This window comes from Polynucleobacter yangtzensis, from assembly GCF_001595965.1.
In the GTDB taxonomy this organism is placed as follows: domain Bacteria; phylum Pseudomonadota; class Gammaproteobacteria; order Burkholderiales; family Burkholderiaceae; genus Polynucleobacter; species Polynucleobacter yangtzensis.
This window is the reverse complement of record NZ_LOJI01000001.1, coordinates 510,564-611,840: the sequence shown is the minus strand read 5'-3', so window position 1 is coordinate 611,840 and position 101,277 is coordinate 510,564. Positions and strand designations below refer to the sequence as shown.

General features: G+C 44.7%; 116 protein-coding genes and 1 pseudogene (1 of these 117 cut by a window edge). 44 read left to right on the top strand and 73 right to left on the bottom strand.

Annotation, left to right across the window (positions count from 1 at the left end):
- The 3 genes and pseudogenes from JaK3_RS10835 to JaK3_RS03245 all read right to left on the bottom strand — a co-directional run.
- Nucleotides 1-135, bottom strand: a pseudogene (locus JaK3_RS10835) (ABC transporter substrate-binding protein); the annotation flags it as partial.
- 144 nt (nucleotides 136-279) lie between these two features.
- Nucleotides 280-1,167: an EamA family transporter gene (locus JaK3_RS03250; RefSeq protein WP_205627489.1), complete on the bottom strand. Its 888-nt coding sequence runs from the start codon at nucleotides 1,165-1,167 to the stop codon at nucleotides 280-282.
- Nucleotides 1,168-1,189: 22 nt separating this feature from the next.
- Nucleotides 1,190-2,815, bottom strand: coding sequence for a GMC family oxidoreductase (locus JaK3_RS03245; protein ID WP_068320620.1), 1,626 nt, complete (start codon nucleotides 2,813-2,815; stop codon nucleotides 1,190-1,192).
- A gap of 113 nt (nucleotides 2,816-2,928) precedes the next feature.
- Between JaK3_RS03245 and JaK3_RS10485 the strand changes: the two genes are divergently transcribed.
- A complete protein-coding gene (locus tag JaK3_RS10485) occupies nucleotides 2,929-3,222 on the top strand; it encodes a helix-turn-helix domain-containing protein (RefSeq protein WP_082786352.1) in 294 nt (97 codons plus the stop codon).
- The gene (yjgA, locus tag JaK3_RS03240) at nucleotides 3,186-3,713 is read left to right on the top strand and encodes a ribosome biogenesis factor YjgA (RefSeq protein ID WP_068320618.1); all 528 of its coding nucleotides are present in this window, start codon (nucleotides 3,186-3,188) and stop codon (nucleotides 3,711-3,713) included. Before JaK3_RS10485 ends, yjgA begins: the two co-directional genes overlap by 37 nt.
- Nucleotides 3,714-3,725: 12 nt before the next feature.
- Here the strand turns inward: yjgA and JaK3_RS03235 are convergent, their stop codons facing one another.
- The 3 genes from JaK3_RS03235 to JaK3_RS03225 all read right to left on the bottom strand — a co-directional run bounded on the left by JaK3_RS03235 (nucleotide 3,726) and on the right by JaK3_RS03225 (nucleotide 5,612).
- Nucleotides 3,726-4,787 carry an acyltransferase family protein gene (locus JaK3_RS03235; protein WP_068320616.1) on the bottom strand — a complete coding sequence of 354 codons (1,062 nt, stop codon included), beginning with the start codon at nucleotides 4,785-4,787 and terminating at the stop codon, nucleotides 3,726-3,728.
- Nucleotides 4,788-4,790: 3 nt separating this feature from the next.
- Nucleotides 4,791-4,970, bottom strand: coding sequence for a hypothetical protein (locus JaK3_RS03230; RefSeq protein ID WP_068320614.1), 180 nt, complete (start codon nucleotides 4,968-4,970; stop codon nucleotides 4,791-4,793).
- A gap of 63 nt (nucleotides 4,971-5,033) precedes the next feature.
- Nucleotides 5,034-5,612, bottom strand: a complete 579-nt coding sequence (locus JaK3_RS03225; RefSeq protein ID WP_068320612.1) for an HdeD family acid-resistance protein — start codon at nucleotides 5,610-5,612, stop codon at nucleotides 5,034-5,036.
- A 184-nt stretch (nucleotides 5,613-5,796) separates the two neighbouring features.
- Here JaK3_RS03225 and JaK3_RS03220 point away from each other — a divergent pair, with 184 nt between their 5' ends.
- Both JaK3_RS03220 and JaK3_RS03215 read left to right on the top strand, forming a co-directional pair.
- The gene (locus tag JaK3_RS03220) at nucleotides 5,797-6,021 is read left to right on the top strand and encodes a hypothetical protein (protein ID WP_068320610.1); all 225 of its coding nucleotides are present in this window, start codon (nucleotides 5,797-5,799) and stop codon (nucleotides 6,019-6,021) included.
- A gap of 4 nt (nucleotides 6,022-6,025) precedes the next feature.
- On the top strand, nucleotides 6,026-6,397 hold the full coding sequence (locus tag JaK3_RS03215) for a hypothetical protein (RefSeq protein ID WP_068320606.1): 372 nt from the start codon (nucleotides 6,026-6,028) through the stop codon (nucleotides 6,395-6,397).
- A gap of 11 nt (nucleotides 6,398-6,408) precedes the next feature.
- On the opposite strand, the gene JaK3_RS03210 is transcribed toward JaK3_RS03215, so the two are convergent.
- The 5 genes from JaK3_RS03210 to JaK3_RS03190 form a co-directional block, all read right to left on the bottom strand.
- Nucleotides 6,409-7,086, bottom strand: coding sequence for a nucleotidyl transferase AbiEii/AbiGii toxin family protein (locus tag JaK3_RS03210; RefSeq protein WP_420865682.1), 678 nt, complete (start codon nucleotides 7,084-7,086; stop codon nucleotides 6,409-6,411).
- A 39-nt stretch (nucleotides 7,087-7,125) separates the two neighbouring features.
- Nucleotides 7,126-7,617, bottom strand: coding sequence for a helix-turn-helix domain-containing protein (locus tag JaK3_RS10830; protein WP_068320602.1), 492 nt, complete (start codon nucleotides 7,615-7,617; stop codon nucleotides 7,126-7,128).
- Between the two features lie 75 nt (nucleotides 7,618-7,692).
- Entirely contained in the window at nucleotides 7,693-8,007 is a 315-nt protein-coding gene (locus JaK3_RS03200; protein ID WP_068320600.1) for a hypothetical protein, read from the bottom strand.
- Nucleotides 8,008-8,250: 243 nt separating this feature from the next.
- Nucleotides 8,251-9,444: an acyltransferase family protein gene (locus JaK3_RS03195; RefSeq protein ID WP_150114189.1), complete on the bottom strand. Its 1,194-nt coding sequence runs from the start codon at nucleotides 9,442-9,444 to the stop codon at nucleotides 8,251-8,253.
- Nucleotides 9,445-9,462: 18 nt separating this feature from the next.
- Nucleotides 9,463-10,275, bottom strand: coding sequence for an acyltransferase family protein (locus tag JaK3_RS03190; protein WP_082786351.1), 813 nt, complete (start codon nucleotides 10,273-10,275; stop codon nucleotides 9,463-9,465).
- 765 nt (nucleotides 10,276-11,040) lie between these two features.
- Here JaK3_RS03190 and JaK3_RS03180 point away from each other — a divergent pair.
- The 4 genes from JaK3_RS03180 (at nucleotide 11,041) to cobA (ending at nucleotide 14,782) form a co-directional block, all read left to right on the top strand.
- Entirely contained in the window at nucleotides 11,041-11,388 is a 348-nt protein-coding gene (locus JaK3_RS03180; RefSeq protein ID WP_068320591.1) for a hypothetical protein, read from the top strand.
- A gap of 165 nt (nucleotides 11,389-11,553) precedes the next feature.
- Nucleotides 11,554-13,302: a nitrite/sulfite reductase gene (locus JaK3_RS03175; protein ID WP_068320589.1), complete on the top strand. Its 1,749-nt coding sequence runs from the start codon at nucleotides 11,554-11,556 to the stop codon at nucleotides 13,300-13,302.
- Nucleotides 13,299-13,883, top strand: coding sequence for a DUF934 domain-containing protein (locus tag JaK3_RS03170; RefSeq protein ID WP_068320587.1), 585 nt, complete (start codon nucleotides 13,299-13,301; stop codon nucleotides 13,881-13,883). Before JaK3_RS03175 ends, JaK3_RS03170 begins: the two co-directional genes overlap by 4 nt.
- A gap of 20 nt (nucleotides 13,884-13,903) precedes the next feature.
- Entirely contained in the window at nucleotides 13,904-14,782 is an 879-nt protein-coding gene (cobA, locus tag JaK3_RS03165; RefSeq protein WP_068320584.1) for a uroporphyrinogen-III C-methyltransferase, read from the top strand.
- On the opposite strand, the gene JaK3_RS03160 is transcribed toward cobA, so the two are convergent.
- Nucleotides 14,705-15,067 carry a sirohydrochlorin chelatase gene (locus JaK3_RS03160; protein WP_068320583.1) on the bottom strand — a complete coding sequence of 121 codons (363 nt, stop codon included), beginning with the start codon at nucleotides 15,065-15,067 and terminating at the stop codon, nucleotides 14,705-14,707. The genes cobA and JaK3_RS03160 overlap by 78 nt on opposite strands.
- Before the next feature lie 148 nt (nucleotides 15,068-15,215).
- Here JaK3_RS03160 and JaK3_RS03155 point away from each other — a divergent pair, with 148 nt between their 5' ends.
- The gene (locus JaK3_RS03155) at nucleotides 15,216-16,247 is read left to right on the top strand and encodes a calcium:cation antiporter (RefSeq protein ID WP_068320582.1); all 1,032 of its coding nucleotides are present in this window, start codon (nucleotides 15,216-15,218) and stop codon (nucleotides 16,245-16,247) included.
- Nucleotides 16,248-16,352: 105 nt separating this feature from the next.
- Nucleotides 16,353-17,432 carry an MraY family glycosyltransferase gene (locus JaK3_RS03150; protein ID WP_068320580.1) on the top strand — a complete coding sequence of 360 codons (1,080 nt, stop codon included), beginning with the start codon at nucleotides 16,353-16,355 and terminating at the stop codon, nucleotides 17,430-17,432.
- A gap of 317 nt (nucleotides 17,433-17,749) precedes the next feature.
- Here JaK3_RS03150 and JaK3_RS03145 read toward each other — a convergent pair whose 3' ends face one another.
- Nucleotides 17,750-18,604: a Wzz/FepE/Etk N-terminal domain-containing protein gene (locus JaK3_RS03145; RefSeq protein ID WP_068320578.1), complete on the bottom strand. Its 855-nt coding sequence runs from the start codon at nucleotides 18,602-18,604 to the stop codon at nucleotides 17,750-17,752.
- A 1,026-nt stretch (nucleotides 18,605-19,630) separates the two neighbouring features.
- Between JaK3_RS03145 and JaK3_RS10570 the strand changes: the two genes are divergently transcribed.
- Together JaK3_RS10570 and JaK3_RS03135 are read left to right on the top strand one after the other, a co-directional pair.
- Complete coding sequence (locus JaK3_RS10570; protein ID WP_161484696.1) at nucleotides 19,631-20,032, top strand: hypothetical protein; 402 nt, start codon at nucleotides 19,631-19,633, stop codon at nucleotides 20,030-20,032.
- A gap of 68 nt (nucleotides 20,033-20,100) precedes the next feature.
- A complete protein-coding gene (locus tag JaK3_RS03135; RefSeq protein WP_068320574.1) occupies nucleotides 20,101-21,468 on the top strand; it encodes an undecaprenyl-phosphate glucose phosphotransferase in 1,368 nt (455 codons plus the stop codon).
- A gap of 15 nt (nucleotides 21,469-21,483) precedes the next feature.
- Here the strand turns inward: JaK3_RS03135 and JaK3_RS03130 are convergent, their stop codons facing one another.
- Nucleotides 21,484-22,275 (bottom strand): hypothetical protein, encoded by a 792-nt coding sequence (locus JaK3_RS03130; protein ID WP_150114187.1) that lies wholly within the window; start codon nucleotides 22,273-22,275, stop codon nucleotides 21,484-21,486.
- 282 nt (nucleotides 22,276-22,557) lie between these two features.
- Between JaK3_RS03130 and JaK3_RS03125 the strand changes: the two genes are divergently transcribed.
- Nucleotides 22,558-23,334, top strand: coding sequence for a WecB/TagA/CpsF family glycosyltransferase (locus JaK3_RS03125; protein WP_082786350.1), 777 nt, complete (start codon nucleotides 22,558-22,560; stop codon nucleotides 23,332-23,334).
- Nucleotides 23,335-23,421: 87 nt separating this feature from the next.
- Here JaK3_RS03125 and JaK3_RS03120 read toward each other — a convergent pair whose 3' ends face one another.
- The 6 genes from JaK3_RS03120 to JaK3_RS03095 form a co-directional block, all read right to left on the bottom strand.
- Entirely contained in the window at nucleotides 23,422-24,276 is an 855-nt protein-coding gene (locus JaK3_RS03120) for a glycosyltransferase family 2 protein (RefSeq protein ID WP_240480861.1), read from the bottom strand.
- 59 nt (nucleotides 24,277-24,335) lie between these two features.
- A complete protein-coding gene (locus tag JaK3_RS03115) occupies nucleotides 24,336-25,670 on the bottom strand; it encodes a flippase (RefSeq protein WP_068320566.1) in 1,335 nt (444 codons plus the stop codon).
- Nucleotides 25,670-27,106 carry a hypothetical protein gene (locus JaK3_RS03110; protein WP_068320564.1) on the bottom strand — a complete coding sequence of 479 codons (1,437 nt, stop codon included), beginning with the start codon at nucleotides 27,104-27,106 and terminating at the stop codon, nucleotides 25,670-25,672. The genes JaK3_RS03115 and JaK3_RS03110 overlap by 1 nt, the downstream gene beginning before the upstream one ends.
- Nucleotides 27,107-27,194: 88 nt before the next feature.
- The gene (gene fcl, locus JaK3_RS03105) at nucleotides 27,195-28,175 is read right to left on the bottom strand and encodes a GDP-L-fucose synthase (RefSeq protein ID WP_150114186.1); all 981 of its coding nucleotides are present in this window, start codon (nucleotides 28,173-28,175) and stop codon (nucleotides 27,195-27,197) included.
- A 30-nt stretch (nucleotides 28,176-28,205) separates the two neighbouring features.
- A complete protein-coding gene (gmd, locus tag JaK3_RS03100) occupies nucleotides 28,206-29,333 on the bottom strand; it encodes a GDP-mannose 4,6-dehydratase (protein ID WP_068320562.1) in 1,128 nt (375 codons plus the stop codon).
- 50 nt (nucleotides 29,334-29,383) lie between these two features.
- Nucleotides 29,384-30,907, bottom strand: coding sequence for a mannose-1-phosphate guanylyltransferase/mannose-6-phosphate isomerase (locus JaK3_RS03095; RefSeq protein WP_068320560.1), 1,524 nt, complete (start codon nucleotides 30,905-30,907; stop codon nucleotides 29,384-29,386).
- Between the two features lie 89 nt (nucleotides 30,908-30,996).
- Between JaK3_RS03095 and JaK3_RS03090 the strand changes: the two genes are divergently transcribed.
- Together JaK3_RS03090 and JaK3_RS10660 are read left to right on the top strand one after the other, a co-directional pair.
- Entirely contained in the window at nucleotides 30,997-31,791 is a 795-nt protein-coding gene (locus JaK3_RS03090) for a DUF5672 family protein (RefSeq protein WP_068320558.1), read from the top strand.
- Complete coding sequence (locus tag JaK3_RS10660) at nucleotides 31,788-31,934, top strand: hypothetical protein (RefSeq protein ID WP_161484695.1); 147 nt, start codon at nucleotides 31,788-31,790, stop codon at nucleotides 31,932-31,934. Before JaK3_RS03090 ends, JaK3_RS10660 begins: the two co-directional genes overlap by 4 nt.
- A gap of 93 nt (nucleotides 31,935-32,027) precedes the next feature.
- Here the strand turns inward: JaK3_RS10660 and JaK3_RS03085 are convergent, their stop codons facing one another.
- The 9 genes from JaK3_RS03085 to JaK3_RS03045 all read right to left on the bottom strand — a co-directional run bounded on the left by JaK3_RS03085 (nucleotide 32,028) and on the right by JaK3_RS03045 (nucleotide 37,811).
- Nucleotides 32,028-32,570, bottom strand: a complete 543-nt coding sequence (locus tag JaK3_RS03085) for an HPP family protein (RefSeq protein WP_068320718.1) — start codon at nucleotides 32,568-32,570, stop codon at nucleotides 32,028-32,030.
- 171 nt (nucleotides 32,571-32,741) lie between these two features.
- On the bottom strand, nucleotides 32,742-33,050 hold the full coding sequence (locus tag JaK3_RS03080) for a high-potential iron-sulfur protein (RefSeq protein ID WP_068320557.1): 309 nt from the start codon (nucleotides 33,048-33,050) through the stop codon (nucleotides 32,742-32,744).
- Between the two features lie 187 nt (nucleotides 33,051-33,237).
- The gene (locus JaK3_RS03075) at nucleotides 33,238-33,462 is read right to left on the bottom strand and encodes a hypothetical protein (RefSeq protein WP_068320555.1); all 225 of its coding nucleotides are present in this window, start codon (nucleotides 33,460-33,462) and stop codon (nucleotides 33,238-33,240) included.
- On the bottom strand, nucleotides 33,459-34,499 hold the full coding sequence (locus JaK3_RS03070) for a hypothetical protein (RefSeq protein ID WP_068320553.1): 1,041 nt from the start codon (nucleotides 34,497-34,499) through the stop codon (nucleotides 33,459-33,461). Before JaK3_RS03070 ends, JaK3_RS03075 begins: the two co-directional genes overlap by 4 nt.
- Before the next feature lie 4 nt (nucleotides 34,500-34,503).
- On the bottom strand, nucleotides 34,504-35,283 hold the full coding sequence (gene folE / locus JaK3_RS03065; RefSeq protein WP_150114185.1) for a GTP cyclohydrolase I: 780 nt from the start codon (nucleotides 35,281-35,283) through the stop codon (nucleotides 34,504-34,506).
- Nucleotides 35,284-35,321: 38 nt separating this feature from the next.
- Entirely contained in the window at nucleotides 35,322-35,693 is a 372-nt protein-coding gene (locus JaK3_RS03060) for an MAPEG family protein (protein ID WP_068320551.1), read from the bottom strand.
- Between the two features lie 26 nt (nucleotides 35,694-35,719).
- Nucleotides 35,720-36,352: a glycerol-3-phosphate 1-O-acyltransferase PlsY gene (gene plsY, locus JaK3_RS03055; RefSeq protein WP_068320549.1), complete on the bottom strand. Its 633-nt coding sequence runs from the start codon at nucleotides 36,350-36,352 to the stop codon at nucleotides 35,720-35,722.
- Between the two features lie 57 nt (nucleotides 36,353-36,409).
- Nucleotides 36,410-37,333, bottom strand: a complete 924-nt coding sequence (gene xerD, locus JaK3_RS03050; RefSeq protein WP_068320547.1) for a site-specific tyrosine recombinase XerD — start codon at nucleotides 37,331-37,333, stop codon at nucleotides 36,410-36,412.
- A complete protein-coding gene (locus JaK3_RS03045; protein ID WP_068320545.1) occupies nucleotides 37,326-37,811 on the bottom strand; it encodes a YajQ family cyclic di-GMP-binding protein in 486 nt (161 codons plus the stop codon). The genes xerD and JaK3_RS03045 overlap by 8 nt, the downstream gene beginning before the upstream one ends.
- A gap of 146 nt (nucleotides 37,812-37,957) precedes the next feature.
- Here JaK3_RS03045 and JaK3_RS03040 point away from each other — a divergent pair, with 146 nt between their 5' ends.
- Together JaK3_RS03040 and murB are read left to right on the top strand one after the other, a co-directional pair.
- Nucleotides 37,958-38,962: a GSU2403 family nucleotidyltransferase fold protein gene (locus JaK3_RS03040; RefSeq protein ID WP_068320543.1), complete on the top strand. Its 1,005-nt coding sequence runs from the start codon at nucleotides 37,958-37,960 to the stop codon at nucleotides 38,960-38,962.
- 46 nt (nucleotides 38,963-39,008) lie between these two features.
- On the top strand, nucleotides 39,009-40,046 hold the full coding sequence (gene murB / locus JaK3_RS03035) for a UDP-N-acetylmuramate dehydrogenase (protein ID WP_068320541.1): 1,038 nt from the start codon (nucleotides 39,009-39,011) through the stop codon (nucleotides 40,044-40,046).
- Here murB and xseA read toward each other — a convergent pair.
- The gene (xseA, locus tag JaK3_RS03030; protein ID WP_068320538.1) at nucleotides 40,043-41,257 is read right to left on the bottom strand and encodes an exodeoxyribonuclease VII large subunit; all 1,215 of its coding nucleotides are present in this window, start codon (nucleotides 41,255-41,257) and stop codon (nucleotides 40,043-40,045) included. The two genes, murB and xseA, sit on opposite strands and share 4 nt — an antisense overlap.
- Before the next feature lie 313 nt (nucleotides 41,258-41,570).
- Here xseA and JaK3_RS03025 point away from each other — a divergent pair, with 313 nt between their 5' ends.
- The 7 genes from JaK3_RS03025 to JaK3_RS02995 all read left to right on the top strand — a co-directional run bounded on the left by JaK3_RS03025 (nucleotide 41,571) and on the right by JaK3_RS02995 (nucleotide 46,633).
- Nucleotides 41,571-42,218: a MotA/TolQ/ExbB proton channel family protein gene (locus JaK3_RS03025; protein WP_068320536.1), complete on the top strand. Its 648-nt coding sequence runs from the start codon at nucleotides 41,571-41,573 to the stop codon at nucleotides 42,216-42,218.
- Entirely contained in the window at nucleotides 42,215-42,682 is a 468-nt protein-coding gene (locus tag JaK3_RS03020) for an ExbD/TolR family protein (protein ID WP_068320534.1), read from the top strand. Before JaK3_RS03025 ends, JaK3_RS03020 begins: the two co-directional genes overlap by 4 nt.
- Nucleotides 42,683-42,730: 48 nt before the next feature.
- Nucleotides 42,731-43,816, top strand: a complete 1,086-nt coding sequence (gene lpxK, locus JaK3_RS03015) for a tetraacyldisaccharide 4'-kinase (protein WP_068320530.1) — start codon at nucleotides 42,731-42,733, stop codon at nucleotides 43,814-43,816.
- Between the two features lie 98 nt (nucleotides 43,817-43,914).
- On the top strand, nucleotides 43,915-44,094 hold the full coding sequence (locus JaK3_RS03010; RefSeq protein ID WP_068320528.1) for a Trm112 family protein: 180 nt from the start codon (nucleotides 43,915-43,917) through the stop codon (nucleotides 44,092-44,094).
- Between the two features lie 20 nt (nucleotides 44,095-44,114).
- The gene (kdsB, locus tag JaK3_RS03005; protein ID WP_068320526.1) at nucleotides 44,115-44,879 is read left to right on the top strand and encodes a 3-deoxy-manno-octulosonate cytidylyltransferase; all 765 of its coding nucleotides are present in this window, start codon (nucleotides 44,115-44,117) and stop codon (nucleotides 44,877-44,879) included.
- Between the two features lie 113 nt (nucleotides 44,880-44,992).
- The gene (gene adk / locus JaK3_RS03000; protein ID WP_068320523.1) at nucleotides 44,993-45,658 is read left to right on the top strand and encodes an adenylate kinase; all 666 of its coding nucleotides are present in this window, start codon (nucleotides 44,993-44,995) and stop codon (nucleotides 45,656-45,658) included.
- A gap of 9 nt (nucleotides 45,659-45,667) precedes the next feature.
- Nucleotides 45,668-46,633, top strand: coding sequence for a GDP-mannose 4,6-dehydratase (locus JaK3_RS02995; RefSeq protein WP_068320520.1), 966 nt, complete (start codon nucleotides 45,668-45,670; stop codon nucleotides 46,631-46,633).
- A gap of 6 nt (nucleotides 46,634-46,639) precedes the next feature.
- Here JaK3_RS02995 and JaK3_RS02990 read toward each other — a convergent pair whose 3' ends face one another.
- The 4 genes from JaK3_RS02990 to glyA all read right to left on the bottom strand — a co-directional run bounded on the left by JaK3_RS02990 (nucleotide 46,640) and on the right by glyA (nucleotide 49,056).
- Nucleotides 46,640-46,942 carry an addiction module antidote protein gene (locus tag JaK3_RS02990; protein WP_068320518.1) on the bottom strand — a complete coding sequence of 101 codons (303 nt, stop codon included), beginning with the start codon at nucleotides 46,940-46,942 and terminating at the stop codon, nucleotides 46,640-46,642.
- Complete coding sequence (locus JaK3_RS02985) at nucleotides 46,943-47,239, bottom strand: type II toxin-antitoxin system RelE/ParE family toxin (protein WP_205627477.1); 297 nt, start codon at nucleotides 47,237-47,239, stop codon at nucleotides 46,943-46,945.
- 98 nt (nucleotides 47,240-47,337) lie between these two features.
- Entirely contained in the window at nucleotides 47,338-47,784 is a 447-nt protein-coding gene (gene nrdR / locus JaK3_RS02980; protein ID WP_068320514.1) for a transcriptional regulator NrdR, read from the bottom strand.
- A 27-nt stretch (nucleotides 47,785-47,811) separates the two neighbouring features.
- A complete protein-coding gene (glyA, locus tag JaK3_RS02975) occupies nucleotides 47,812-49,056 on the bottom strand; it encodes a serine hydroxymethyltransferase (RefSeq protein WP_068320512.1) in 1,245 nt (414 codons plus the stop codon).
- A 76-nt stretch (nucleotides 49,057-49,132) separates the two neighbouring features.
- Between glyA and tolQ the strand changes: the two genes are divergently transcribed.
- The 7 genes from tolQ (at nucleotide 49,133) to queC (ending at nucleotide 54,543) form a co-directional block, all read left to right on the top strand.
- Nucleotides 49,133-49,789 (top strand): protein TolQ, encoded by a 657-nt coding sequence (tolQ, locus tag JaK3_RS02970; protein ID WP_068320510.1) that lies wholly within the window; start codon nucleotides 49,133-49,135, stop codon nucleotides 49,787-49,789.
- Between the two features lie 36 nt (nucleotides 49,790-49,825).
- A complete protein-coding gene (tolR, locus tag JaK3_RS02965) occupies nucleotides 49,826-50,245 on the top strand; it encodes a protein TolR (protein ID WP_068320508.1) in 420 nt (139 codons plus the stop codon).
- A 155-nt stretch (nucleotides 50,246-50,400) separates the two neighbouring features.
- Entirely contained in the window at nucleotides 50,401-51,090 is a 690-nt protein-coding gene (gene tolA / locus JaK3_RS02960; RefSeq protein ID WP_240480860.1) for a cell envelope integrity protein TolA, read from the top strand.
- 3 nt (nucleotides 51,091-51,093) lie between these two features.
- Entirely contained in the window at nucleotides 51,094-52,404 is a 1,311-nt protein-coding gene (tolB, locus tag JaK3_RS02955; protein ID WP_068320504.1) for a Tol-Pal system beta propeller repeat protein TolB, read from the top strand.
- A gap of 128 nt (nucleotides 52,405-52,532) precedes the next feature.
- Nucleotides 52,533-53,036 (top strand): peptidoglycan-associated lipoprotein Pal, encoded by a 504-nt coding sequence (gene pal, locus JaK3_RS02950; protein WP_068320501.1) that lies wholly within the window; start codon nucleotides 52,533-52,535, stop codon nucleotides 53,034-53,036.
- A 2-nt stretch (nucleotides 53,037-53,038) separates the two neighbouring features.
- Nucleotides 53,039-53,767 (top strand): tol-pal system protein YbgF, encoded by a 729-nt coding sequence (gene ybgF / locus JaK3_RS02945; RefSeq protein ID WP_240480859.1) that lies wholly within the window; start codon nucleotides 53,039-53,041, stop codon nucleotides 53,765-53,767.
- 14 nt (nucleotides 53,768-53,781) lie between these two features.
- Nucleotides 53,782-54,543: a 7-cyano-7-deazaguanine synthase QueC gene (gene queC / locus JaK3_RS02940; RefSeq protein ID WP_068320498.1), complete on the top strand. Its 762-nt coding sequence runs from the start codon at nucleotides 53,782-53,784 to the stop codon at nucleotides 54,541-54,543.
- On the opposite strand, the gene JaK3_RS02935 is transcribed toward queC, so the two are convergent.
- Both JaK3_RS02935 and JaK3_RS02930 read right to left on the bottom strand, forming a co-directional pair.
- A complete protein-coding gene (locus JaK3_RS02935; RefSeq protein WP_068320496.1) occupies nucleotides 54,529-54,912 on the bottom strand; it encodes a helix-turn-helix domain-containing protein in 384 nt (127 codons plus the stop codon). The two genes, queC and JaK3_RS02935, sit on opposite strands and share 15 nt — an antisense overlap.
- Nucleotides 54,912-55,217 carry a type II toxin-antitoxin system HigB family toxin gene (locus tag JaK3_RS02930; protein WP_068320494.1) on the bottom strand — a complete coding sequence of 102 codons (306 nt, stop codon included), beginning with the start codon at nucleotides 55,215-55,217 and terminating at the stop codon, nucleotides 54,912-54,914. Before JaK3_RS02930 ends, JaK3_RS02935 begins: the two co-directional genes overlap by 1 nt.
- Before the next feature lie 93 nt (nucleotides 55,218-55,310).
- On the opposite strand from JaK3_RS02930, the gene JaK3_RS02925 reads away from it, so the two are divergent.
- Nucleotides 55,311-55,556, top strand: coding sequence for a type II toxin-antitoxin system prevent-host-death family antitoxin (locus tag JaK3_RS02925; RefSeq protein ID WP_068320493.1), 246 nt, complete (start codon nucleotides 55,311-55,313; stop codon nucleotides 55,554-55,556).
- Here the strand turns inward: JaK3_RS02925 and JaK3_RS02920 are convergent.
- Genes JaK3_RS02920 through JaK3_RS10565 form a run of 6 tightly spaced genes read right to left on the bottom strand, consistent with a single transcriptional unit; the run spans nucleotide 55,553 to nucleotide 59,041 of the window.
- Complete coding sequence (locus JaK3_RS02920) at nucleotides 55,553-56,164, bottom strand: riboflavin synthase (protein ID WP_068320492.1); 612 nt, start codon at nucleotides 56,162-56,164, stop codon at nucleotides 55,553-55,555. The genes JaK3_RS02925 and JaK3_RS02920 overlap by 4 nt on opposite strands.
- Before the next feature lie 9 nt (nucleotides 56,165-56,173).
- Nucleotides 56,174-57,289 (bottom strand): bifunctional diaminohydroxyphosphoribosylaminopyrimidine deaminase/5-amino-6-(5-phosphoribosylamino)uracil reductase RibD, encoded by a 1,116-nt coding sequence (gene ribD, locus JaK3_RS02915; RefSeq protein WP_068320490.1) that lies wholly within the window; start codon nucleotides 57,287-57,289, stop codon nucleotides 56,174-56,176.
- A gap of 17 nt (nucleotides 57,290-57,306) precedes the next feature.
- Nucleotides 57,307-57,816, bottom strand: a complete 510-nt coding sequence (locus tag JaK3_RS02910) for a pilus assembly FimT family protein (RefSeq protein ID WP_068320488.1) — start codon at nucleotides 57,814-57,816, stop codon at nucleotides 57,307-57,309.
- A 40-nt stretch (nucleotides 57,817-57,856) separates the two neighbouring features.
- Nucleotides 57,857-58,186 carry a hypothetical protein gene (locus JaK3_RS02905; RefSeq protein ID WP_068320485.1) on the bottom strand — a complete coding sequence of 110 codons (330 nt, stop codon included), beginning with the start codon at nucleotides 58,184-58,186 and terminating at the stop codon, nucleotides 57,857-57,859.
- Nucleotides 58,183-58,746, bottom strand: a complete 564-nt coding sequence (locus JaK3_RS02900) for a hypothetical protein (RefSeq protein WP_205627476.1) — start codon at nucleotides 58,744-58,746, stop codon at nucleotides 58,183-58,185. Before JaK3_RS02900 ends, JaK3_RS02905 begins: the two co-directional genes overlap by 4 nt.
- A complete protein-coding gene (locus tag JaK3_RS10565; protein ID WP_150114183.1) occupies nucleotides 58,736-59,041 on the bottom strand; it encodes a hypothetical protein in 306 nt (101 codons plus the stop codon). The genes JaK3_RS02900 and JaK3_RS10565 overlap by 11 nt, the downstream gene beginning before the upstream one ends.
- Before the next feature lie 122 nt (nucleotides 59,042-59,163).
- Between JaK3_RS10565 and ribBA the strand changes: the two genes are divergently transcribed.
- From ribBA to JaK3_RS02880, 4 genes are all read left to right on the top strand, one after another.
- Nucleotides 59,164-60,294, top strand: coding sequence for a bifunctional 3,4-dihydroxy-2-butanone-4-phosphate synthase/GTP cyclohydrolase II (ribBA, locus tag JaK3_RS02895; RefSeq protein WP_068320479.1), 1,131 nt, complete (start codon nucleotides 59,164-59,166; stop codon nucleotides 60,292-60,294).
- 13 nt (nucleotides 60,295-60,307) lie between these two features.
- Nucleotides 60,308-60,820 (top strand): 6,7-dimethyl-8-ribityllumazine synthase, encoded by a 513-nt coding sequence (ribH, locus tag JaK3_RS02890; protein WP_068320477.1) that lies wholly within the window; start codon nucleotides 60,308-60,310, stop codon nucleotides 60,818-60,820.
- 8 nt (nucleotides 60,821-60,828) lie between these two features.
- Nucleotides 60,829-61,338 (top strand): transcription antitermination factor NusB, encoded by a 510-nt coding sequence (gene nusB, locus JaK3_RS02885; RefSeq protein WP_068320475.1) that lies wholly within the window; start codon nucleotides 60,829-60,831, stop codon nucleotides 61,336-61,338.
- A 116-nt stretch (nucleotides 61,339-61,454) separates the two neighbouring features.
- The gene (locus JaK3_RS02880) at nucleotides 61,455-62,927 is read left to right on the top strand and encodes an NAD-dependent succinate-semialdehyde dehydrogenase (RefSeq protein WP_068320473.1); all 1,473 of its coding nucleotides are present in this window, start codon (nucleotides 61,455-61,457) and stop codon (nucleotides 62,925-62,927) included.
- 47 nt (nucleotides 62,928-62,974) lie between these two features.
- On the opposite strand, the gene trmB is transcribed toward JaK3_RS02880, so the two are convergent.
- The 4 genes from trmB to JaK3_RS02860 are packed head-to-tail and all read right to left on the bottom strand — an operon-like array spanning nucleotide 62,975 to nucleotide 66,104.
- Entirely contained in the window at nucleotides 62,975-63,781 is an 807-nt protein-coding gene (gene trmB / locus JaK3_RS02875; protein ID WP_068320471.1) for a tRNA (guanosine(46)-N7)-methyltransferase TrmB, read from the bottom strand.
- 4 nt (nucleotides 63,782-63,785) lie between these two features.
- The gene (locus JaK3_RS02870) at nucleotides 63,786-64,721 is read right to left on the bottom strand and encodes a UDP-glucuronic acid decarboxylase family protein (RefSeq protein WP_068320470.1); all 936 of its coding nucleotides are present in this window, start codon (nucleotides 64,719-64,721) and stop codon (nucleotides 63,786-63,788) included.
- A gap of 48 nt (nucleotides 64,722-64,769) precedes the next feature.
- Complete coding sequence (locus tag JaK3_RS02865) at nucleotides 64,770-65,222, bottom strand: DUF2721 domain-containing protein (RefSeq protein ID WP_068320468.1); 453 nt, start codon at nucleotides 65,220-65,222, stop codon at nucleotides 64,770-64,772.
- A gap of 36 nt (nucleotides 65,223-65,258) precedes the next feature.
- Entirely contained in the window at nucleotides 65,259-66,104 is an 846-nt protein-coding gene (locus JaK3_RS02860; RefSeq protein ID WP_068320466.1) for an undecaprenyl-diphosphate phosphatase, read from the bottom strand.
- Between the two features lie 120 nt (nucleotides 66,105-66,224).
- On the opposite strand from JaK3_RS02860, the gene JaK3_RS02855 reads away from it, so the two are divergent.
- The gene (locus tag JaK3_RS02855) at nucleotides 66,225-67,850 is read left to right on the top strand and encodes a TolC family protein (RefSeq protein ID WP_068320464.1); all 1,626 of its coding nucleotides are present in this window, start codon (nucleotides 66,225-66,227) and stop codon (nucleotides 67,848-67,850) included.
- Nucleotides 67,851-67,863: 13 nt separating this feature from the next.
- On the opposite strand, the gene waaC is transcribed toward JaK3_RS02855, so the two are convergent.
- Genes waaC through JaK3_RS02825 form a run of 6 tightly spaced genes read right to left on the bottom strand, consistent with a single transcriptional unit; the run spans nucleotide 67,864 to nucleotide 73,557 of the window.
- The gene (gene waaC, locus JaK3_RS02850; RefSeq protein ID WP_068320462.1) at nucleotides 67,864-68,916 is read right to left on the bottom strand and encodes a lipopolysaccharide heptosyltransferase I; all 1,053 of its coding nucleotides are present in this window, start codon (nucleotides 68,914-68,916) and stop codon (nucleotides 67,864-67,866) included.
- A gap of 38 nt (nucleotides 68,917-68,954) precedes the next feature.
- Nucleotides 68,955-69,515 (bottom strand): dTDP-4-dehydrorhamnose 3,5-epimerase, encoded by a 561-nt coding sequence (gene rfbC, locus JaK3_RS02845; protein WP_205627475.1) that lies wholly within the window; start codon nucleotides 69,513-69,515, stop codon nucleotides 68,955-68,957.
- A gap of 2 nt (nucleotides 69,516-69,517) precedes the next feature.
- Entirely contained in the window at nucleotides 69,518-70,447 is a 930-nt protein-coding gene (rfbA, locus tag JaK3_RS02840) for a glucose-1-phosphate thymidylyltransferase RfbA (protein WP_068320460.1), read from the bottom strand.
- A 49-nt stretch (nucleotides 70,448-70,496) separates the two neighbouring features.
- A complete protein-coding gene (gene rfbD, locus JaK3_RS02835) occupies nucleotides 70,497-71,489 on the bottom strand; it encodes a dTDP-4-dehydrorhamnose reductase (RefSeq protein WP_276203335.1) in 993 nt (330 codons plus the stop codon).
- Nucleotides 71,490-71,506: 17 nt separating this feature from the next.
- Nucleotides 71,507-72,565, bottom strand: coding sequence for a dTDP-glucose 4,6-dehydratase (gene rfbB / locus JaK3_RS02830; RefSeq protein WP_068320454.1), 1,059 nt, complete (start codon nucleotides 72,563-72,565; stop codon nucleotides 71,507-71,509).
- Nucleotides 72,566-72,615: 50 nt separating this feature from the next.
- Complete coding sequence (locus tag JaK3_RS02825) at nucleotides 72,616-73,557, bottom strand: glycosyltransferase (protein WP_068320452.1); 942 nt, start codon at nucleotides 73,555-73,557, stop codon at nucleotides 72,616-72,618.
- Between the two features lie 6 nt (nucleotides 73,558-73,563).
- Between JaK3_RS02825 and JaK3_RS02820 the strand changes: the two genes are divergently transcribed.
- Nucleotides 73,564-74,580, top strand: coding sequence for a glycosyltransferase family 10 domain-containing protein (locus JaK3_RS02820; RefSeq protein ID WP_068320450.1), 1,017 nt, complete (start codon nucleotides 73,564-73,566; stop codon nucleotides 74,578-74,580).
- Nucleotides 74,573-75,598 (top strand): hypothetical protein, encoded by a 1,026-nt coding sequence (locus JaK3_RS02815; RefSeq protein ID WP_068320448.1) that lies wholly within the window; start codon nucleotides 74,573-74,575, stop codon nucleotides 75,596-75,598. Before JaK3_RS02820 ends, JaK3_RS02815 begins: the two co-directional genes overlap by 8 nt.
- Before the next feature lies 1 nt (nucleotide 75,599).
- On the opposite strand, the gene JaK3_RS02810 is transcribed toward JaK3_RS02815, so the two are convergent.
- The 3 genes from JaK3_RS02810 to JaK3_RS02800 are packed head-to-tail and all read right to left on the bottom strand — an operon-like array spanning nucleotide 75,600 to nucleotide 78,771.
- A complete protein-coding gene (locus tag JaK3_RS02810) occupies nucleotides 75,600-76,520 on the bottom strand; it encodes a glycosyltransferase family 2 protein (RefSeq protein WP_068320446.1) in 921 nt (306 codons plus the stop codon).
- Complete coding sequence (locus tag JaK3_RS02805; protein ID WP_068320444.1) at nucleotides 76,520-77,419, bottom strand: DUF6492 family protein; 900 nt, start codon at nucleotides 77,417-77,419, stop codon at nucleotides 76,520-76,522. Before JaK3_RS02805 ends, JaK3_RS02810 begins: the two co-directional genes overlap by 1 nt.
- The gene (locus JaK3_RS02800) at nucleotides 77,416-78,771 is read right to left on the bottom strand and encodes a glycosyltransferase family protein (RefSeq protein ID WP_240480858.1); all 1,356 of its coding nucleotides are present in this window, start codon (nucleotides 78,769-78,771) and stop codon (nucleotides 77,416-77,418) included. The genes JaK3_RS02805 and JaK3_RS02800 overlap by 4 nt, the downstream gene beginning before the upstream one ends.
- 85 nt (nucleotides 78,772-78,856) lie before the next feature.
- Here JaK3_RS02800 and JaK3_RS02795 point away from each other — a divergent pair, with 85 nt between their 5' ends.
- A complete protein-coding gene (locus JaK3_RS02795) occupies nucleotides 78,857-79,780 on the top strand; it encodes a glycosyltransferase 61 family protein (RefSeq protein WP_068320442.1) in 924 nt (307 codons plus the stop codon).
- On the opposite strand, the gene JaK3_RS02790 is transcribed toward JaK3_RS02795, so the two are convergent.
- From JaK3_RS02790 to JaK3_RS02770, 5 genes are read right to left on the bottom strand one after another with little or no spacing between them, the layout of a single operon-like run.
- Nucleotides 79,760-80,728: an aspartate carbamoyltransferase catalytic subunit gene (locus JaK3_RS02790; protein WP_068320440.1), complete on the bottom strand. Its 969-nt coding sequence runs from the start codon at nucleotides 80,726-80,728 to the stop codon at nucleotides 79,760-79,762. The two genes, JaK3_RS02795 and JaK3_RS02790, sit on opposite strands and share 21 nt — an antisense overlap.
- Nucleotides 80,728-81,228, bottom strand: coding sequence for a bifunctional pyr operon transcriptional regulator/uracil phosphoribosyltransferase PyrR (gene pyrR / locus JaK3_RS02785; RefSeq protein ID WP_068320438.1), 501 nt, complete (start codon nucleotides 81,226-81,228; stop codon nucleotides 80,728-80,730). Before pyrR ends, JaK3_RS02790 begins: the two co-directional genes overlap by 1 nt.
- A 32-nt stretch (nucleotides 81,229-81,260) precedes the next feature.
- Nucleotides 81,261-81,692 (bottom strand): Holliday junction resolvase RuvX, encoded by a 432-nt coding sequence (ruvX, locus tag JaK3_RS02780; protein ID WP_068320436.1) that lies wholly within the window; start codon nucleotides 81,690-81,692, stop codon nucleotides 81,261-81,263.
- On the bottom strand, nucleotides 81,685-82,329 hold the full coding sequence (locus JaK3_RS02775; protein ID WP_068320434.1) for a YqgE/AlgH family protein: 645 nt from the start codon (nucleotides 82,327-82,329) through the stop codon (nucleotides 81,685-81,687). Before JaK3_RS02775 ends, ruvX begins: the two co-directional genes overlap by 8 nt.
- A 21-nt stretch (nucleotides 82,330-82,350) precedes the next feature.
- Nucleotides 82,351-83,163 carry a YdcF family protein gene (locus JaK3_RS02770; RefSeq protein ID WP_240480857.1) on the bottom strand — a complete coding sequence of 271 codons (813 nt, stop codon included), beginning with the start codon at nucleotides 83,161-83,163 and terminating at the stop codon, nucleotides 82,351-82,353.
- A gap of 73 nt (nucleotides 83,164-83,236) precedes the next feature.
- Here JaK3_RS02770 and JaK3_RS02765 point away from each other — a divergent pair, with 73 nt between their 5' ends.
- Nucleotides 83,237-84,709, top strand: a complete 1,473-nt coding sequence (locus JaK3_RS02765) for a cryptochrome/photolyase family protein (protein WP_068320429.1) — start codon at nucleotides 83,237-83,239, stop codon at nucleotides 84,707-84,709.
- A 39-nt stretch (nucleotides 84,710-84,748) separates the two neighbouring features.
- Nucleotides 84,749-85,588 (top strand): symmetrical bis(5'-nucleosyl)-tetraphosphatase, encoded by an 840-nt coding sequence (locus JaK3_RS02760; protein ID WP_068320427.1) that lies wholly within the window; start codon nucleotides 84,749-84,751, stop codon nucleotides 85,586-85,588.
- A gap of 28 nt (nucleotides 85,589-85,616) precedes the next feature.
- Here the strand turns inward: JaK3_RS02760 and hemL are convergent, their stop codons facing one another.
- From hemL to JaK3_RS02710, 10 genes are all read right to left on the bottom strand, one after another.
- Complete coding sequence (hemL, locus tag JaK3_RS02755) at nucleotides 85,617-86,918, bottom strand: glutamate-1-semialdehyde 2,1-aminomutase (protein ID WP_068320425.1); 1,302 nt, start codon at nucleotides 86,916-86,918, stop codon at nucleotides 85,617-85,619.
- A gap of 12 nt (nucleotides 86,919-86,930) precedes the next feature.
- Nucleotides 86,931-87,101, bottom strand: a complete 171-nt coding sequence (locus tag JaK3_RS02750; RefSeq protein WP_011902084.1) for a rubredoxin — start codon at nucleotides 87,099-87,101, stop codon at nucleotides 86,931-86,933.
- Nucleotides 87,102-87,178: 77 nt separating this feature from the next.
- A complete protein-coding gene (locus JaK3_RS02745; protein WP_068320423.1) occupies nucleotides 87,179-88,621 on the bottom strand; it encodes a THUMP domain-containing class I SAM-dependent RNA methyltransferase in 1,443 nt (480 codons plus the stop codon).
- Nucleotides 88,622-88,680: 59 nt separating this feature from the next.
- The gene (locus JaK3_RS02740) at nucleotides 88,681-89,106 is read right to left on the bottom strand and encodes a CopD family protein (RefSeq protein ID WP_068320421.1); all 426 of its coding nucleotides are present in this window, start codon (nucleotides 89,104-89,106) and stop codon (nucleotides 88,681-88,683) included.
- 29 nt (nucleotides 89,107-89,135) lie between these two features.
- Nucleotides 89,136-90,413 (bottom strand): glutamate-5-semialdehyde dehydrogenase, encoded by a 1,278-nt coding sequence (locus JaK3_RS02735; protein ID WP_068320419.1) that lies wholly within the window; start codon nucleotides 90,411-90,413, stop codon nucleotides 89,136-89,138.
- A 53-nt stretch (nucleotides 90,414-90,466) separates the two neighbouring features.
- Nucleotides 90,467-91,528: a DNA polymerase III subunit delta gene (gene holA / locus JaK3_RS02730; RefSeq protein WP_068320417.1), complete on the bottom strand. Its 1,062-nt coding sequence runs from the start codon at nucleotides 91,526-91,528 to the stop codon at nucleotides 90,467-90,469.
- Nucleotides 91,529-91,543: 15 nt separating this feature from the next.
- A complete protein-coding gene (locus JaK3_RS02725) occupies nucleotides 91,544-92,071 on the bottom strand; it encodes an LPS-assembly lipoprotein LptE (RefSeq protein WP_068320415.1) in 528 nt (175 codons plus the stop codon).
- A gap of 15 nt (nucleotides 92,072-92,086) precedes the next feature.
- Nucleotides 92,087-94,759, bottom strand: coding sequence for a leucine--tRNA ligase (gene leuS / locus JaK3_RS02720; RefSeq protein ID WP_068320413.1), 2,673 nt, complete (start codon nucleotides 94,757-94,759; stop codon nucleotides 92,087-92,089).
- Between the two features lie 42 nt (nucleotides 94,760-94,801).
- Nucleotides 94,802-95,602 carry a 4-hydroxy-tetrahydrodipicolinate reductase gene (gene dapB, locus JaK3_RS02715; protein WP_068320710.1) on the bottom strand — a complete coding sequence of 267 codons (801 nt, stop codon included), beginning with the start codon at nucleotides 95,600-95,602 and terminating at the stop codon, nucleotides 94,802-94,804.
- Nucleotides 95,603-95,674: 72 nt separating this feature from the next.
- Nucleotides 95,675-96,361, bottom strand: a complete 687-nt coding sequence (locus JaK3_RS02710) for an outer membrane protein assembly factor BamE (RefSeq protein WP_082786358.1) — start codon at nucleotides 96,359-96,361, stop codon at nucleotides 95,675-95,677.
- A gap of 91 nt (nucleotides 96,362-96,452) precedes the next feature.
- On the opposite strand from JaK3_RS02710, the gene fur reads away from it, so the two are divergent.
- Nucleotides 96,453-96,896: a ferric iron uptake transcriptional regulator gene (gene fur, locus JaK3_RS02705; RefSeq protein ID WP_167345985.1), complete on the top strand. Its 444-nt coding sequence runs from the start codon at nucleotides 96,453-96,455 to the stop codon at nucleotides 96,894-96,896.
- Nucleotides 96,897-97,029: 133 nt separating this feature from the next.
- Here fur and gap read toward each other — a convergent pair whose 3' ends face one another.
- Nucleotides 97,030-98,058 carry a type I glyceraldehyde-3-phosphate dehydrogenase gene (gene gap / locus JaK3_RS02700; protein WP_068320409.1) on the bottom strand — a complete coding sequence of 343 codons (1,029 nt, stop codon included), beginning with the start codon at nucleotides 98,056-98,058 and terminating at the stop codon, nucleotides 97,030-97,032.
- Between the two features lie 41 nt (nucleotides 98,059-98,099).
- Nucleotides 98,100-100,091, bottom strand: coding sequence for a transketolase (gene tkt, locus JaK3_RS02695; RefSeq protein ID WP_068320407.1), 1,992 nt, complete (start codon nucleotides 100,089-100,091; stop codon nucleotides 98,100-98,102).
- A gap of 44 nt (nucleotides 100,092-100,135) precedes the next feature.
- Between tkt and JaK3_RS02690 the strand changes: the two genes are divergently transcribed.
- Nucleotides 100,136-100,897 carry a 16S rRNA (uracil(1498)-N(3))-methyltransferase gene (locus JaK3_RS02690; protein WP_068320405.1) on the top strand — a complete coding sequence of 254 codons (762 nt, stop codon included), beginning with the start codon at nucleotides 100,136-100,138 and terminating at the stop codon, nucleotides 100,895-100,897.
- 33 nt (nucleotides 100,898-100,930) lie between these two features.
- On the opposite strand, the gene JaK3_RS02685 is transcribed toward JaK3_RS02690, so the two are convergent.
- Nucleotides 100,931-101,277: the 3' portion of a barstar family protein gene (locus tag JaK3_RS02685; protein ID WP_068320403.1), read on the bottom strand. Its footprint extends 274 nt past the window's final position; only the last 347 of its 621 coding nucleotides appear in the window; the start codon falls outside the window, past its right edge; its stop codon occupies nucleotides 100,931-100,933.

Genomic DNA, 101,277 nt, shown 5'->3' with positions numbered 1-101,277 from the left:
ACGCATACTCACACCCATAGAAGCGGAGCCGCCGGTGAAAGGTCCTGAAACACCCAGTTTGATATCGGCAGCGTAAGCACCGGTTGCAAGCATTGCAGTAGCGGCTACTGCAAAAATGTGACGACGAATGTTCATAAAGTCTCCATGACTAAAAATTGCTAATGAATAAATACTTTTTTATAGGTAAAACACAAACGAACAGTTATCTTACTGTTAATACAAAGGCAAAAAAAGGGGCATCTATTAGGGTTTTACATTAGCTTCTAGGGGAGAAAACTCTTAAGAAAAATGCCGTTTGAGTTTGAGTTCAATGCTTGGCCAAAATAAATTCACTATCAAGCCAGCGATCACTAACCCCGCCGCCTCGATCTTCCATGGGGGCAATGGTTCAGCCAGGAAATAAGCGGCAGCTCCCATGCCAAAGATAGGCACCAATAAGGGTGCAGGCGCCACAACCGCTGCAGGGTGCTTGGAGAGCAACCAGGCCCAAGCCCCATAACCAAAGAGGGTGTTGGCCCAGGATTGCCATAAAACACCAGCCCAAGCCCCCACAGGTGCCATGGCTAATGAACTACTCATGTGACTCCAGCCACCCTCAAATAGATAGGACATGACAAATAAGGGTGGAATAGCGAATCCACTTGCCCAAACTACATAGGACAGCATGTTGATCGAGCCCGCCCTGCGACTAACCGTATTAGCTACCCCCCAGGAGAGACCGGCGAATACGACCAAGGCAAGACCGAGAAAAGTAGTGCTGGCATCAGTGTGCAGCGCAATAACTACCAAACCTACGATGGCCACCAGCAGCGCTATTGTTTGATAAGTTCGCAAACGCTCTTTGGCAAAGAACATGGCAAAGCCGATAGTAAAAAATACCTGCGTTTGAATAACTAAGGAAGCGAGACCCGGGGAGATGCGACCATCGATCGCAAAGTACAGAACTCCGAACTGCCCCACTCCCACTGCAACTCCATAAATACAGAGATTGATCCATGAGACTTTGGGTATGGGAAAGAAAAGTGCCAAAGGCAGAAAAGCAAACGTGTAACGAAGTGCAGCAAATAAGAAAGGCGGAAAAGAATGGAGGGATAACTTAATCACTACAAAGTTAGTACCCCACACCGCCACAATGGCTAGTGCCAGCAATAAATGACTCGCTGGCAATGAGTAGCTTTTTTGCGAAATGTTATTCACGCGTAAGTAGTTCTGCTACGCGTTCTGCAATCATCATCGTTGGCGCAGCAGTGTTGCCTGATGTAATCGTCGGCATCGCTGAAGCATCGACTACACGTAGATGATGAATACCTCTCACACGGAGTTGGGAGTCAAGTACGGCCATCGGATCATCTGCGCGCCCCATCTTGCAAGTACCCACCGGATGAAAGATCGTAGTGCCAATATCACCCGCTGCCTTTACCAGTTCTTCATCGGTTTGGTACTGCACACCAGGCTTGTATTCTTCTGGAGCAAAAGGGGCAAGCGCAGCTTGCTCCACAATCTTGCGAGTTAAGCGCAATGATTCTGCCGCTACTTTGCGGTCCTCATCTGTTGACAAGTAATTAGGACTAATAACCGGTGGCGCTTCTGGATCAATTGAATTGATGTGCACACTACCGCGTGAAGTGGGACGTAAATTACAAACGCTCGCAGTAAATGCATTAAACGAATGCAAGTCTTCACCAAACTTCTCTAAGGACAAAGGCTGCACGTGATATTCCACGTTTGCACTTTTTTGCTCAGGCGAACTGTATGCAAATGCACCGAGCTGTGAGGGCGCCATCGACATCGGCCCAGAGCGCTTCAATACATACTCCAAGCCAATCATCATCTTGCCCCAGAGCGTGTTGGCTTTGGTGTTTAAAGTCTTGATGCCATTGACTTTGTACACCATACGCAATTGCAAATGATCTTGCAGATTCTCACCTACGCCTGGTAGATCGGCAATCACTGGGATACCTAATAGATTGAGGTGTGCCGCTGATCCAATGCCAGAGCGCTCCAGAATTTGCACGCTACCAATTGCACCACCACTCAGCAAAACTTCACCGCCCTGCTCAATGGCACACAAGGCCTCACATGTCTGACCATTCTTAATGTACTCAACACCGTAACAATTTTTAGTTACAGGATCAATCTTGAGTTTATTCACTACCGCTTCAGTAATGATGGTGAGGTTGCTACGCTTAGCAGCATCCCTTAAAAATGCCTTTGAAGTATTTAAACGCCAACCAGCACGTTGACTCACATCGAAGTAGCCTACACCAAAGTTATCGCCACGGTTGAAGTCATCAGATGCTGGAATGCCAGCCTGTACAGCAGCATCCTTAAAACGATCCATGATGGGCCAACGCAAGCGTTGCTTAGATACAGTCCACTCGCCACCTTTGCTGTGCCATTGATTAGCAGCACTGTGGTAATCCTCGAATGACATATAACGCTTGAGTGCATTTTCCCAAGACCAAGAATCATCACCCGTTGCTTGCACCCAAGATTCGTAGTCACCTGCTTGACCACGCATATAGATCATGCCGTTGATGGATGAACAGCCACCTAATACTCTGCCCCGAGGGTAAAGCAAAGATCTACCGTTCAGTCCTTTTTCGTTAGCAGTCTTAAATCGCCAATCTGCTCTTGGGTTATCAATGCAATATAAGTAACCAACCGGAATATGAATCCAGATGTAGTTGTCGTTCTTGCCGGCTTCAATCAGCAGGACTTTCTTGCTAGGGTTTTCGGTCAAACGCTTAGCCAACATGCAGCCAGCACTGCCCGCTCCGATGATGATGTAGTCGTAAGTGTTTGTTTGAGTCATGTTCTTAACAAATACCTGTTTTAGTTAATGGTCTCTATTATTTACTAAAATCACTCTTAATACACCAAGTAGTACTTCACAAAGAAATTATCAATATTGATCTAGGTAAGCTAATGCCCTCTGATGAATCAAACTTGAGCCATAAGGAAGTATTTGACCACTTAAGAAGCGCCACCTTTTCGGCTGAAGAAGCTGCAGAGTTTTTAGAAATCTCTATTCCCACTTTGCGAAGATACGTTCAGACTGGAAAATTAAAGCCGTCTTCAATCATTGGCAGAAACCAATTGTTTTCCAGTGCCGATCTGAAGCTATTAAAACAAAAAAACAAGCAAAGAATAGCTAAAGTTCAATACCCGTCTAAAATAGCCATATGCATATTAACGAGAAGAATCGCACTCCAAAGCTAGTTGAGGCTGATGAGGGTCCCAGCAAGTCAGAGCTAAAGCGGCAAATGACCGAACGCCAGAAACTGGCTGAAGTTTTAGCCGCTTTGAGTAGCGATGCCCTCAAAACGATTCCTTTGGATGAGGCCATCAAAGCCGCTATTGCGGAAACCAACAAGATTAAAAGTTTTGAGGCAATTCGTCGTCACAAACAATATCTTGGCAAACTCATGCGCTTTCTGGATGCAGAAGAGTTAGATGCCATTCAGAGACGTTTAGATGCCATTCAGGGTGTTAGCAAAGCTGAAACTGCTAAGCTACATTTTCTAGAAAGCTATCGCGATAGATTGATTGCGAACGACGAAGCATTTACTAAGATGATCGAACAATATCCCGATATGGATATTCAGAATATGCGCACCTTGATTCGGAATGCGCGTAAAGAGAAAGAGCAAAACAAACCGCCTAAAGCTTATCGTGAGATCTTCCGCGTTCTCAAAGATATGGGTCTCTAAGCTTAGCTTGCCTTAGATCTTAAGCTTATTCGCTGGAACTTCTATCCAGCGATAAACATAGTTGGCTGCAATCACGCTAGTTATTACAACTACCAACATTAATGCAATAGCCAATGCGCCACTTTCGTGAGCATACAAACCGGATGCAATGTAGAGCGTGCTTGCCAGCAGGATAAATGCGAAGTGAATTAAGAAAGCGCAATATGAGCGCTGACTTCCCCAGGCAATTGCTTTGCCAATACTCTTTTGAACAATTTCTTTAGGATATTGAGCGTCACCCCATAAGTACAAAGCAAGCGCCACAAACCAAGCGAGAATGTTTCTAAGCCATACCTGCTGAATCGAAGCGGCTGCAATAATCAAGCCAATCAAAATCAATGCCACCTTCGCTAAGCGCTTGATTCTCGGGTCCTCAAAGCGGCTCGCTAAATACGCTAAAACACCTAAGCCGTAGGATCCAATAAAGTAAATGAAATAGGCTTCATAGTCACCAGAGCGATTAAAAAATAATAGAGAGCTCACAGCCAATACACTGATCAACCAAATTAACGCCTGATATCTCGGAAAAGAGACAAACAAGATTGCTAGTACTGAATACAACTGCCAGTCAATTGCGATATACCAAGCTCCAGCAGAAATGGAATCTAAGCCCAAGATTCCTTGGATAAAAAAGAGGTGCGCCAAAAATTGCGCAAGGGTTTCTGATTGGCCAACAAACTCATCGTTGACCCAGAAGCGCGCAATGTAGGCGCAGGCAATAGTAAAAATAAGCGCGGCAGCATAGGGGGCGAATAAACGAAGGTAGCGATTCAATATCAGCCTGAGTAAACCATTGGCGCTAAATTGGATATTGGCATAGCGACTTAAAGACTGAGCCGCAAGATAGCCCGCCATCACCAAAAAGATTTGCACCGCATAACGGCCATACTCAAACAGCCAAGTCATGAGATCTGGAAGAACACGACGCGCATCTTCCGCAATTTGCCCATAACTAGAAAGATGATGCAGGATGATTAATAAGGCCGCAAAGACCTTTAAAGAATCAATCAGAAAAAGCGGGGCTGCTTTCTTCAAAAATTACTTTGACTTGGATTTGCCCATCAAAGAAGCTAGCAAGGGATTTGCACCCGCTAGCTCTTTTTTAGACTTTGCTGCGGCTTCAGCCGAGCCTGGCTTAGGAGACTTAGCAGCGTTCTTCATTCCCTGCGCAGTTTTCAAAGCCAAGTTCTTATAGAGATCGGTTTTTTTCATTGCCATGATGCAGACTTTTTATCCTATATTTCTACTCTATAAATCTATATCAACTAATTTGCTATTAATTTATTTAATTAGTGAGCGTGCTGCTAAGCCCATAAATAATAATGACCAGCCTTGCAATAAGAGCTCAATTGCAATCAACATACCAGGAAGCCAGAGGCTAGATTCAGGATAGCCACTCATGATAAGTACGCCCATCAGAATAGAAAGCGCTGAAGAAACTACTAACCAGAACGATTCGCGGAAGTGACGATGCTGAAATGCAGAGATCAAACGCAAGGCGCCTGTAACAAAAAAGATTGCGGCCAACCAGAGAGTAATTGCTTCAAGCGCAGGAATTGGGAAAGCCCAAGTAAAGATTGCTGCAGCAATATAAAGTGCCGCGAGTACGAGCTGTACACCTACGCTTTTCCAACCGTGTGACTTGAGGGCATGAGCACCTTGCAAGATGCCGCCAGCAAACAAAAAGATGCCCAAGACATTGATCGTTACAAATGAAAACAGTGTTTGACCAGCAATGCCAATCATACCCAGCACGATGAATAAAATGCCTAGACCAATTAAGGCCCCTGGAATCTTGGCGGCAGCACCTAATACTTTTGTGCGGATTTCATTTATTTGTGCTGTGTTGAGTTCGGCCATCTTGTTGCTTTCTAGTGAGGTAATTGCAAAATAGCCTCTACTGTATCAACAAACCCTATTTAACCAAGAATTAAGCTGTTTAGCTGACTCTTAGCCACCCCTTGGGAGAGTGCAGTACAAAAAAGGGTATTCTTTACTCTTTTACAGCCAATCTAATGAGATTGTTAGCAAAGAAAGTTTTAGCATGGACAACACTCTGACCGTTATTTTAGGTATCGTCGCGATACTTTTACCGCTAGTTGTAGGGCGTCTTTACTGGAAACGCTTTGACCATTATTTCGGCAGAGGTGATGAGGTCTACATGGATAGCTTGGAATACTTTCTCAAAAAAATTGGCTCAACTATCTTGATTGCTTTTATTATTTTGTGGATTGGCATCAGCATGGTATTTAACGGCAGCGCCTCATAAAGCTATGGGCGATCAATTCAAGACCATTCTTCTCAAAGCAAAGCTCAACTTTGCAATCCTGGCGTCTATTTTGATGATCGCCGTTTTGGGGAAAATGACCAATCCAGAACTTACGAATAGCATCTTTATTACAGCAGACCAACTCGTCTCTGATCTCTACATCGTATTTATTGCTATTACCTTAGGGGCTTTCGTACCTAATTTTAAGTTGGTGGCGTTTGGCTCGATTGCCGCATTCGTTATTGCTGCAGTTCTAGTGCAGATGGGCGCCTACACCTATCTCACAACTGAGTACTTATTTGCAGTCTTAATTGTGGTGCTAGGCTTTGCTTCTATTGCAAACCTCTACAGGCACTATCGCGAAAACGGGCTTTGATGCCCTAAAAGTTAGCCGCCCTGCTTCTCTAAGTAGGCAAGGTGGATTGACTTCAAATCTTTCAGCTTTTGCCACAACAGTGCTTTAGGCAAATGTATCTGCAAATTTTTGATTGATTTTTCTAGCTTCCCCTCACGAGATAGCAGTTCATCTATGGCCTTCTGAAGGTCTTTATGAATACTATTTCCGTATGCATCAAATGACTTCTCAAGAGCATTTTTTAACTCTGCTTTTTCTGGGTTAAGCATTACCAAATCAATAAGATCTCTACTAAAAACTGCCTCATCATTCCATCGATCGGAATTAGCCAATAATTTACTGGCAAGCAAATCCATTCTTGTTAGCGTAGTAATGCCTTCGATTTGATCTTGGGGGTCCGGTTTCTCAAAAGCAATCCTCCCCTCCAAGACGATCTCAAATTTCACCCGCACGTCTCCAGATTGAATGACCGAGCGAATGCCGTACTGATCGGCCTTAATATCTCTGGCCAAGATTAATTTGGCTCCATTTTTGGCAATCGCATAAATACCCTGAGAATCCGTTAGCAAATTCCGCAACTCTCGATAATGCTCTTTATCAGAGATCAGAAAATCAATATCAACAGACTCGCGATATTCATCTTGCGACAAAGCAATTGCTGTGCCGCCACCAAAATAACAATGATGATCTCTCAGCAGATCTCCATTGATCTGCCGAAGAATATCTGCAATAACCTGGTGGTGTTTCTTTTAAACAAGTAATTGCTCCATGCCTCTTGTATCAACCAATCTTTGTATCAACGCTCGCTCATGTCTTTGCAGATTATCCAAATCCAAGAAGCGCTTATTTCGCTCATAGATCGATACCGCTTCAGCATCAGTTAAATACTCGTCATCTTTTAGCTGCCACGCTAAGGCTTTTAGTTGCGGAAAGTCTTTAATCCGAATATGAGGCATTTCAGAATTCTGAACATAATCTTTAGTAGCCTCTCCCTGAAGGGAGCCTAAAGGCATCAAAGCTAAATGCAAACCGAGCGCCTCACAAACCTGCAAATAAGCGCCCATGCTGACACTAGGCTCCCCCTTTTCAATGCGATGCAATGTCACTCTTGAAATGCCCGCTACTTCAGCACAAACCTGAGCGCGAATCCCCAAAACCTTTCTTCTAGCCGTTATTTGGCCACCCAAACGCAGAAGAGAAGGTGGGTTCTGAGTGGCTTTTTTGCCCAGGAAATCATTCATAATGTTTCTTATTATATACATTAATTAATAATTGTAAATTATAAGAAACATATTTAAATAACCGCCTCCCAGACACTACCACCATGACCAGTTGGCATCATGCCTGTGGCGAGCCTCAAAAATGGGGTCCGCCAAACCCATCAACCAAAGCCTCATGACTCGGTTATTTCTCGTTCTGCGACGATGCTCAAACGCCTTCCGATACCAGCGGGGCGCAGAGCTACCCATAGTGACTTGTGTATCTGAATGAAAGATCGCAATTGCTTTTCGACCGGCTACAGATTTAGGGCTATGACGAATAGTAGATCCGCCACTAAAAAAGGCCTTCCAGTCTTTCAAGACCCAAGCATATTCATGTTGTTGATTTTTGCGTCTATAAGTTCTCGACATGAAAAACTCCTCATACTTTTATTAATTAGTTACATCATGTCGAGCTCCTTAGTGAAATTGGGAAATTGCTAGGCAATAAAAAACGCAGTCATGCTTAGTGACTGCGTTTATTTTAAAGAATTGTAAAACCCTATTCAAATGATGGGGCTGGGGTAAAAAATTTTACAAGCTACTAATGACGATTTTGCATGTTATGAACTCTGCACATTCATTCAATCTTTAGCAAAACTAATACTGGTTTATTTATTTCCCACTAACGATACCGGTAAGATATTGATTGAGCGGCTCGCCTACTTTGCCTGCAGCATAGTCAGACACATGGGCTCCGTAAGAGTACATTCTTCTACCCTCTTTTTGATATGAGCACACACCCTCTTCTTTAGAACAAAGATAAGGTGTTGCATCAAATACATACACTGCATTTGGGTGAGCCAAGGCAAGCTTGTTTAGTACTGCTCGGTACTTTGCTGTAAATGCTAGATATTGATCAATTGGCATTTCACAGGCTGGCTCAATCTGATTAAAGTTATCCAGAACAGAAATTCCTACTTTGCGATGAAAGCAATCTTGCGGCGCCGCTAGGTGTGGATTGTCTACCAGTAACACTACTTTTTTATGGTTACTAATGAGTTTAGTGACAACACTATCTAGACCTTTATAAGCCTCGGCTTGGTCGTATTCACTGGCATCAGCCATAGAAGGCAAAAGACTGTTGCTTGAGAACGTGAGGAGTACCACTTTGATATTGGGATTGGCGATCAGCTGCTCAACCGCTTTATCGGTATATACGGAATCTTTAGCGGATACATTCTGCCGAGCATTTGAGAGATAAGGTCGCATATTCTGGGGGCCGCCAGGCCCATTAATAGTGAGCCAGCGATATTGCGGTACTGAGGTACGAATCAAGCCAGGCCAGAGTGATGTCGCGTGACTATCGCCTATCAATGCAAACTGCGCAGGCTCACGCCGATCTTGCAAACAGCTGGCAAAGAAATGATTGAGGCTCGAGTCAGATAGTCCACAACCATCTTCCTGAAATCCACCATTACCACCATCTTCACCAGAAAACTCAAATTGAGTGATTTGATTGAGCGGTCTTTTTTCAAAGCCATTTTTACTGAACACTAAGGCACAAGCTAAAACGATAGCCATACCTAAAAGCAATACCAATGCTTTCTGTTTGACGGAGTCGTTATTGCGCAGCGGTTTCTCAATGAACAGATACGTGAGCCAAGCAAGAAGGACTGACAAAGCAACCAGCATCAATCTTTGCACAACAAATACTGGACCCCAGATCTGAGCGTATGAGAGCAAGATCCAATGCCATAGATATAGTGGGTAGCTAATTAAGCCCAATGCCACCATCGGGCGGCTAGCCAAGAAGTATTGATTAATCCAAGCGCGTGGACCCGCAGCAATCAATAGTGTTGCGCCCAATACAGGCAGTAGCGCGAGTCAAGCTGGAAAGCGGCTATGCGCATAGGTCACCGTCACGCCAACAACGAGCATCGCAAAGCCCAAGATTGATACTATTTGTGGCAGCGAATAGCTTGCCCAGCTAGGAAGTTGAATTCGCCCTGCACCATTTCGACTTGAAGCAAGGTTTGCAATATATGCGCCCGTCAACAACTCCCAAAAACGCGATTGAGGTGAGTAGAAATCCAATACCGGTGAGTGATGAGCATAATCAATATTGATCGCAAATGATATTACCCACAACGCCACAATCAGAATGTCAATGCGCAGCTTGCACTTATATCCCAGCCATAGAATTAAAGGCCAGATGATATAAAACTGCTCTTCAATGGCTAGGGACCATAAATGCAAGAGTGGTTTCTCTACAGCGCGACTATCAAAATAACCAGCCTCACTGAGATAAGTGAAGTTGGAGAAAAACCCCACCGCTGAAATAAGATGTTTACCGAGGATTTGTAATTCAGATGGGAAAAGAAAAATCCATCCCAGTAGAATCGAACTTGCCAATATCAATAGCAACGCCGGAAAGATCCGAATGATGCGTTTGCAGTAGAACCAAACAAAACTAAATGTATTGGTGGAGAGCCCCTTCAAAATGATTGAAGTGATCAAAAATCCCGAAATGACAAAAAAGATGTCGACACCAATAAACCCGCCATGAGCCCACTTGGGAAAGGCGTGATAGATGAGCACCAGCAAAACTGCTAAGGCTCTCAATCCATCAATATCTGGCCTATAAGCCAAGATATGGGTGCTGTTGTGGGTATCTTTCAAAGACGACTTGGGTGTCAAAAGTTCTAATAATCATTGAGAATACACAAAAGGAGCCCCAGATTGTGGCTATGGTTGGCGGGGTTTTTAGCCCCAGGCTTCGTCCTATATAAAATATGGCTTAGAAGGCTATTACCCGCCTATTTTTTATCTAGAAATCCAATAAACATTACATTTTGTGTAGCCGTTTATTTTTGCTGTATTCGCAGCCATTTAAAGCTAGAAGCCCACTTGAGCAGCTCTGGAGCACGGCAAACACCCTAAAGAGACCATGTAAAAAAAAGGGGGGTAATGCTGGGGCTTTACAAAAAGGAAGCAATAAAAAACCAGCAAAACAGGGTTTTTGGGTGCCTAAGTGGAAATACTGATGTCTTTTTGACTAACTGCAGCTAAATCCTAGAAAAATTTGTATTGCTCTAATTATTGAATTACAATTAATTTTGTATATACAAATTCATTAGGCTACGAATGAAAAATTTAATAATTAGCGAGCAGGTGTTAGCTCACATTTGGGATAAGCATCAAATACGAAGAGTGGATGTAGAGGAGTGCTTCTTTAATCATATTGATAACAGGTACATTGAGGATGATAGGGCCCACAATAAGACAAACCCGCCAACCTATTGGTTTATTGCAGAAAATCACCAGTGCGTAAAACTAAAGGTAGTTTGCGTTTTCAAGGCTGGTAATGTGTACTTAAGAACGGCATATCCACCAAATGAAGTAGAATTAAGTATATACAAAAACGCTAAGTAATCGCTAAATTTATTTAAAATGAGGACACAAATGAGCACCAAACAAGTTGCAACTGAAATTGCAGACACTCCAGAGGCGTGGGAGAACGGTGAGCTTGGTCAAAGCCTAGATCACGCAGTCGTTGCTTCTAGCAAGGTTGCCTCTGAAATGGATGAGGCCCTTGGATTGCAAATGATTTCGATTCGGTTAAATAAGGATTTAATTGATGCGCTTAAGCTTTTAGGCGTGAAATATGAAATGGGTTATCAGCCACTAATGCGTGAGGCGTTAAAGCGCTTTGTAGAGGGGGAATACAAAATGATTGCTCAAGAACAGCTTGAGCGACAAAAAGCCGAAAAGAAAAGGGCCGCAACACAAAAACTAGCAAAAGTCGCATAAATCAAAAGCCCCAAAAGGGGCTTTTTTCTTGGCTTAAATTACACATCTGAACAGGAACAGGATAAATAGCCTGGAAAACCTAAATAATCTATATGCATTTAAGTTATATAGGATCAATTTTTCAGTATTTTGAGGAATATTGAAAACCCATGACAATCCATACCTATGTATAAATATGATGCTATCGATCAAACCCTTGTAGATCAACGGGTTGCCCAATTTCGTGATCAGGTTGCCCGCCGTTTGGACGGCAGCCTGGCCGAAGAAGAATTCCGTCCTTTGCGTCTGCAAAATGGCCTGTATCACCAACGCCATGCATACATGCTTCGCGTTGCCATTCCTTATGGCTTATTGAGCGCTAAACAACTGCGCACACTCGCCCTCATTTCTGAAAAATATGATCGTGGTTATGGTCACTTCACTACCCGTCAGAACATTCAGTACAACTGGGTCACGCTAGAAGACACTCCGGATATTTTGGCTGAGCTTGCCAAAGTAGAGATGCATGCTATTCAAACTTCAGGCAACTGTATTCGCAACATTACGAGTGATGCCTTTGCAGGTGTTGCCGCAGATGAATATGTTGATACTCGTCCGATTTGCGAACTCTTACGTCAATGGTCAACACTGCATCCAGAGTTTGCACACTTGCCACGCAAGTTTAAGTTTGCAGTCAATGGCGCCAAAGAAGATCGCACGGTATTGCTTTGCCATGACGTCGGTATTGAGCTCAAGAAAAATCCCAATATCAACAATGGTGAACTAACCGCCGATATTTACGCAGGTGGCGGCATGGGTCGCACCCCTATTTTGGGCTCCCTCATTAAACAAAGCTTGCCTTGGCAATTACTCCCAAGCTACCTCACTGCATTGCTGCGCGTTTACAACCGCTTTGGCCGCAGAGACAATCTTTATAAGGCTCGTATCAAGATCTTGGTAAAGGCCTTAGGCCCAGAAGAATTTGCCCGCCAAGTGGAAGGTGAATGGCTACACCTCAAAAATAGTGATGACAACTTTACTCAAGCAGAGTGGGAGCGTGTTGCCAAGCACTTCACTAAGCCTGCATATAAAGCTTTACCTGCTTTGACAACAGAGCAAGTGATTGCAATAGCAATTGATGCTGACCAAGCCATGCAAACTGCCTTTGCAAAATGGTTAGAGCGTAACGTCAAACCACATCAGGTGCCTGGTTACGCTAGCGTGATTTTGTCACTCAAGCCTCATGGCACGGTTGCGCCTGGCGATGCTACTACTGCACAGATGCTAGCGATTGCTGACCTTGCTGATCAATATAGCTTTGGTGAATTACGCGCCACTCACGAACAAAACTTGGTACTAGCGGATGTTGAGCAAGCTAAACTGTATGAGCTCTGGCAAGAAGCCAAAAAACAAAAGGTGGCCCTGCCAAACGTGGGCTTGCTCACTGACATCATTGCTTGCCCTGGTGGTGATTTTTGCTCCCTGGCTAATGCCAAGTCTTTACCGATTGCTAAAGCCATTCAAGAACGTTTTGATGATCTAGATTACTTATTTGATTTAGGCGATATCAGCTTAAACATTTCTGGATGCATTAATTCGTGTGGCCATCATCATGTGGGCAATATCGGCGTACTCGGTGTCGATAAAGACGGTGAAGAGTGGTACCAAATCACCCTGGGCGGAGAGCAAGGCAACAATGCCGCCATTGGCAAGGTGATTGGCCCGTCTTTCTATGCCGATGAGATTCCGGATGTGATGACCAACATCATCAATACCTACGTCAAAGAGCGCACCGAAGATGAATCCTTTATTGCTAGCTATCGCCGTCTTGGTGTAACGCCTTTCAAGGAAGCTGCTTATAAAAATAAGAAAGAGCACGCTAAGAAAAGCAATGCAGAGGTAGAAAGTAACAGCGCTACTGGAGTGACACCATGAGTCAAGCAGAAGCAAATACCAACACCATTGCTGCGCACGAGCAGATTCTGCACTTCCCCAAAGGTGGCAAGCCAACACTAGCCCCAAATGAATGGCAAATCTGGAATGGCAGCCAAGATGAAGGTGGCCTGCCAGATTTAGAGCATGGCGCTCATAATGTATTGGTGCCATTTGCTTGGTGGATACAGCACCATAAGGAAGTAGATGTTCAATCTAAAGCTAAAGCTGGCCAAATTGGCGTCTGGTTTGCTGCCGATGACGATATTCTGAAGCATGCGGAGTTGATTGAAGAAGGTAAATCGGTTTGGCCTTTAGTGGCAGCACACTTCCCAATCTTTAGAGATGGTAGAAGTTTTAGCACTGCAGCCCTCTTGCGTGATCGCTTTACCTGGACTGGTGAGATTCGCGCGATTGGTGATGTACTCATTGACCAACTCTTGCAAGGTGCTCGTGTTGGTTTTGATAGTTTTGCCTTGCGTCCAGACCAGAGCTTAAATGTTGCGATCAAACAATTCGATTTGTTCTCTGTTACCACCCAGAATAGCTGGCGCAATAAGAGAAGCTTTCTAGTCACCCATTAAGAGCGCAAGAAACCATTTTCATGAAAAGTAATTTCCCAAGTCTCGGTAAAGTCTATTTGGTTGGTGCTGGCCCTGGCGCAGTTGATCTGATTACTGTGCGTGGTGCGAAGTTACTAGCCAAAGCAGATATCGTTTTCCATGACGCATTAGTTGACCCTGAGATGTTATCCCTGTGCCCACAGGCAGAACATGTCGCCGTTGGTAAACGCTGCGGCAAGCTGTCTTCTGCTCAGCATTTCATTAATAAGCGCTTAGTGGATGCCGCCCAAAAACATCAAGTGATTGTGCGCCTTAAGGGTGGTGATCCTATGCTCTTTGGGCGTGCCGATGAAGAAATCACCGCTCTCAAACAAGCGGGGATTGAGATAGAAGTTGTACCTGGCATTACCGCCGCACTAGCGGGGGCAGCTAGCCTACAGCAATCCTTAACCCTGCGCGGGGTGAGTAGAAGTGTCGCTTTTATTACCTTGGCGCAAGGCACAGACAATACTAATCAATTGAAAGCCGATGAAAGTTATTCGGGAAATAATCAAACCATCAACCCAATAATCAACCCCGTCACCAATCCCAACGCAGATACTTTGGTGTATTACATGGGACGCAAAGATGCATCGCAGATTGCAAGACAATTGATTCAGCAAAATCAACCTCACCAAGCCACTACACCGGTGCATATTTTAGAAGCGGTTTCCACCCCAAAAGAAAGACTATGGAGTAGCACCCTTCAAGAGTTAGCGGACGGTAAAGCAGATGATTGGTTTGATAGCAGCTCGCCTGCACTGATTATGATCGGTGCAGCCTTAAGTCATTCCAGTGAAAATTTAAAGAGCTCTAGCCCCGAAATCCACAATAGCCTGCAAGACTGCCAAATCCTCGCCAACAGCCGGCGTCGCGCTTAAAGCAATTGCTGGAAATTTAGCTCTACATGCATCTAGCAGCACTGGGAAATCATTACGCAAATGACCACCTTGACCAAAAAAGACCGGCACAACGGTGATTTGCGTGGCGCCACCAAGACTTAGAGCACTCACAGCCTCTTCTAAGGATGGTTGCATCATTTCTAGGAAAGCGAGCTCTACAGGGACATTAGCGTTTTGAGAGCGCCATAGCTGAGCTAAGCGATCAAATGGCTCACGCCAACGCACATCACGGGCACCATGGCCAAAGAGGATGATTGCTTTCATTTTGATGAATTCTTCAGAAATCGCTATAAAACAGATTAATCATTGGATAATTAAGTCATATTAATTGCTTTTCAAGATATCCGTTTATTTTGATAAGTAACCATTCCCAAGATTATTTACAAATTAATTATTTATATCATTGGCGCACATGACAACATTACTTAGTGAGCTTAGCGGTCAAACCTGGTTTGTTGCCTTGATGGCAGTAGCACTTATTGGCGGCGTACTTTCAGCCGTGCACCATGCCGAGGTAGTTGCTCATAAAACAGGTGAGCCTTACGGCGCTCTCATCCTAGCCATTAGCGTCACCATCATTGAAGTCTCTTTAATCATCTCGATGATGCTCTCAGGTCACGATGGCTCGCAGTTCATTGCTAGAGATGCCGTCTTTGCAACTGTGATGATTGTGATTAATGGTGTGATTGGTTTATGCATCTTTATTGGCGGCCTTCATCATCATGAAATGACTTTCCGAAACGAAGGCACCAACTCTGCATTAGCAGTACTCACCGCATTGGCTACATTCATTTTGGTAATGCCAATTGTGACTACCAGCACACCTGGCCCAGACTTTACTAAGAGTCAACTGGCTTTTGCGGGCATTGCCTCTTTTGCTCTTTATGCAGCGTTCTTATTCTTTCAAACAGTCAGCCATCGCGACTACTACCTACCCAAAGCGGAAGATAAGAAAACCGACATTAACTTTCATGCGCAAAAGCCAAGCAATCTCAAAACCGCTGTCAGCGTTGCATTGCTCATTCTGTCTTTGATTGTGGTTGTGGGTCTTGCCGAGTTATTGAGCCCTGCGATAGAAGCAGGTGTTAAAGCAGCAGGAGCACCCAAAACGATTGTTGGTATTGCGATTGCGATGCTAGTGCTCTTGCCAGAAGGTTTTGCGGCTGTGAGAGCCGCCAAGGCAAACCGCCTTCAAAGCAGCCTGAACTTAGCTTTGGGGTCAGCGCTAGCGAGTATTGGACTATCCATTCCGACAATTGCAGCAATTGCTATTTTCTTTAACTTGCCTTTAAGCCTTGGTATTAGCGATTTAAATATGACGCTGATGTACCTGACCTTCTTTATTGGGGCGCTCACGCTGGCTATTGGCAGAACCACCCTATTACAAGGTGTGGTGCACCTAATTATCTTCTTTGAGTATTTATTTTTAAGTTTGGTGCCTTGAGCCAATCCTTAGCGAAAATCTCAATCTGCTGAACTGTCACATGATCAATCGAGAAAATAACCGGGAAATAACTAAAACAACCATATTAGTATTTATAATGGATTTATGCTCAGTTTATTAGCGGCCTTTTTTACCTCCTTTCTTGTCACAATCCTGATTCTTTGTACCCAAAAATTACATGGGGTAATTAGTGGAGATCAAGACTTTAGTGGTCCACAGAAATTTCATACGGCGGCCGTCCCAAGAATAGGTGGATTGGCCATTGGGCTCGGTCTTTTTGTCTCCATTTCAATAAACCATCAAAGTAACGTTGATGGAATGGGAAAAATTCTCATGCTATTTTGCGCAATACCCGCTTTTGGTATTGGCTTAACAGAAGATCTAACCAAAAAAATTAGTGTTCGCATTCGCCTCATTTTTACCGCCTTTGGCGCCTTACTTACCTGCCTCTTTTTGAATGCACAAATCACCAGACTAGATTTTCCTGGCATTGATTTAGCGCTCACAGTGCCAGCCATCTCAATAATTTTTACTATTTTTGCTATCACCGGATTGGCCAATGCTTATAACATCATCGATGGCTTTAATGGCTTATCCAGTATGGTGGGCATCATCACCCTGATAGCCATTGGTTACATAGGCATCAAATTTGATGACCCATTCATATACTTTTTGAGTTTTTCAATGGCCGCCGCTATCTTGGGCTTTTTCTTACTCAATTACCCAAAGGGTCTCATTTTCCTTGGAGATGGCGGCGCTTACCTGATTGGATTTTGGATTGGGACTCTAAGCATTCTTCTCGTCAATCGACATCCAGAAGTTTCGCCATGGTTTGCGGTAATGGTCAATGCTTACCCAATTATGGAAACGCTATTTACGATTTACAGAAGAAAATTTCACCAAGGCAAGAACCCAGGGCACCCCGATGGAATACACATTCATTCGCTAATATTTAGAAGAATTCTTAATCACTCCTCTATCAAAAATGAATTGGATTGGTTTAATGCTAATTCTAAGACGGCCCCCTACCTTTGGATCCTTAGCACATTAGCGATTGTTCCAGCAGTATTATTTTGGGAATCAACCCCATTTCTTGTCGCCAGCTTCGCTGTGTTTACTATTTCTTATATTTGGCTCTATAAGCGTATAGTGACATTCAAAACTCCCTACTGGATGCATTTTTAAAGCGCTAAGAAATATTTCAGAAGCGTTTTCAATAAAAAATATAACATGAGTAGCGCTTCCATTATTTAATCGCCATCAAAACGCGAAGAATTTGCCAAATTAGGATGATCACTAAAAAAGAGGCAATCATTAGGAATCTTAGCTCAATTCGAAATAGCTTCACTCGTTTATGGACATACTCTATCGACAGCATCGCACCCCCTCAGATTTTGAATCCTCCAGCCTAAAACAGGAATTGATTTATGAATGTCAGTCATTGCTGAAAAAGATGTATGAGATTGCCCGATCCCATGCCATTCTTTGGGTAGCACCACACATCACAACGCGCCCCTTGCTTCGCCCATGAGCTTGCCAAGCACCTTACGCCCCAGTGCGATCAGCATCCCCAAGAAGAGTCCACCTAAGAGGCCTGCCGCAAGGCTAATCGCCTTTTTAGGAGAGACGGGTTTGTCTGAGGCATAGATCGGGGCATCGAGGCGTGTGCCGCGGCTCTTGACCGAGTTAATGAGATCGAGCATCTTTTCGCGGTCGGTCAAAAAGTAAGAGAGCTCATCGCGCGCGGATAAGTAAGCCGCCGACATGGCGCTACCCGACTGGTCAGCCCTAGCGATCAACTTTCGGGCCGCCTCGATGCGCTCGTTGTCCGCGGCTAGCTTGAGCTTGGCTTCTTCCACAAATACTTGGGAAAACTCTTCTTGCATTCGGTTAATTTGCGTGAAGATCGCCTGGGCGCAGCTTGCAGCAAATTGCTGGCTGGGGGCGAGGATTTTGAGCTCTACGGTATTGGCGACGCCTTTGGGGATGGCTAGTTTTACTGCCTTAGAGAGTGCTAGGGCAGCTTGTGGTCTATCTTGGTAGCCACAGCTACGGATAACCTGCTCAGAGTAATTGGTGGGGAACTGCATGCGCGCGATCAGGGAGATCGGATCCTCGACGTTCGTGCCAAAAGGGTTTGCGGGGTTCACTTGGGAGATTTGCGCCATGCGGATTTGGGCGCTGGCCTCGTACATTGGGGGCGTTACCACGAGGTAAGTTATTGCACCTATCAGGCCCAATACTGCAAAAGCGCCGATGGTTTTCCAGGCGCTTTTGAGAAAGCATAGGATGTCAACGAAGGAGATTTCAGAATCACCGGGGTCGTTCTGCTGACTGCTTGAATGGGAAAATTGCATTTTAATATTTGGAGCTCTTTTTATCTAAGTTTGCTGCTTTGCAGCATCATTGATATTATTATAAAAGATATATAAATTGACTTAAAAAACTCGCTGATATCTGAAAATATTTAAGTTCTACTTAACTCCTTGGTTTTCGCAAAACCCTCATTTTGTTGCAGTCTACCCCCCATCCCCTTGAAACCATCTACTCAATTTAATTACGCCAGCGCTCTTTGCCTTATTCCGTTAATTCTAGGGCTTGGGGTGTATCCACTCCTTGGACTTGGCTTAGCTCTTAGCGCCTTCACGATAACCAATCTAGGTTTCGAACCATTTTGGCAAAACAAGCGACGCTTATGGAATTGGCCAGGATTTTGGATTTTTGCCGGGCTTTTAATCGTGTTTGCATGCTGCTACCGTGGTTTTTATATCCCCTATCATCCCGAAATCCTAAAAATGCCTTGGGGCTATTTCAGTGTTTTATTCACTTTATCCGCCCTTACGATATTTTGGGTTAGCTGTCTTAGTAAAAATAGTGACCTTATTAACTTCATTTGGTATTTTTCTTTTGGCGCACTTTTATTCTGCCTTTTTACTATTGGCATCACTGGACTTTTAGCAAAACCACCCTTTTATGGCCGTGTAATAGACATTCGTTATCTCATTACAGGATCAACTCAATACATCAACACCCCTGGAATTGCCAACCTACTCTGCCTTTTCCCAATTGTTTTTATATCTGGTTTGATATTAAATTCAAACCTAAGACCTCGGTGGTTTTGGCCAATTGGCGTCATCGGATTAATCCTTTCCCTCATATCAGCATTAGCCATTGGGCAACGCTCTTACTTTGTTGTTTGTTTTTTGATGGCCCCCGTCATTGTGAGCATTTTTTTATTGCTGATTAGAGCATGGCGGCCAAGCTTGATATTAATAACTTTATTGGCGATTTATCCATCCCTATTGTTAATAGATAAATTACTAGGCATTCAACTCTTGCATCGCCCCGTCAACCGAAACTTGCTAAGTGATGCTCGATTTGAAATGTTTCAATTTTGGACCAATCATTTATTTGCTAATCCTTTCCAAAGGATTGAGGTTGGGCCGCCGCCATGGGATTCATTGCAATGGTTCCATAATTTCTTTGCCGATATTCATAGACTCTCTGGATTTTGGGCGCTGCTAGCTGCTGTAATTTTGGTTGCTTATATTTTCTACAGAGTGCTGTGCGTCATCTCAAAGGAGCAAAGGATTGGACTCTTTCTGATGGCTGTTGCTATTCCAAACTTTTTAATCATGAATACCTCGGTTGTGCCTGAGGGTGAAAGACAACCATTTTTGCTATTGCTAGCAATTGGTGCAATTTCTGAGGTCATACTTGCAAATCTAAAGCACGCTTCAAGCACTAAACCCAACAACGACCTCATCAATTCCAATCCAAAATAAGCTTGGCCGCGCATTTGGGTTGCTATATAAGTGGTGTGACCATGAGATATTTGTGATAATTGGCTTCTATGGGCACATCATCTGGTCAATCAGGGCATATTCGGCAATTTAGCAGCGAGCTCTCCTCGCTTAATCGCATCCTGGATGCCGCGCTCATCTGGCTTAGTCTTAAAGTTTTATGTCACATCTACCCTATTGATTCTTCTCAGGAAGATTTATATCAATATCTTTCCGCAATTAGCGCCGTCTTATTTTTGCTGGTTGCTGAATTTCGATCCGTATATCGCTCAGCTCGCTTAGAAAGTTATCTGCAGATTGCCGGAAAAATTATTGGGTCATGGCTTATCGTTGCCTTCCTATTAATTGCTCTAGCATTCCTAACAAAGTCATCAAGCGTTTTCTCTCGAGTCATTATTGTTAGTTGGCTAGTAATGACTCCCATTCTATTAATCGCAGAACGTTTAGCAATTTATTTAGGCTTACGCCTCATGCGCACCCAAGGAGCAAATGCCAGAACTTACATTATTTACGGCAACGCTGAAAATGGTCGCTTGCTTCAGCAAAAAATAAACCAAACACCTTGGACTGGGCTAGCACACACTGGAACCACTGAGGGCTATGAAGAACTACTAGAACGCATCAATCAAAAACACATTGATTATGTATTCATTACAAACGCAGAAAAAAATCCAGAGGCTACTCGCAGAGTTATTAGTGGCTTGTCAGACTCCACCGCTTCTGTCTATATCGTTCCCCAACTGTTTTTGTATAACGCTTTTGATGCTGGCTGGGTAACACTAGGCAATATCCCCATGATCACGGTCAATGATCACCCGTTCTATGGGAGTTATTGGCTCTTGAAAAAGCTGGAGGATATTGTTCTTGGAAGTATTATTTTTTTATTTGCCCTCCCCCTCATGTTGGTTATTGCAATCGCCGTTAAGCTCAGCTCCAAAGGCCCCGTATTATTCAAGCAACGTCGGTATGGCCTAAATGGCGAAGTCATTCAAGTCCTCAAATTTAGAACGATGAAAAGCATGGATGATGGCGCGGTGATAATTCAAGCATCGAAAGATGATCCACGCATCACCACTTTAGGCCGCCTCCTAAGAAAAACATCTCTAGATGAATTACCTCAATTTTGGAACGTACTGCAAGGCACCATGTCAATAGTTGGCCCCAGACCTCATGCTATTGCTCACAATGAAGAGTATCGGCAGTTAATTGAAGGTTACATGCTGAGACACAAAGTTAAACCCGGAATCACAGGTTGGGCACAGGTCAATGGCTTACGTGGCGAGACAGAAACCCTAGATAAAATGAAATCTAGGATTGATTACGATCTTTACTACATTAATCATTGGTCTATCTGGCTTGATCTTAAGATCATTTTTATGACGGTCTTTAACGGCTTTACCGCTAAGACCGCATACTAAATTACGCGAACTACATTAGCGCCGTATTAATTTTTTTAGACGGTCTGGTCCATTTTTGCCAAATAAAAAAAGCGCTGCAATATTTTGCAATGCCTTATTAATATGCTCTGAACGACGTGTATTAATAAGACGTGGATTAAGAAAAATACTAAAACCTGCTTTTTTAATACCCTCGCTCAATACAACATGCTCGCAAATTTCTACACCAGCCTCCGTAATGCCAGCATATCTTGAAGAAATAATCGCCTCTCTTTTATAAATCGCAAGGCCGCCAAAGGCTGCATCCACCTCAATCCATTCTGCATTTTTAGGGATTGTAATCATCCGAGAGTAAACTGCGTCATAGTAGGCAACAAAAGCTCTTACCTTTAAGCTCAACATATAACGATATTGCTCGTAACAATCATTAGGCGACCAAAATGGATGCCTAATGGTCCACACATCGTAATAAGGTCCGTCTTGATTGGCAGTACAAACGTCCCAGTCATCACGCTCCCAGCAGCTATCAATTGAAGCAGGTGTAAGGTGCGTATTCATTCCATCAAAATCCGAGACTAGGACATAGTCAATATTGCGATACTTCTCTTGCGACCGAATCGCCTCTAAAAAAGTATTGCGACAATATGCAAGCCGATCGGTTCTTATAGGCATCTGATCGCGCAAAGTACCTACGGTCATAAAATCGAAATTGGTTATTTCATTTTTCAGACCCTTTAATACATCTACCGTCTGATCATCACTATCAGACTCAACCAATAGCCAACTAACATTGTGAACACCTGCCAACGCATCTTGAATTTTTTTCACGTCACTTTTGACGTGATTTGCGCAATTTCGGACTACGCCTGCCACTAAAAAATTGCTATCTGATTTTTTCTTATGAGCCAATAGGTCCACCTTGTTCGCTAGGATTAACGCTGTAAATATAGCGGCGCTTTCTAGTATTTTACTTTCTACGTGGATCTCTTCATAAAAGCGCCCACAAAAAACCTCATTCAAACAATATCTGCATATTTTGAACCGAATTTATAGACATTTGGGCGGATAAATAACGGCGTGTACACTTAATAACCTAGCTTAATCAATAACATGATGTCCGACTCCTACACCCCAAACCGTCAAACCGCACCGGTAATAGGTCTAAATGTTGATATTGGCAATATGAGCAATTTAAGCCGCGCCATTTTTAACATCAGCAAAAGCCCTATGGCGCATTCTTATGTATGTGTTGCTAATGCGCATATGCTGACCCTAGCAAGACAAACGAGCGATTTTAAGGAAGTGCTTAATAACGCATCACTAGTTGTTCCCGATGGAATGCCTTTGGTTTGGACTCAAAGGCTAAAAGGGTTTAAGAATGCTGAGCGTGTTTGCGGCCCAGATCTAATGCTGGAGTTATGCGAGCAAGCTTCATTGCATGATGGATCCATCTACCTGCTAGGCGGAAACTCTAGTACGTTAAGCCTGCTTTCCGAGAAACTTTTGAACTTATTTCCTGGCTTACGAATTGCCGGCATGCATGCTCCAGCCGCATTACCTGAAAGGCCAACCATTGATGAAGAATTAATAAGGAAGATTAATAATTCTGGTGCAAATATTCTATTTGTAGGTCTAGGCTGCCCGAAACAAGAGTATTGGTGTGCAACGCATGCCCCATACCTTCGACCCATTGCAATTGGAGTTGGTGCAGCATTTGATTTTCATGCGGGCACAAAAAAGCGTCCTCCAGCGCTTATTCAAAGCTTAGGGCTAGAGTGGCTTTACCGCCTACTATCTGAGCCAAGACGACTCTGGAAACGCTATCTCACAACAAACACGTCCTTTATTTACTACTCGCTTTTGGACCTTATAAAGCACAAAAAATGACTTTTATAGCCTAGCCAAGCATTTCTTCCAAATTGAAATCGTGTTTTATGGGTCCTTGCGGTGCTATGTCCATGAGCGCCAAGCTGCCTAAGCTTTAAAACCCAGAAGTCCCTGAAGCTTACGAATTCCGCGTCGAATAATTGATTTGGTAAATAGACGTTTTGATGAGTAATGGTCCGCCTCTTTATTAACCTCCAATAAAGAGGGATGGGTTAAGGGAAACTCTAGTTTTCCAGTCTTCATATCTGAATAAATACTTTTACCAGCGGTGTGGGTGGCTTGATCGCCAAAACCAATATTGCTAATCAAGTTGACATTTGGCATTGCCGACAGCATATTAGATGCCCAGCATGTCATGATCCATTGGTAATCCCAAGTGTCCTGTTGATTGGAGTGAACCCTATCAAAAGCTTTTATCCAAAAGGCCTTTTCCGCCCCTTCAAACCCCAATGAGTCTAACCAACCAATAGCTTTTAAGTTTGGCCACCGAGTTAGTTTGACATCATATTTTTTCCAAGCTCTTGCCCAAGTAGCCCACCCCCAAATATGACAAAAGCAACTGAAATAATAATCCCCATCTCCACGCCTAATTCCATGTTGGAAGTTATCTCCGGATATCATTCCGACCCTGCCATCATCTCGATATTTTTCTAGTAGCTCATCGCAGAACTGAAAAAATGAAGGGTCGGGCAAGCAATCATCTTCAAGGATGATTCCTTCAGACTCACATGAGAAAAACCAATCAATTGCACTTGAGACAGCCATTTTGCAGCCCAAATTCTCTTGTCGAATTAACTTACTGACTTTGCAGGGCCAATCTACCCGAGAAACAATCTCCTGTACAGCTGAACAACGCTCCGCTTCCCCTGCCTTATCTTTTCGTGGGCCATCTGATGCAATGTAAAGTTTCGGGGGCTGCGCTGCTCGAATAGCATCAAACACTCGCTGCGTTACCTCTGGCCGATTAAAAACTAAAAATAGAATAGGGCTACGCATATTAATTATTCAATCATTTTTGGGCGAAAACCCATTTGCATTACGAATAAATTCCTTGCAAAAATACTATTCACCAAGAAACAGGAGCTTACTTGAGAAAGCACAGCGGCAATAGCAGCCCCCTCAACACCCCAAAGTGGAATAAATACCAAGTTGGTGGCTACCGATACAACTGCACCAGTGATGGTCTGAAGAGGAGATAAATAGGATTTGCGCTCATTCAAAAGCCACAACCCTTGACCTAAACCCATTGCTATTGGAATACAAGTAAAGACATAAATATTAAGGACAGAGATAGATTCGATATAAGCCTGGCCGTACATCGTCTCAACAACAAACTTTGAAAGCATTAAAGTAAAGACCACGACTATAAAACCAAGTAGCCAAAAAAACCTGAACATCTTTATAAGAGAATCATTTAGAGCTTCAGATCCCACTAATTTTTTTCTAGCCATCAGTGGAGCAAGGCTTACGCAAAGAGCTGCTGGGATCATATTCCAGAGATTAGAGATCGGAATGATAGCGGAAAAAATTCCCAGCTCATGTTCACCTAACATGCTCTTAATCATGATCTGATCAATTCGCATATACAACATAATGGATAAACCTGAGATTAAGTATGGCCAAGATTCTTGTAGGAGCTTTTTTGCTTCTGGTAAATGTTTTCTCCAGACCCTTTTGGAAGGAAACTGTTTGTAAGAAAGGCGTAGTGCAAATGCAGTTAATGCACTTTCGATTGCAATAATGGCTGCAAAAGCAATTAATGGCGCCTCCATCAATATCAACGCCACTCGGATGGTATTGGACAATAGGTAGGCTGCAACTTTAGCCATAACCGTTCTTTTGCTTTGACTATTGCCCTGAAACCACAGATCGACTGTATCTGCAACCTGGAAAATCATTCCAGCACCAACTAACGCAACAATCAAAATGCCTTGGTTTTCAAAGCTATTAGTAATTCCATATACGATTAAGGCTAGAGCCCAAGAAATCAACCCAGTAAATAATCGCAACTGAAAGGTCGTGCCTAAGACAATATTTGCTCGTTCAGGATAATTGGCAATTTCACGGACGACAATGCCATCTAGACCTAGGTTGGTGAGTGACTGAAAGATGGCAATGAATGCAATGCAGTAAGCAAGTTCGCCAAATTGAGTAGGCCCTAAATAGCGAGCAACCCAAGCGCCGACTAAAACACCTAGTAATGCTCGCAATATTTTGTCGAAAAAGATCCAGCCGCTATTATGAATGGCGGCATGCAATCCCTCTTTTCCCTCTAGCAACTTTCGAATGCTCGCGGGTAGCAATTTAAGCCAGATAGGTTCGCTTACCAAACCCATTATTGATTTTCTATGGGGGCTGATGGGGTAAGGCTATTAAGCTTTGCCGCTTGTGCAATCAGTAGACCAGACATCAGTGCAAAGAAATAAAACAGCATCTCCAGATTATGGCCATTGCTGAGCTCCCCCACTAAAAAAAGAGCAAAAAGAATGATCGATAAAGTGAGGATTGTGTATTTCAGGGGCGACTTCTGTCTAACAGCAAGATAGACAATACTCAAATTTGCCACCCACATCAGAGCAATAAAGGGCAAACCAAATGCCAGCGTCAAATCAACCCACCCACTGTGGGTTGATAGCGGAGAAACTCCGGGAAATAAATCTTTGGCAGCCAAACCTAAAGGCAGAATGAGAACACCCACACCATATGGATGATATGGAACGGATTTAATGCCTGCCGTTGCCCAGGCTACCCGTTCATATGTGTTGTAGGTAACTACTTTTCCACTTTCTGTTTTCGGAAATCCGTAGGTATCTACATTTTGCCAATGAGGATACTTTTCTACCTGATAGCCAATCTCAATATCTTCAATAATTTGGTGCCAACCAGAGTCACGCTGAATTTGCTTGTACCCAAAAATTCCGACAACACCTAAAGCGAACACTAGAACATATATAAACTTTTTGGCGCCAGAAGATTTCAGGGCATCTTTGCCACCCTTTTTACCAAAGAGGGTTAACAGGCCCAAAAAACTCCAAGCAATGATGATCAAGCTTCCAAGTAATATTCCCGAGCGGGTATTAACAATAAAAGCAAAGGAATACATTGCCGTTAATAAACATAGCAACCAAAAAATGGCTATCCTTTTAAGCCATAACCTGTCATTTGTTCGGATAGCATCAAGCAGCAACCCAGTTGATCCAGCAATCAATAAAACGCCTAGATACATTGGGTTAATTTTCCCAATAAATAAATAGCGCCTAAAGTCTAGGTAGTCCAGCGGAACCACTAAGTTTCCAGATTTAATTGCCAAAGGGAGGTACTGTGCAAAGAGCACAAAAAAACTGATCAAAATGGCAGTCCAGAACAAGCCAATATATCTAGGCCGTGAGATCAATGCTATTCCAGTAGCGATTCCTAAAACGCTAGCTAAGGCAGATCTGAGCCAAATAGATTGCAACTCTTTTAGCTGCACCTCGGGTTGAATTGAGAAATAACAATAATGCAGTACTACCCAAATCAGAGAAATAAAGATACAAATTACCGGCAGCCAATAGGTGCCAATAGCCCTAACGCTGACTGATTTCAAATATTGATATAGAAAAATAATCGAAACAATTGTTCCAGAAACCAGCAAGATATTGCGCAGCGCAATCGTATCTTTTACCGCCCAAATTCCCAGCAGAACACTGCTGATCAAAATCAAAGCCAAGCCCAAGCGACTGAGTAGACGTTGATTGGTCGGGGAAGACTGAGTATCTACTAAGGTTTGCATTGCTCTAATTGGGGCCTAACTATTGAACTCATTAAATGCAAACGGAACGGCGATCATCAACAAGCCCTCCAATATGATCAAGTAAATACTACCCTCGAGCGCCATCTCTCAAAAATTCTGCATAGGCAACTTTGAGACCTTCTTCCAAAGAAACTTTAGGATCCCAACCCAAGCGATTTAATCTGCCAGAGTCCATTAACTTGCGAGGAGAGCCATCTGGCTTAGAGGTATCAAACCCGATCTTGCCTTGGTAACCTGTTGCTTTTGCCACTTCATGCGCCAATTGTGAAATAGAGATGTCATCACCGTAACCCACATTAATATGGCTTTGCATAGGTTCGGTTTGCGCGTCATAAGCCTCTTTGTCTAGCTGCATCACAAAGACAGAAGCAGCGGCCATATCATCCACATACAAGAACTCACGCTTAGGTGTGCCCGTACCCCAAATCAACACCTCAGGGGCATTCGCTACTTTTGCCTCATGAAATCTTCTAATTAATGCAGGAATAACGTGACTATTTTCTGGATGATAGTTATCACCTGGTCCATATAGATTGGTAGGCATTACTGAACGGTAATCTACGCCATGAGATTGGCCATACTGACGGTTATAGCTTTCACACATCTTGATGCCCGCAATTTTGGCAATTGCGTATGGCTCATTAGTTGGCTCTAACTTCCCTGTTAACAAAGCGTCTTCACTCATCGGTTGTGGCGCTAATCGTGGGTAGATGCAGCTTGAACCCAAGAACAGAAGCTTTTTTACGCCATTGACAAAAGCTTGATGGATCACATTATTTTGCACCATCAAATTGTCATAAATAAACTCAGCCGGAAAAGTATTGTTCGCATAAATACCGCCAACTTTAGCTGCAGCCAAATAGACCTGATCTGGCTTTTCTGTTTCAAAAAACGTTTTTACTGCCTGCTGATTAGTGAGATCTAATTCAGCATGAGTGCGAGTAATGATATTTTTATAACCGTTGGCCTGCAGGTTGCGCACAATAGCAGAGCCCACCATACCGCGATGACCAGCTACATATATCTTTTGATTTAAATCTGTTGGCACGTATTGATCTTCTTTTGTTGAGTCTTCTTTTTAGTTTTCTTTACCTACCGCTACTGAGTAGCCATGCTTTTGCAACAAAGCATGTTGCTTAGCTTGGTCTAGATCATTAGCAACCATTTCTACGATCATTTGATCGAGAGTGATTTCTGGAACCCAGCCGAGTTTTGTTTTGGCTTTAGTAGGATCACCCAAGAGTGTTTCCACTTCAGTTGGACGGTAGTAGCGTGGATCGATCTGCACAACTACATCACCTACCTTGAGTGCTGGCGCTTTATCACCTTCAATAGAGGCCACAATGGCTTTCTCAATCTCGGCGCTACCTTCAAATTTTAAGGTAATTCCTAGTTGTTTGGCACTGCGGATGATGAATTCTCGAACAGTAAACTGCACGCCCGTCGCAATCACAAAATCTTCTGGTTGATCTTGTTGCAACATTAACCACTGCATACGCACGTAATCTTTAGCATGACCCCAGTCACGTAGGGCATCGATATTACCCATGTACAGACATTTCTCAAGGCCTTGAGCGATATTGGCTAAGCCACGAGTCACCTTTCGAGTCACAAAGGTCTCGCCACGGCGCTTAGATTCGTGGTTAAACAAAATACCGTTACAAGCATAAATACCATAGGCTTCACGATAGTTCACAGTAATCCAGTAGGCGTACATCTTAGCTACTGCGTATGGGCTGCGCGGATAAAACGGCGTGGTTTCTTTTTGTGGAATCTCTTGCACTAGGCCATACAACTCAGAGGTAGACGCTTGATAGAAACGGGTTTTCTTTTCTAAACCCAAAATACGGATTGCCTCGAGCATGCGCAAAGGACCCATCGCATCGACATCGGCGGTGTACTCTGGAGACTCAAATGAAACGGCTACGTGTGATTGCGCGCCCAAGTTATAAATCTCATCAGGTTGGCATTCTTTAATAATGCGCACTAAGTTACTGGTGTCAGTCAAATCACCGTAATGGAGAATCAAGTCTGGGTGATTAATATGGGGATCTTGGTAAATATGGTCAATACGCTCAGTATTGAAAGAAGAGGCGCGGCGCTTGATGCCATGAACGATATAGCCTTTTTCTAATAAGAACTCGGCTAAATAAGAACCATCTTGGCCAGTGATACCAGTGATTAAGGCGACTTTTTTATTGCTCATAATTGACTCTTCTATGCTTAGTAAATATTGACTAAATGTTGATGATTAAACTAACTTCTACCGTAGGTATCTTCAAAGCGGATGATATCGTCTTCACCTAAATAACTACCCGATTGCACTTCAATAATTTCTAGAGGGGTTTTACCGGGATTAGCCAGGCGGTGAGTTTGTCCTTGCGGGATATACGTACTTTGATTTTCGCTTAGCAAAATGACTTGATCGCCATTGGTAATCTCGGCAGTGCCCTTCACCACAATCCAATGCTCGGCACGATGATGATGCATTTGCAAAGATAAGCTAGCGCCAGGTTTAACTTGAATGCGCTTGACCTTAAAGCGCTCACCCTCATCCACACTGTCATACCAACCCCATGGGCGGGAGACTTTGCGATGCAGGTTTTTCTCTTCACGCTTTTGCGCTTCGAGTTGCCCCACAATATTTTTAACGTCTTGACTATTCTTTCGATCGGCAACCAAGACTGCATCTGCAGTTTCAACAATGATCAGATTCTCAACACCAACAGCGCTCACCAAACGACTGCTTGCGTGGATTAACGAATTCTTCGAATTACTCACTAAGGTATCGCCAGTAGTAACGTTACCTTGTGTATCTTGCTTACCTACCTGCCAAACTGCATCCCATGCACCAAGATCATTCCAGCCCGCATCTAACTCAACCATCTTGATGGGGTAATGAGATCCGGAGCATTTTTCAATGACTGCATAGTCAATAGATTCACTTGGAATCGCTTTAAATAATTCTTTTTCAGGGCGAATAAATTCCGCTTCACCAGCGGCATCTGTAGCCTTAGCTTGCCAAGCACTTTGGGTCGCAGCCAAAATATCAGGGCGATACTCTTTGAGGGCAGCCAACCAAACACTGGCCTTAAGAACGAACATACCGCCATTCCAAAAATAACCACCCTCTGCTAGGTATTGCTTTGCAGTAGCTTCATTCGGCTTTTCTACAAAGCGCTCAACCGTATATCCATTTTCAGCATCAGCCCGACTTTGTACTTTGATGTAGCCATAACCCGTTTCAGGTGCATTAGGCGTAATACCCAGAATAGCAATTGCACCAGTTTGCGCAATCTCGATACTTTTCGCCAAAGCTTGAGTGAATGCAGCTGGGTTAGTTACGGTTTGATCTGCAGGAGTAACAACCAAAATAGGATCAGAAGAAGCGTCCCCCATACTGGATGACTGATCTTGCGCATACAAAGCAGCTAAGGTTAAAGCTGGTGCGGTGTTTCTTCCAGCGGGCTCTAAGAGCAAGGCGGCTGAAAGTGCTGCATGTTTACTCTTGAGTTCACGCAATTGATCGAGTGCTAAAAAACGGTGTTCCTCATTGGTGACAATGACGGTTTTGCCCAGAGTGACATTCTTGCTACCAACTGAATGGATACGGCTAATTGCTTGCTGAAAAAGACTTTGATTTGAGCCATCGCCAGATAGAACCAAAAACTGCTTAGGAAAGCCCGCTCTAGACAAAGGCCAAAGACGAGTGCCAGAACCGCCACACAAAATAACGGGAATTATCTGAGACGATGAAGAGGCTGGCGTAATATCACTCACTGATTATGTTTTTTAACAAAATAACTGCCATTGTAAGGCCCAAAGCCTACCTGGCTGACCGAATTTAAGCGTTTTTACACCCTTTAAACATGTCCACCCCCTCCTCCCAGCGCTATGTCACTACGGTGCCGATTTATAAACCGGATCTTTCGCTATCTGAGGCCCGCTCCCTGTTGCAATTGCGCCTTTTGGGGGTTGAGAACGTGACACTGGCTTGCCCAGAAGGCTTGGATCTGAGCGAGTACCTAGGCTTATGGCCAGAACTTCAAGTCCAGCGTTATGCACTCGAGCACTTTGTCAGCATCCAAAGCTATAACGACTTGGTGATTAGTCCCGCTTTTTATGCCCCATTTGCCAATCAATATGACTATTTACTCATAGCCCAACTAGACACTTTCTTGCTCAGCAACCAAATTACAGAGTTCTGCGATGAGGGTTATGACTACTTTGGAGCCCCGTGGATCAAGGGCTTTCCGCAATATCGATTTTTATGCAATCGCTGGCCTATTCAGGTCAATACCAAGCGCTTTTACGTCGGAAATGGCGGACTGTCTCTGCGCAATATCGCCAAAACCCTGGATTTATTGGCCCGTAAAGAGGGTCACATCAGTAAAGCTTTCTTCATGGAAGATGCTTTTTTTGGCTATTGGGGCTCAATTGACCCTTCTTTTAAGGCTTGCCCACCCCTGATCGCCGCCAAGTTTGCTCTCGAAATGGAGCCAGCCTACTGGATGGAGCAAACTGGGGTATTACCCATGGGGCTTCATGGCTTTGAAGTCTGGCATAAAGATTTTTATAATTCACTTTTACAAGAAAGCTATTTAAAGCTTCAGGAAGCATATCCACAATTACTTCAACCCTACCAATCTGAGGAGACAGCATGACAGCAGCAAATACCCCAAAAATCAATGTTCGCAATTCCGTCATTGAGTGCGCCCAATCGCTTAAAAGGGAAAATGCGGGCAAATATCACAATTACGGCATTAAAGACTGCATCGCTTCAATCGCAGCAACCAAAGCCAAATAAGCTATATTTATTGATAATTAGCAGCAGATAAAGAAAAATAGGCCTAATTAATTTATATTTAAAGACAATTAAGTCTTTTTGGATTCTTTAGGCCTACTTAGTGGGCTTATTGGGGTAGGTTTTACCAGTCAAATTGCTGTAGATTGCCCCAGCCACAACCAGCAGCACCGAATCAATCAGCACAGGGAAGAAGGCATAACGGTAATGCAGCACATGCCCTAGTACCGCAATCATCGCGACCGCAGCTGCCGGCGGATGTAAACAGCGCAAAATAAACATACCCAAAATCGATAAGGATGCGGCCAGCGGGAGGGCCAACAAGGGTGATGAAACCCAATGCGCACAGGTAATTCCCACTAAAGCAGACAAAGTATTGCCTGCAATCACAGCCCAAGGTTGCGCCATCGGACTGCCTGGTAAAGCAAAGACCAGTAAAGCACTCGCCCCTAAAGATGCCATCAACCACTCATCAATGGCATTGAGCTCACCTAAAAATTTTGCAATGGTGAGTACTAGACCAAGGCCTATAAAAGCTCCCAGCACTGAACGCAATCGCTCCAACCAATTAACTAGCGGCTGATCGCCACCCAAATAAAAGGAGTAATGCTTCACAAGGTATTTAAAGGAATGTTTCATGCAAACTTCAAAATGAGAAATGAGAAATGATCTGGATACCGAAGTATTTTTTGACTTTTTTTGAGCGACACTCACAATCATAAGCCTCTAAAAAACTCATGCCTGAAAAATAAAATAGACTGCCTAAGCAGTCTATTTTGTCCGATGCAAGTCGAAGCTTGTGTCTTTAAGTTAGGCCTTTTTAGCGTAAGCAGAACACCAACCTGGACCAGCAACTTGCTTACCAGCAAATAATGAACAGCCGCCGGCAGCAGAACCAGGCTTACCTTGATAGAGAGCACAGTTGTCACACTTTTGACCGGCGGCATATTTAGGGAACTTCGCTTTGTCTACCTTAGAAGCATCAGCCTTGTAACCCAATGCAGCAGCTTGTGGATCAGTTTCAGCAACCATTGCTTGAGCTTGAACTTTACCGTTCAATGCCAAAGTGCAGGCACCAGCAGCAGACAAAATCATAAATTGGCGACGACTATTTTTCATGGGTTCTCCAAAAAGTAAAACAGCGAATAATTTAAAAGCGCATTCTCAAATAAGAAGACCTTTTAAAACTAGAGCTGATCATAGTGGAGAAGATTTAATGCTGCTAGCTACCACGTAAGTCAATGATTTATATAGAAATATAGATGAGAATTATTCTCAGAAAACTTTGCACTCTCGCAAAGCGTGTTTACTTCCAACCCTTGAGATTCATGCAGCCTATCCATTGCCGATAGTGAACACCGGAACCCACTTCCGGATAGTCCTCTTGGCACTCCCTGAGATCTTTGTTGTAAGTAGCCTTGTTATTTTTGGCGGGGTCTTGGTTTTCGGATGGAAATGAAGTGCAAGCAGCCAAACCTAATGCGGTAGCTAAAACAAAATAAGTTAATAACCCACTAAAGCACAGTTTCATCTCACGCCTTTATTTGTTACTTTCATGTAAGCGCCATGCTTACCGCATGCACGATTGAATGCAACTGCACTAAATGAATCTTTAGCACCAATGTTTTCCTTTGTAACGCTGACTCCACCAGATTTTTCACCAGCACCTTGAGTAAGTAAGCTGTATGTATTGCTTTGGCAATTTGCCGTGAATAAATAGTCAGCTTGCTTCGGAAAATCTTTTTCCATCAAATAGGAGCTGAGCTTCATTTGGCGGACATCATTCTTTACATCAATAACGGTAACCACGTTATTGACCACCTCATAAAACACTGGAGTTTTTTCCGAAGGCACCTCTACCGAAGCCGGTGGTGGCGGTTCGCCGGGAATAATGCTTACAGCGCTTTTTTGTTCTGGTATGCCCTTTTGGGCCTTAGCTCTTTCTTGCGCCTCTTTTGCCAACTGCATTTCTTTTTGGTATTGCGCAGTATCTCGAATCACTTCTTTGCGAGCTTGTACTAAAGACATTGGACTAGTTTGGAATAAAAAGTAATTAATATTTTGATCATCAATGAATTTTCTGCCGCATACCCGAGTTCGCACATAGGCCATTGCTGTGCGTCCTTTAATTTTGACCCAGCCAGAACCATTGACTGGTTTGATGTCAACAGCGTTGGGGTCTTTGGGTACCAAGTTCTTTGTGTATAGCGTTTCTGACCACTGATGATTACCAAAGCAATCTATCTTTTGTCGGTAAGGCCCAACAATCGTGGCATTAAATAACTGCAGATTATTCTGCTCTCGTGGCGAGAAGAATGCATCAAAGGCAACAACCCCTTCTTCATCTTCAGTCAGCGTGTAGGGGTCATAGAACCACAGCTTAGTCTTTGACTCAGCCAATAAGATCCAAGTACGGTCTGCAAAGTCTTTTTGATTTACTGCGGGCACATTAAAGAACGGGGACTCTACTTCCTCATCCATGAATGCTTGATAGTCTTGTCGCCTAGGGGTGTTAGAGCAGCCTACGAGCACAAACCCTAGCAACGCAAGAATCAAAAGCTTTTTCATTAAATTACTTACGATCAATCAGAGCTAAGAACTCACGACGCAAATTAGAGTCCTTTAAAAAGGCTCCACGCATCACGCTATTGATCATCTTGGAATCACGATCCTTTACACCACGCCACTGCATACAGAAGTGATCAGCATCCATTACCACTGCAACACCAATAGGCTTAATTTTTTTCTCAAGCATATCTGCCAACTCCACAACAGCCTCTTCCTGAATCTGAGGGCGGCACATGACCCACTCGGTCAGGCGTGAATACTTAGAAAGACCGATCAACGCAGATTCCTTGCTTGGCAACACCCCAATCCAAATGCGACCCATGATTGGGCACAAATGGTGGGAGCAGGCGCTTCGTACGGTGATTGGGCCAATAATCATAAGCTCATTTAAGCGACTCACGTTAGGGAACTTCGTCAGCGCTGGTTGCTCTACATAGCGGCCATTAAACACTTCCTGCACATACATTTTGGCGACACGACGGCTGGTATTTTTAGTGTTGTGATCATTTTCAGTATCGATCACCAGACTTTCTAAGACGGCCTGCATCTTTTCTGCAACTTCATCTACCAGACCCTCAAGCTCTCCTGGTTGAATAAAAGCAGCGATATTGTCATTTGCATGAAAGCGCGCTTTTTGCGCCTCAATACGGCGGCGAATCACTACCGACAAAGGTAAACCTACGTCATCTTTTGCTGGTGTGGTCTTTGTTGATGCCTTCTTTTTTGTGGCGCCTGCTTTTTTGATCGTCGGCTTTTTCACTGCAGCTGGTATTTTAGTTGGCATAAGAAATGTTGTGTCTCAGTTTTTTAATAATTAGTTTGTTAAATCTGGAAAAACAAGCTCACTACACAAATGATTCCCAAAGCCCAAACAATGGATCGTGTCGTTGGCCAGTTGGCAACATAACAAATCAAGTAAGCAATCCGCGCAGCCACAAAACCTAGCGCTAGAAGATCAATTCTAGCTTGCGGTGCATTGGCAATTGAAGCAATGATGACTGCGGCAAAAAAGAGAGGCAATGACTCAAATAGATTGGCTTGTGCGGCATTCGCTCTAGCCCTAAAGCCAGTTTGCTTAGCAAGCCATTGTCTTGGTAAGGCATTGTCATAACCCTCAAAACCTTTTTTAGCGATACCAGCAGCTACATAGGGCAAAAGACCCATAAAGAGAACACAGGCGTAAGCAATTGTCATAGTTGAGGTCTTTACTTTGGGGGTCTTTAGTTTGGAGTATTTTTAGAACCAATACGACTTTCGGTGCCATTCATTAAATTTTGGATATTGCTACGGTGACGCCAAATCAATAAGAGGCAAACTATCAGTAGCGCAATACCCATTGGCTGAAGGCCGAACAAGAAAACAAAATAGATGGGGCCAAAGATTGCAGCAGCTAGGGCAGCTAATGATGAGTAGCGCATAAACATTGCCACAATAATCCAGGTGCTCAGAGTGGCTAAACCTAAAATCCAATTAATACCAAACAAAATACCGCAGGCAGTGGCAACACCTTTACCACCTTTAAACCCATGAAATATTGGAAAGAGGTGACCCAGGAAAACAGCAATAACTACCCCACAGAGCAACCAAGAATTTAAAGTAGATGTGAGTGACTCATCACCCAGCAATACTCGTGCGAGCATGACAGCAAGATAACCTTTGAGAGCATCGCCAATCAAGGTCAATACTGCTGCTAATTTGTTACCTGTACGCAGAACATTCGTGGCACCCGGATTACCAGAGCCATAAGAGTGAGGATCGGGTAAGCGCATGCACTTGCTCACCACTACCGCAAAAGAAACGGAGCCAATTAAATAGGCAATGGGGATAAGCAATAGATCGAGGGTCAATTCCATACCGCTATCTTAAACACTTATAGCCTGAGCAAGCCGCAACCCTTGGTCTAGGGCTTATTAAGAGCCGCGCGGATGATGCTGCTGGTGAATTGATTTGAGTCTTTCTCTAGCCACATGGGTATAAATTTGGGTGGTAGAGATATCAGCATGCCCCAAAAGGAGCTGCACCACCCTTAAATCCGCCCCATGATTGAGTAAATGGGTCGCAAAGGCATGGCGCAGGGTGTGAGGTGAAAGCGCTACAGAGATATTGGCTACTGTGGCATAACGCTTAATCAGTGCCCAAAATGCCTGCCGGGTTAAACCAGCGCCCGTATGACGACCAACAAAAACAGCATCTGATGTTTTGCCCTCTAGTAATGGGGTACGGGCCTCAGCAAGATACTTTCTGAGCCATTGCCCTGCTTCACCACCAAAAGGTACTAAGCGCTCTTTACCGCCTTTACCATTCACCACTCTTACGACACCTTCATTTAATCCAAGGGCTACTGTTTTTAAAGAAACAATTTCAGAGACGCGCAAACCACTGGCATACATGAGCTCGAGCATCGTGCGATCACGCAAACCCAATGGCGTTTCAATATCTGGCGCATTTAACAAGGCGGTAACTTGATCTTCACTCAATGTCTTTGGAAAGCGCAGCGCTTGCTTGGCAGCACGCAATCCCATACAAGGATCGTTCTTCACTAAATTGATGCGTAGGGCGTGACGGTAGAAGCGCTTGAAAACCGTTAAGCGTCGATTGGCAGTGGTTGCTTTATCCGCTCTGCGATAAGCAATATAAGCCGTGAGATCTTTTTCGGTAACGCCATAAAGATCGCCACCAGACTCCTTATAAAGCCACTGCGCTAATAGCAATAAGTCTCTACGGTATGCGGCTAGGCTATTTTGAGCAAGGCCGTCTTCTAGCCAGCAAGCGTCGCAGAAGCGCTCTATGGCCTCTTGGCTTGCTGGAGCTATTGCTGGCGCGACATTAGTCACGGAAATTGTTAAAGCCCAATGGCGCTTCGGTTACTTCTTTCTTGAGCAAAGCCATCGTTTCTTGTAAGTCATCTCGCTTAGCACCAGTCACGCGTACTGCATCACCCTGAATGCTAGCTTGCACTTTGAGCTTACTGTCTTTAATGATGCGCACTACTTTTTTAGCTAACTCTGAAGTAATACCCTTTTGAATCTTCATCGTTTGCTTACGCTTATCACCACCGATCGTTTCAGTTTTGTCATCTTTGAGATAACGCACATCCACATTCCGTTTGGCCATTTTGCCAACGAGCACATCACGCACTTGACCTAACTTAAAGTCATCATCACCAAACAAAATTAAGGCTTCGTCTTTTTGCTCTACGCGGCTATCAGAACCCTTAAAGTCGAAACGATTGCTGATTTCTTTATTCGATTGCTCAATCGCATTCTTGAGCTCAACCATGTCCGGCTCACAAACAACGTCAAATGATGGCATATCAAATCCTTTATATTTACTTGAAGATTAACTGAATTGTCGTTCAACACCACCGCCAAACAACACATCGTATTTTTAAGCTAATAATTCTTGATTATGGGAAATTTTACCTGTAAATTACAAAAATAGATTTTTACAGGTAAAAAATGAAGCCTTTATCGGACCAGCAACGCCTATTCTTAGTGGAATCGGATCAGATCTATAGAGCCTGGCGTGAAGTTCTTTGGCGGCACCGCGACTATAAATACGGTATGCGCTGGAAGAATGTGAATGGTAAGGATTACCTGCTACGGCTCACTAGCGCCTCAGGCAACAGCAAATCCCTTGGGCCACGCACTCCTGAAACTGAGCAAATTTTCCGACAGTTTGAAGAAGGCAAAGCGTTGGCGGAAGAAAAATATCAGAGCCTTAAAGTCAAGCTTGACTCTCAAAGAAAGCTGAATCGCGCGGTACGTTTAGGTCGCATGCCTAGCATTATTGGTGAAATTTTACTAAGGCTTGACCAAGCTCAAGCTCTGTCTGAATTGCGAGTTGTTGGTACTCATGCCATCTTTGCTTACGAGTCGATGGCTGCCGTAGAGCTCAAAATGGATTTATTAGCATCTGGTGATATTGACCTACTCTTTGATGTACGCAAACAAGTGTCTTTGCTAGCAAAAAAACTAGATGGCGAGGGTTTATTAGGCTTACTTAAAAAGGTGGATAAAACTTTTGAAATTTCTACCGCTGAAGGATTTAGGGCAATCAACAAAGACGGTTTTATGGTTGATTTGATTGGGCAAGATAAAGGAATGTTAGCCCCTAAGCCCGAATTATTAGCTCAGGGCGACCTAGCGATTATGGAAGTACCAAATTTAGAGTGGCTGGCGAATGCCCCTCGATTAGAGCAAGTGGTCATTGCGTCCAGTGGGGCTGCAGTGATCATGCCTGTGCCAGATCCAAGAGCATTTGCTATTCATAAGGCATGGCTCTCACATCAAATCCATCGAGAGCCCGTCAAAAAACAACGTGATCTCAATCAGGCATTAATGGTAATGAACTTAGTACGCGAGTATTTGCCAAATCTTCTTATTGATGAACGCACAATGCGTTATTTTCCAAAGGCAGTCATTGAGGAGTCAATCTTAGATCTTAGGGTTCACCCAAAATGATCCATCTATTTTTATTCAATAGACTTGATATGTATAAGATTGCGCTATGACTCGCGCCCAAAATGCGTCCAACTCCGCAAAATTGACTCCTAATTTAGGACTTAAGCACCGCAATACCTTTGGTCTTGATGCAGTAGCCGAACTCGCCTATGAAATCCACGCACCAGAGCAAATTCCAGCGGTGATGTCAGAGATTGCCGGGCAAAAGCTGTCCTGGAGAGTATTGGGCGGCGGCAGTAATGTCATATTACCGAGCGCACTGCCTGGAGCCACTTTACTCATTGATATTCTGGGTCAAGAAATTTTCTCCAGCGATGAAGAAGCTACGTTTCTGTCAGTCGGTGCCGGAGTGGTTTGGCATGAACTCGTTGAGTGGACTTTAGAAAATGGTATGCCCGGCTTTGAGAATCTGGCCCTGATACCGGGTACCGTTGGTGCCGCGCCCATACAAAACATTGGTGCGTATGGCGTTGAGATCGGCGAGTACATCGATCGTATCGAAGCCTTTGATGCCAAAGACCATGCCTTTGTCACTCTCCCAAAAGAGGCATGCTGCTTTGCCTATCGCGATAGTTACTTCAAGCAAAATCCCGGCCGCTTTATCGTGACAAAGGTCGTTTTTAAAATGCCAAAAATTTGGCAGGCTCGCATTCATTATGCGGACCTAGCGAAGCAGTTTCCGCTTGATGCCAATCCTAGTCCGGAAGAGATCTTCCTAGCCGTTTGTAAGATCCGTACTCACAAGCTTCCCGATCCGAAAGTCATCGGCAATGCGGGTAGCTTCTTTCAGAATCCGGTTATTCCGAATGAACAGTACGAAACGCTTCTTAAAACCTACGCAGATTTAGTTTCTTATGCAGACCTACCAGGCAAGCGCAAACTCGCTGCTGGCTGGCTCATTGATCAATGCGGTTTTAAAGGTCAACGCATGGGTGCAGTTGGTGTTTATGAAAACCAAGCCCTAGTACTCGTGAACCATGGCGGTGGCACCGCTGAGGATATTCTTGGTCTTGCTAAATGCATTCGGGATAAAGTGCACGATAAGTTTGGCGTGACTTTACAGATTGAGCCTAATATTTTCTAAGTCTTAGAAGACACTTTCGTAAGCTGCACTTCTGAAACTCCATTGGCTAAATGAATTTCATAATCAGCATTAGCAACTAATTCTTCAGGATCACGCACAGCATGCAGTTGATCTTTCTCTTTACTCAAGATCACTGCATAGCCACGCTCTAGGGTTCTCTGCGGATTCAGCATCTCCAACTGAGATTGATAGTGCGTTTGATTGCGTTTCCAACTTTCCATGCGTACTGACCAAGCTTGATTGAGGCGTTGTTGCCATCCTTGTATTTGCTCGCGCATGCGATCTGGATTGGGCAGTGCGTGACTGAGTCTTAGTGCTAGTTGATCTAAGGTTTGCGCTTCACGTTCTACGCGTTGGTTGATGCGCTGTAACAAGGCTTGCATGATGGCGTCTAACTCTTGCAGCATTTGATCTTTGCGTGGCGCAGCCAATTCTGCGGCACCAGTAGGTGTAGGTGCGCGCAAGTCAGATACAAAGTCAGCAATTGTGAAATCGGTTTCATGCCCAACACCACTGACTACAGGTATTGGTGATTGCGCAATCGCATAAGCCAGCTGCTCATCATTAAATGCCCAGAGATCTTCAATACTGCCACCACCTCGCACCAACAAAATGACATCAACTGCATTTTCTTTTTCAGCCGCTTTGAGGGCAGAAATAATTCCAGCAGGGGCATCTGGTCCTTGCACTAGGGTTGGGTAAATCACAATCGGAATATGTGGCGCTCTTCTTGCTAGCGTACTTAAAACATCTTTTAATGCGGCTGCTTGTGGTGATGTGATGATGCCAATTGATCTAGGATGCGTTGGAATCTCGCGTTTATGCTCCTCATCAAATAAACCCTCTTTAGCAAGTTTGGCTTTGAGCTTTAAGAAGGCTTCATATAAGCCACCCATTCCTGCGCGGCGCAGTGTCTGAATGGTGAGTTGGATATCTCCCCGGGGCACATACAGACCCAGATTGGCGCTCACCTCAACCAAGTCGCCAGATTGGGGCATAAATCCGACCTGGCCATTACGCCCTCGGAACATCACACAGCGTATTTGACCTTCTTCATCCTTTAATGAGAAATACCAGTGCCCGCTGTCATAAGCCTTGAAGTTGGAAATCTCCCCGCTTACCCAGACCGTATCAAAACGATCCTCCAAAGAAGCAGCAATGGCGCGGTTTAGGTCGCCAACACTCAGAATTTCCCTTGATATTTCCGACATTTTTTCTCTTTAATCCCGCATCCATCAGGCTTATGGGCCAATAAATATCCACAGACCCCAATACACCCTGGGTTTAATGCTCATAAGTAAGTAATTACTGACCCAAAACGTCTCATAAATCCAACACCATCATACTAAGCTATTGATTTATATAAAAATTAATCAACTCTAGAAAACGCAGTTGCAGCCATTGATATCCGGTTTCACCATCAATCAAGGACTTACAGCACAAATCCAAAAAAGTTTTGCACAGAGTTATCCACAGGCAAGCTTTCCGAAACAGGCTTTTTAATTCAGCTAAAGTACTGAGCTTATGTACTCCATCTTACTATCCGCTGGCTGGCCTATTTGGCCCCTTCTCATAATTTCTATTTTGGGCTTAGCGATTGCCATTGAGCGTTGCTGGTATCTACGGCAAATCCATATTTTTCCCAAAAACTGCCTCGAAACCGCTTTTACCCTTACCAATCAAATGCTTAGCTCCAAAGGGGGCTCTGCAGTCAGTGACTTGCAGGTTGCCGAGTTAGCCCAACTTTCACCAGCAAGCCCATTATTAGCATGCACCCTCAAAGAGAAGCTCAGTGGCAGTAGTGCCGAAAGTGCTCTCGAGGAACTTCAAGCGACAGCTCAAAGCACTTGGCTCAAATTAGATCGTTATCTTGGCGCGCTCGCTACGATTGCCACCATTGCGCCATTACTTGGCTTGTTTGGCACCGTAGTAGGCATGATTGAAATTTTCGGTAGTCAAGGCGCCATTAATGGTGCAGTAGGTAGTCCTCAGCAATTGGCTCACGGAATTTCAGTGGCGTTGTATAACACGGCCTTCGGATTATTGATTGCGATTCCTGCATTAGCAGCTTGGCGTGGTTTACGTGCGATGGCAAATCAGCGTCAACGAGAGTGCGAAGAGTTTACGCGCCAAATCTTTAAAAAATTGTATCCAACCGATAACGCCAAATGAGTTGGCTAGAAACGCATGCGCATGCAAAGAGAAGATTTTCTCTAGGGGGCACAGCTGCACCAGTAGAGCCTGAGATTAATCTCATTCCATTTATTGATGTCTTGTTAGTGGTGTTGATCTTTTTAATGATTTCCACCACCTTCACGCGCTATCAAGAACTCGCGATTACATTACCTACTGCGAATGGCAGTGAGAGTCAGGCAGAGATCAAGCAGATCCATATAGCTGTTAGCCGCGATGGTCGCTTTGCGATTAACGGCAAAGTGACTGATCGCTCTCAACTGAGCGGAGCATTAATGCAATTAAGTGGGCAAGCAGATAGCAAGAAAGAGTCTACACACAACCTACAAGTCAATATTGATGCAGATGCCAGGGCACCGCATCAAGCGGTGATGAGCGCTCTCGAAGCGGCGCGTGATGCCAATCTCTCTAATATTGTGTTTAGTAGTCAAACCAAAAAATAAGCTATACATTCGAAGTTATAAGACCACGAACTCAGAAATCTATTGTTAATGTCCTTTTCTTTTTTCCGTAAAGCACCCAAGTTCTGGGAACGACGTGGCCCCACGAGTTTGATCTTGTGGCCACTCTCTTGGCTTTATGGATTGATAGTGCGTGCTCGTAAGTTAGTTTTAGACACCGGCCTCATCAAACAGAAACCAGCGCCGGTTCCGGTCATCATTGTGGGAAACATTCGCGTTGGTGGTACGGGTAAGACGCCGATCGTGATTGCACTCGCAGAACGCTTGCAACAATTAGGTTGGAATCCTGGAATTATTAGTAGAGGCTATGGCTCTTCTTCGCAACTTGCTCCACTGCAGGTAAAGAGTGATTCTGACCCTGCATTAGTTGGTGATGAACCCGTCCTAATTGCCAAGCGTACGCATAACCAATTTCCGATTTGGGTATTTCCAAAACGTCAGCAAAGTATTCGCGCTTTATTAAAGCAATTCCCTCATGTGAACGTCATCATTAGCGATGATGGTCTGCAACATACTGGATTGGCTCGTTGGCCTGCCCGTGAAGGTGGTCGCGATATCGAGTTCGTAGTGCGTGATGGTCGTGGAGAAGGCAATCGCTTCTTGTTGCCAGCAGGCCCATTGCGTGAGCCCGCTACCCGTGAGAGAGATGCGACTTTATTGACCGCAAAAGTTAGTGCCCACAAAATCGGCCAGCAAGAAGAATATTTTCAGGGACGCAGAGCGTTCTCGCTCTTAGCTAATTTGGGCGCCGCTTATCAACTCATCAACCCAAATAATCATCAAACGCTTTCTCAAATTGCGGATAGCTATTTACCCAACAAGATTACTGCTGTTGCAGCGCTAGGCAATCCACAGCGTTTTTTTGATGATCTTCTTAGCCAAGGTATTGCAGGAAAATGCATTCCCCTGCCTGATCACGCAAGCTACACCCCCGAGTTTTTTGAAAAGCTCAATACTCAATGCATTCTCATTACAGAAAAAGATGCCGTGAAATGTGCGGCTATTCATGATGAGCGTATTTGGGTAGTGCCACTCTCACTCTCATTGCCAGACAATCTAGCCGAATGGCTGCAATCCATCTTGCAAAGACCGGACCCTTATCGCTACAACCTGTAAGCTAGGTCGCTTGTCCAGACTTGTTGACTACAACGAGATAGCACTACACTGTAACTTCACTTATTTAGACTCACCCACATAGACCTCACTACAAAATCATGGATAAACGACTGCTCGATATTTTGGTTTGCCCTCTTTGCAAAAGCCAGCTCCAACTTGATGCCGTTAAAGGTGAATTGATTTGTAAAGCAGATCGGTTGGCTTACCCTATACGCGATGATGTGCCAGTCATGTTGGTAGACGAAGCGCGCACTCTTAGTAGTGACGAATTAGCTTAATCATTGAAATTTTTCAATCAATGAGCTCAATCTCCAAAGCGCCTGATTTTTTAGTAGTGATTCCAGCTAGACTGGGATCTACCCGCCTGCCTCGTAAACCACTAGCGGATATTGGTGGTAAGCCTATGGTGATTCGAGTAGCGGAGCGCGCTAAGTTATCTCTGGCGCAAAGTGTTGTGGTGGCTACTGACTCACCCGAGATTCAAGCGGCTTGTGATGAGCATCGTATCGATTGCTTGCTCACTAGCGAGAATCATCCAACTGGCACGGACCGCATTGCCGAAGTGGCGCAACTCTTAAAACTTCCGAACGATGCATTGATCGTGAACGTGCAAGGCGATGAACCACTGATTCCACCAGAGTTGATCAATCAAGTTGCGAGCACCTTAGCTGAAAATGCACGTTGTTCTATCTCTACCGTGGCAGTACGGATTAAAGAAGCTGCAGAAATTCATAATCCGAATGTGGTGAAGGTTGTCTTAAACCGCTCAGGTGAAGCTCTGTACTTCTCAAGAGCACCCATTCCTTTTGTGAGGGATGCTCAAGCTATTCAATCAACTGAACATTTACGGCACCTTGGCATCTACGGCTATCGAGCCGACTTCTTGCAGGCCTATAGCCGCTTGGAGCCAGCCCCTCCAGAACAGGCAGAAGCCTTGGAGCAGCTGCGCGCCCTCTGGAATGGCTATCGGATTGCCGTTCATATTGCTCCTGAGGCACCTCCGGCAGGGGTTGATACCCCCGAGGATCTCGAGCGCATCCGACAATTACTGGGCAATTCCTAGAAAAATCGCTTTTCAGGGGTCATTGCCGCCCTTCTCGGGGATAATCCTAGGGATTACATATTAATGAGCCCAACAAAATACGGGACAATGACAGCTCTTCAAAGGGGAAAACAATGCGGTTGATTCTGCTCGGTGCACCAGGTGCTGGAAAAGGCACACAAGCTCAGTTTATTTGCGAAAAGTTCGCTATTCCACAAATCTCCACAGGCGACATGTTGCGCGCTGCCGTCAAAGCGGGAACAGAACTGGGTATTGCTGCTAAAAAAATTATGGATGCCGGCGGCTTAGTTTCCGACGACATCATCATTGGACTCGTAAAAGATCGTCTTACTCAACCTGATTGCAGTAAAGGTTATTTGTTTGATGGTTTCCCAAGAACGATCCCACAAGCACAAGCCATGAAAGATGCTGGCGTGCCGATTGATTACGTTTTAGAAATCGATGTGCCATTTGATGCCATCATTGATCGCATGAGTGGCCGTCGCGTTCATCCAGCTTCTGGCCGTACTTATCACATTAAATACAACCCACCAAAAGTGGCTGGTAAAGATGATGTCACCGGTGAAGACCTGATTCAACGTGATGATGACAAAGAAGAAACTGTTCGCAAACGTTTGCAGGTTTATGACGATCAGACTCGCCCATTGGTTGAGTACTACTCCTCATGGGCTGCGCAAGCCAACTCTGCCGACAAAGTAAAGGCGCCTGCCTATCGCAAAGTCAGTGGCACAGGCAACGTTGAGGACATTACTGCCTCTATTTTTGCGGCATTAAAGTAAGCACCTAAATTGGCTGTCAAAAAAGCTTTAATCATTGGCATCACCGGGCAAGACGGTGCTTACTTAGCTAAGCATCTCTTATCCAAAGGATATGAAGTAACAGGTTCATCACGTGATGTGATGGCCTCTTCCTTTAATAATCTGAATGCTTTAGGCATTCGCTCGCAAGTCAAACTCCTCTCTGTTTCGATCAACGACTTCAGAAGTGTTTTTAATGCGATTCAGACCGCTGATCCTGATGAAATCTACAACCTAGCTGGGCAAACCTCAGTAGGACTCTCCTTTGATCAGCCTGTTGAAGCCATCGAGAGTATTGCGATTGGCACACTCAATATTTTGGAAGTCATTCGCCTCTTAAGTAAGCCAGTGCGTTTTTACAATGCCGGCTCTAGCGAATGTTTTGGTGATACTGGCGATACGCCCGCAAACGAACAAACGCCCTTTGCACCACGCAGCCCTTATGCTGTAGCCAAATCGACTGCAAAGTGGTTAATCAATAGCTATCGTGAGTCCTACGGCCTCTATGCCTGCACCGGAATCTTGTTCAATCATGAATCCCCACTACGCCCAGAGCGTTTTGTTACTCAAAAGATCATTGCTGGTGCAGCCAAAATCAAAGCAGGTCAATTAGATAAATTACAACTTGGTAACTTAGATATTTCTCGTGACTGGGGTTGGGCCCCAGAATACGTAGAAGCCATGTGGCTCATGATGCAATTAGATAAGCCGGATGATTTTGTCATTGCTACCGGCAGAAAAGAATCTCTGAAATATTTTGTCGCTAAATCATTTGAATACTTCGATTTAGATTGGCAGAAGCACGTAGAAATTGAGAAGAGCTTCTTTCGACCAAATGAAATTGTTGCCAGCGTAGGCAACCCAGAAAAAGCTATCAAGACTTTGGGTTGGAAAAAGCCTACTGATATTGATGGCGTCATCAAGATGATGTGCGCCGAGAAAGCAAAGACGGTCTAATTCTGATTAGGCTTGAACACTCAGTTTCATACCTAGTGCCTGCACCACACGCGTCACAGTTTCAAATCGTGGTCTAGCCTCTACTTTTAAAGCTCTATACAGAGACTCTCGCGTAACACCACTCTTCTTAGCAATCTCTGTCATCCCTTTTGCTCTGGCAATATCGCCAATAGCGGCAACAAACAAAGCGGGATCACCATCCTCTAAAACAGCAGAAAGATAAGCAGCAATATCTTTTTCGGTCTTCAGATAGTCAACAACATCGAATTTTTTTAAATCTTTTATTTTGGTCTTTTTAGCACTATTCATTTAATCCTCCAGGGCTAGAAGCAACTTCTTAACCTTTTTAATATCAGAAGTTTGTGTAGATTTGCATCCACCACCCAACATCAGAATGATGGTCCTTCGATAAGTAACGTAATACATTCTGTAGCCGGCACCGAAATGCTCTCTCATTTCCCACACACTTCCACCGACTGAAGCTATATCTCCAAGACTCCCTAGCGAAGCCTTACGTAGTCTTGCTAGAAGACGGCCTCGTGTTAAAGAGTCGCGAATACCGGAAAACCAATTCTCAAATTCTTCTGTTTTTTTGATTTCATACATCATGCAATTGTAATCAATTGGTTACAGTATATATCAAGCAACCACTTGAATGAAATAGTCTTTTAAAAAATAATCGCGGAAAGTATTGAGGGGTGTAACTACTTCAACTCTTTGAGAGCGCTCTCAAATGATTCAATGTCAGCAAAGCTTCGATATACGGAGGCAAAACGAATGTAAGCCACCTTATCAAGGCGCTTGAGCTCACGCATCACCAGCTCGCCCACTCGCTCACTAGGGATCTCTTTTTCGCCAAGGCTGAGGAGTTTTTCTTCTATTCGGGCAATCGATTCATCAACAGAGTCAGAAGACACTGGGCGCTTACGCAAAGCCAGCTTCAGTGAACTTGCCAACTTGTCATGGCTATATTCCACACGACTGCCATTTTTCTTCACTATCGCTGGTAGCGCGAGTTCAACGCGCTCATAGGTCGTAAATCGCTTGTCACATTTAGCACAACGGCGACGACGGCGAATGGTATCGCCCTCGTCAGATACCCGAGTGTCTAACACCTGGGTATCGTCGTTATGGCAGAAAGGACAGCGCAATGAACTCTTCTTTGTTTGGTTGACTGCTTAACCGTAGACTGGGAAACGCTTAGTTAACTCAGAAACCTGAGCGCGCACTTTAGCAATGTTCTCTGGATCATTTGGGTTATCCAAAACATCGGCAATAAAGTTTCCTACTTGTCTTGCTTCTGCTTCTTTAAAGCCACGTGTAGTCATCGCAGGTGAACCCAAACGAATACCGCTGGTCACCATTGGTTTTTCAGGGTCGTTTGGAATACCGTTTTTGTTGCAGGTAATGTGCGCCTCACCTAACACGCGCTCCGCTTCTTTACCAGTCATTTTCTTAGCGCGTAGATCAACCAACATCACATGAGAATCAGTGCCGCCAGAAACAATCCGTAAACCACGAGCAATCAATGTTTCAGCCAAAGCTTTGGCATTTGCAATCACTTGCTTTTGATAGTCTTTAAATCCTGGCTCAGCCGCCTCTTTGAATGCCACCGCTTTACCAGCAATCACATGCATCAAAGGACCACCCTGTAAGCCTGGGAATACCGCGGAGTTAATAGCCTTCTCGTGCTCAGACTTCATCAAGATAATGCCACCACGCGGGCCACGCAAACTCTTGTGAGTGGTTGAGGTAACGATGTCTGCATGCGGCACTGGATTTGGATAAACGCCAGCAGCAATCAAACCAGCATAGTGAGCCATATCAACCATAAAAATCGCGCCCACTTCTTTGGCTAATTTACCGATGCGCTCAAAATCAATTTTCTTTGAGTAAGCAGAGGCGCCAGCAATAATCAATTTTGGTTTGTGCTCACGAGCTAGACGCTCCATTTGCTCGTAATCAATTTCTTCATTTTTATCGAGACCATAAGCGATTGGGTTAAACCATTTACCACTCATGTTCAGCGCCATACCGTGGGTCAAGTGACCGCCTTCAGCCAGACTCATACCCATAAAAGTATCGCCAGGTTTTAGGAATGCTAAAAATACTGCTTGGTTAGCAGACGCACCGCAATGGGGTTGAACGTTTGCTGCTTCAGCACCAAATAAAGTTTTGACGCGATCAATCGCCAATTGCTCGGCAACGTCCACGAATTCACAACCACCGTAATAACGCTTACCCGGATAACCTTCAGCGTATTTATTCGTCAACTGGGAGCCTTGGGCTGCCATGACCGCTGGTGAGGTGTAGTTCTCAGATGCAATCAGCTCAATATGGTCTTCTTGACGCTTATTTTCATTCTGAATAGCTTCCCATAATTGGGGATCGGTTTTGGCTAAAGTGTTTTGACGGTCAAACATGGTGATAATCCTAATGAAGTTGGCTTACTAAGTTCATTAACTTAGTAAAATCAACCTACATCATACAAAATCCACCATGACCTCTACACAAGACCTCTCATTCCTCTCCCTAGTCCTCAATGCCAGCCTATTAGTACAGTTGGTAATGTTGTTATTACTCAGTATGTCCATAGCCTCTTGGACCATCATTTTTAAGAAAACGGCGGTTTTAAGGGGGGTTAGGCTAGATACTGAGCGCTTTGAGCGGGATTTCTGGTCGGGTGGCGACCTGAACACCCTTTTAGAGGCCGCCCAGCGCAATACCCGCAGTGATGCCGTCCTAGAGCACATATTTGAAGCTGGAATGCAGGAGTTCACCAAGGGCCGTGAGATTGACGCTGCCCGCCGTGCTATGAAAGCCACCTACCAACGCGAAATGGACCTTCTGGAGGCCAATTTGCCCTTCTTGGCGTCCGTCGGCTCAGTCTCCCCCTATATCGGCCTCTTTGGCACCGTTTGGGGCATCATGCACGCCTTCCGCGGTTTGGCTAATGTCCAAAATGCCACATTGGCAGCAGTTGCCCCTGGTATTGCGGAAGCACTCGTCGCAACTGCGATTGGTTTGTTTGCTGCAATTCCAGCCGTGGTTGCCTATAACCGCGCAGCAACAGATGTAGACCGCCTCTCTATTCGCTTTGAAACTTTTATTGAAGAGTTCACCAACATCTTGCAGCGTCAAACTGCTGCACGCTGATTGAACTGATAAGCAAACCAATTAGCGAAAAAAATTATGGCCGGATCTTCATTACGTAAAAACAAACGTCGAGCGATGTCCGACATTAACGTCGTTCCGTATATCGATGTGATGTTGGTATTGCTCGTGATCTTTATGGTTACTGCACCGATGGTTAATCCAGGCGTTGTCAATCTGCCAACCGTTGGTGGTGCGAAAGTACAATCTTTACCACCCGTCTTTTTAACCATTGATGCCAATGAAAATGTCATCGTGAAAAAGGATGGCGACCCAACACAAACTCTTAATAAATTTGAACTCGGTGCTTTTGCGAGATCACAAGCAGAAAAATCTGCAGACCAGCCAATTGTGATTGCTGCTGATAAATCCATTAAATATGAAACAGTGATGGAAGTCATGTCCAAGCTCAAAGAGAATGGCGTGAAGCGCGTCGGCCTTGCGGTCAAGACCCAATAAGGCTTAGAGGCTTGCTTTAATCGCCCATGAATAGCGCTCCTACTTTTCAACCCTCCTTCTCGACTTTCAAGCGAGGACGTTTTACAAAAGAAGAAAGTACTAAGCGCGCATTTACTTTTTCTTTAATAGCGCACCTAGGTTTACTTGCTTTTTTAATGATAGGAATCAGCTGGAATAACAGCACATCTTCAGGCGTTGAAGTAGAACTCTGGGACTCCGCACCACAAGTTCAAATGCCACCCGAGCCTGAACTCAAAACAGAAGTAAAAGAAGAGGCTGCAGATATTGCCATCAAGAAAAAGAAGGTGGAAAAAGAACCTCCTAAAAAAGAAGTAAAAGAATCACCAAAAACAGTGAAGCCTCCTCCACCAAAAGAGAAGGCTAAAGAAAAAGAACCAGAAAAACCGAAGAAGGCTGAAGTCCCTAAAGCACAATCTCCTGCAGAAACCAAAGCGAATGCAGCCGCTGAAAAAGCACGCGCCGATCAATTGGCTCGTTTACGAGCTGCAGCGGGTGCAGAGGGTGGGAGTGGCGGTACTGTTGGTAGCGGCGTAGGTGGCGGTGGTAATGCCCCTCCAGGTTGGACCGATAAAGTCATCAAAAAAGTGAAGCCTTTAATTATCTTTAACCCAGAGTCCATTAGCGGCAATCCTGCTGCAGTTATTCTGGTAAGCCTTGCACCAGATGGGGCTATCTTGAGCACTAGCATTCAAAGCTCGAGCGGCAACGCCGGCTGGGATCGCGCAGTGCTTCTCGCCCTTTCTCGCGCGGAAAGTCTGCCAAAAGACGACAATGGCAAAATTCCGCAACGCGAAGTAAAACTGACCTTTAAACCCAAGGACTAAAGCATGCTGCATTTGGTAACGAGATTGAAATCCAAAATGATTTCTTATGGCGCAGTCATTGTGGCGTTGCTAATCAGCATGGCAACTCCAGCATTCGCCCAGATGAATATTGAAATCACTGGCGTAGGTCAATCGCTTTATCCGATCGCGGTGATGCGATTTAAAGACGAGAATAAATTACCCATCAGCATTACTGACATCATTCGCCAAGACTTGGCACGCAGCGGTTACTTTAAGAATACTGAAAATGGCAATGCTGTTGAAAGTGATGAAGGTACTCCGAATTTCAAATCGTGGGCAGCACGTGGCGCTGATGCATTAGCTGTAGGTTCAGTTGTACAAACAGGCAATGGTCAATTTGAGATTCACTACAAATTATTTGATATTCGTAAAAGCCTTAGTTTAGGCGGTCTCAATCTCAATTCCAGCACAGATAATTTGCGTGCGGTTGCTCACAAAATTGCCGATGACATCGTCTTTAAATTACTGGGTGAGCGTGGTGTGTTTTCTACCCGCCTGTCGTATGTCATTAAGGATGGCAAGCGCTATCGCCTTGTAATTTCAGACGCTGATGGCCAGAACATTCGCAATGCCATGAATAGTGGCGAACCAATCATCTCACCTTCCTGGTCACCGGATGGCAAGAAAGTAGCTTACGTTTCTTTTGAAGATCGCAAGCCAGTAATCTATGTTCACGAACTTGCTACTGGTCGTCGCATTTCTCTTTCCAATCAAAAGGGAAATAACAGCGCACCAGCTTGGTCTCCCGATGGCAAGAAATTGGCCATCTCTTTATCCAAAGACGGCAATACTCAGATCTATGGCATCAATGCTGATGGAACTGGATTGCACCGCCTTACTCGCGGAAACACGATTGATACCGAGCCACAATATTCCGCTGATGGTCGTTACATTTACTTCACGAGTGACCGTGGTGGTAATCCGCAGATTTATCGCATGAGTGCTGAAGGCGAACAAGTTGAGGGCGCTAAACGCATTACCTTCAAACAAGGCTTCGTCACTTCACCGCGCATTTCTCCAGATGGTAAATATTTAGCCTACATTGCCAATGTAGGTGGCGCATATCGTCTCTACATTCTGAACTTAGCTACTGGCGATTCTCAAGCGTTGACTGATGGCTCTAGTGATGAATCCCCCTCCTTTGCCGCAAATGGTCGATATGTTCTCTACTCCACTAAAGTCGGTGGCAAGCGTGTTTTAGCTGCTGTTTCGGTGGATGGCAATTCAAAGCAGGTGCTCAGCATTCCAGGATCCGATGTTCGTCAGCCGTCCTGGGGTCCATTCATGGACTAAGACCGGATCCAACGCTGCACAAGCCTGCCCTTTTTAAGGGCTGAAATAGTCACTTTTGATGCTCTTGGGGGCATAATATTGAGTATTAGCTCATTTATAGATTCAGCTTGTAGGAAAAAGGAAGAACCATGAAGATTTCTATCGCACGTCGCGCAGCGACTTTTGCCCTTATCGGCGCCACCGCATTTTTAATGGCCGCATGTTCTAGCGTTAAATTGGATGATACCGATGGCGCGAATGGAAGCGGTGGCAGTGGAAAATTTGGCTCACAGCCATGGAACGATCCTAATAGCCCACTCTTTGACAAGAGCGTTTACTTTGGCTTTGACGAGTACACCGTTCAGACTAAATATCAAAAGATGTTGTCTGCCCACGCAAGCTATTTGAAAGCTAACCCAAAACAAAAAGTCATCATTCAAGGCAATACTGATGATCGTGGCACCGCGGAATACAACTTGGCACTAGGTCAACGTCGTTCTGATGCTGTACGCAAGTCACTCAACTTAATGGGTGTGTCCGATGATCAAATGGAAGCAGTAAGCTTTGGCAAAGAAAAGCCAAAGGCTGAAGGCGATAATGAAGCAGCATGGGCACAAAACCGCCGCGCTGATATTGTTTACATCACTAACTAATGATGACGCTTTCTCACTCAGTAAAACAAACGCTCTCACGAGCGTTTTGTTTAAGTGCTGCCCTGTTTTGTTTAAGCGCATCCAATAGCGCTTGGGCCCTCTTCTCGGATGATGAAGCCCGTAAGGCCATTCTAGATTTGCGTAAGTCTCTAGCCACTACCCAGCTTGAGTTGCAAGGGCAAATAGACAAACTCAAAACAGAGAACGCAGAGCTACGCGGCAAGGTAGAAGAGCTTGAGAAACAAGGTGAAGACATTAACACCAGCCAGAAAACTTACTACCAAGATCTCGATACTCGCTTAGGCAATTTTGAGCCACGCACTGTCACCATTGAAGGCGTGAGTGGCACAGTCCAACCTGGTGAGAAAAAAGCGTATGACGATGCACTTAAAGCGTTTCAAGCAGGCAATCTAAAAAAGGCTGATGATAGCTTTGCTGCATTTACCGCAAAGTATCCAAAAAGCCCTTACTTACCACTTGCCCTCTACTGGAGTGGCAATAGTAAATATGCAAATAAAGAATATGCTGGCGCCATTAACCAACTACAAAGTCTGATTAAGAAATACCCTAACCATCCTCGCATCCCTGCGGCAATGGTGACCTTGGGTAACGCTCAATTAGAAAGTGGCAACAAAGCTGCTGCTAAAAAAACATTTAGTGACATCATTGCTAAATATCCAGATACTGATGCTGCTAAAGATGCACAGCAGGCCATCGCTGGAACAAAGTAAGCACTTCATTCTTTATGTCTAAGCTGTCCGCTGCATTTGCATCACTGGCACCTCGCAAACCTGGCGCCCCCGCAGTCATCTTGTTTTCTGGTGGCTTAGACTCCACGACTGTTCTCGCTCTGGCTAAAGATTTAGGCTATACACCTTACGCCCTCTCCGTGGGCTATGGGCAGCGTCACTCCTCAGAACTAGCGGCTGCAAAGCATATTGCCAAACAAATTGGTGTGGTACGTCATGAGGTTGTGAATTTGGATCTCACCCGTTTTGGTGGCTCAGCCTTAACGGACTCTTCAATTGCAGTTCCCACCACTCTAGGTAAGGACCAAGAAATTCCGGTTACTTATGTGCCTGCACGCAATACGATCTTGCTATCGCTTGCTTTAGGCTGGGCAGAGTCATTAGGCGGTCTAGATGTGTTCTATGGCGCCAATGCAGTCGATTACTCAGGCTATCCAGATTGCCGACCTGAGTACGTCAAGTCTTTTGAACATATGGCTAACCTCGCAACTAAGGCTGGTGTTGAAGCCATTAATGATGAGAACCGCTTTCGGGTACACGCACCAATCATTAGTCTTACTAAAGCGCAAATCATTCAGTTGGGCAATACCATGGGTGTTGACTACTCACAAACAGTATCTTGCTATCAAGCAAATGACTTAGGCAAAGCTTGTGGTGAATGTGAATCTTGCCGTCTAAGGCAAGCAGGCTTTGCGCAGGCCAATGTGAGTGACCCCACCCGCTATCAAAAAAGTATTAAGGGATTAGGCTGCGCGTAGCTCATCATCTTGCTGAATCAAACTATCAGCAGGGATTCCCAACATAGAGTGCAATCTCCAAATCATCTTCAGCGTAAGAGGGCGTTTACGATTCAATATCTCATATACGCGATTTAAGCCACCAATCATCGGCTGCAAATCCTTTGGACTCAAGCCAGACTGCTCCATTCTGAATTTGATTGCTTCAATGGGGTCTGGCAGAGAAATCGCATACCGCTTGCTCTCGTAAGCCTCTATGAGCATTAAGAGGATCTCAAATCTATCCCCATCCTTGGTCCCAGGTTTGGGCTCATGATCAAAATAGTAAGACGCTTGAGCTAGAGCATCTTTATATTCAAGCTTATTTCGAATAGGTTTTAATTCTTTCATTACTCCTCCAACTGAACTGTGCAAGCATCAATTCGATCGTATGCAGCATGGCTACCAATAAATTTCACATATACCGCCCCAAAACTATAGGCAACTGCTACTACCAAACGGTAGGTATTTCCTTTGATATTAAAAACAACTCTATTGCCTGCAATAAAACTCGCATTTCGATACTGATTCTTGATATCTTGCGGCTTTTTCCAACTTGCATGCACTACTTCGTCATGCCAAGCCTTTAGTTGTTGTTCAGCATCAGGATGTATGCGCCAAAAATTTATTAGTTGTTTTTTGGCTATTATCCTCACTGAATAATTATAGTCCCAAATTGGGACTATAGCAAGTAGAGTTATATATCCTCACATCAATTAAGGCTTTGACGATTTAAAATATCAATCAACATGAATATTTCAGACATACTTCGCATCAAAACTACAGTCTGCATTACTGAACTAAGGCGCAATCCTGGAGAGATCATCAAGATAGTAGAAAACTTACCCGCAGTTATCCTAAGTTGCAATAAACCTAAGGCCTATCTTTTGCCAGCTAAATCATATAAAGCATTGCTTGATTTGATTGATGACGTCTCATTGATAAAGATCATCAAGACTCGTAAGAGCGGTAAAACTATAAAAGTAAAAATTTAAAGTTTATTAAGCATTCTCGCAACATAACGCGCAATAAGATCTACTTCCAAATTTACGGTATCACCCTGCTTCAAGTTGCCCAGCGTAGTGTTTTCCAAGGTGTGAGGAATAATATTGATATCCACAATGCAAGCAGTGAGGCTATCTTCGGTATTATTCACTGTAAGTGACACACCATTTACAACGATAGAGCCCTTATATGCCAGAAACGGTGCAAGCTCTTTAGGCGCCTCAATACGGAGTAGCCAAGAGCCATAAGCATCATTAGCCACTTGAGAAAAGTGAGCCACCTTGCCAACACCATCCACGTGCCCACTCACTAAATGACCACCTAGACGATCATTCAAGCGCAGCGCTTTCTCCAAATTGACTTGACCCACTTTATCTAGGCCCACCGTTTTATTCAGAGACTCACGAGAAATATCCAAGGCAAAAGAATTGCTTGTTAACTCGGTAGCTGTCATGCAGGCACCCTGAATAGCAATGCTATCGCCCAAGGCAACATCATCCAAATAGCCATCCGGCACCTCTACAACGAGATGGAGGCCATCGCCCTTAACTTGAGCGCTTTTGATTTGACCGACGGCAGTAATGATTCCTGTAAACATAAAGTGATTTTAGTTCTTAATTAAACGTAAGCGCAGGTCGGGACCAAAAAGGGCTTGATCAATAATCTGCCAATTCTGGCGATTGTTTAAAGAATTCATCAAACCTACATTAGCCATGCCGATACCCTCACCCATTAAAAATGGTGCGTAGTAGAGCAATAACTCATCAACACAATCTTCTCTGAGCATGGAACCATTGAGCTTAAAGCCGGATTCAATATGAATCTCATTCATCTCGCGTTCTTTGGCGAGATAAGAAAACAATGCTGGTAGATCGACTTTGCCAAATGCATTTGCCATATTAATCACCTCAATGCCGCACTCTTCAAAAGACTTAGATTTTGCTTGCATCTTGGGAGTATCAAGACTGGCACAAACAATGATGACGCTAGATTGATCTGGGTTTTGCAAAATCTTAGCAGCAGGCGGTGTTTCTAATTTGGAATCAATAATGATGCGTACTGGTTGTCTTTGAGTATCAACATCTCGCACATTCAAACTAGGATCATCTTCTTTCAAGGTACCTACGCCGGTCACGATGGCGCATGCTTGCGCACGCCAGTGATGACCGTCGGCCCTAGCAAGCGGACCAGTGATCCATTGGCTTTGACCGTCGGGCAATGCGGTCTTACCATCTAAACTAGCAGCAATCTTCATGCGTACCCATGGCAAGCCACGAGTCATTCTAGAAATAAAACCGCGATTGAGTGCTTGCGCTTCTGACTCCAACAAACCACATTGAACTTCAATGCCAGCTGCTCTTAATTTTTCCAAACCCTTACCCGCCACCAGAGGGTTGGGATCAGACATAGCCACAATCACTTTGGCTGGTTTAGCGGCAATGAGGGCATCAACACAGGGAGGCGTTCTGCCACTGTGACTGCAAGGCTCCAAGGTGACATAGATTGTTGAGCCAGCGACATCGTTACCTACAGTCTTTGCATTAGCCAAAGCCTGAACTTCTGCATGCGCCTTACCAACCGCTTGCGTAAAACCACTTCCTATCAATTTGCCATCTCGAACAATGACGCATCCCACCCGGGGATTAGGGTTTGAAAGATAAAGGGCTTTTTGAGCTTGGGCTAGAGCCTCACTCATCCATTGGTGGTCAACTGCGCTGTACATAGGGTCTATTAAACCATTCAATGGCAGCGCTTTGAATCTCTGGAAGGGTCGCAGATACGCCAGCGCCCTCCGCTACCTAGAATCATTTGCCTTTCTAGGTGAGGAACTCTTTGGTGACCCAATATCAAGCGATTAGCAACAAACCCGCCTTGCCCGGTCTTCGCTGCCCCCGCGGCATTAAATAGAATCCCTCTCTTGCCAGAATGTGGGTCGGTAAATTGGCTACCCCCACCCTTAAAGTACACAGGCTCGATTCTTCCCTGAGAAAACCAGCGCTTAGGCTGGCAACTGGATTCTGCCTGCTTGGTCGAGCACCCACTTTGCACAACCCAACCCTCCTCCCAAGGGCCGCCTTTAAGGGGTATTAGCTGGACAGACTGCCCTACGTGCAAAGCTTGTTGACGTGAGAAATGGGCATGGGAAATAAACCGTCTTGCAATGGCATCAATTTCACGAGCAGCAATCTGTTCTTGCAATAGCGGCATACTCATCGCAGCAGTAATAGCAATAATCAATATAACTGCCATTAACTCTAATAAGGTAGACCCACTTTGGCTACAGAATTTTTTATTCAAAAACTTGACGCCAATTGATGCGGGTAACAGCGCTTGTTTTTTCATCAATGAGAACGCCAACCTGTATACCTGGTTTTTCTTTGCTAGATATTAGCCAGCGATGATTTCCAATCGACTGAATGACGCACAGATTGCTATGTAATGATGAAAGTGTGGTGATATTTTTCTCACATTCTTGCACTGCTTTTTCTGCGGCGATAAATTGCTTCTGCGATACATCGATCGCAGCTACCTCAATCATGCGCAAAGCACCCAATCTCTCAATGTAAGTAATGAGAGAGGAGCAAAGTAACAACAAAGAAATAACCCAAGCCAAAATCACGGCAAGTTCCTGGTGGCAAAAGTTCTCTCCAAGGGAATCTGAAGCAAAGCTCCATCTGTCATTTGCAGCCGCAGCCTATACACCCCTTGACCCCCAATGCCACTAGCCTCAGGGCTCTGAACCTCCTCAATAAGCAGATGATTAATGCCATTCATCAGCGTGGTATTTTGCAATCTACCTTGGCGATCAAGTGACTGGCAAATGAGTGATCCGCCATTAACCTTGGCACCTTTAGCAATGCCTGCTTGTCGCTCCACCATAAAACCTTGATGCGCCAAATCTTTTCTGGTCCGATCCTTAGTTAGAGCATTCCCAATGCAATCAAAATCCACGCCATCGGATAAGGCATGCTGGACACTGAAAGAATCCGACCCTCGATATCCTACTTTTTTATTCACTTGAATAAACTGCTTTGAACCATCGACTTTTTTAGATGGGGTATAGGTTTTTATATTTTGATAGCCCGCCATCCGAATAGCTCTACCCATCAACTCCAATGCACGCTCTGCTTCGGAGATTAATAATTGGGTTTTTTCATACTCCGCCTGCTTAGCTGCCAAGTGAGCGCTTGCCTTTAGCAACGGGTTTAGCAGAAGAGCGCAAATGGTGATTCCGACTAGACACTCTAGTAGCGTCATTCTTTATGCTCTCAATTTCATATATATCGAAGTCCCTTCTCAATTGCGATCTTTTGCGTTCTTGTTGCTGTAGAACAAGGATTAATTTCTGGTAGGCGTGAGTGGCAGCCATCCAAGAGCCCATGATTAAGCTCATTGCCACCAAGACCTCGAGCAAGATAAAGCCATTTCCCCGCTTCAGCCTTTTAATAAAGCGGTCGCCGTCTTGAATGGTCATCGCTCATTTTCTAAGGGTCATAGGTCAGATAAAACAGTCTTATAGGGCTCTTGCCGTCAGAAAGTCAGGATATTGCTGTAAGACCTCACAGCAACCCTATCCTGAGCTTAAAATAGAGAGCTATGCCAAATACCCTAGCCTCCACCGAAGAAATCATTGCCGACCTGCGTGCCGGCAAAATGGTGATCCTTGTCGACGAAGAAGATCGTGAGAACGAGGGGGATTTAGTGCTGGCCGCAGATCATGTGACTGCAGAAGCCGTTAATTTCATGGCTAAGCATGGTCGAGGCCTGATTTGCCTTACTCTCACTCGTGAGCGTTGCCAACAGCTCAATCTGCCTTTGATGGTCAGAGATAACGGCACCTCGATGGGAACCAATTTCACCGTCTCGATTGAAGCTGCTACCGGCGTAACAACCGGCATTTCTGCAGCAGATCGTGCGCTTACGATTAAAACTGCGGTAGCACCAAACGCCAAGCCCAGCGATTTAGTTCAACCTGGTCATATTTTTCCCTTGATGGCACAACCTGGTGGTGTATTGATTCGCTCAGGACATACAGAAGCAGGCTGTGATTTGGCAGCCATGGCGGGTTGTTCACCTACTTCGGTGATTTGCGAAATCATGAAAGACGATGGCAGCATGGCTCGTCTTCCAGACCTGCTTGAATTTGCTAAAGAACATCAACTCAAGATTGGCAGTATTGCTGATCTCATTCAATATCGCAGTCAGCATGAAAGCATTGTGGTGCGCGAAGGCACTCGAGAATTTGAGACTCCATGGGGCAAATTTCAGGGCATCATTTATCGCGATACTCCTAGCTCATGCATTCACATTGCTTTAGTGCATGGCAAACCCTCTGAAGCTCAAGAAACCTTAGTGCGCGTGCATGAGCCTGTGACTGTATTGGATTTTTTAGACTCCAATGTCAGCACGCACTCCTGGCCTTTAGCTAAAGCCCTTCAAGAAATTGCAGCCTCATCTGCTGGTGTAGCAGTTTTATTAAATGCCTCAGGTGTTGCTGCCCCTAGTGACAGTGATTGGTTGGCTCAATTTCAAAAACTCAATCGACCGCATGATGCCGAGCAAAAACCTCTAGCACGTAAAACCGATTTTAGAAGCTACGGTATTGGGGCGCAAATTCTTAAAGACATTGGCGTTGGAAAAATGCGTTTATTAGCTAATCCAAGCCCTGTACCAAGTCTCTCCGGCTATAAGCTTGAAGTAACCGGTTACACACCATTTAAACTTTAATCTAGAAAACACTATGACTGACTCCACCAACGATTTTGTAGGCGTTTTAGAAGCCGATTTAAATGGTCAAGATCTGCGCATTGGCGTTGTACAGGCACGCTTTAATGAAGATCATTGCGTAGCGCTAACGAACGCTTGCATTAATGAACTGATTTCTTTAGGTGTTAATCAATCGGATATCAAACTTGTCACAGTGCCCGGTGCATTAGAGATTCCATTTGCTTTGCAGAAGCTCGCAGAAACTGGCGAGTTTGATGGTTTAGTTGCGCTTGGCGCAGTCATTCGTGGCGAGACTTATCACTTTGAATTAGTGTCCAACGAATCTGCAGCCGGAATAACGCGTATCTCCATTGATTCAGGATTGCCGATCGCTAATGGCGTATTAACCTGCGATACCGATGAACAAGCACATGCGCGTGTAGAAGTAAAAGGTGCCGAGTGTGCTCAAGCCGTTGTTGAAATGGCTAATTTAGCGCTAGCACTGACGCCCGATATTGATATCGAAATAAACGCGAGCGAAGAATAAGCAAAGACATGTCCAAATCCATTCCCAATCCAGAAAACTTAGTAGCTGCTAAGGATGCCAAAACGCCAGCCAAGCGCTCCTTAACTCCAAGACGTCGTGCTCGTGAATACGCTCTGCAGGGCGTATATCAAAGTCTTGTTATGCGCCGTGCTGGTAGCATTCCAAACGGAGCAGCCATCGCTAAACAGCTATCCGAGGATCCTGCGTTTCGTCGTTGCCAACTTGATCTCTTCCAAGGCATCTTTGATGGTGTTTTAGCTAAAACAGATGAGCTAGAAGCCATCATTACCCCCGCTTTGGATCGCCCTATTAATGAGCTCTCCCCAGTTGAGCATGCTGCATTACTCATTGGCGCCTATGAGCTAGCCGCTGACCTCTCCGTACCTTACAAAGTGGCTATTAACGAAGCGGTTGAGCTTGCCAAAACCTTTGGTGGCACCGATGGTCACAAATACGTCAATGGCGTACTAGACCTCCTGGCCCAAAAACTGCGGAGTGTGGAGATACAGGCGGGCTAACACTGCCAACTCAATAATCTACCAATCAGTACATCAGCCTCCAGGCCTCTACGCCCGGAGGCTTTTTTATTTACAAGGGGATAAAATGATTTGCATACATACCAAGGTCAGACATCATGCAAAAAATAGATATTCGCACTCAATTAAAAGACTCAAGCCTTTTTAAAGAAGAGGCCTTTATTAATGGCTATTGGGTTAGCTCTAAAAAAACCTTTGCGATCAACAACCCTGCTACCGATGAAATCATTGCCAATGTCGCAAATCTAGAAACTGCAGATGCTGAGAACGCGATTGCTGCTGCAGAAAAGGCTCTACCAGAATGGCGAAACAAGCTTGCTAAAGAACGTGCCTCCATTATGCGCAAGTGGTTTGATCTTATTATTGCGAACACTCAAGATTTAGCAACGCTCATGACGCTTGAACAAGGCAAGCCTCTAGCCGAAGCAGCGGGTGAAGTAGTTTACGGCGCTTCTTTTGTAGAGTGGTTTGCAGAAGAAGCAAAACGGGTTGAAGGGTCCATTTTGAGCACCACCTGGAGCGATAAGCGCTTGATGGTTCTCAAGCAACCTATCGGGGTTTGCGTGGCGATCACGCCTTGGAATTTTCCAATTGCCATGATCACCCGTAAGATTGCTCCAGCAATGGCCGCCGGCTGCACCATTGTGATTAAGCCTGCTGAACTGACGCCATTATCTGCATTAGCTTTGGCAGAGCTTGGTAAGCGCGCAGGGATTCCAGATGGCGTCATTAACATTGTCACTGCTGATGCCGATCAATCGATCGCTATTGGCAAAATACTATGTGCGTCACCTACAGTGCGACACCTTTCATTTACAGGTTCTACAGAAGTGGGTCGCATCCTAATGGAGCAATGCGCACCAACAGTCAAGAAACTAGCGCTAGAGCTTGGCGGACACGCGCCATTTATTGTGTTTGAAGATGCCGATATAGATGCCGCCGTCAGTGGCGCCATGGCTTCCAAATTTAGAAACTCGGGTCAAACTTGTGTATGTGCCAATCGCTTTTATGTGCATAAAAAAGTGCAAGATACTTTTGTGGAAAAGTTTGCTAAAGCATTAGAAATTATTAAGGTGGGCAATGGTATGCAGGCCGGCATTACCCAGGGCCCACTGATTGAAACTGCCGCGCTTGAAAAAGTGAAAAAGCATGTAGCCGATGCCTTGAGTAAAGGAGCCACGCTGGTGACTGGCGGCAAGCCATCCGTTGAAGGCAAAAATTTCTATGAGCCAACTATCCTATCCAATGTGAATAGCCAAATGCTTATTACCTATGAAGAAACCTTTGGCCCGATCGCACCCATCATTCCTTTTGAGAGCGATGAGGAAGTCATCAAGCTTGCCAATAGCAGTCAATTTGGTTTGGCCTCTTATTTCTATAGCCGAGATATTGGTCGCGTCTGGAAAGTAGCTGAAGCCCTGGAATACGGTATGGTGGGTGTAAACACGGGCCTGATCTCTAATGAAGTAGCGCCTTTTGGTGGCATTAAACAATCAGGCTTGGGCCGTGAGGGCAGTGTTTACGGCATGGACGAGTATTTAGAGATGAAATACGTCTGCGTGGGTTTATAAACACCCAGCATTAACAGCTAATTCAATATTCCTGGAATTGAGTTGGCTTATTTTTTCTTGTAGACCAAATCCCATACACCGTGGCCTAGCTTGATGCCACGGTTTTCAAACTTCGTCACAGGACGATAAGCTGGTCTTTGTACATATCCAGCATGCTGAGTATTTAATTGCTCTAAGGTAGGCTTGAATTCATTTGGAATTTCATCTGCTTTGGCAATATCGGAGGCATCAAAAGTCTCTACCTTGACTAATTCATTTGAAGTATTTTGTAAGGTAGCCTCTGCATTCAATACCAACAGCATCTGCTCAGCATAGTTATGCCAATCTGTTGCTAGATGCAAATAAGCGCCAGGCTTTAAACGAGAAACCAATAAACGCACAAACTCCGCTTGTATCAAACGACGCTTGTGATGACGCTTTTTATGCCAGGGGTCAGCAAAATAAATATGAATGCCATCCAAACTGTTGGGAGCGATCATTTTTTCAAGGACCTCAACCGCATCATGACGAATCACTCGTAAATTAGTGAGTTGATTTTCACCAATGAGCTTCAATAAAGCTCCCACCCCTGGTGGATGGACCTCTATTCCCAAGAAATCATCATCTGAGCGTAGCGCTGCGATTTTGGCAGTAGTCTCCCCCATACCAAAACCAATTTCTAAAATTTTAGGCTTGGTGGAGCCACCAAAAGCACCCACTAAATCGAGGGGGGTCTCTTTAAAAGAAAGTAAAAACTGCGGGCCCAACTCTTCAATAGCGCGCTGCTGTCCAGCAGTTGTTCTACCCGCTCTTAATACAAATGAACGAATGCGGTCAAAATGCTTTTCTGGGGCCGTGCTATCTACCTTGCTCAACGACTTACCCTACTACCTTCTTAAAGTAAGCAATCGTCTCTTTGAGACCATCTTCCAAGTTAACCTTTGGCTGCCAGCCTAGCTTGGCTTTTGCCAATTCGATATTCGGTTGGCGTTGTTTTGGATCATCTGATGGCAATGGTTGATGAATGATCTTCGATTTACTACCAGAGAGCTTGAGAACCGCTTCAGCTAATTGCAGCATAGTGAACTCACCGGGGTTGCCAATGTTGACTGGGCCAGTAAAGCCTTTTTCTGAGTTCATCATTTTGACCATGGCATCAATTAAGTCATCGACATAACAAAAGCTTCTGGTTTGCTGGCCATCGCCATAGATAGTGATGTCTTTTCCTTGTAATGCCTGAACAATAAAGTTGCTCACAACGCGACCATCATTGGGATGCATGCGAGGACCATAGGTATTAAAAATACGTACGACCTTAATATCTAAATTGTGTTGACGGTTGTAGTCAAAAAAGAGGGTTTCTGCACAACGCTTGCCTTCATCGTAGCAAGAGCGAATACCAATTGGATTAACCTTACCCCAATATTCTTCTGGCTGTGGATGCACTTCTGGGTCGCCATAAACTTCACTCGTAGAAGCTTGCAAGATCCGCGCCCGAGTCCTTTTGGCCAGGCCCAGCATATTGATAGCACCATGTACGCTGGTCTTGGTTGTTTGCACAGGATCGTACTGATAATGCACAGGAGAGGCTGGGCAGGCTAAGTTATAGATCTGATCCGTCTCTACATACAGCGGAAAGGTCACATCGTGACGCATCAGCTCTAAGCGCGGATTAGGTAATAGATGGGCTAAGTTCTCTTTGGTGCCTGTGAAGTAGTTATCCACCACCAACACATCATTACCTTCTTTGAGAAGCTTCTCGGTCAGGTGTGAACCTAAAAAACCTGCGCCACCAGTGATGAGGATTTTATTCATAGTCAATCTTTTGTAGAAAGTAATAGTTTAGTGAAATGACGCGATCAATTATTTAGGATTATTCCAACCAGCGGAACGATAAGCATAGACAACCTCAGTTAATACGATCGACAAGGAAGTCATAAAAAATACCAGACCTAGTACAAAGGTCCAGATCACATAAGTAGTCTGCAAAGATCGCACTGCACCAGCTTGAAAGAAAAATAACTCTAATACCGTTAATGAAATAAATACTCCACTAAGTACATCAAAAAAGATGGCAGCAGTACAAAGGCGTCCGCGAGCCTTTGCTTCTTCTGCTTCCTTATTCATATGTGCTAACAGCACAGGATCAGTTACCTCACCCCGATCAATCGCATGACGAATTGCACGCATACGATCAACAGACCGCGCTAGACGTCCAGAAATGGCGTTAATTAAGGTGGCAACTGCAGTCAATAAAAATACAGGGGCTAATGCCAGCTGAATATTATTGGTAATTGCGTCTATTGATGCGTCCATATTATTTGTTAACTTTGATAAAGGGTATTCGTAAGATTAATGTGACCAAGCAATTAGGCCGGTATATGAAGTAAATAAGACCAATAATCCAAAAGCGATTCGATACCACGCAAAGGGGATGAAATTATGATGCGCTACATAGTGAATCAACCAGCGAACACAGACAAAGGCTGAAATAAATGCAGATACAAAGCCTACTGCAATTGCTATCGAGAACTCACCAGAAAATGATACCGGCGCCTTCCAGAGCTTGAGTAACTCATAGGCTGTAGCGCCACCAATCACTGGAATAGCTAAAAAGAAAGAAAACTCGGTAGCTACAGAACGAGGAAGGCCAAATAACATGCCGCCAATAATCGTCGCGCCAGAACGCGACGTTCCCGGTATTAAAGCAGCACATTGCGCCAAGCCTACCTTCAGCGCATCAAAGGCAGTTAAGTCATCCACTGATTTGATATGACTTTCAGTAATAGTCATTTTTTGTTGACGACGTTCAGCCCAAAAAATAATGAGTGCACCCACGATAAATGCACTCGCTACAGGAATGGGGGCAAACAATACCGCCTTAATGTACTTACCAAACAAGAAGGCCAATCCCATAGCCGGAACAGAGGCAATTAATAAATTGAGCACAAAGCGACGAGACTCAGGGCTGCCAGAAAAAGAGGTGGCAACCTTCAGTAGCTTTTCTCGAAACTCCCAGCAAACTGCCAGAATGGCGCCAAACTGAATAATGACCTCAAAAGCTTTGCCTCGCTCATCATTAAAGTCCAGCAAGTCGCCAACCAAAATGAGGTGGCCCGTACTAGAGATCGGTAAAAACTCCGTTAAACCCTCTACCACTCCCAGAATGACTGCTTTTAATAACAAAATTAGATCCATGGGCCAAATTTTATAGGTATACAGAGCCAATCTTGGGGTTTTGGCAAAATAGTGTCTAAATATGCAATTTGAATAAATTAGCCTTAAACTGCATAGCACACAGAAAAGTACCCGAATTACATGACCCCAAGCCGCTTTAGACTTTCTAGACTTACCGCCTTTGGTTTGATCCTAAGTCAAGCGCTGGGCTGGAATGCATGGTCTGGCAGTGCAATGGCTCAAAGCCCCAATACCGCTTCAAAACCTGCATTACCCACTCCAATGAGCGCCTCAACACTCATTGGCTTAGATCAGCCGCCACAAATCGCGCCACCTCCGACCAAACCAGCATTACCGCCGGTTGTGGCTCCGTCCAATTTGAACGGTAATAAAGCTGCCGATAACAAGGGGCAACTAAGCGATCTACTTCAGCTTTATCAAGAGGCCGCTTTTAGCGATCCAGTATTAACTGCAGCACGCTTTAATTACCAAGCAAGTAAAGAGTTGTACTGGCAAGGATTTTCATTGCTAATGCCTCAAGCCAATGCCACACCAGGTGGCACGCGTTACTACCAACATGGCACTGGCAATACTCAAGTTTCTAATTCTCCCGGCAATTCCAGAGTCTTTGATCAAAAAAGTTATACGGTCACCTTAACGCAGCCTGTATTTAACGTTGCTGCACTTGAGTTATTTAAGCAAGGGGATCTCAATACTAAGTTGGCGGATATGCGCTTTTTTTCAGCGCAACAAGATTTGATTTTGCGTGTGTCTCAAGCCTATTTTGATGCACTAACAAGCCAAGATAACGTAGCACTCTATAAGAATAAAAAAGATTTAATCAAACAACAGCTCGAAGTTGCTCAAGCGAAATTTGATGCAGGCTTGGCGACCATTGTGGATGTCAATACTGCACAAGCAGCGATGGATTTGGCAACTTCTCAAGAGATCTCTGCTCAGGCAGACCTCATCGTGAAGCGTGGCGCCCTGGAACAGATTGTTGGCCGCCCCGTAGGCGCATTAAAGCCATTAGTGAAAGATGCCAAGATTGAAGGTGTACTAAGAGATCCTCGAAGCAAATCTAAGGACGCCAAAGGCAATCCGATTGCTGATAGCGTCAACCCTCATTTGCCGCCAGGTCAAACGCTCGATGATTGGATTAATCAAGCAGAGACTGCAAACTTTAACGTCTTAGCCGGGCAACTCTCTGTCAATCTTGCTGAGAGCACATATCGCGGTGCACAGGCTTTAAATTATCCAACTGTGAATTTCGTAGGCACTTCTGGATACAACACCTCAAACGGCACTCCAAATAACTACACACCTAACAATACCAACGTATATAACAATACTGTGGCACTGCAAATGGTTATTCCACTGGTATCAGGTGGATACAACAGCTCAGTCATTCGTCAAAATGCCGCTCTATTGGATGCGGCAAAAGCAAACTACGATAACTATCGTCGTACAGCCGCTCAAAATACTCGCGCTGCTTTTACAGGCTTTTATGGTGGTCTAGCAAGCGTTAAGGCATATGAAGCGGCTGAGCGCTCAACGTCTTCAGCCCTAGAATCCAGCAAACTTGGTTTTCAGGTGGGTACCTTAATCAATATTGATGTGTTGATTGCGCTTGATTCATTAATTAATACGCGTTCTTTATTGCAACAGGCCCGCTACAGCACAATTCTGAACGCGATCAAGTTAAAAGCGCACGCTGCCGCTTTAACTGATGAAGACTTAGTTTCTATTAATGCCTTACTACGCTAAGTAGCAATCAGAATTACGAGAGTAATTCAGTAGCAGCCTGCAGTACTTGCTCTACTGATGGTGGTTTTTGAATATCTCCCACATTACGAATGTTGCTAGACCAATAGCCCTCTGTTTTCCAAAGTGGTGAATCACAATAAATTTCTACAGTCGGCTTGTTCAACACTGCAGCTAAGTGCGTGAGGCCAGTATCAACCCCCACCGTTAATGCAGCACCAGCAATAACCGCAAAAGCATCTTCTATAGAAAATGCTGGTGGTACTAATGCATTCGGGATCTGCGCAGCAATTTCTTTACTCACTGCCTGCTCCGCTAAATTACCCCAAGGTAAAACGACTTGATAACCTTGAGCAGCTAATGTTTTTCCTAAAGCCACCCAATGGCTATTGGGCCAGCGCTTGGCCTCTCTCGCGGTGGAATGAAAACACAACACATAAGGGGCCGATAGCTGCTGGGTAATAGGCATGCCAGGTAACCGCAAAGATTGAATATATTGGTCAGGATAAAACTGGGGAGCGCTTGTACGCTCTAGCAATGGCCAATCCAAGGCTGAGCACATTACCCAACGTGAACGATCAACAGCATGACATTGAATCGGCACTTGTACAGACTGGTTATAAAAAGATCTTGCTATCGGCTCATATCCAGAAAACTCGGTTGCATTAGCCAAGCCCGCTATTGCTGCATTTGGAGTCTTTTTGGCTAACGAGCAAACAATTGCTGACTTCAGCAAGCCTTGGGTTTCAATAACGACGTCATAAGATGTTTCTTGTAGTATTTTCTTAAATGCAAAAAACTCTTTCCAGGTAGATAACTTAAGAAGATTCTTTTTCCACCGACGCAAACCAAAAGGGATGATGCGATCGATACCCCGGAAACCATCTTTGGAAAGCAATGGTGTTAGGAGATGGACATAACCCTCTTCAACCACCCAATCAATTTGGGCATTTGGTAAGCGCGCCCGCAAATCCCACACAATCGGAAGATTGTGAAGAACATCTCCCAAAGATGATAGTTTGACCAAGAGAATCTTGGTCTGTTGGGAATGGGTCGATAAATCGCTCATATGAGCATTATCTTATCTTTTGCAACCAACACAGAGGATTAGAACTTAGGCGCAGCATCCCATGAGAAACCAGCGGTATCTTTAGCATTCATATTAGGCTGAATGCCACTGGGCAAAGGCCACTCGATACCAACCGTAGGATCATTCCAGGCCAGGCAAGCCTCGCTTTGTGGATGATAGTACTCAGTAGTTTTGTATAGAAACTCTGCTGTTTCAGAGAGCACTAAAAATCCGTGCGCAAGCTTTGCTGGTATCCACATCTGCTTGTGGTTTTGAGCACTTAACTCAACTCCAACCCATTTGCCATATGTTGGCGAATCTTTACGAATATCCACCACCACATCAAACACGCTACCGGCCACCACTCGCACTAACTTGCCTTGTGTTTGCTCGAGCTGATAGTGCAGGCCACGCAATGTCCATTGACGTGAGAAAGAGTGATTATCCTGAACAAACTGCACATCTAAACCAGTAGCAGCAGCAAAATCTAGCGCATTAAATGATTCGGTAAACCAGCCGCGCTCATCACCAAATACTTTTGGCTCCACGATCAATACATCGTGAATGGCTGTAGAGGTAATTTGCAACTTGGATGACATGTTTACTTTCCCGGCTTTTTAGAGGAAAGAGAAATTGGCTGAGCAGAGCTGTTAAGCTCATTCAAAATCTTCGTTAGATATTGCCCATAGCTATTCTTGCTCAACTGGGAAGCAACTTTTTGTACCGTCTCAGCAGTAATCCATCCTTGACGATAAGCAATCTCCTCCGGACAGGCTACCATCAAGCCTTGGCGCTTTTGCAAGGTTGCAATAAAGCCGGCAGCATCCAATAAGGAATCATGCGTACCGGTATCAAGCCAGGCAAAACCACGGCCCATAATTTCAACATTCAACTCATTCTTTTCTAAATAGGCTCGATTGACATCGGTAATCTCGAGTTCGCCACGAGCACTAGGCTTAATTGCAGCAGCAATGTCGCAGACTTGATTGTCATAGAAATACAAACCAGTCACCGCATAGCTACTTCTGGGCTTTAACGGCTTCTCTTCAATAGAGAGTGCTTTGTAATCTTTGTCAAATTCCACCACACCATAACGCTCTGGATCATTGACGTGATAAGCAAACACCGTTGCACCAACACTGCGCTCATGCGCACTATTGAGCTGATCAACCAATTCATGACCATAGAAAATATTGTCACCAAGGACTAAAGCACTTGGGTGATTACCAACAAAGTTTTTACCTAGAGTAAATGCTTGTGCCAAACCATCCGGCGAAGGCTGCACACAATATTCAATATTGAGACCCCACTGCGAACCATCGCCCAAAAGTTCTGCGAAGCGCGGTGTATCGTGCGGCGTAGAAATTAAGAGAATGTCACGAATACCAGCAAGCATCAAAGTGCTTAATGGGTAGTAAACCATTGGCTTGTCATACACGGGCATCAATTGCTTAGATACGGCCTGCGTCACTGGATAAAGACGAGTGCCTGATCCGCCAGCCAAAATAATGCCTTTGCGATTTACTGTCATTGTGAACTTCACCTTATTTGAGCGAACCCAAGCCGCACTGCTAAAGGCCTTAAATCAAACCTTCTTTAGCCAACTGAGCTACATATTGCTGAACCATGTCTTCCCAAGCTGGGAAATTTGGCTCATTTTGAGTTTGATTATAAGAGTTTGAAGTGTCAGAAAGGCCGCCTGCAAGGGCTAACCGTAATTTAGCGTTAGCCATACGAGAATTGGTGGGCCTAGGAGCTGGAAGCGGGTATTCAGCTGCCAGAATGGGCTTAATGGACTCGGGTTTGGCTTTGAGGGCTATGCCTGCATCTAGAGCAGCCTGAACTGCCATACAAGCCAAGCCATGCCATGTCGTTTCACCAGTGGGTATTGCGTGATAGATGCCCGATGCAAATGACTTGATTTGGCATTGGGGGTCAAGCACTAACGCTAGACTCACTTTGGCAAGCCAATCCGCGCTCGTTGGAACACCCTGCTGATCATGAACGACTTTTAACTCATCGCGTTCTTTTGCTAAACGCAACATCGTGCGTATGAAATTACCGCCAGCACCATAAACCCAGCTAGTTCTAAAAATAGCAAATTGGCCAGAGGCGGAATTTGCAAATGCTTCCTCTACCGCAATCTCACCAGCAGCCTTACTTTTGCCATATACACCTAATGGATTGCGCTCATCACTCTCGACATACCAACCACTCTTGCTGCCATCAAATACATAGTCGGTCGAGTAATGCAAAAAAGTTGCGCCATGTTCGGCTGCGTATTGGGCCATTAACTCAGGTGCGCGGGCATTGATGGCAAAAGCCATCTCCATATCACTTTCAGCCTTATCCACCGCTGTATAGGCAGAGGCATTGATGATTAAGTCAGGCTTTGTCTTGAGAAGGAGATTGCCGAGAACATTTGTATCACTTAAATCGCACTCAGCACGACCTACATATTCAATGGCTATATTGTTAGGAATCGATTGAGAGTCAAAAAGCGCCTTGAAAGCCTTTCCGAGCTGCCCATCTTTTCCGAAAACTAAAATATTCACTGAGTGTTGAGTACTTATATAAGGAGTTAGTGAATTTAGTTGTACTGCTTTTGTAGCCAGTCACGATATGAGCCACTCACTACACCGTCAACCCAAACTGGATTATCTAAATACCACTGTACTGTTTTGCGTATACCCGTATCAAAGGTTTCTGCTGGACGCCAGCCAAGCTCACGCTCCACTTTGCTGGCATCAATCGCATAGCGACGATCATGACCTGGTCGATCTTTTACAAATGTAATTTGCTCAACATAAGACTTACCATCAGCACGAGGTTTGAGTTCATCCAAAATCCGACAAATCGTCCTCACCACATCAATATTGGCTTTTTCATTCCAGCCGCCAATATTGTAAGTCTCACCTAACTTACCTTTAGCCAATACCTCCCGAATAGCAGAGCAGTGATCGCCAACATACAACCAATCACGAATTTGCTGACCGTCACCATAGATAGGCAATGGCTTACTATTAAGTGCATTCAATATCACTAACGGAATCAATTTCTCGGGAAAGTGATAAGGGCCATAGTTATTAGAGCAATTGGTTGTTACTACCGGGAATCCATAGGTATGGAACCATGCGCGCACCAAATGATCGGAAGCCGCTTTAGATGCCGAGTAAGGACTATTAGGCTCGTAAGAATTCGTTTCTGTAAAAGCAGGATCAGTCAAAGATAGAGAGCCATACACCTCGTCAGTAGAAACATGATGGAAGCGGAAACGCTCTTTGCCAGCTGCATCCAGACTATTCCAATATTCACGCGCACACTCTAATAAATTAAAGGTACCCACAATATTGGTTGTTACAAATTCTGCTGGCCCATGAATAGATCGATCTACATGACTCTCAGCAGCAAAGGTCACAATAGCTCTAGGCTGATGTTCTTTTAACAGCCTGGTGACTAACTCTTTATCACCAATATCGCCATGAACAAAAATATGGCGAGGATCATTTTTTAAAGAATCTAGCGTGGCAAGGTTGCCCGCATAAGTCAGCTTATCTAAATTAATAACACCTTCACTTGCTGGATTCTTGAGCCAGTCCAAAACAAAGTTGCCACCAATAAAGCCAGCGCCGCCAGTAACTAATATCATTTTTAATCTATTAAATAAGTGAGTGCTAATTGAACTAAGTAACTAGGCAATTAAGGTGTTTGCATTAATTGAAGGTACTTATTAAAGCGTTTCTTGCCAAATAGCAGAATCCCTAGTTTCTGCACCAATTTTAATCCGCCCCTCGCCTTAGGCAAAGGAACCTGCTCTACCGTGCCACCAGGCGTCTTATCGCAATTAATCAAGGCTGGGTTAATAAAAATCCGATAACCCTTTTGACGCAAATCACGATGAAATGGAATGTGGTCAGCGACATCAATACCATTCGCTTGATCATCCGTGCCCGCGTATCTACCGGCTAAAAAAGATTCACGCGTATAGATGCCTAAGCCACCAAAAGCAGAATCGACTTCGATCAAATCTGCTCTTGGATCAATGGGTGACTGTTTACATGTCACTGCAATATTTTGAGCCATGTCATTACCCAGAATATTTTCCAATCGATGCTTTTGCTCCCAGCAATCCATTGGATTCCAATAAGGGTGACTCAAACCCCAAATGTCGTAATACTCACCTAGTTGATTTGCAGTAATAACATCCCAGGGCTCCTCTACCTCCCAACATTGGGCAATTTTTGCAGGAGTGACTAGAGCATTCATGCCGTCTAAATCTGCCATGGCAATGTAATCAATGTCAGCATATTCTGGCTTTGAAGCTACTGCATCAATAATCAGATTTCTACACAAGGCAATTCGGTCTGTACGCCTTGGATATTGATTGCTTAAATTACCCACGCTAATAAATGAGAAGTTTTTAATAACGCCCTGTAGTTCTTCTAATTTTTTCGGGGTATCATCACTAGAATCGCTCTCAACTACAAAGCAATGTATTTCCTTGAAGTTACCAAGACTTGCAACTAAGGTTTCAACCTCATTTTGAATCGTATGCGCCACATTCCTAATCGGGCCAGCCAGCAAAATTTTGGAGTCGGCAATTGCCTTACGAGCAGGTTTTCGAAACTTAATTAGAGTCATATAAAAATGTTATTTGCCAATTACTATCAACCTGATAGGGTAAAAAATGCCTCTTTTGAGGAAGTCGATAGACATCATACCTACAACCCCACCTTTACCAATAGATTACTAAGATCAGAGTTTCTGAAGCACGGCATTGAATTAAACAATCCAGACGTCAATGAAGGTCGTGAAATTGCTTTTAGTATTTTGCACGATGGCCAAGCTCTAGACCAAATTTCTGAGCCAAAATACCTGATTGCCACTGAAAACCCCTATATTTGCCCACTGAACAAAGATAAGTCATATTTAAGCCAGTTCAACGGGGTATTTACCTGGAATACTGACTTTGCAAACCTACCAAATGTCAGTCATGTCTTCATCCCCAATCAGATCAGAAGTCTGCATACACCCTCGTTTTTCGAGAGACCCATTTTTTCTTGCATTATTAATGCTAATAAAGCATTTCCGAAGGGTCTAGAAAACGATCTCTATCGCGAACGTCTAGAAGTAATCCGATGGTATGAGACCAACGCACCTGAATATTTTTCCTTATATGGTTTAGGTTGGGGCAAGCCAGCACCCGCTTTTACTCCTGCCGAGAAAGTAGCTCGGCGAATGAAACGTCTAGCAAGTCAGCTCTTTGCATACAAACCTTTTCCGAGTTACGCCGGTGAAGTATCCGATAAAGAATTGATCTATCGCCAAACGAAATTTGCCTACTGCTACGAGAACGTAGCCAATTTGCCTGATTACATTAGCGAAAAAATATTTGATTGTTTTTTTGGTGGCTGCGTTCCAGTCTACTGGGGCTCCAGCACGATCAGCCAGCATATTCCCAACTCCTGCTTTATAGACAGAAGAGACTTTAAGAACACCGCTGAAGTTCATCGTTTCTTGATGAATATTGATGAGATTGAATACACAAAATACCAAGAGAGTATTCGCGACTTTCTGTTAAGCCCAAAGGCAATGGAGTTTGACACCGCTAGCTATGTCTCAACGATTATCAATAAGATTCTCAAAGATTTGAATCATGCTTAACCGCTACATCCTCGATTACGATAATCCCGATGCTGGCATCGGTCACTCGATGGGCATCCTAAACCGCGCCCTTAAAATCGCTGAGCGTAATCATCTTCAGTTTGCTTACTCAGAGACGCAGCTTGCTAAGTCTCATGAGCAATCATTACGATGGAAGTTCAAGCAGAGTCTACGAAAACTGCGAGGACGACACGCCAATGAAACGCACAACATTGGGAATGATCTCAATGAAATGCTTGACCCTAAAACTCTACTTGCTAGCCGTGAAGACATTGAGCAAAGAATTCGGCGTGGAGAAATAAAGCTAATAGAGCTACCTGCTTTTGAAATCCATATCCCATCGAACGAGCAAAATGATGAGCTCATTTACAAGTCAGTAGATGATTTCATTCAAAGCCATCCTGAACCAAATACTGCCTTCAAAATCAGCAATAATCGCTTTGGCGACTATGAATATGCCTCAACTAGAGATTGGTTTCTCAATGCTTATTCCGAAGCGCGTAAGCAACACCCTATCTCACTCACATTTGATCCAAATAAACTGAATATTGCCGTCCATATACGTCGCGGAGATCTGTTACCAGGCCGTCAGTTTTCAGATCTTTCTTCCAGAATGCTGCCTGATGCTTGGTATTTAGAAATCCTCAATACGATCATTCGCAATACCCAAAAAGATATCGCTATTCATATTTTCAGCGAAGGCAAAGACGGTAAATACCACTCAGAAAGGGGTGCACCGTTTTCCTGGAAATCATATTTTGAAAATACGCCACATGTAGTTCATGAACATATTGATAGTGACTTCAAAGGCACATTTCATCACTTATTAAACGCTGATATCCTCATTGGCTCTAAGAGTGGCATGAGTCATTTGGCTGGCATGCTGAGTAAACAGACAAAGATCATGCCGAAGATGTGGCACTCCTATAGAGGAGCCAATCAACTGCTAGAAGTATCGAGCTTGCAATCAGAGCTCAATCAAGAGGAAATTGCCAAACATTTAGAGCAATTACTCTAAGCTACCTCACCAAGAGGGTTGCCCAAAGCCCCACCAATAAGCGCTCGAGGCGCGTTAGCGGAGTCCAGAATCCGTTTCTTCGAAACTGAAAGCGGGCATAAATCTCACAATTTGCTTGCAGAGAAATTCCTTTAAAGCGTTGATTCAAGGCTCGCAATAAACCTGCGCCCACGGATACTCTCTTGGTCCATGGCAACTGGCGTGGGTAAAAATCCAAAGAGATCCCCAATAACTCCAGGTACTTTTTCTGCACTTCAATTGTGGTGATGCGGAACTTATCCAAATGCACTGAGCTTGTTTGAGCTGGATAGCGGCGGTAAGTAATCAAACGCTCTTTGAGATTTAAAAATCGATAGCCAGCAGCAGCCATCACCACCCATAGGTAGTAATCTTCTGAGGTCAAAATAGTGGTGTCATATTTAAAGCGCTTAAATATTTCAGCCTTACCCATCATGGCAGAATTACAGAGCCCGCAATATACAGAAAGTAGCGAACGTAAATCGGCATCGGTAAATTTATCTTTAGATTTCTTTATCTTGCCTGAGGCCTCGTCTAGAACCCATTGCGCACTACCGCAAAGATCACATTCCCCAGCTTCTAAACTACGCAATTGCTTTTCAAGACGGGTACGATCGGCAATATCATCGGCATCCATCAATGCAATATATTGGCCGCTAGCCCTATCAATCATGTCATTACGCGCTCGAACCACTCCGTAATTCTGATCTGAAAGTATCTTCACAATACGAGGATCGTCAAAACTCTGGATCACTTGCCGTGTATTGTCAGAGGAGCCATCATCAAAAATAATTAGCTCAATATTTTGATAACTTTGATTGAGGATGCTCTCAATTGCCTCAGCGATGTATAACTCTGAGTTATACGCGGGCATCAGTACGCTAATTAATGGCTGCTGATTCATTAAATAAAGCTTTGTAAGTAACGGCCGAATCGTTTCAACTTTTTCAGCGCTCTTGATGCAAGAGATTTTTGGCTCGCACCATAGTCCAAGCTGAGATCCCAACTTGACTGATAAATCACACCCAAATAATTTTGCTTAAGCTTATCTAGCGTCTCACCGCTTCTGCGCAACAAGAAAAAGTGCCAATCATAGTAATAAATCCGAAAGAGTTGCTCTATAGGATGCAATGGGATAGCCTTGAAATTTAACAAGGCCTCTAGATACAGCAAGGTCTCCGGATGCTCTGGAGTGCAAATATCCCAGAAGGTAAGCCCCTTAGGCTTGAGATAACTCTCATCAAGAGAGCTCCATACCTTGGCCGACCAAATAAATGGCGGGCAAGGGCAATAGTAATTAGGCCCAAGACGCCCAAACAACTGTTTCACCCTATCGCCCTCAGCGATTAACTGAAGTGGCGCCTTGGCAAAGCCGCGATCAACTGCTAACTGGAAATATTCTTTGTTTTGGTAAATGACTGTGTAGGGATTGCCATCATCAGCCAAGAAATCAGACCGATAAAAGTTTTTAATAAATAGACAATCAGAATCCAAACAAACATAGTTCTCGCATAATCCTAGGCGCCAGAATTCTGATTTAATAATTTGCTGAGTCAAGCTACCCGATTTATCTTTCTCGATTCCCGCTGGTACGCTTGTGTTTGCCTGAATAATGGACTCATCCGAAACCCATTGATAGCCTTCGCTACCAATTAGCTGAACTAATAAATCATGGTCAGCTTGAGGAGTGGAAATATAAAACGGAATGCGATCGCTGTTATATTGAGATATGGACTGCAGTAGGCGCTTAAGTCGCAAGAAATCTTTGCGATAGGACTTACAGTAAAGAACAATGTCTTTCAAGAGACGACCTTTTCTTGAGCAATATGCGAAAGAATACTGCTAACTGCCTGATCAACGCCAATTGGCTGCCAAATTGGCTGCAGAAGCTGTTTTTGCTGCCAATCTAACCAAATTCTTTCGAGGGCCATAGCAATCCCCTTCTCATCCCCATCAGCACTTAAATAGGACTTTCGATCCAATAGCATTTGATCTAATTGTGGATTGCGGTGGGTAATACCCCAAATAGGTCTGCCAGACCAAAGATAGTCATAAAACTTCGATGGAATGTACTCTGCGCACCATTCATCATTGCCGTGGAGCAAAATCAATGCATCAGCTTCTTGCATTTTTTGTGCAACTCGCTCGCGCCCTGATTTACCGCTGACCGGATCGCGCTCTAAGCGACCGTGCGCTAATAAAACATCAGAAAAACCATACTGATTAATAGCGGCCACAGATAAAGAATCTAAGGGTGCGCCATAGGCGTGAACTCGTAGATGATTTCTAGCGTCAGGATACTTTTGAAACAACGTATGTGCTGCCCGCAAAACAATAGAGAGCGATCTGTCATTTGCCAAGGAACCAAAGTGACATAAATTTAAATATTCACCGTATTGATGTTGAGACGTCCCCTGCATTTCACCCGGGGGATTGGCGCCAGGCATCACTACAAACCCTCTAGCATTGCCAGGGGTATTTAAATTCGGATTTCTGACTTTGGCGTAATGGAGTGCCCCATCGGTAAACCACCAGACATAATCTGAATACTTGCAAAGCTGACTTTCTAAATAGTGCCGAAAGCGCGCATCTCGATTTTTGGGCTTCTCAAATCCCTGGTCATTGGGATTCTTACGAATCACTAAGGGATCATGCACCTCTGAAATCAAAGGCAAGCCTGTGGCACGCTTTAACCAAACTCCAGCTAAATGTGCTGACCAAGCACTACCAATGGAATAGATTACATCCACCTTACCACTGCGAATTAAGAGATAACCGCGCACAAATGCAGGCAAGGCCCAAGACCACTGGCTCGAATACCCCAAGAGGAGTTTTTCAATACCGATAAATGGGGCTAGGAGTATAGAAACGGTGCGTGTCAGGAGCTTGTAAATAAACCCGCGCCCATATTGATTGGCTATCCAATGTCGAAAATCAAACCTAAAGGCTGCTGGGCCCCAGGCTAAAAACTGCTTATGAGGGAAACGCTCATCTTTTAAACCAGTAATGGCACTAAAAACAATTGGCTTAACACCGGCCTCTAAGAAATATGGGATCTTATCGGTAATGGTCAAACTAGCTGCCCTACCATCCATGTTGAAAGCATGAGATAGAAGAAGCCAGTTTTTCTGTTGCGTAATAGATTTAGCCTTCAATCAGCACCCTTATATCACCGCTTAAAATCACATTAGTGTCTAGAATTATAGTAGGCTTCCCCTTACACATTAAATATTAAAGTGCATGCACAAAATTAAAGACTTCTTTCAGAAATGGCTATTTAAGTTTGCCGGGAGCGCGAGCTATATCCTCTTCAAAGATCAGCTCTATAGCAAGAATCCAATTTCAGTAAAAAATGACCGCGTTCATTACGCTAGGCGCTGGTCACTATTGCCTATTGATTTAGAGGTCGAAAATCTAGAAGGTGAAGAATTTTATTTATTAATTATTCACACAGACAATATCGCCCATTTTTTTCATGATGTTTTCTTCCCCTTTTATCTTGAGTGGAGAAAAAATAAAAAACGAGTCTGCGTCTCTATTAAAGGCAATACATTCCAAAGAGAATTTCTGGAATCCATCATTGACCCTAAAGATTTAATCTTTTTAGATTACGACAAGGCTTATGCATTTTCTAAGCTGGTCGTTACTCCTGAAGGTAGAGATCTTAAAATCTATCCTAACTTTCAAGAAATTTGCCGAGAGATTAAAACAATCTGTTTTGCAAAACACGGCATTTCTGAGATACGAAATAAAAACCTGATCTATGGCAGAAACGAGCTCAGCCGCAAGAATCTACTCAATATTGACCAGGAATTTTTAAAGGCAAACCATATTGATCAAGTCTTCTTGTCTAAACTCAGTTTCAAAGACTATCTTCAGACGCTAGCAAATGCTCAGACCTTTACCTACATGGTAGGTGCTGGCGTATTTAACCTGCTTTTTTTAAACGACGACGTTAAAGTCTTAGAAATAAACCCTTATCGGAATAATTCTTGGGCTCAAATGTTTGGCCTATCAACGCTCTGTGATTTCAATGTGGTCATTAGTAACAATCTAGAGCACTCTGCAGCTGCCGCTCAAGATGAGTTAATACTAGATAGTCATGTGAATTTTGATGAGCAAATTGCGGCGGAAATTACTAAATTAATTTCCAGCCACAATTGACATCACTGCCATACGCACCGCAATACCAAAGGTCACTTGATTCAAGATGACCGACTGCGGGCCATCGGCTACCGCTGAATCGATCTCTACCCCACGATTCATTGGACCTGGATGCATCACGATGGCATCAGATTTGGCGAGAGCCAAGCGAGCCGGTGTTAAGCCGTACTGTTTAAAAAATGCATCTCCCTCGGGAACTTGACCAGCCTCCATGCGCTCTTTCTGAATACGCAGGGTCATCACCACATCAACATCTTTTAAACCCTCTTCCATGCTGTGGAAGACCTTAACACCCAACATGTCCAAATCACTTGGTAATAAGCTTTCTGGGCCAATAGCACGGATGTCTTCGCACCCCAAAGTAGTTAAAGCATGAATATTCGACTTTGCTACACGACTGTGAACAATATCACCCACAATTGCCACTTTTAAACCTTTGAAGCTTTGTTTGAAGTGGCGCATCGTATACATATCCAGTAACCCTTGGGTAGGATGCTGATGACTGCCATCGCCAGCATTCACCACATGCACATGTGCTGGTACGTGGTTAGCAATTTCAATTGGCGCCCTAGATACGCTATGACGAACAACAAAAATATCTGCCTGCATCGCTACCAAGTTATCAATAGTATCGAGGAGACTTTCTCCTTTTGCAGTTGATGATGTAGAAATATCTAAGTTAATGACGTCTGCCGATAAACGCTTGGCAGCGATCTCAAAAGTTGTTCTAGTGCGAGTAGAGTTCTCGAAGAAGAGATTAAATACACTTTTACCCCTTAACAAGGGAACCTTCTTTACCTCACGTGATGGATCGGTCACACTGACAAACTGCTGAGCCGTATCCAGAATATGAACGATTTGTTCTTTAGGAAGTCCTTCAAGGGTTAGAAGATGTGTAAGCTCTCCGGCAGCATTAAATTGATTCACTGGCTGATATATCGAACTCATCACTCACGCTCCTCTAGTACGAAACTGAATTTCCCAGCTGTATCTTTTTCTAAAACCAGAATTTGGTGATCTGGAACACTTACCTCTTCACCAACAAAATTGGCGCACACAGGAAGCTCTCGGTTACCACGATCAGCCAAGACCATTAACTCCACATGTGCTGGTCTACCAAAATCAAACAACTCATTTAGGGCGGCTCTAACAGTTCTGCCAGTTAACAGAACATCATCAATCAAAATCACAGTGGCACCGTTAACATCAAATGGTAGATGGGTCGTCATGGTGCTAGCCGTCCGAAGTGCAGTCATACCTTTTTCCGCATAGTCATCACGATGAAAAGCCACATTAATGACGCCGTAGTGCGGCAAACCTAAGTCTTTCGCTAAACGCGCGGCAATCCAGGCACCGCCCATTGCAAGTCCGACCAATTCAAAAGATTCTGCCTGCTTCAACCCACGAAGCTTTGCTAGTAATTTTTCGTATAACTGTTCTGCATTCATTCTTTAATCACCGCTATATATAAACTGCATTTTTATTCGACAGCCTTAGAGCCGACTTCTGCAAAATACTGCTCCAAAATAATGGCTGCCGAGTGAGCATCTAGATTGTCCCGCATCTGGAGATCACCCTCTAAAACTACGGAGGAGTAGCGCTCATCCACCCAGACTACTGGCAAATGAAAACGGCCATGTAATTGATTGCCAAAACGCGTGGCTTTGGCCGTCATCTCATGGGGTTTACCATCTGGATGTGTTGGTCGGCCAACCACCAATAGATCAGGCTGCCAATCTGCCAGAAGCATCTCTATGTCTTTAAATAAGGTATCGCTATTGACTGCTGAAATGGTCTTCAAAGGTTCGCCTGCCTTTGTTACTGAATTGCCAACGGCAACACCTACACGTCTAGTCCCATAGTCAAATGCCATCACCGTAATAGGTGCAATAGATGCAGCGGGCTTATGCATGCCCCGCCTCTCCAGAGAGGTCAGAGAGATCAAAACCTAAATGATTCATCGCCTTTTGATAGCGCTGGCTTGAGGGAGTATTAAAGATAATTTCTATCATTTGCTCGCGGTTCAGCGGAACATTAATCCAACCATTAAGGGTAATCTCCTCTTCGAGCTGTCCCGCACCCCAACCCGCATAACCCAGAGTCATTAAAAACTGTGCAGGCCCTTTACCGTTGGCTACCTCCTCCAATACATCCTTAGAGGTAGTCATAGTTAAACCGCCCGGAATGATTAATGAGGAGCTGTAAGAAAGCTTGGGATTGGATTCGTGCAAAACAAAACCACGCTCTACCTGAACAGGCCCACCAAAATAAACTGGCTGGTCCAATAAAGGAGCAATCTCCAACTTGAGATCGATTTTGTCAAACAGAGTACTTAAGTTAACCTCAGTTGGCCTATTAACCACCAACCCCATAGCACCTCTCTCAGTATGCTCAAAAAGATAAATTACTGAGCCGGCAAAATTAGGGTCAACCATCCCTGGCATAGCAATTAAAAACTGATTAGCAAGATGGTCGGCAGAAAAAGAAATTGATGACTCTGGCGAAGCCGCTATATCTGAAGCAGAGGGTGCTTTTTTAGCAGAAGTCATGGCCTTTATTTTACCGAAGATCTAGATTTTTCCGGTAATCCAGTAAGCCAGCAGGCCCACAGCCTCATGCACTACAGCATGCCAGTTTTGTGCGCCATCGACCAAGTTGAACTCTGTCCACTGCAGGCGATTAGCAGTCTGGTAATCCACCGGTAAAGGCAATACAGGTAAATCTTGTTTTTCAAAGATTTTGACCGATCGATACATATGGCTGGCTGAGGTGATTAGTAGCCAAGGCTTTAATTGTCCAGCTTCATCCTTTGCCCCAAGCTCTTGGATCATCGGCTTCATATAAAGCACATTCTCATAGGTGTTACGAGATTGATTTTCATAATGAGCCTGAGCTTCATTTAGGCCCTGTTCCTGAACCAACTGTTTAAAAGCATCCGCCTCGGATATGCCTCTCGGATTAATACGCCCAGAGGCGCCGCTAAAGATATAAGGTAGGTTGGGATGCTTACGAGCGAACTCAAACCCCTTTGTAACGCGCTCTGCTGAAGAATGAATAGATATCTCCCCCCGATCCACTGCGATCTGTTCACCAGAAATTGCACCACCTAAAATAATGATGCCCCCAATCTTATTATTGAGATCATTTGGTAAAGTCGCCTTAGGAACCAGATTTTCAATAGCTCTCAACGGTAACTCTGAGGCAGGTAACCAGCCCACTAGCAGAAGATCGAAGAGCGCTAGTACTAAAAAACGCTTACAAAGATGAGGTTTGCGTAGGGACAAGAAAAGGAGGCCCAATAAGACAAAGGCGATCACCCAATTGAGTGGCTCAATGCAAAATTGCACTACTTTCGAGAGAATAAAAAAGATCGTATCCATCATTGCCTAAGATCTTAACCCGACTACCCTACCCTGCCGTCTGCATTTAAGTTGAATAAGCCCTAATATAGGGGCTATGCAAAAAGCACTTGTTTGGCTCCGCCGCGATCTCCGCCTGTATGACAATGCAGCCCTCCATTACGCACTCAAAGAGGGTGGGCAAGTTTGGCTCACTTTCATTTTTGACACCGATATTCTCAAACCCTTGTTGAAGGGTGAGCTTGATGCCAATGGTCTTAAACATGACCGCAGGGTTGATTTCATCTGGCAAGGCTTAAAACAAATCGATGATGAACTACGTAAACAAGGTGGAGGACTGATTGTCCGCTACGGTCAACCAACTCAATGCATTCCCGAAATTGCCAAAGAACTCGGTGTAAACACAGTATTTACCAATCATGACTATGAGCCTTCAGCAATTGAGCGCGATGAGACTGTCAGGGTTCAGTTAGAAAAACAAGGTATTGGGTTTGAGACTTTTAAAGATCAAGTGATCTTTGAGAAAAAAGAAATTTTGACCAATTCGAATACCGTCTTTTCTATTTTTACGCCATATAAAAATAATTGGCTCAAGACACTTCAAGAAAAAGATCTCTCTGCTTATGAATGCAATCCGAAACCAGGGCAGCTTGCAGAGATTCCCAAGAAATTATCCGCACCATTTCCTTCCTTAGAGTCTATGGGTTTTTGCCCCACCGGCGTTGAAAGCTACCTGCCGCCTGGCTCTGAAGGTGGCCAAGCCTTTTTAGAAGACTTTCTTCATCGCATAGATCAATACCAGGTTGGCAGAGACTTTCCCGCGATCAAGGGCGTGAGTTATCTCTCCACCCACTTACGTTTTGGCATGTTATCCATTCGAGGTTTAGTGCGCGAAGCTCATCGACGCATGCTAGCGGGAAGCATGGGTGCCACTATTTGGTTAAGCGAATTAATATGGCGTGATTTTTACTTCATGATTCTGGCTAATCATCCTCGCCTTGCTAAGGGCGCATCTTTTAAACCCGACTACGATAATATTGCGTGGGAGAGTGGTGCCACTGCTAAGAAATTATTTACCGCTTGGTGTGAAGGTAAAACTGGTTACCCACTTGTTGATGCAGCCATGCATCAACTGAATCAAAGTGGCTATATGCATAACCGCTTACGGATGGTGGTGGCCAGCTTTCTAACGAAAGATTTGGGAATAGATTGGCGCTGGGGTGAGGCTTATTTTGCTGAACATCTCAATGACTTTGAACTCTCCTCTAATAATGGTGGCTGGCAATGGGCTTCTTCGTCAGGCTGCGATGCCCAGCCGTATTTCCGAATCTTTAATCCTATTACCCAATCAGAAAAGTTTGATCCAGAGGGCAAGTTCATCAAACGCTATCTACCGCAATTAGAAATACTCTCCAAGAAGTCGATTCACGCCCCGTGGAAGGCTGGCCATATCGAGCTAGAGGCGGCAGGCATCAGCCTGGGAAGAGATTACCCATTGCCGGTTGTAGATCATGATGAAGCGCGCAAGAAGACTTTAGTGCGCTACAGTGTTGTGAAAAAAATCACTTAACAAAATCCATAAGCCCTCATTTCCGCTTTAAGATTAGGTATGAGCAAGATCTATGCCGTAGGTGATGTCCAAGGCTGCGCACCTTCGTTAAAAGCCTTAGTCAAAAAGCTTCCTCCAAAATCTAAAATGATTTTTCTGGGGGATTTAGTTAATCGCGGGCCTGATTCATTGGGTGCATTGCGACATTTGAAAACCTTACAAGAATCTGGTCGTGCTGAGTGTATCTTGGGTAATCATGATTTGCACCTACTTGCAATTGATGCTGGCCTTCGTAAAACGAAAGGGCTAGATACTGTTGAGCCCATTTTGCATGCCCCTGATCGGGTAGAGCTCATTGACTGGATACGAAATCGCCCCATGGCATTGAGTAATGGCAAAGTCCTCACTGTTCATGCAGGAGTGCTACCCCAATGGGACTTACAACAAACCATTGAATGCGCCCAAGAGGTAGAAAAGGCCTTGCGTGGCAAGTCTTACAAAACCTTTTTGGCCAATATGTACGGTAACACCCCCACCAAATGGAGCAACTCCCTAAAAGGGTATGAACGCTTGCGAGCCATCACTAATGCCTTAACCCGCATGCGATTTTGTAGCCCTACCGGTCAAATGGAGTTTGAAAGTAAAGAAGGTTTAGAGGATGGACCAAAAGGCTACACACCTTGGTTCATGGCGCCCAAGAGAAAGACTGCTAACACCTTAATTTACTTTGGGCATTGGTCCACACTAGGCTTAATGCGTAAACATAATGTCATTGGTCTAGATACCGGCTGCGTCTGGGGCGGAAAACTCACCGCACTGGAAATTGCAGATTCCAATCAAGACAACCCGAAATTAGACATCATTCAAGTGGGTGGCTATGACCACCCACTCAGGATGTAAATCATTGCAAAGATAAATTTTTAAAGGCTTAAAGCTTTTTAAATGAATTCTCAGCTGCAGCAATAATTTCATCGAGCACAGCATTGTCATGTGCAATGGATGTGAAACCTGCCTCGTATGCAGATGGTGCTAAGTACACCCCTTCATCTAACATCAAGTGGAAGAATTTCTTAAAGGCATCAATATTAGATTTAGTCACTGCCTCAAATGAGGTGGGAACTTCATTGGTAAAGTAAAAGCCAAACATCCCGCCCTCGCTATCTACAGCAAAGGGGATATTGTTCCTATCGGCAGCTGCTTTTAAACCGGCCATTAATTTTTCTGTCTGGCCTGTCAAGCACTCATAGAAACCTTCTCGCGAAATAATCTCGAGAGTCTTTAGACCTGCAGCGACTGCAACCGGGTTGCCAGAGAGAGTGCCAGCCTGATACACATTACCTAAAGGTGCAAGCTTGGACATGATTTCTTTCTTACCGCCAAAAGCTGCCATCGGCATGCCGCCGCCCATGACCTTGCCTAGGCACGTGAGATCTGGGGTGACGCCTTGCAAAGACTGAGCACCGCCCAAAGCCACCCTAAAGCCAGTCATGACCTCGTCATAAATTAATACAGCGCCATACTTACTAGTCAAACTCCGAATCGCCGTTAAAAATTCCTTAGAAGGCTTGATTAAATTCATATTGCCTGCGATTGGCTCGATGATGACCGCAGCAATTTGATCGCCCTGCTTTTTAAATACTTCCTCAATCGCAGCGACATCATTGTATGGCAACACTAAAGTATGTTTCACCAAATCCTGTGGCACACCGCCAGAAGATGGTGCATTTTGTGTAGAGTCAGCAAAGGTCAATAGACCGGAACCAGCCTTTACCAAAAGACTATCAGCATGACCGTGATAGCAACCTTCAAACTTGATAATCAAATCACGGCCAGTGTAGCCACGAGCTAAGCGCAGGGCACTCATCGTCGCTTCTGTGCCACTAGACACCATGCGCACCTGCTCAACGCTTGGCATTAAGGCGCAAATGCGTTCTGCCAATTCAATTTCACCTTCGGTAGGTGCGCCATAGCTAAAACTGGTTTCAGCAGCTTTCTGAACTGCAGCTACCACTTCGGGATTTGCGTGGCCCACGATCATCGGGCCCCAAGACATAATTAAATCGATATAGCGCTTATCGTTGGCATCCCAAAAGTAAGGGCCTTTGGCTTTCGCAACAAAACGGGGTGTTCCGCCAACTTGACGGAAAGCCCTCACTGGGGAATTTACTCCTCCAGGAATAGTTTTTTGTGCACGCTCAAATAGCGCTTCGTTTTGGTCTACGTTTGCCATGGTTATTTCTAATTAAATTGCCATCATTTCAAAGTCTTCTTTGCGAGCGCCACACTCTGGACAAGTCCAGTTCATTGGCACATCTTTCCAAAGTGTTCCTGGCGCAATACCTTCCTCCGGTAAACCAGCGGCTTCGTCGTAAACCCAACCGCAAATTAAACACATATATGTTTTAAATTCCATTGCTTTGCTCTCTGATGTTCTTTGGTATATCTTTTGTTTACTATGCTTCTTGTCTTATTTTAAGGTTTTATAGCTGCTTAAGCTGGACGCTTCGCATGCATCTCAAACTTGAATAAACGACACTCAAGTGGACCATTAAACAACGGGGTGCGCTTAGATTCTTTAATACGCAGCTGGCCTGGAAGCGCCATATCTGCAGTCAGCACAAATATATTCCATCCACCAAAGTCATCTTTTAGATGCTGGCCAAACTGACGCAAAAACTCCACAAATTTAGGGTCTTGCTCTTCCTGAGCCTGTAGCTTTTTCAATGATTCACGACTAGAACGCTTGGCACTTTGACGACCCGTCTCTAGGTTCAGCTCAAAACGGTTATCCGGTTCATCTGCATGGGTATCCTGCGCATCACGATCAGATACCCGATCCTGACCGCGGCCGCCCTTGATTACCAATCGCTCACCGTAAGGAGGGTTCAATAACATCACACCCTCATGAACACTTCCTGGCGGCTTAGCAGCTAAGGCATCAATTTGACGCACTACAGGCTGGTCCGGCAATTGCGCTCTCTGCCAGTTACCCTTAAACATGGAAACTAACTTTTCATTAATATCACCGCCAGTGATTTTTAAGGCATCAACACTAGGGTAGTGCTTACGCATTTCTAGCATTTTCGCAAGAGCAACTTCCTTTAAATCAACCCAACGCTTTTGCTCAGCAGCTTCTTTAAAGGGTTTGAGTCGCTGAAAACCAAAACCATGCGCCGAAGTAACCAACGGACGATAAGCTAGTCTGCTTGGCTTAGCATCATCGCCATACATACCCGCACGAATAGCACCAGGTGGAATGGATAAGGCCATCTGAGCAGCTTCAATCAAAAATGTGCCACTACCGCACATCGGATCAAATAAAGTTTGACCAGGTTTCCAGGCAGTGAACGACAAAATTCCGGCAGCCAGATTTTCTTTGAGGGGTGCATCCCCTTTTTCATCACGCCAACCACGCTTAAATAACGCCTCACCAGAAGTATCCAAGTAAATAGTGACTTGGGTTGCTGTTAAATGCGCCTGCACGCGCACATCTGGAAAGGCGGTATCAATACTCGGTCGATCTCCAGTTACATCACGTAAGCGATCGACAATCGCATCTTTAATTTTGAGGGTAGCAAAATTCAAACTCTTGAGTGGGGAGCGATGAGCAGTGACATCAACGCGCAATGTTTGCTTAGACGTAAACCATTCTTCCCAAGCCAAACCACTAGCCAACTTATATAAATCTTCTTCTTGCCTATAAGGAGCTTGCGCCATTTGCAATAAAACTCGACTCCCAATACGAGAATGCAAATTCAGGGCCATTGCTGCAGATATTGGTCCCGCCAGACCTACGCCACCAGTTGGGCTGGTCGGCGTTGGGTCAATTACCCAGGTGCCTAAAGCCTTACATTCAGGGCGTCCAGCAATCTCTGCTAGCTCCTGGGCAAGCGGCACCTCTAGACCGCCTGGGCATACAACAAAAAATCTCATGGGGCTAACAATCTATAAATGGGAATATTAAAAAATTAAATGGAACTTATCAGCTGGTCTCAAGGCTTAAACAATACTAAGGCAACAATAATGACTAACAAAATCACTGGAACTTCATTAAACCAACGGAACCAAACACCGGATCGCTTATTAACTCCAGCACGAAACTTCTTGAGCAAGCTCAAACAAGCGTGGTGATAACCAATCACCAGAATCACAAAAAATAATTTGGCATGCATCCATATATCGCCACGACCAATACCAAAGTGAAGCCACAGCGTTATGCCCAATAAGACTGCCGGGACCGCCAGGATAGTCATGAACCGAAATAAGCGGTCAGCCATACCTAGCAGGCGAGCATAAGCCTCAGCGTTTTTCTCTTCAGCCAAATTCACATAGATTCTGGGCAGATAAAACAAGCCAGCAAACCACGAAGTTATAAATACGATGTGAAAAGTTTTAACCCAAAGGTAGGAATTACTCATATGTAGTGTATTTACTTTGCGCTATTAAATTAGGTGCGAATTTCGCCATGGCCCATGACTACATACTTTAAGGAGGTCAGTCCATCAAGACCAACTGGGCCGCGGGCATGCAGCTTGTCATTCGAAATACCGATCTCAGCGCCCAAGCCATACTCAAAGCCATCGGCAAAACGAGTACTGGCGTTCACCATTACACTGGCACTGTCTACCTCGCGCAAGAAGCGATCTGCTTGCGCTTTATTATTCGTAATAATGGCATCAGTGTGCTTGCTGCCATATTGCTCAATATGATTCATGGCCTCATCAATATTAGCCACCGTCTTAATTGACAGAATTGGGGCTAAGTATTCGGTTTGCCAATCTTCTTCCTTGGCATCGATTAAATTCTGAAAACCATTGGCCTCAAGTGTTTTACGAGTCAATGAATCAACTCTCAGCTCTACGCCTTTATCTTGATAAATCTTGCACAGCGTTGGCAATACTGCGTTAGCAATCTCTTGATTTACGAGCAAAGTTTCCATTGCATTACAGGGTGCATAACGTTGGGTCTTAGCGTTATCACACACCTTTACAGCCATTGCTACATCAGCATCTGCATCAATATAGGTGTGACAAATACCATCTAAGTGCTTGATCATTGGAACACGTGCCTCAGCCATCAAGCGCGCAATTAAACTCTTTCCACCTCGTGGCACTATGACATCGATATATTGAGTCATCGTAATCATTTCACCGACAGCACTGCGATCCGTCGTTGTCACCACCTGCACTGCATCTTTAGGTAAGCCTGCGGCAGATAGTCCCTCTTGAATAATCTGAGCCAACAAAGTATTGGAATCAATTGCCTCTGAGCCGCCACGCAAAATCACAGCATTACCCGACTTTAAGCACAATGCAGCGGCATCAATGGTTACATTAGGACGAGACTCATAGATAATGCCTATCACTCCAAGCGGCACACGCATCTGACCCAGTTCAATCCCAGATGCCTGCTTTTGTAGCGGAGTAATTTTGCCAATCGGATCATCCAAGGAAACAATTTGCTCCAAACCCAATGCCATTGTTTCGATTGTTTTTGGAGTCATAGTTAAGCGATCAACAAACGCTGCATCTTGGCCATTAGCCTTAGCACGATCAACATCCACCTGATTAACCTTCTGAATCTCAGCTGACTTTTGACGAACCACCTTTGCAATATGTAATAAAGCCTGATTTTTTTGCTCGCTCGATGCGCGCGCCATTGCACGCGATGCGACTCGTGCTCGCATGCCAATGTCTTGCATCATTTCTTTGATAGCTGAACTCATTTTTACTCTCTGATTACTCTCTGATTACTCTTCACTAGCTCTTTGCTCACTTCTTAACGCAATAAATTACCTACTAAGCGTAAGCCATCCCAAGGGTCTGCCGGCAAATCAGCAGCATGTAGACCCTTTACCTGACGATCCAATCCTGCGGCAACCTGCATCGCTCTTCTCAGCTTTAGAGGCTGCACTCTACTCAATGCCGCCGGATATAAACGCTCTTTGTTTCCCCAAATTCGGTTGGCGCGCATGAGATTCTGTACAGACTCCCCTGCATCACTCGCCGCCTTCAGTTTAGATAGTATCCGAAGCTCTTCGGTTACGCTCCACAGAATCAATACCAACGGCTCGCCCTCACCTTTGAGACCATCCAACATACGATTCAGCCTTGCCAAATCCCCAGCGAGCATAGCTTCGGTTAACTCAAAAACGTTATAACGTGCCACCTTCAGAATAGAAGAGCGAATTTGCTCTTCAGTCAATTTCCCAGTGGGATACAGCAAACCTAATTTCAGAATTTCTTGATGGGCAGCAATTAAATTACCCTCCACCTGATCAGCAATAAACTGAAGCGCTCGCTGACCTTCTAGGCCTGCCTCAACTTCTTGATCTTGTCGCTTAAGACGTCCTGCAATCCACTGAGGCAAGTGACTGCGATCCAATGAATCAATCTGAATTGCCATACCTGCATCATCCAAAGCACTGAACCATGCTGAGGTTTTAGTCTTGCCGTCCAAGCGAGGCAAAACGATACAAACTACGGTGTCGGGACCTTCGGAACCCACTGGCTGCGTAGCAATTTGAGCTGCAAACTGTTTGAGAGCGTCTGCTCCATCGCGCCCAGGCTTGCCAGTCGGGATACGTAACTCTACCCATCGCTTATCGCCAAACAAGGACATAGTCTGACCTGCACTTAACAGGGCGCTCCAATCAAATCCACGTTCCTGGAGCAACACCTCACGCTCAGTAAAGTTCTGTTTCTTTGCCGCAGACCTCAGTTGGTCCATCGCCTCCATCATCAGCAAAGGCTCATCACCACTAAAGACATATAGCGGTGACATAGCAGCGCCCGAGCTCAAGGACTTGAGATGCGCGTGAAGGGAATCAACTTTAATCATGCGCGCTACGTCTGATTAAAACGCTCTTGCTCTCGGTGATTTAGCAGCGGCAGCCACGCGTCGCAAAATCTGAATTGCCAAATCTCGACGCATGAGCGACAAAAATTGCTGAATTTGAACATCGGTTGCCAAGACTGTTGAAACACTAAAGTCCATATCCCGAGTCATATAAATCTCTGCCTCTGGAACTACTTCAGCACCTGCCATATCAAATGCTCTAAAGCCAACACGAATATTGAGGCGATATGCTGACACTTGACCATTGGAGTTATATGCCAAGATCTCACGCCCATTCACATCGTTGGTAATTTCTAAGATAAGGTCTGCATCCTTGGGATTGAGGGCAACCTTGGCATCAGTCCCCGTCAAAATCGCAGTCTGCAAATCTGCCCGCAATGGTGGCGAAGGGTTTCCAGTAATGGCAATGACCTTGAAAGGTAAATCTACCATGCCGCGCAAACGATAGCCACAAGCAATCAGCCCGCTCAAGGGGGCGGCAGCAATCAAACCTAGCATTGTGCGGCGCAGAGAGTTTACGCTCATGTCTTTATCTTCTATTTAAGCAACAATATTCACAAGGCGGCCAGGTACCAGAATAACCTTCTTGGGTGCGCCACCATTTAATGCTTTTTGTGCAGGCTCACTTTTTAACGCCAAAAGTTCAATTTGCTCTTTATTGGCATCTGCAGGCACCTTAATATCGCCACGCAGCTTGCCATTAATCTGCAACATCAAAGTAATTTCAGTTTGAATCAAAGCAGCTTCATCTACTGAGGGCCACGGAGCATCTAGCAGTGGTCCAAAAGTTTTTGCATAGCCCAAATCTGTCCAGAGTACATGCGTCAGATGAGGAACTACTGGGTAAAGAACACGCAACAAAATACTCAGACATTCACGTAATACAGGAGCGCTGATCTTAGAATCTTGGTCTAACTTAATAGGCTCAAGCACATTGAGCATTTTCATAGCAGCAGAGACAACAGTGTTGTACTGACGACGTTGATAGTCAAAATTAGCTTGCTTCAAAATGGTGTGCACTTCGCGACGTAATTCTTTTTCATCATCATTTAAGTTGCTTGGCAATGAATCAGATGCATCACGCAAAGCGCTCGCTTGACTGCTGGAATACATCCATACTCGGCGCAAGAAACGAGAGGCACCGTCTACACCTGCTCCAGACCATTCCAGCTGTTGCTCAGGAGGGGCCGCAAACATCACAAATAAACGAGCGGTGTCCGCGCCATATTGATCAATTAATGCCTGAGGATCAACGCCATTGTTTTTACTCTTAGACATCTTCTCAACACCCCCAACTACAACTGGGGTATTTGAAGTATCACCAATCAACTTGGCGCCCTTAGGGCGACCCTTTTCATCAAGATCCAATTCCACATCTAGTGGATTGAGCCAAGTCTTTTTGCCAGAGGCATCTTCAGAGTAATAGGTCTCATTAAGAACCATGCCTTGCGTTAACAGATTCTGGAATGGCTCATCAAAGGTAATGAGATTGAGATCACGCATGACCTTGGTCCAGAAGCGCGCATAAAGCAGATGCAAAATTGCATGCTCAATACCACCAATGTATTGATCCATCGGCATCCAATACTCATTACGCTCATCAACCATGGTCTTCGCATTAGGACCGGTATAGCGCATGAAATACCAAGAGGAGTCGACAAAGGTATCCATGGTGTCAGTTTCACGACGTGCAGGCTTGCCACACTTCGGACACTTCACATTTAAGAAGTCGGCACGTTTATTGAGCGGATTACCGCTACCATCTGGCACGCAATCTTCGGGCAACACTACAGGCAAATCCGCCTCGGGCACTGGAACTGCGCCACAACCAGGATTGCTCTCATCGCCACAATGAATAATTGGAATCGGCGTGCCCCAATAACGCTGGCGAGAAATACCCCAATCGCGTAAGCGATAGGTCGTCTTGATTTCACCAATGCCGAGCTTTCCTAATTCTTTAGCAACTGCACTTACCGCCTCATCGTGCGATAGGCCATCAAACTGCGCGCTATTAAAACAAACTACGTCATCTTTTTGGGCATACCAATCTTCCCAATGAGTAGCGTTAAACATCGGTGACTCGCCTTTGAGTGCAATCACTTGCTTAATCGGTAACTCATACTTCAGTGCAAATGCAAAATCGCGCTCATCATGTGCAGGCACACCCATGACTGCGCCATCACCATAAGACATCAAAACGTAGTTACCAACCCAGACGGGCACAGGCTCATGCGTCAAAGGATGTGTGACATACAAGCCAGTAAACATTCCTTCTTTTTCTTGAGTAGCCAAGTCAGCCTCAATCACGCTGCCCGTTTTGCACTTCTCAATAAATGCAGCAAGTGCTGGATTATTGGCAGCCGCCTTAGTGGCTAGTGGGTGCTCTGCCGCCACCGCGCAAAAGGTAACGCCCATGATGGTGTCTGCACGTGTAGTGAACACATACAAAAGACCGTCTTGAATAAAGTTGCCATGGTCATCAGCAATTTCGTGCTTAAACGCAAACCGCACACCACGACTTTTACCAATCCAGTTTTGTTGCATAGTCTTCACGCGCTCTGGCCAACCCAAACCCTCTAAGCCAGAGAGCAAAGGCTCGGCGTATGCGGTGATATTGAAGTAATAACCAGGAATCTCACGCTTCTCAACCAAGGCGCCAGAACGCCAACCGCGCCCATCAATCACCTGCTCGTTTGCTAAAACAGTTTGATCAATCGGATCCCAGTTGACTACCTGAGTTTTACGATAGGCAATACCTTTTTCCAACATCTTCAGGAAGAGCCACTGGTTCCAACGATAGTAATCAGGACTACAAGTTGCAACTTCACGTGACCAATCAATTGCTAAACCCATTGCAGCCATTTGCTTTTTCATATAAGCAATGTTGTCGTAGGTCCATTTTGCTGGAGGTACTTTATTCTGAATAGCCGCATTTTCAGCAGGCATACCAAACGCATCCCAACCCATTGGCATCAAGACGTTGTAGCCCTGCATGCGGAGTTGACGTGCCATTACATCATTAATGGTGTAGTTGCGTACATGCCCCATGTGGAGCTTGCCAGACGGATAAGGCAACATAGAACAAGCGTAGTACTTTGGCTTTTTTTTGCCTTCTGCATCAACCGCGTTCTCTGCTACTTGATAGACTTGCGCACTTTCCCAATCAGCTTGCGCTGCGGCTTCAATACTGCGGTAGTCGTAATCCTTGCTCATTCTGCGACAACTCTTTTCTTCTATCTTTAATTGATCAACTAGTTATTTGCGCAAGCCTAGAACATCTTGCATATCAAACAAACCATTGCTTTGGTCTTGCAAGAAACGGGCAGCGCGTAATGATCCTTGCGCGTAAGACTGACGGCTTGAAGACTTGTGACTAATTTCAATACGCTCACCATCACCAGCAAATAACACAGTATGGTCACCTACGATATCGCCACCGCGAATAGTCGCAAAACCAATCGAACCTTCCTTACGTTCGCCGGTATGGCCTTCACGCGCATAGACTGCAACGTCATCTAATTTCTCGCCCAATGCATCCGCGATCACTTCACCCATTTTGAGCGCCGTGCCAGAAGGGGCATCTACTTTATGCTTATGATGAGCTTCAATAATTTCAATGTCATAACCCTGATTAAGCATCTTGGCTGCGATCTCGAGGAGCTTAAAAGTGGCATTAACGCCCACACTCATATTTGGTGCAAACACAATTGCTAATTTTGACGAGGCTTTTTTCAAGCTTGCAATTTGATCGGCAGTTAGGCCAGTAGTACCAATAATCATTTTGGTGCCGGTCTTTTCGGCAACGGCTAAATGGGCCATGGTGCCTTCCGGTCTAGTGAAGTCGATCAAGAACTGCGCATCAGCCAATACCTGAGCCACATCAGCAGAAATCAGCACACCTGTCTTTTTGCCCAAGAATGCGCCAGCATCTTCGCCCAGTTGTGGGCATGAGGTATGTTCAAGTGCACCAACCAAATGCGCATCTGTTATGTTGAGGACAGCCTCAATCAACATCTTACCCATACGACCCGTCGCGCCTGCAATTGCAATCTTCATCATGTGTTTCTTCGCTTCTTATTCAAGTGAGCCAAAAAGGTAATCTTGGCATCAGTACAAAATTGATTTCTATTATTTAGAATCTGCTGCCTTTGGCACATCATTTAAAGTGCCAGGCCCCAACTGCGGAGCCTGTGCAGCTGGGTCATTCTTTGAAGAGCCAAAGAAGTCCCAGAATGAACTACTGCTTGGTGCAGGAGGAATAGCTGCACCGGCAGCCAAGTTATCCGTCTTGCTTGGAACCAATAATTCCGGACTCTGCAATGGTGGGGTAACTGGGGGCTTATTAGATCCAGTAACAACATCCCAGAAAGAGCGTTTTGTTTTGGCGTAGTTATCAATCTCCGCAACCAACTCGACCTCAGTAGGCAATGCGTCACCTTCAAACTTCACCACTTTGTCGCCATCAAAAAATACGGTGACATGACGCTCTTTGCCAATAGGTTGCCCAGAGCGCTTAAATTCAAAAATGTAATCCCAGCGATTAGCATGGAAGTAACTCGCCAACAATGGTGTGCCTAAAATTTGACGTACCTGCTCGCGACTCATGCCAAGTTGCAGCTTTGCATATTGCTCACTAGAAATAAAGTTGCCTTGCACGACATCGGGAACATAAGGTCTAAAAATTTTGTTAACCCAAGCGCGTTGCGTATCATCAACTGCGGAAGTGCAGCCAACCACTCCCATGAGCCCAAATAGGGTGAGAGCCACAACTCCCAGTCGAACAGGGGAATAAGCACCCTTTAAAACTGGGTTCAAAAAGTGGATAAAAAGTTCAAGGCAATTTTGCATGGCTGGCCGTATCATTAAGACATTGATTTTAGCTCCCAATGCCATATATATGACCCAAATCCCTACCCCTGAAAATTTACGTGATATTGGCCTGAAGGCGACCGGACCACGGATGAAAATTCTGGATTTTTTCCATCAAAACGGCGGCACGCACTTTAGCGCTGAAGACGTTTTTATGGCTTTAGCCAAAGAGGATAAAGAGATCGGTTTAGCCACCGTTTATCGGGTTCTTACCCAATTTGAACAAGCCGGCCTGCTCCTACGCAGCCATTTTGAGTCCAGCAAGGGTGATAGCAGGGCTATCTATGAGCTCAATGAGGGGCAGCACCATGACCATTTGGTCTGCATTGATTGCGGCCATGTTGAGGAATTCGTAGACGAAGCCATTGAAAAAAGGCAGCGTGATATCGCTAAAAACCTCGGATTTAAGCTCCAAGAGCATTCTTTAGCCATGTATGGCCAATGCCAGAAGAAAAATTGCCGCAATAAACAAGCAAAATAGGCTGTTTTTAAGCTACTTAGAAACAAAAAAGACCTCAAAATGAGGTCTTTTTTACATAATTAAGCTTAAAAAGAAGATTTAAGCGTTTTTTAACAACTTTTAGCTACTGTTAGCTAATCTTATTTATTTTTCCTTACTTTACAGCCATTAATGCTTCTGCGGCATTGAGCATTTGGACTGAATAACCCCACTCGTTGTCATACCAAGCCAATACCTTAACCAACTTACCATCTGCAGAAACGCGAGTTTGGGAAGCGTCGTAAATACTTGGACGTGGATCATGGTTAAAGTCGATTGAAACCAATGGCAAGGTGTTGAAGCCCAAAATACCTTTGAGCTCGCCTTCGCTAGCAGCCTTGAGAATGGAATTTACTTCATCCACGCTAGTAGCGCGACTTGCAGCAAACGTAAGGTCAACTACTGAAACGTTAATCACTGGCACACGCATTGCAAAACCATCAAAGCGACCTGCTAATGCTGGCAGAACCAATCCTACCGCCTTAGCAGCACCAGTCTTGGTTGGGATCATGCTTGTTACAGCAGAGCGCGCACGACGCATATCCTTGTGATACACATCAGTCAACACTTGATCATTTGTAAATGCATGAATCGTTGTCATCAAGCCAGATTCAATGCCAATCTTTTCTAAAAGTGGCTTCACCAGTGGAGCCAAACAGTTTGTTGTGCAGCTAGCATTGGATACAACTACATCGCTTGGCTTAAGTACGTTTTGGTTCACGCCATACACAATCGTTGCATCCACATCTTTTTCACCAGGAGCAGAAATCAATACTTTCTTCGCGCCCTGCTCAATATGAATCATCGCTTTTTCTTTAGAAGTGAACTTACCTGTGCACTCTAAAACCAAATCCACACCCAATTCACCCCAAGGAGTTTCTGCAGGATTACGCGTACAGAACATCTTGATGCGATCGCCATTTACCACCATGCAATCACCATCTACCGAGACCTCAGCGGGGAAGCGGCCGTGCGCTGAATCGTATTGAGTCAAGTGAGCATTAATGGCAATATCGCCCATCGCATTAATCGCAACAATCTTGATATCACGGCGTGGTTTGCCGTTTACTTGATCTTCATATAGGGCACGCAATACCATGCGGCCGATACGCCCATAACCATTAATTGCGACACGAATTGTCATTTATTTCCCCTTACTAATATTGAATATATTTCGTATTTAAATTACTTCTTTGCGATGCATTGTTTAACCGTCTTTGCAATCTGATCAGCTGTCAGACCAAAGTACTCATAAAGTTGCGGCGCAGGTGCTGATTCACCAAAGGTATCAACACCATGCACTGCTGCACATCCATACTTCCACCAGAAATCACTTACGCCTGCTTCAACTGCAATGCGTGGAATATTGGCCGGCAATACTTTTGCTTTATATGCAGTGCCTTGTTGATCAAAGACGGTGGTTGAAGGTATCGAAACAACGCGAATGCCTAAGCCCTCTTTTTCTAATTGCTGTGCTGTTTGTAAAGCGAGTGCAATTTCAGAGCCAGTAGCCATAATCACTGCATCAATCTTGCCAGATGGATCACGCAATACATAACCACCGCGAGCAATCTCTTTGATTTGCGCAGGAGTACGAGATACAAATGGACAATTCTGACGACTAAAGATCAAGGCGCTAGGGCCATGCTTGCGCTCAATAGCTGAGCCCCAGGCTACGGCACTCTCAGTGGTGTCACAAGGACGCCAAACCATCAGATTTGGAATGAGGCGCAAGCTGGCAACATGCTCTACAGACTGATGAGTTGGGCCGTCTTCGCCCAAACCGATCGAGTCATGTGTAAAGACAAAAATACTGCGCAGCTTCATCAACGCAGCCATACGCAAGGCATTGCGGCTGTAATCAGAGAAGGTTAAGAAGGTGCCACCAAATGGAATATAGCCACCATGCAGAGCGATACCGTTCATGATGGCGCTCATACCAAATTCGCGCACACCGTAATTAATGTGGTTACCCCACTGATCACCACGCACAGGTTTGCATGTAGACCAATTGGTTAAGTTAGAACCTGTTAAGTCAGCAGAGCCGCCCATAAATTCTGGCAATGCTGGCGCCAAAGCTTCAATCGCATTTTGACTTGCTTTACGAGTAGCAATGGTCTCAGCTTTAGATTGGCAAGTTTTTAAATACGCATTTAAGGTAGATGAAAAGTCTTTTGACAATTCACCTTCCATGCGGCGCTGTAATTCAGAAGCAAGTTCTGGAAATTTATTTTTATATTTCTGAAATTCTTTATTCCACTCATGCTCAGCTGCTTGACCACGCTTTTTAAAATCCCATGCCGCATAAATATCTTTCGGAATTTCAAACGGAGCATAAGGCCAGTTCAAAGCAACGCGAGTAGCTGCAATTTCAGCGGCACCTAATGGTGAGCCGTGCACTTTATCGCTGCCAGCCATATTTGGTGAGCCTTGACCAATGGCAGTCTTGCAGCAAATGAGTGTTGGTTTGTCGCTCTTTTTAGCCTTAGCAATAGCCGCAGATACTGCTTCCGCATCATGTCCATCAACAGATCGAATGACATTCCAACCGTAAGCCTCAAAGCGCTTAGGCGTATCTTCGTTAAACCAAGAAACTACTTTGCCATCGATAGAGATGCCGTTGTCATCCCACAATGCAATTAACTTATTCAGCTTGAGAGTGCCAGCCAAAGAACAAACTTCATGGCTAATACCTTCCATCAAACAACCGTCACCTAAAAATACATAGGTGTAGTGATCAACAATGTTGTGACCAGGACGATTAAATTCTTCAGCAAGCAATTTCTCTGCCAATGCCATACCAACCGCATTCGAAATTCCCTGGCCCAATGGTCCGGTAGTTGTTTCTACTCCAGGAGTAATTCCATATTCAGGATGCCCCGGAGTCTTGCTATGTAGTTGACGGAAATTTTTCAACTCTTCAATTGGTAAGTCGTAACCAGAAAGATGCAAGAGTGAATACAACAACATGGAACCGTGACCATTCGATAAAACAAAACGATCGCGATCAATCCAATGCGGATCGGTTGGATTGTGTTTTAAATGTTCGTTCCAAAGACCTACAGCTATATCTGCCATACCCATCGGCATACCAGGGTGACCTGAATTTGCCTGCTGAACTGCATCCATGGATAAAGCGCGAATGGCATTGGCCATGCGAATTTGAAGGTTTGACATCGTAAAAGTGGTCTCTAGGAAAATAAATTGGCTATATTTCAGTAATGCCTCAATTTTATCTTCCCGGACCATGGGAATCCCAAAAGCCAACGACCCTCACACCCGAGGTTGCCCACCATTTGCGTGTTCGACGCATTCAGACCGGGGAATTCTTCCCAGTATTTGATGGAAAAGGCCAGGTTGCCAAGGGGGAGCTCCTCTCTTTGAGCGGAAAAACAGGTCAAGTTCAGCTAACTGACATCTGCAAAGATACCCATCGCGAGACTCCTTACGCCATTACCCTGGCCCAGGGACTAGCTGGCGGCGACAAAATGGACTGGATTGTCGAAAAAGCGGTTGAGACTGGCGCCCAAATTATTGCCCCGATGCAATGTGAGCGCTCTATTCTCAAACTGACTCGTTCAAGTGATGCTGAGCGCGCCCAAAAACGGCTTGCTCACTGGGAAGGCATTATTCAAGCAGCCTGTGAACAATGTGATCGCACTGTCTTGGCCAGCCTGGAGCCCATTCAAACTTTTGAGGGCTATTTAAAGGCAACTCCAAAACCAGCTCTCAAGCTACTGTTAAGTCCAGATGCCACCAAAAGCTTGTATTCAGTACTCATAGAGAATGAACCTCAGGATGTTGTGCTAATGATTGGTCCTGAGGGTGGTCACTCTCCCGAAGAAGAAGCTCGGGCAGAGGCTGCGGGCTATCAATTGGTTTCCTTGGGTGAGCGCGTACTGAGAACAGAAACGGCTGGTGTAGTGGCCATTACAGCCGTCCATAGCGTGTGGAACCCTGAAATGCAAAATCGCCTCAAGTAGAGGCGATTTATATAACTTCCAAGACTTTTGCTACTAAGCGAAAGAATAGAAGACGCGGTATGGAGTGCGGCGCTCAGCCCAGAAATCAACTGCATCACGGAAAACATCCAAAAGAGTTTCACGCGCTTCTTTGTCGAATTTCTGAGTGCAAGGCAAGCCTTCAAGGACTACAACAAAGCCTGGCTGTGGGCCAGACTTATCAACCGTAGTAGTCAAAGCATCCAACAAAGGATCGTAGTTTTTTGCCTGCTGCTTAGTAAACGTATAAGCAATCGCAATAGATTCCAAAACCTCACCCTTAGTCATTGCATTGGCGCAATTGGCATAAATGAAGTGTTGACCTAACTCTGTAGCCGCTTCCTGTAAGTCAGGAGTGCGGA

Bases quoted from the DNA above. Each gene is read 5' to 3' on its own strand.
- JaK3_RS02865 (WP_068320468.1), bottom strand. From the start codon at position 65,222: ATGGACGCATCAATAGACGCAATTACCAATAATATTCAGCTGGCATTA.
- dapB (WP_068320710.1), bottom strand. From the start codon at position 95,602: ATGAAGATTGCAATTGCAGGCGCGACGGGTCGTATGGGTAAGATGTTG.
- JaK3_RS02810 (WP_068320446.1), bottom strand. From the start codon at position 76,520: ATGAATCAGCAGCCATTAATTAGCGTACTGATGCCCGCGTATAACTCA.
- JaK3_RS03175 (WP_068320589.1), top strand. From the start codon at position 11,554: ATGTATAAATATGATGCTATCGATCAAACCCTTGTAGATCAACGGGTT.
- JaK3_RS03060 (WP_068320551.1), bottom strand. From the start codon at position 35,693: ATGACAATTGCTTACGCCTGTGTTCTCTTTATGGGTCTTTTGCCCTAT.
- pyrR (WP_068320438.1), bottom strand. From the start codon at position 81,228: ATGAATGCAGAACAGTTATACGAAAAATTACTAGCAAAGCTTCGTGGG.
- JaK3_RS03225 (WP_068320612.1), bottom strand. From the start codon at position 5,612: ATGGCCGAACTCAACACAGCACAAATAAATGAAATCCGCACAAAAGTA.
- JaK3_RS03025 (WP_068320536.1), top strand. From the start codon at position 41,571: ATGTACTCCATCTTACTATCCGCTGGCTGGCCTATTTGGCCCCTTCTC.
- JaK3_RS03075 (WP_068320555.1), bottom strand. From the start codon at position 33,462: ATGAAACTGTGCTTTAGTGGGTTATTAACTTATTTTGTTTTAGCTACC.
- ribD (WP_068320490.1), bottom strand. From the start codon at position 57,289: ATGTACAGCGCAGTTGACCACCAATGGATGAGTGAGGCTCTAGCCCAA.
- JaK3_RS10485 (WP_082786352.1), top strand. From the start codon at position 2,929: ATGCCCTCTGATGAATCAAACTTGAGCCATAAGGAAGTATTTGACCAC.
- JaK3_RS02985 (WP_205627477.1), bottom strand. From the start codon at position 47,239: ATGTATGAAATCAAAAAAACAGAAGAATTTGAGAATTGGTTTTCCGGT.
- lpxK (WP_068320530.1), top strand. From the start codon at position 42,731: ATGTCCTTTTCTTTTTTCCGTAAAGCACCCAAGTTCTGGGAACGACGT.
- JaK3_RS02825 (WP_068320452.1), bottom strand. From the start codon at position 73,557: ATGACTCTAATTAAGTTTCGAAAACCTGCTCGTAAGGCAATTGCCGAC.
- gap (WP_068320409.1), bottom strand. From the start codon at position 98,058: ATGACAATTCGTGTCGCAATTAATGGTTATGGGCGTATCGGCCGCATG.
- JaK3_RS03230 (WP_068320614.1), bottom strand. From the start codon at position 4,970: ATGGCAATGAAAAAAACCGATCTCTATAAGAACTTGGCTTTGAAAACT.
- JaK3_RS03125 (WP_082786350.1), top strand. From the start codon at position 22,558: ATGATGTCCGACTCCTACACCCCAAACCGTCAAACCGCACCGGTAATA.
- JaK3_RS03220 (WP_068320610.1), top strand. From the start codon at position 5,797: ATGGACAACACTCTGACCGTTATTTTAGGTATCGTCGCGATACTTTTA.
- JaK3_RS03090 (WP_068320558.1), top strand. From the start codon at position 30,997: ATGTCCACCCCCTCCTCCCAGCGCTATGTCACTACGGTGCCGATTTAT.
- queC (WP_068320498.1), top strand. From the start codon at position 53,782: ATGTCTAAGCTGTCCGCTGCATTTGCATCACTGGCACCTCGCAAACCT.
- rfbA (WP_068320460.1), bottom strand. From the start codon at position 70,447: ATGACAGTAAATCGCAAAGGCATTATTTTGGCTGGCGGATCAGGCACT.
- JaK3_RS02990 (WP_068320518.1), bottom strand. From the start codon at position 46,942: ATGAATAGTGCTAAAAAGACCAAAATAAAAGATTTAAAAAAATTCGAT.
- JaK3_RS02795 (WP_068320442.1), top strand. From the start codon at position 78,857: ATGCACAAAATTAAAGACTTCTTTCAGAAATGGCTATTTAAGTTTGCC.
- hemL (WP_068320425.1), bottom strand. From the start codon at position 86,918: ATGGCAAACGTAGACCAAAACGAAGCGCTATTTGAGCGTGCACAAAAA.
- rfbB (WP_068320454.1), bottom strand. From the start codon at position 72,565: ATGATATTAGTTACTGGCGGCGCTGGCTTTATTGGTGGCAACTTTGTT.
- JaK3_RS03160 (WP_068320583.1), bottom strand. From the start codon at position 15,067: ATGAAAGCAATCATCCTCTTTGGCCATGGTGCCCGTGATGTGCGTTGG.
- gmd (WP_068320562.1), bottom strand. From the start codon at position 29,333: ATGAGCAATAAAAAAGTCGCCTTAATCACTGGTATCACTGGCCAAGAT.
- JaK3_RS02935 (WP_068320496.1), bottom strand. From the start codon at position 54,912: ATGAAAGAATTAAAACCTATTCGAAATAAGCTTGAATATAAAGATGCT.
- JaK3_RS10660 (WP_161484695.1), top strand. From the start codon at position 31,788: ATGACAGCAGCAAATACCCCAAAAATCAATGTTCGCAATTCCGTCATT.
- JaK3_RS03080 (WP_068320557.1), bottom strand. From the start codon at position 33,050: ATGAAAAATAGTCGTCGCCAATTTATGATTTTGTCTGCTGCTGGTGCC.
- plsY (WP_068320549.1), bottom strand. From the start codon at position 36,352: ATGGAATTGACCCTCGATCTATTGCTTATCCCCATTGCCTATTTAATT.
- rfbC (WP_205627475.1), bottom strand. From the start codon at position 69,515: ATGTCATCCAAGTTGCAAATTACCTCTACAGCCATTCACGATGTATTG.
- JaK3_RS02925 (WP_068320493.1), top strand. From the start codon at position 55,311: ATGAATATTTCAGACATACTTCGCATCAAAACTACAGTCTGCATTACT.
- adk (WP_068320523.1), top strand. From the start codon at position 44,993: ATGCGGTTGATTCTGCTCGGTGCACCAGGTGCTGGAAAAGGCACACAA.
- JaK3_RS02820 (WP_068320450.1), top strand. From the start codon at position 73,564: ATGTTATTTGCCAATTACTATCAACCTGATAGGGTAAAAAATGCCTCT.
- ribBA (WP_068320479.1), top strand. From the start codon at position 59,164: ATGCCAAATACCCTAGCCTCCACCGAAGAAATCATTGCCGACCTGCGT.
- ybgF (WP_240480859.1), top strand. From the start codon at position 53,039: ATGACGCTTTCTCACTCAGTAAAACAAACGCTCTCACGAGCGTTTTGT.
- murB (WP_068320541.1), top strand. From the start codon at position 39,009: ATGACTCGCGCCCAAAATGCGTCCAACTCCGCAAAATTGACTCCTAAT.
- JaK3_RS02750 (WP_011902084.1), bottom strand. From the start codon at position 87,101: ATGGAATTTAAAACATATATGTGTTTAATTTGCGGTTGGGTTTACGAC.
- JaK3_RS03245 (WP_068320620.1), bottom strand. From the start codon at position 2,815: ATGACTCAAACAAACACTTACGACTACATCATCATCGGAGCGGGCAGT.
- JaK3_RS03150 (WP_068320580.1), top strand. From the start codon at position 16,353: ATGCTCAGTTTATTAGCGGCCTTTTTTACCTCCTTTCTTGTCACAATC.
- JaK3_RS02745 (WP_068320423.1), bottom strand. From the start codon at position 88,621: ATGAGATTTTTTGTTGTATGCCCAGGCGGTCTAGAGGTGCCGCTTGCC.
- JaK3_RS02870 (WP_068320470.1), bottom strand. From the start codon at position 64,721: ATGAATAAAATCCTCATCACTGGTGGCGCAGGTTTTTTAGGTTCACAC.
- JaK3_RS02815 (WP_068320448.1), top strand. From the start codon at position 74,573: ATGCTTAACCGCTACATCCTCGATTACGATAATCCCGATGCTGGCATC.
- nusB (WP_068320475.1), top strand. From the start codon at position 60,829: ATGTCCAAATCCATTCCCAATCCAGAAAACTTAGTAGCTGCTAAGGAT.
- JaK3_RS02855 (WP_068320464.1), top strand. From the start codon at position 66,225: ATGACCCCAAGCCGCTTTAGACTTTCTAGACTTACCGCCTTTGGTTTG.
- tolQ (WP_068320510.1), top strand. From the start codon at position 49,133: ATGACCTCTACACAAGACCTCTCATTCCTCTCCCTAGTCCTCAATGCC.
- JaK3_RS02770 (WP_240480857.1), bottom strand. From the start codon at position 83,163: ATGATGGATACGATCTTTTTTATTCTCTCGAAAGTAGTGCAATTTTGC.
- tolA (WP_240480860.1), top strand. From the start codon at position 50,401: ATGATAGGAATCAGCTGGAATAACAGCACATCTTCAGGCGTTGAAGTA.
- JaK3_RS10830 (WP_068320602.1), bottom strand. From the start codon at position 7,617: ATGAATGATTTCCTGGGCAAAAAAGCCACTCAGAACCCACCTTCTCTT.
- tkt (WP_068320407.1), bottom strand. From the start codon at position 100,091: ATGTCAAACCTTCAAATTCGCATGGCCAATGCCATTCGCGCTTTATCC.
- yjgA (WP_068320618.1), top strand. From the start codon at position 3,186: ATGCATATTAACGAGAAGAATCGCACTCCAAAGCTAGTTGAGGCTGAT.
- JaK3_RS03200 (WP_068320600.1), bottom strand. From the start codon at position 8,007: ATGTCGAGAACTTATAGACGCAAAAATCAACAACATGAATATGCTTGG.
- glyA (WP_068320512.1), bottom strand. From the start codon at position 49,056: ATGTTTGACCGTCAAAACACTTTAGCCAAAACCGATCCCCAATTATGG.
- JaK3_RS02740 (WP_068320421.1), bottom strand. From the start codon at position 89,106: ATGAGTAATTCCTACCTTTGGGTTAAAACTTTTCACATCGTATTTATA.
- tolB (WP_068320504.1), top strand. From the start codon at position 51,094: ATGCTGCATTTGGTAACGAGATTGAAATCCAAAATGATTTCTTATGGC.
- cobA (WP_068320584.1), top strand. From the start codon at position 13,904: ATGAAAAGTAATTTCCCAAGTCTCGGTAAAGTCTATTTGGTTGGTGCT.
- JaK3_RS03070 (WP_068320553.1), bottom strand. From the start codon at position 34,499: ATGAAAAAGCTTTTGATTCTTGCGTTGCTAGGGTTTGTGCTCGTAGGC.
- JaK3_RS03180 (WP_068320591.1), top strand. From the start codon at position 11,041: ATGAGCACCAAACAAGTTGCAACTGAAATTGCAGACACTCCAGAGGCG.
- leuS (WP_068320413.1), bottom strand. From the start codon at position 94,759: ATGAGCAAGGATTACGACTACCGCAGTATTGAAGCCGCAGCGCAAGCT.
- JaK3_RS03110 (WP_068320564.1), bottom strand. From the start codon at position 27,106: ATGCAAACCTTAGTAGATACTCAGTCTTCCCCGACCAATCAACGTCTA.
- pal (WP_068320501.1), top strand. From the start codon at position 52,533: ATGAAGATTTCTATCGCACGTCGCGCAGCGACTTTTGCCCTTATCGGC.
- JaK3_RS02860 (WP_068320466.1), bottom strand. From the start codon at position 66,104: ATGGATCTAATTTTGTTATTAAAAGCAGTCATTCTGGGAGTGGTAGAG.
- JaK3_RS03145 (WP_068320578.1), bottom strand. From the start codon at position 18,604: ATGCAATTTTCCCATTCAAGCAGTCAGCAGAACGACCCCGGTGATTCT.
- folE (WP_150114185.1), bottom strand. From the start codon at position 35,283: ATGCCAACTAAAATACCAGCTGCAGTGAAAAAGCCGACGATCAAAAAA.
- ribH (WP_068320477.1), top strand. From the start codon at position 60,308: ATGACTGACTCCACCAACGATTTTGTAGGCGTTTTAGAAGCCGATTTA.
- JaK3_RS03020 (WP_068320534.1), top strand. From the start codon at position 42,215: ATGAGTTGGCTAGAAACGCATGCGCATGCAAAGAGAAGATTTTCTCTA.
- JaK3_RS02910 (WP_068320488.1), bottom strand. From the start codon at position 57,816: ATGGCAGTTATATTGATTATTGCTATTACTGCTGCGATGAGTATGCCG.
- JaK3_RS03010 (WP_068320528.1), top strand. From the start codon at position 43,915: ATGGATAAACGACTGCTCGATATTTTGGTTTGCCCTCTTTGCAAAAGC.
- JaK3_RS02920 (WP_068320492.1), bottom strand. From the start codon at position 56,164: ATGTTTACAGGAATCATTACTGCCGTCGGTCAAATCAAAAGCGCTCAA.
- tolR (WP_068320508.1), top strand. From the start codon at position 49,826: ATGGCCGGATCTTCATTACGTAAAAACAAACGTCGAGCGATGTCCGAC.
- JaK3_RS02735 (WP_068320419.1), bottom strand. From the start codon at position 90,413: ATGAGTTCAGCTATCAAAGAAATGATGCAAGACATTGGCATGCGAGCA.
- kdsB (WP_068320526.1), top strand. From the start codon at position 44,115: ATGAGCTCAATCTCCAAAGCGCCTGATTTTTTAGTAGTGATTCCAGCT.
- xseA (WP_068320538.1), bottom strand. From the start codon at position 41,257: ATGTCGGAAATATCAAGGGAAATTCTGAGTGTTGGCGACCTAAACCGC.
- JaK3_RS03040 (WP_068320543.1), top strand. From the start codon at position 37,958: ATGAAGCCTTTATCGGACCAGCAACGCCTATTCTTAGTGGAATCGGAT.
- JaK3_RS10565 (WP_150114183.1), bottom strand. From the start codon at position 59,041: ATGACCATTCAAGACGGCGACCGCTTTATTAAAAGGCTGAAGCGGGGA.
- JaK3_RS03155 (WP_068320582.1), top strand. From the start codon at position 15,216: ATGACAACATTACTTAGTGAGCTTAGCGGTCAAACCTGGTTTGTTGCC.
- JaK3_RS03135 (WP_068320574.1), top strand. From the start codon at position 20,101: ATGGGCACATCATCTGGTCAATCAGGGCATATTCGGCAATTTAGCAGC.
- JaK3_RS02760 (WP_068320427.1), top strand. From the start codon at position 84,749: ATGAGCAAGATCTATGCCGTAGGTGATGTCCAAGGCTGCGCACCTTCG.
- JaK3_RS03115 (WP_068320566.1), bottom strand. From the start codon at position 25,670: ATGGGTTTGGTAAGCGAACCTATCTGGCTTAAATTGCTACCCGCGAGC.
- JaK3_RS02725 (WP_068320415.1), bottom strand. From the start codon at position 92,071: ATGAGCGTAAACTCTCTGCGCCGCACAATGCTAGGTTTGATTGCTGCC.
- JaK3_RS10570 (WP_161484696.1), top strand. From the start codon at position 19,631: ATGTTTCAATTTTGGACCAATCATTTATTTGCTAATCCTTTCCAAAGG.
- holA (WP_068320417.1), bottom strand. From the start codon at position 91,528: ATGATTAAAGTTGATTCCCTTCACGCGCATCTCAAGTCCTTGAGCTCG.
- ruvX (WP_068320436.1), bottom strand. From the start codon at position 81,692: ATGCATAAGCCCGCTGCATCTATTGCACCTATTACGGTGATGGCATTT.
- JaK3_RS03045 (WP_068320545.1), bottom strand. From the start codon at position 37,811: ATGCCATCATTTGACGTTGTTTGTGAGCCGGACATGGTTGAGCTCAAG.
- JaK3_RS03215 (WP_068320606.1), top strand. From the start codon at position 6,026: ATGGGCGATCAATTCAAGACCATTCTTCTCAAAGCAAAGCTCAACTTT.
- JaK3_RS02880 (WP_068320473.1), top strand. From the start codon at position 61,455: ATGCAAAAAATAGATATTCGCACTCAATTAAAAGACTCAAGCCTTTTT.
- JaK3_RS03170 (WP_068320587.1), top strand. From the start codon at position 13,299: ATGAGTCAAGCAGAAGCAAATACCAACACCATTGCTGCGCACGAGCAG.
- JaK3_RS02775 (WP_068320434.1), bottom strand. From the start codon at position 82,329: ATGACTTCTGCTAAAAAAGCACCCTCTGCTTCAGATATAGCGGCTTCG.
- JaK3_RS02765 (WP_068320429.1), top strand. From the start codon at position 83,237: ATGCAAAAAGCACTTGTTTGGCTCCGCCGCGATCTCCGCCTGTATGAC.
- waaC (WP_068320462.1), bottom strand. From the start codon at position 68,916: ATGAGCGATTTATCGACCCATTCCCAACAGACCAAGATTCTCTTGGTC.
- JaK3_RS03085 (WP_068320718.1), bottom strand. From the start codon at position 32,570: ATGAAACATTCCTTTAAATACCTTGTGAAGCATTACTCCTTTTATTTG.
- JaK3_RS02790 (WP_068320440.1), bottom strand. From the start codon at position 80,728: ATGAGTTCGATATATCAGCCAGTGAATCAATTTAATGCTGCCGGAGAG.
- JaK3_RS02690 (WP_068320405.1), top strand. From the start codon at position 100,136: ATGCCTCAATTTTATCTTCCCGGACCATGGGAATCCCAAAAGCCAACG.